The organism is Sphingopyxis sp. BSNA05 (assembly GCF_013265645.1).
Taxonomy (GTDB): Bacteria; Pseudomonadota; Alphaproteobacteria; order Sphingomonadales; family Sphingomonadaceae; genus Parasphingorhabdus.
Map to the genome: position 1 here is coordinate 1 of NZ_PYIA01000104.1, position 113742 is coordinate 113742.

Genomic DNA, 113742 nt, shown 5'->3' on the forward strand with positions numbered 1-113742 from the left:
GGGCAATCGGCGCGTCAGGATTGCGCACGATGATGCGGTCGAAATCAGGCGTGCCGGGAAAGGCCGTGATCCCGTCTGCCAAATCGCCTTCACAAATGGCCTCACCTGCGACAATTGTGCATTCTGGATCAATGCCGGGGCTAACCTGCTGGGCCTGCGCCATACCTGATCCAAACACCAGCGTTGTTCCTAGCGCCGCCGCAGCCGAGCTAAGCTTTAGTGCTTTGCGATAGTTTTCCGTCCGATTGATCCGGTGTGCACGATCCAGCATCCGTCTTTCTCCAACTTGTGGGCTCGCGAAAAACGATCCCTCAAAATAGAAGGCGCAGAAACGCTCTCGAAGAGCTCAAAAATTCTCAAAAATTTGGCCACGAGCAAGTAGGAGGAAACTGCCGAGCGGATGCCAGTTAGAACTGAGACCTTTCGGCACGGCGCATGTCGACTGTCGCAAGATATAATTCAAACAAAAGCAGACGGTCAGCTTCCGGCCCGTTACGAGCCTTTTGTTCTGTCCGATTTATTGGCAGGTTTCAGCTAACCGATATCTCGCGCTAAACGACAGCAATTGAGGAGAATGCCGCCTGCCAGCTTTTATTTCCATCTTATCAGGTCGAACGCCAGAACCTAGGTGATAAGCGGTCTGTCTGGTTTATTTGAACCGACCAGGAAAAGTAGCCGCTTCGATTGGTGTCTCAATGAAAGATTTATCGTTCATGTTGCACCTGCGAACAGAAAGGCGTTAGACTGGCTAAAGTCACTTCCGCAACCGGAGTCGCAATTGCGTATTGCTGTTATCGATGAAAACCCCGTTCGCGCGGCCATAATTGAAGACGGGCTTGCCGAAGTGGGTGAGCGCGATGTTTTGTGATTTCCGAGCGCTCGGGGATGCGCGCGCGATTGAAACGATAGACCCGGATGTCATCCTGATCGACCTCGGCAATCCATCCCGGGATATGCTCGAGGAATATTTTGCCGTCAGCCGTGCGGTTTCCCGCCCGATTGCCATGTTTGTCGAGCAATCGGATGAAGATACGATTGCCGCAGCCATTGATGCAGGGGTTTCTGCCTATATTGTCGATGGGCTTTCACAGCGCCGTATGAAGCCCATACTCGATTTGGCCGTAAGACGGTTTCAGGCCTTTTCTCGCTTGCAAGCGGAGCTGAAAGAAGCGCGCGATGCGCTGTCCGATCGGACAATTATCGACAATGCCAAGAAAATATTGATCGAGAAGCGGAAGATCAGTGAACCGGAAGCGCACAAGCTGCTCCGCGATCACGCCATGAACAGCAACAAACGCATGGCGGAGGTCGCCGAGGCCATCGTCACGGCCGAGACACTATTGGGAGGCGGGCTGTGAGCATCGACCAAATGAATATCGGGTTTCTGCCGCTGGTCGATGCGGCTTTGCCGATTTTGGCCCAGGAACATGGCTTTGCCGAAGAACAGGGACTGCATCTGAACTTCATTCGGGATGTCAGTTGGGCATCGGTACTGGACAGGCTGCTTTATGGCCATACAGACGCCGCACATTTGCTCGCACCGCTTGCTATTGCCACGACGCTCGGCCGGGGGCGACCGGCCAAGGCGCTGGCGGTTCCGTTCGTCCTGAGCCTGAACGGTAATGCGATTACAATGTCCCACGCGCTGGCCGACAAGGTAGCGCCAGCCGGCATGCTGGGTGACCCGGTCTCCGTCGGTGAAAAGCTGAAGAGCGAAGTTGCAAAACGTGCGGCCGCAGGATGTCGCATACGATTTGGTGTTGTTCACCGCTATTCCGGTCACAATTACAAGCTGCGCTATTGGCTGGCACAATGCGGTATCGCGCCGGACACCGATGTTGATATCGTAACCATCGCGCCACCGTTCGCCGCCGATGCTCTGGCCAATGACGAGGTAGACGGAATATGTGTCGGCGAGCCATGGAACAGCGTTGCTGTGGAGCGCGGCGTAGGTCGTATCGTTCTGGTCACGGCGCAAATCTGGAGGCGTGGCGTTGAAAAGGTGCTGGCCATGCCGGCCGAAAAGCTTGAGGATGACCGGGACAAGATTGAACGTCTGGTGCGGGCGCTGCATTTTGCCGCCAGACATTTTGTTGATCCGGCAAATTGGGATACCAATGCCGAGATACTTGCCCGCAAGAATTATCTTGATGGCTCGGCGAAGCTGATAAACCGGGCGATATCGGATCAGATCATGCTGACCGCGGGCGCGCAGCCGCTCGATGTGCCCGATTTCATGTTCCAGTACCGGGAGGCTGCGAATTTTCCGTGGAAAAGTCAGGCGGCATGGCTCTATTCTCAAATGCTGCGCTGGGATCATCTAACCTATAATGCGGAGGATCAGTTGCGCGCCGAGGAGGTTTTCCGGCCCAATGTCTATCGTGCGGCGTTGAAGGGACTGGACACCCCGATACCTGGTGCCAATGCCAAACTGGAAGGCAGCGTAACCGGTAGCATGCCGGTCGGTTCGACTCAGGGCCGGTTGACATTGGGCGCCAATCCGTTTTTGACGGTCGTGTTTTTGATCCGATGGAAGTCGGAAACTACTTGGATTCATTGCCAAAACTTTAGATTTTGCTGCAACGCAATATTTTGACTTGCCTTTTTAGACTTGCTGATGTTATTTGATTCGGGTCGGGAAGATCCCCGGCAGCATATTTACCGGTTTGTCCAATGGCGGGCAAACGCATGGTAGAACGAACTACAATCGAATAGGCAATGTCGCCGCCCAAGCCAGTCTGAAGGACTGTCGCTTGAGGCGGTTTTTTGTGTGTTTTTCGTTCTGCCCTTGCGTTGCCCGGCAATGAAAAAGGGATTGAGCAATGAATTCGAACCGCCGCAACTTTCTTCTCCTGGCTGTCTGTGCAGTGTCTTTGTCCGCTTGTGGAAGCGGAGGCGACAGTTCTTCCAACAGCAGCGAGACAGTGAAGCCAGCCCGCGTGGATGGCGCGATTGAAAAGCCGGTTTGAAACTCGGGTTTATCAAGCTGACCGATATGGCGCCGCTTGCCATTGCCAAGGAAAAGGGATTTTTCGCCGAAGAAGGTCTGAACGTCACCCTCGAACCGCAGGCAAACTGGAAGGTGCTGCTCGACGGTGTCATCGGTGGCCAGCTCGATGGCGCGCATATGCTCGCCGGGCAACCGCTCGCCGCGACGATCGGCTATGGCACCAAGGCAGAGCTCATTGCTCCGCTTTCACTCGACCTCAATGGCAATGCGATCACCCTGTCGAACAAGGTCTGGGCCCAGATCGAACCGGGTCTCGAGAAAGATGCAGACGGGAAGCCCGTCCATCCGATCAGCGCATCGGTTCTGAAACCCGTCATTGCGAGTTACAAATCGCAGGGCAAGCAATTCAAGATGGGTATGGTTTTCCGGTTTCCACGCATAATTATGAACTGCGCTACTGGCTGGCAGCGGGCGGTATCGAGCCCGGCTATTATACGCCCGGCGATGTTGGCGGTACGGTTGGTGCGCAGGCGGCTTTGTCCGTCACACCCCCGCCGCAGATGCCCGCCACGATGGAGGCTGGCACGATCGACGGCTATTGCGTGGGCGAGCCGTGGAACCAGGCAGCGGTACAAAAGAAAATCGGCGTTCCGGTGATTACCGATGACGAAATCTGGAAGAAGAACCCGGAGAAAGTCCTCGGTCTGCGCAAGGATTTTGCCGAGAAATATCCTGCAACAACCGCCGCTATACTGCGCGCGATCATCAAGGCACAGCAATGGCTGGACGTCGATGGTGGCAAGAATCGCGTGGAAGCGGTGAAAATTCTGGCACGACCCAATTATGTGGGGGCGGACGAGGCTGTGATCGGAGCCTCGATGACCGGCGAATTCACGTTTCAAGCGGGCGACACACGGCCGGCGCCAGACTTCAACATCTTCTTCAACGATTATGCCGGCTACCCCTTCTATTCCGATGCAATCTGGTATCTTACCCAGATGCGGCGCTGGGGACAGATTTCCGAAGACCAGACGGATCAATGGTATCTCGACACCGCGAAGGCGGTCTATCGGCCCGACCTTTATCTTACCGCTGCGAAAAAGCTGGCAGACGAAGGGATCATACCCGCCGACAGCATACCGGAATCCGACGGTTTCAAGGGTGAACAATCGGGTTTCATCGATGGCATTACCTATGATGGCCGGGCTCCCAATGCCTATCTCGCGAAATTCCCCATCGGTCTGAAAGCTGGTCAGAAAGTGACCAATTCCGGCGTCAACTAAGACTCTGATGAACAAAGGAACCAAAGACATGGCAACCGTTGCTGCGAACCCAACAGAAAGCGATACTGCTGTTGAAGATATGGCGAAGCCAAGGCCGCTCAATGATGCTGCCCGGGCGGAACCCGCTGCGCCGGTTGCCGCGAGCGCCGGCGTGTCGAACCGAAGCCTGGTCAATCCAAAACTTCTGGTCGCCTCGCTGAAAAACCTCGCTGCGCCGATCATTGGCATTCTGGCTTTTCTGGCTTTGTGGGCGGTTCTCGCACCGCAGGTCGATACCTCGCTCGGCAGTCTGCCGGGACCGGTAGAAGTATCGGCTCAGGGCGTGGCGCTTTTTGATGAATGGGCCGCTGTTCAGGAGCAGAAAGCAGAATTTTATGCTGCCCAGGACGCCAGCAACGCGGCGGCACTTGCCAATGGCGGCGAAACACGGAATTTTGAATATAGCGGGCCACCGACATTCCTGGACCAGATATGGACCTCGTTGACGACGGTTGCCCTGGGATTTTCCTGGCCACAATATTTGCCGTGCCGCTTGGTCTGATCTGCGGTCTTTCTAAAACATTCAATGCCGCGATCAATCCGATCGTGCAGATCATGAAACCGGTCAGCCCCCTGGCGTGGCTTCCCATCGTCACCATGGTGATTTCGGCAACCATGACGGATCCCGACCCGACCCTGCCGAAAAGTTTCGTTATTTCCGCAATCGTCGTGATGCTCTGCTCGCTGTGGTCGACGCTGATCAATACTGCAATCGGCGCCGCCTCGATCGACAAGGATTTGCTCAACGTCGGCAAAGTCCTGCGTCTCGGCTGGTTCGCCAAGCTGACCCGCCTCGTCTTGCCATCTGCCCTCCCCTATATTTTCACCGGTATGCGCCTGTCTCTGGGCGTGGGCTGGATGGTTCTGATCGCGGCGGAAATGCTCGCGCAAAACCCCGGACTTGGCAAATTTGTCTGGGATGAATTCCAGAACGGATCGAGCCAGTCACTCGCCCGCATCATGTTCGCTGTCATCGTGATCGGCCTCATCGGCTTCCTGCTCGACCGGATCATGATGCTGCTGCAAAATTTCGCCAGCCGCAATCGCACGGTTTGAGGAGGATATTATGACCAATAGTCTTCCCATCCTGTCCCTGAACAACGTCAGCAAGTCCTTTGTGGACGGGTCAGGAACCCGGACCGATGTGCTCGACAACATCAACCTTGATGTCGCCGAGGGAGAATTTATCGCCATTCTCGTTTTTCCGGTGCCGGCAAAACCACATTGATCAATTGCATCGCCGGTCTGACCGATGCCGATAGCGGCGCAGTGCTGGTCAAGGGAGAGCCATGCAAAGGCCCGGGCAAGGACCGAGGCCTCGTCTTCCAGAGCTATTCGCTTTTCCCATGGCTGAGCGTTGAAGCCAATGTCGCACTGGCGGTTGATGCAGTGCATCAGAACAAGTCCAGGGAAGAACGCGCGGCGTTGGTGCGTCAGAAGATCGAACTGGTCGGTCTCGACCACGCGATGGATCGCAAGCCGGCGCAGCTGTCGGGAGGCATGCGCCAGCGCGTCGCGGTTGCGCGCGCCCTTGCGATGGAGCCTGAGATCCTGCTGATGGACGAGCCTTTGTCGGCGCTCGATGCGTTAACGCGGGCCAAATTGCAGGACGAGATCGAGCGCATCCGCAAACATGAAAAGCGGACGATTGTTCTGGTAACCAACGATGTCGACGAAGCGCTGCTGCTTGCCGACCGTGTGGCGATCCTGACCCCGGCGCCATCTGCCACGATCGGCAAGATTTTCGACGTGAATATCGAGCGGCCCCGTGAACGCGAGGCGATGAATGAAAGCGCCGCCTATAAAACGTTGCGGAACGAGATTGTTGGCTATCTGGACATATTGAGCAGCGATCAGAAAGCCGTTGCATCGGAATCGACCAGCCTCCCGGATATCACGCCGCTCGACCTTTCAGGGGTACAGGAAGGCAAGGATGCGGATCTGCCGCAAGCGTATATTGATGCGGCACAGAGCCCGTTAACATCACGCTATCTCGAGTTTTTCAAGCTCAAGAAAATTTATCCGACGCCCAAAGGGCCGCTGACCGTTGTCGAAGATGTGAACATCCTGATGGACAAGGGCGAGTTTATTTCGCTGATCGGCCACTCCGGCTGCGGCAAGTCGACCGTGCTCACAATGGCTGCCGGGCTGAACGAGATTAGCGATGGCGGAATCATATTGGACGGACGGGAAATCGATGTTGCCGGACCCGACAAGGCAGTTGTATTTCAGGCACCCTCGCTGATGCCCTGGTTGACAGCCAGACAGAATGTCGCACTCGGCGTGGAACGGGTTTATCCGCACAGCACGCGTTCGGAACGCAAGGACATCATCGAATATTATCTGGATCGCGTTGGTCTTGGCGATGCCATGGACAAAACCGCGGCCGACATGTCGAACGGCATGCGGCAGAGGGTTGGCATAGCGCGCGCATTCGCCCTGTCTCCCAAATTGCTGTTGCTTGATGAGCCATTTGGCATGCTCGACAGCCTCACCCGCTGGGATCTCCAGGATGTCTTGATCGAGGTCTGGAACCGCACGAAAGTCACCGCCATCATGGTCACCCATGACGTGGACGAGGCGATATTGCTCGCCGACCGGGTGGTGATGATGACCAATGGCCCACGGGCCACCATCGGCAAGATTCTCGACGTCGATCTGCCACGGCCGCGCGACCGGAAGGCGCTGCTCGAGCATCCGAAATTTTACGCTTACCGGCAGGAAGTTCTGCAGTTCCTCGCCGAATATGAACATGGAAATCCGAACAAGAGCACGCAGCGAGAAGCGGCCTGAACCGAGAGGATGCCCGACACAAGAGACAATCTTAAACGGGGGAAAAATGAAGAAAAGACATATAGTTTCGATAGCATTATTATCAGGCGCCGCGGTGGCGACACCTTCCTTTGCCCTGGCCAAGACCGGCGATCCGGTGGTGGTTGCCGAAGGCTTGACTCTCGACCCGATTTTCGACGCCCGGCTTGCTTACGAACATGTTGATCAGCCGGTAACCAGCGCCGACTCCCTGACACTGCGGACGCGGGCGGGTCTGGAACTGGCCAGTGATATCGGGCTTTCATTTCTCGTCGAGAGTGAAGCGACCCTGGGCATAATAAATGACTATAATGACACAAATGCAGGCAATGGCGTCGAACCCTTTTCCGTCATCGCGACCCGGAAAATATCGAACTGAACCGCATTCAGCTGAAGTTCGCCAAGAAGGAAAAGGGCAGCCTTACCGTCGGGCGCCAGAGAATCAACATTGATGACCAGCGTTTCGTGGGCAGCGTCGGCTGGCGGCAGAATGAACAGACTTTTGACGCCGTCAGTGCATCGGTCACGGCGCTGAAACCTCTGATGCTGGAAGCCAATTATGCCATTTCCCAGCGCACGATATTTGGCGCGGACGCCGGAACGCGCGAAGCTTTTGACGGAGACCTGATATTTCTGGGCGCAGGGATAAAAGCCGGGCCGGTCAATCTGAAGGGCTTTGCCTATCTGCTCGATTTTGACGCCGGCCAGCCGGTTTCGCTGAATTCCTCCGCAACCTACGGCCTGCGTGCAACCGCCAAGCTTCCGGTTTCCGAAGGTTTTACACTAAATCTCGCGGGCAGCTATGCTGTGCAAAAAGACTATAAAGCCAATCCCGGCAATTATTCGGTCGACTATATCGCCGGTTCGGTCGGCACGTCCTTTTCCGGCTTTGGCCTGACGCTGGGTTACGAAAGCCTGGGTGCCGATCGCGCAGGAAACCGGTTCCAGACCCCGCTTGCCACATTGCACAAGTTCAACGGCTGGGCGGATGTCTTTCTCAGCACGCCACCGGCGGGCCTCGAAGATAAATATGTCAGCATCAGCAAGAAGGTCAATTTGCTCGGCGGCATCACCGCGAGCGCAGCCTATCATGATTTTCGGAGCGATGTCGGCAGCATCAAATACGGCACAGAATTTGATGCGGCGCTCAATTTCAAGGTGAGCATTTTCAGCGTCGGTCTCAAATACGCCGACTACGACGCCGCCAACTATGGCGTCGATACCGAGAAATTCTGGCTGCGGCTGGGATATAGTTTTTAACGACTGGAATTATTCAATGAACGCACCGGTTATAACAGACGTTAAGCAGGAAAAACTTCCCGGCATGGCCGCGAGCGGCTTGTTGTCATCGGCAATGGCATGGCCGGCTGCCGCGCCGTGGAGGAAATTCTTGCCCGCAACGCTGACCGCTATGCTATCACCATTTTCGGTGCCGAACCCCGGGTCAATTATGACCGGATCATGCTGTCTCCCGTTCTGGCCGGCGACAAGAGCTTCGAAGACATCATCATCAATGATCAAAGCTGGTATGATGACAATGGCATAGAATTGGTCAGCGGCGATGCGGTCATTGCTATCAAACGCGAGGCGAAGGAGGTGGTCAGTGCCTCTGGCCGGGTGACGCCTTATGATCGGCTGCTGATTGCCACAGGATCCGATCCGTTCATCATTCCGGTACCGGGACACAAGCTGCCGGGCGTATCACCTTTCGCGACCTCGATGATGTCGACAAGATGCTGACAGCGGCAGAGACCGGCGGCAATGCCGTCGTGATCGGCGGCGGTCTTCTGGGGTTGGAAGCGGCGCACGGTCTCTCCCTGCGCGGGATGAAGGTCACCGTCTTGCATTTGATGCCGACCCTGATGGAGCGGCAGCTGGATGAAGCGGCAGGCTTTCTGTTGCGAAGCGAGCTGGAACGGCGTGGGCAAACGATCATTACGCAGGCCGATACCGCCGAAATAATGGGTGATAGCCATGTCACCGGCGTAAAGCTCAAGGACGGAACCGAAATCAACGCGGACCTTGTCGTCATGGCCGTCGGGATCAAGCCATCGATCAATCTCGCCAAACTGGCGGAACTGGCAGTCGAGCGCGGCATAATCGTGGACGACGATATGGTAACCAGCGATCCGGCGATATTGGCGGTCGGGGAATGCGTGCAGCATCGCGGCGCCTGCTACGGGTTGGTCGCGCCGCTTTGGGAAATGTGCCGTGCCCTGGCCGATTTCATGACCAGCGAACCTTCCGGATATGCCGGTTCGGTTACCGCGACCAAGCTGAAAGTGTCCGGGATCAACCTGTTCTCTGCCGGCGATTTTTCTGGCGGCGACGACACCGAAGACATTGTCATGCGCGACGCGTCCCGCGGAGTGTACAAACGAGTGGTGGTGAAGGGAGACCGGTTGATCGGAGCCGTGCTGTACGGAGACACGGCAGACGGCAGCTGGTATTTCGATCTTCTGAAACGGCAGGAAGACATATCCGATATCCGCGAAGCGCTTATTTTCGGCCAGGCTTTTGCTTCGGGAGGGGCCACGCTGGACCCTGACAGCGCCGTTGCAGCATTGTCCCTCGACGCAGAAGTCTGCGGCTGCAACGGCGTAACCAAGGGACAGGTGGTCGCGTGCATCGATGGTGGAGCCAATGACCTCGATAGCGTCCGGGCCGGTTGCAAGGCCTCCGCCAGTTGCGGTTCCTGTACCGGCCTGGTCGAAAGTCTACTCAGCCTTTCGCTGGGTGACGATTATGGCGGCGCGCGAACGGTTACACCAATGTGCAAATGCACCAGTTTCACGCACGAAGATGTGCGGCGCAATATCCTCGACAAAGAGCTGAAATCCATACCGCAGGTGATGCAGGAACTCCACTGGACCACGCCAGATGGCTGCGCTTCCTGTCGTCCGGCGCTCAATTATTATCTGCTATGTGCCTGGCCCACGGAGCATGAGGAAGATCCGCAAAGCCGGTTCGTTAACGAACGGATGCATGCCAATATTCAGAAAGACGGCACTTACTCGGTCGTCCCCAGAATGTGGGGCGGGATTACCACCCCGAACGAGTTGCGCGCGATTGCCGATGCCGCCGACAAGTATGAAGCGCGGCTGGTGAAGGTCACCGGCGGCCAAAGGCTGGATATTTTCGGTATCAAGAAAGAAGACCTGCCGGCAATCTGGGCCGATCTCAATGCTGCCGGCATGGTTTCCGGCCATGCTTATGGCAAGGCGCTGCGCACGGTCAAAACCTGTGTCGGTAGCGAATGGTGCCGCTTCGGCACGCAGGACTCGTCCGGTCTCGGGATCAAGGCCGAACAGATGACCTGGGGCAGCTGGATGCCGCATAAATTCAAGATCGCCGTATCGGGCTGTCCGCGCAATTGTGCAGAGGCATCGATCAAGGATCTCGGAATCATCTGTGTCGACAGTGGCTATGAACTGAGCGTTGGCGGTAATGGCGGGATCCATCTGCGCGGCACCGACTTCCTCTGCAAGGTCGAAACCGAAGAGCAGGCGCTCGAATATATTGCCGCATTCATCCAGCTTTACCGCGAGGAAGCGCGCTATCTAGACCGCACGGCACCGTGGGTTGAAAGGGTCGGTATGGACTATATCAAGAGCCGCATTGTCGAAGACGAGACCGGCCGCAAGGAATTGCAGAAACGTTTTCTGTTCGCCCAGTCGGTGCATCAGAAAGACCCCTGGGCGGAACGCGTCGCCGGGGCTGAAGGTCACCTGCACAAGCATATCGCCGAAATCCGTCCCTTTGCCGTGCTGGAGCCTGCGTGATGGTAGATGCAAAATGGATCGATATCGGCCCGGTCGAACAACTGCCTGCCATGGGCGCGCGGACGCTGCCGGTACAAGGCGGCCAGGAGATAGCGATATTCCGCACCGCTACGGGCAGCATTCATGCTCTGGCGAACAAATGCCCGCACAAGGCCGGGCCGCTGAGTCAGGGGATCGTTCACGACACCAGCGTAACCTGTCCTCTGCATAACTGGCGCATTTCCTTGCTGACGGGCGAGGCATTGGGCGAGGACAAGGGGTGCGTGCCGGTGATCCCGGTTAAAATTGATGCGGGCCGGATTTATATCGAACGCGCTCCCGCACTCGCCGGGGCCGTGTGACTCCGGTTCGCACCACTTGCCCCTATTGCGGCGTCGGTTGCGGCATCAAAGCCGAAATCACCGGTGACCGCGATGTGATCATCGCGGGTGACGAGGAGCATCCAGCGAATCTCGGCCGGCTTTGTTCCAAGGGAACGCATTTGGCGGAAACGGTCAATCTTGAAGGACGGCTGCTCCGTCCGGAAATAGACGGTGAGCCGGCGGAGTGGGACAAGGCGCTCGATCTGGTGGCCAATCGCTTTGCCGAGACAATCCGCGAGCATGGCCCGGACAGCGTCGCGTTCTACGTCTCCGGCCAGTTGCTGACCGAGGATTATTATGTCGCAAACAAGCTGATGAAAGGCTTTATCGGCAGCGCCAATATCGACACCAACAGCCGTCTCTGCATGGCTAGTGCGGTTGCCGCCCATGTTCGGGCCTTTGGCGAAGATGTCGTGCCTTGCAGCTATGATGATCTGGAAAATGCCGATCTTATCCTGCTGGTCGGATCGAACACCGCCTGGTGCCATCCGGTGATCTGGCAGCGTATCGAAAAGGCCCGGAGCGAACGCGGAACGAAACTGGTGGTGATTGATCCGCGCCGCACCGAAACTGCTGAATGCGCTGATCTCCATTTGCCGATCGCCCTCGACGGCGATGTCGCCCTGTTCAACTTGTTGCTCGCCGAGTTGATGACAAGAGGATTGCTGGACGAAGATTATTTGCGCGATCATGTGGCAACACCGACGGGGTTCTGGAACGGGTTGACCGGCGATCTAGCTTCCGCGGGTATCGATGCCGAATTGCTCAATCAGCTTGCCGATCTGGTCGCCGCCCATCCGAAAATGATCACCCTGTTCAGCCAGGGCGCAAATCAATCCGTCGGCGGCACCGACAAGGGCAATGCCATTATCAATCTGCATCTTGCGACTGGCAGGATTGGCAAGCCCGGCATGGGGCCATTTTCGATCACCGGCCAGCCCAACGCCATGGGCGGGCGCGAGGTCGGCGGGCTTTCGTCGATGCTCGCCGCACATATGGGCTTCTCAGATCCAGAATGCGACGCCGCGCAGTCCTTCTGGAAAAGCCCCACCATTGCCCGCAAACCGGGGCGCAAAGCGGTCGACATGTTCCGCGATGTGCATGATGGAAAATCAAGGCGATCTGGGTGATGGCGACCAATCCGGCTGTCTCGATGCCGGATGCGGATTACGTCCGCGAGGCATTAAACCGTTGCGATTTTGTCGTAGTGTCCGATGTCATCGCCAAAACCGATACGACCGCTTATGCCGATGTGAAACTGCCAGCACTTGCCTGGGGCGAGAAAGACGGCACCGTTACCAACAGCGAGCGGGTCATCAGTCGTCAGCGGCCTCTGTTTGGGCCACCGGGAGAGGCGAAGGCCGATTGGTGGATAGTACAGGAGGTCGCTCGCCGCATGGGATTTGGCGACGCATTTTCCTTCGACGGCCCGGCTGCTGTCTTCCGTGAGTATGCCGAACAAACGGGATTTCGGAACGACGGCCAGCGCAAGCTGAACATAGCTGAATGGGCTGGCACCAGCGATAGCGAATATGACGACTGGATGCCGAAAGCCTGGGGTGGTGCATCACCTTTCGCGGAGGGGAAATTCACCTCTTCTGATGGCAAGGCAAGGCTGGTTGCTGTTGCTCCTTCTGCTCCGGCGCCGGTTGATCGTTCATTTCCGCTCCGTCTCAATACAGGCCGCTATCGGGATCAATGGCACACAATGACCCGAACGGGTCTCAGTCCGCGCTTGTCACAACATCGCCGTGAAGCGCTGGTCGAAATTCACCCGCATGATGCGAGGGAGCGCGCTATTGACGATGGTACCCTGGCGCAGATCATGACGCCGCACGGCAATAGCATCTTTCGCGTGCAGATTACGGACGCACAACGCAAAGGCGAAATGTTCGTCCCGATGCACTGGACCGATCAGATGAGCGGCGGTGGCCGTGCCAACCGATTGCCCGATCAAACGGTCGACCCAGTATCGGGCCAACCCGCGTATAAAAACAGCCCGTGCAATATCGAAGCGGTCGGAGCGGAATGGCGAGCCTTTCTGGTCAGCAGCAAGCGACCGGCATTGCCCGCCCTGCTGTATTGGACGAGTGCCAGGATCGCGGGTGGGTGGCTTACCGAAATGGCGGGCGCGGGCAATATTGACGTGGATGGACTGCTGCCCGTTGGCGACCGTCTCGAGGCCATCGACATGAAACGCGGGATGCGACGGATTGCCGTGCGCGATAGCGAAGGCAGGCTGGCGGCCGCGCTTTTCCTGACGCGCAACGGTCAACTTCCATCACGGGATTGGATTGCGGCACAATTGGTCAGCGATGCACCGGCGGATGCACCGTCCTTGCTCGCAGCACGCCCGAAAGTCGCCGGACCGGACAAGGGCGCGATCCTGTGCGTCTGTTTCAATGTCGGCGTTAAACAGATTATCGGCGCCATTGGCGAGCAATCGCTCACCAATCTGGAAGATGTTGGCCGCGCACTAAACGCAGGGACAAATTGCGGAAGTTGCCGACCCGCACTCGCCAAATTGCTGGCGGAAACACTGGAACCGAAATTGGAGGCCGCAGAATGAGTGATACTGTCATCCCGCCCGGAACTATATGGCTGGTCGGAGCAGGCCCCGGCGATCCGGACCTGCTGACCCGCAAGGCCGAGAAGCTGATCCGCGCCGCCAGCATCATCTTTTATGACGCCCTTGTTGGTAAAGGCGTGCTGGAACTTGCACCGCCCTCCGCGCGGCTTGTTCCGGTCGGCAAGCGATCCGGCCGCCATTCCAAAGACCAGCGCAGCATTAACGACATGCTGGTTGACGCTGCATTGGCGGGGGAACGCGTGGTCCGTCTAAAAGGTGGCGATGTGGGGATTTTTGGTCGCGCTGCAGAGGAAATGGACGCGCTGGCCACACATGGCATTGCCTGTCATATTTGTCCGGGCATAACGGCCGCATCCGCGGCGGCTGCAAGCGCCGGAATATCACTCACCTTGCGCGATCTCGCCCGCAAGCTGGTATTTGTGACCGCTCACGCGAGAGCCGGCGAGAAGCTCGATCTCGACTGGCAGGCGCTCGCAGACCCCAAAGCAACGCTCGCAATCTATATGGGCAAAGCGGCTGCGGCCACCATTTCACGCCAGCTTGTCGGCGCCGGCTTGCCCGCAGACACCCCTGTCCTTCTAATAGAAAACGCCAGCCTGCCCGAAGAGCGCCAATTCAGCACACGCCTTGATCTGTTGGCACTTTCAGCGAAATCTGTCCTGGGACCAGGTCCCGCCCTGATGCTGATCGGCGAAGCGGTAAGGCAGCGGCGAACAGCAAGCGATTTGAATTTCTCATATACGCGGCCAACACCGACCCGAGAGCCGTTCTGTCATTGACTGCTCTGCGGCGATCAAATTTGGTCATGGATCGTCCGCAATCGGGGCTGACGCAGAAGTTCGTGAAACGGGAGTTACAACGTCTGCTTTGTCGGTATTGCAGATGAAATGCGGACAATCCGCAGCCGGCCCAATTGCAGCCGGGCTGAAATACGCTTCAATTCAAGACGCTGTTGGCCTTGTTCCATCTGTCCGAAAATTGCGCAATTGCTGCTTCCCCATTCAAGGTGCAGGCGGCAATAATAACCCGTCATAATGGAAATACTTCATCACGCGATAGGTGTCCTCAAGTGGCAACTCTTGAATATAACGCTGATCAGGGGCACTCTTCGCGTGCCCTATCACTTCATGCTTGTAATTCTCCGGCAGACCATATTCGGCGCGCCCCAGCAATGTTTTGAAAGCACCGCGGAAGCCATAGAAGGTCACCTCTTGGCGAACGCCTCGGTTAGAAGGGATGCGAGCTGTTGAGGGATCACCGTGCGGTTAAACGCACGAATCAGGCTACCGTTTGACCAGGCCGCGCGCCGGGAGCCCATAATATATATTTTGGGCTCGGCGTTTGGCTGGGCCAGCCCTATCTTGCCGACGATCTCTATCTCTTCGATGGCAACACCGTATATATCATACCCTCGCAGAATATGGTCATTCTGAGAATGGGCGATGCCCCCACCAAGCCGATGGAATGGGATAACAGCTTGCTTCCCGATCTGCTGCTGAACGCCTTGAAAGAGTAACTTCGCTGACCGGCCCGTCAGGAATATCGACGGTCAATGACCCTGCTCTCCTGTAGAGTGAATTGCACTAGATTAAAGGCCGATGGCGCTTCGTCGCAACAGATTCTGGCTGCCCCTTCCCCGCCGCATTCAGACGGAAGCAACCGGCCGTTCCGTCACAGGGTGGTGCGGTCGTTGGCTTCTGCGCCAAAGATTAAGCTGGTTCACCAACGATAAACGAATATATGGTACCGGACATCATGGTGAAGCCTGCAGAAAATGCGCCGTCAAATGATGCCGAACAGCATTTGCGACTGGTCGAACGGAGATTGGCCCGGAGCGAGGCTGCGCGTGCCGAGGCAGAGCAGCTTCTGGAGACAAAAAGCCGTTCGTTGACTCTCGCGCAGGAACAGCTGCGCCAGAAAGAGGTCGAGCTTCTCGAACATGTTAACCGGCAGACATTATCGCATGTCAGCGCCCAAAATCTGGCCAATGTTGCAACTTTTTACGGCGACGAAGACCAGCAGTTCATCGGTTCGGACAATTTCGCCAGCGTGATCGGCTCCAAAAACCGGTCACCAGTTTCGTGCAGTTTGCCGCCATGGTGCACCCTCACGACCAGGCGGATGCGATGGCCATACTCATCGCTGCCTCCGAAGGCCGGCTGGTTGACGAGAATGTCGAGGGCGATTTCCGCTTTTGTGATGATTATGGCAAGGTTCGCTGGCTACGCTGGTCGGTCACCCAGAAAAGGTCACCCGACGGTGTCCGCTTCTTCGGCTTCGGCGCGGTTCGCGATATCACCAAGGACCGGCAGGCCGAGCGGCAGGAACAGATTTTGCGGAAGCTGAGCGAGCGCCGGGCGCGGCAATTGCAGAATCTGACCAATGACCTGAAGATCGCGCGTGAAGAAGAACAGCGCAAGAGCGAGCAACTCGCGCAACGTCTGGTCGACATGGAGCTGATGGGGTCAGCACTGGAAGAGGCGCGCGCGGCCGCCGTCGAGGCGAACAAGTCAAAATCCCGCTTTCTGGCGATGATGAGCCATGACATCCGCACCCCGATGAATGCCGTGCTGGCGACTCTGGAACTGCTCAGCATCACCGATCTGACGCCGGAACAGCTCCGGCATGTGGAACTGGCCCGGGACAGCGGCGACCAGCTGTTGTTCCTGCTGGCAGATATTATCGAATATGCCCGCGCCGACGGCTGGAAGCTCGACCTGCAGATGCGCGAGCTCAATCTGCCGGAACTGGTCGAAAAGTCAGCAGCGACATGGCAACCGCTCGCCCGGAAAAAGAAGCTGGAAATTTTCACCAGCCTGCCGCCAGATTGTCCGGAACATATCGTAACGGATCCCACGCGGGTCCGGAACATGATCGACAATTTCGTCAGCAACGCGATCAAATATACCAGCGACGGCCGGATCGAACTGATCGCTGACATCATCACGGAACAGGATGGGAAATTCCTGAAATTCTGTGTGTCGGACGATGGATGCGGCATCCCTGAGGATGTCCAGCAGGGGCTGTTTGAAGATCTGGACCGTGGCATCGCCAATGACAGCGCCATCGAAGGAACGGGTCTCGGCCTGTCAATCTGCAAGCGTATCGTTCAGGCGATGGACGGCAATATCGGCGTCGAAAGCGAAATCGGTTTCGGCAGTGTTTTCTGGTTCATGATCCCAATCACCATGAGCGACGGTTCCGAACTGGCCGCGGTAAAAACACAGGCGCTTGTTACCCACAAGTTCAGGATCGACGGCCGGGCGCCCAGACTGCTGGTAGCCGAGGATGTCGAGGCCAATCAGATCGTGATCACGGCGATGCTGGAGAATATGGGCTGCGAAACGGTGGTGGTAGATGACGGCTCGAAGGTCATGGACGCGCTGGCCGATGACGATTTTGACGGTATATTGATGGACGTCTGGATGCCGATGAACGGGATGGACGCGTCGCGTCTGGTCAGGGCAAGCCGGAAATATGCAAAAATCCCGATCTTCGGGGTCACCGCATTTGCTGCGGAAAGCGAACGCACCGCGATCCTCGCCTCGGGCATGGACGGGGTGATATCAAAACCGATCAACCTGTCCGGCCTGCATTATGTGATCGGGCAGATTTGTGGGCAGGATGTCCCGCAAGGCGGTGGCGAACCGGACCATCAGAAGCGCGTTCCCGAATTCGGCGCGGTCGAATTTCTCGACCAGAGCAAATTTGCCGAACAGTTATTGGCGATACCGGAAAGCCGCCGCGCGGCGCTGGTCGATGCCGTTGGCAGCGATATCGAAAATGGTGCGAAAGATTCAGCCAGGCCTGGACAGACAGAGATGAACGCGCTGTCAACGCGGCTCATCACGCGCTGCGAGGAATTTGCACCGGCTTCGGAGCCTATGCCCTGCTCGAGAAAATAGACTCTATCCGCCAGAACGGAAAGTTGGGAGCAGCTGAGGAATTACTGCCGGTTCAGGATATGCTGGACTATACAATCGCGGCCCTCCACCGGTCCCGGGAAAATGGGACCGGCGAAGGAGATGAATAAGCCGGCGGCTCAATAGGCTCCCCTTCCGGTGATCACCGCCGGGACCGTGCGGGTGATCAGGACCAGATCGCGCAGCAAAGACCGTTTCGAGAGATATTCCAGATCCATGTCGACCTGTTGTTCGAACGGGATATCCGCGCGCCCGGAGACTTGCCAGGTACAGGTCAGACCCGGCTTCCCGGTCAGCCGGCCCCGTTCCTTGTCCTTATAGGCCAGCACCTCGTCCGGAAGCGCCGGTCGTGGTCCGACCACCGACATCTGACCTGCCAGAATGTTCAGGATCTGCGGTAGTTCGTCCAGGGAGGTGCGGCGGATCAACTTGCCTATCCGGGTGATGCGCGGGTCGCTTTTCATCTTGAAACAGACGGAATCGCGCTCGTTCTGTTCCGCGAGCTGAGCCTTTCGCGCCTCGGCATCCTTGTACATCGAGCGGAATTTCCAAATCCGGAAAGGCTTGCCGTCGGTTCCGATCCGGGTCTGGCGGAAAAATGGAGACCCCCGGTCTTCGAGAGTGATCAGCAGGCAGATTGCCGCCGCAAGCGGCCCGAGCAGCAGCAAGGCGAGCAGCGCGATCGCCAGATCCAACGTGCGTTTTGACGCCGCAGCATAGCGGGCGGCGTGGCCCCTGACGACAAAAGCGTGGGCGATAGCATGACCGATAAAGCGCAGATTGCCCACGAGATAGCGACCGGCCAGCCGCCGTGGCTCCATGGCCAGCCGCCAGCACCATTCCAGACCCGATTGACGCAGCAGCGCCGGTGCACGGGGTATGCTGTGCGAATAATAGTCGAACAGGCCCCCTACCCCCATGATCACCGGCACCGTGATCCGGTCGCGATATCGGGCAATCCATTTCTCCTGCGCAGGAACGCCCATGCCGACCATCAAGATAGATGCACCAGAACGGTTGATCTGTTCGATAATCTGTTCGTCGGTACCACGATCAAAATAGCCTTGCTGCGTCCCGGCAAAACAAAGCCCCGGAAATCTGTTGCGCATATTCTTGGCAGCAGCAGCAGCGATCCCGGGCTTTCCCCCCAGCAGATAGATGCTCTGGCCGGCCTGCGCTGCCTTTTCGCAGATATGCGGGAAGAGATCGGTCCCGTTGAGATTGTCGACCGGCTTCGAGCCCGCCAGCTTGCCAGCGAGCCGGAGGCCGCTGCCATCGGGCAGCAAGATATCGGCGGACCGCAGATCGGTTGCATATTTTGGGTCCTGTCTAGCGATATTGATGCAATGGGCATTGACGAAATAAATTGCGTTGCGATCCCCTTGCGAAGCGGCGCGGACGATCTTCCCGGCTACCGCAGGCAGACTGCCATTGGCGAGAACCAGACCGAATAGCGAAAAGGCGGTCTCATCATAAGTCGAGATGGCCAGTTCGGTCATGCTGCTGCGACCTATGATAAGCGGCGAGACGCGCCGGCTGTTGCTGGCGGAAAAATGGCAGCGGATTGATATATGCTCATTGTGGGACTCCATTTGTTTGGCTGTCACCACCGCACTTCGCGTGCCAGAATCTGAATCTCCATATTTATCAGTTAGATATGAGGTTAATGCATCGTTAGCCGCAGCCCCGGATTGCTCAAAACGCGAAATTTTTCGCAAAATGCAAACATAGCCACCCACTCTGCAACAGTCTGCAAAGGGTTAAATTCCCGCTAGCCAGTGTTTCGCTTGGAAAACCGCTATTTTCCGAAACTGGCATGGCAATTGAACTGACTGTCCCGAACCAGTTTGGGAATCGCAACATGAACGCCGCAACGTCACATAGCCATCAACACAGCAAGCGCTCCATCGTGCAAGGCCTGATGGCTTATGGATCGGCCGAGTTGGTTAACCGCATTGTCCGGATCCTGGTTGTCGTCGTTATCGCACGCCAGCTGGTTCCGGAACTTGTCGGCGTTGCAGCGCTGACCCTCAGCCTTTTCGAACTGATCCGCGTCATCGCCAATATCGGAGTCGGGCAAAAGATCATCGCAGCACCGGCCGAGATGCTGGAGGCTGTCTGCAATGCGGCCAAGGCCATATTCTGGTTCTGGTGCTCATTGGTGGCGGTCATCCAGTTGGCTGTCGCCGCGGTTCTGTTCACCGTCTTTCACCAGAGTCTTGCCGCCCAGATGCTGGCCATTTTGTGCGGTGTCTATTTCTTCATGCCAGGCGGTCTCGTCCAGTGCTTTCGGCTGATGCGCGCCCGAAAAATGGCGACCGTGGCAAAAATCGGTGCAGTACAGACCATAGCCGACCATCTGATCACCGGCGCGCTGATCCTCGCATGGGCAAATCCCTGGGCCATCATATTGCCGAAACTGATCACCGCTCCCCTGTGGCTAATCATGATGCGGCGGGCGGAGCAATGGACCGCAAACCCGGCTCACGGCTATGCAAACCGGTCGGAAATGATAAATTTCGGCGCCGCTGTGCTGGCGACCGACATATTGCTCGCCTTGCGCAACAATCTGGACAAGCTGATCATCAGCGCGCTGCTCGGCGTTTCCGCCCTCGGCAGCTATTATTTCGCCTTCAACGCCGGCATTGGCATCATCGGCACGCTGGCCACGGCCTTTGGCACGGTGATCTATCCCTATTTGTGCAACCCGCATTCGCTGGCCGATTCCAGAGGCACGCTGCGCTTCATTCTCGGCGCCGGCTTGGTCATCTTCAGCGGCCTGTCACTCGTACAATATACCCTTGCCCCCATTTATGTGCCGCTGATTTTCGGGGAAAAATGGATTCAGGCCATTCCGCTAATCCAGATCCTGTCGCTCGCCGGCATTCCCCTGCTGCTCGGTGCTATTGCCTCCGCCTATCTAAGAGCATCCGGGCGAGCGGCTCTCGATGCTTGGCTCGGACTTATTGTCTGTGTCGCGGCTCTCTCTGCCATGTTTGTCGGCGCGCATATCGGGCTGGAGCAAGCCGCTGCAGGCTGGGTGATCGGGACCGCCTCGATCATCTCCACATATTCCTTCTTCATCATGACCAAGTTTTTTCAAAGCAAACAGGAAATTTCCCTATGAACCCTCCTCATTTTTCAGTGATCATGCCCGTTTACAACGCCGCTCCGTATCTTTTCGCGACGATCAAGTCGGTGCTGACCCAAACGGACGGGGACCTCGAACTCATCCTGGTCGACGACGGTTCGACGGACGAAAGCCTGGGGATCATGCTGTCGCTGGCCAGCGAAGACGCCCGGATCAAGCTGGTTTCGCAGTCCAATCAGGGCGTATCGGCGGCGCGCAACCTCGGCCTTTCGCAGGCTCGGGGCAAGCTCGTGGCCTTCATGGATGCCGACGATCTCTGGAAAGCCGAGAAACTGGAGATGCACGGCTTTTTCCATGCCAGACATCCGCACGTTGCGGCAAGCTATGCCCAGATCGCCTTCATCTACCATGACGCAAAGCCCGGCGACAAGGCGAAGACATATTCGACGGTCACGCCCGGTCCCCTAACGGTCGAACAGGTCATTGCGGAAAATCCGACCTGTACCATGTCCAACCTCGTGGTGGTGAAGGAGACGATCGACGCCGTCGGCGGTTTCCGGAGCGACATGTCTTATGCCGAGGATCAGGAATGGATCGCGCGGCTCGTCTCCTTTGATCATGATATTTGCGGAATGGATCATCATCTCGTGGATTATCGCATGAGCCCTAACGGCTTGTCGGTCGATCTGTCGGCCATGCATGCCGGCTGGCGTTCGCTGGCGAACCTATATGCAGACCACGGTACAGTGCCATCTGCCGAAGCCATCTACTGCCGCTATCTGTCCCGCCGTGCCTTGCGGGCCGGCGCGCCGGCCAAGGTTGCTCTCTCTTATGCGATGCAGGGGATCCGGTCCGACCGTCTGGCTTTTCTGAAAGATGCCCGGCGCGGCTGGCTGACCCTGATTTCAGCCGTCGCCGCCCTGCTGATCCCCCGCTCCGCCAGAATCCAGTTTTTCGCCTGATCATCAGTTTTTCAGAAGGACAATATAATGACCAAACCAGCGATCTCGATCGTCATGCCCGTTTACAATGTCGAGCATTATGTCTCCGAGGCCATTGAATCCGTGCTCGCCCAGACGTTCGGCAATTTCGAGCTTATCATAGTGGACGATGGCGGCTCCGACAGCAGCGTCGACATTTGCGCCTCCTACGCCGATCCCCGCATCCGGATAATCGCACAGCCCAACCGCGGCCTTGCAGGCGCCCGCAACAGCGGCATATCGGCAGCGCGCGGGGAATATGTCGCCCTGCTCGATGCCGACGACAGCTGGGACCCGGAAAAGCTCGCGCTGCACAAAATCCACCTCGACAATAACCCGCAGGTCGGCGTCAGCTACAGCGGTTCGCGATTCATGGATTCACAAGGAAGTCCGCTCCGTCAGGCGCAGCGACCGAAACTTGAGAATATCTCCGTTCAGGATATCCTGACCCGCAATCCCGTCGGTAACGGGTCGGCACCCGTGATCCGCAAAACTGCGCTGGACAGCATCGCATCCGACCATCCCGATGAGCCTGGCCGTGCGTGCTTTTTTGACGAAAGCTTTCGCCAGTCAGAGGATATCGAATTGTGGATACGCATGGCGTTGACCGGCGGAATCCGTTTCGAAGGGATTGTCGGCCTGCTTACCAACTATCGCGTCGTCTCCGGCGGATTGTCGGCCAATATCGCCGCACAATATGACAGCTGGAACCGGGTTATGATCAAAACCATGGCCTGTGCGCCGGAATTCATCGCCCAGTACGGCGATGAAGCACGAGCATATCAGCTTCGCTATCTTGCCCGGCGCGCCGTCCAAATGGGCGACGGCGCCTTTGCGCTCATATTACTGAAAGAGGCCTTCGCCATTTCGGTCAAACCACTCGTCAGAGAGCCGGTGAAATCGGTATTCACCTTTCTTGCCGCTGCCGCCGCGCGATATCTGCCGACGCCGTTTGTCAACCGGCTGGCCGACGGCTGGACCGGCGGGAGGGCGCTGAGATGAGCGCATTGCCAAAAGTCGTCCACCTGATTGACGACCTTTCGATCGGGGGTGTCACACGCAATCTCGCGCTGTTCCGGCACCCTGCCCTGCGCCGCCATTTCGATATTACATGCCAGGAAGTCCATCCCGACTGGAGCATCGCACCGAAAATGGATGCGGCGGTGATCATCGTTCATTTCTCGATGAGCTGGAAAACCCTGCCCTTTCTCTATTCGCTTGCAGCGCGCAACGCGCAGGCCAGTCTGGTGTTGGTCGAGCACAGCTATTCCCGGGAATGGGAAACGCAGCACGTAACCGACCAGACCCGTTTCCGCTCCATGCTGAAACTGGCGTATCGGATGTTCGACCGCGTGATATGCGTCTCGAACGCGCAAGCAATCTGGCTCGAAGAAGCGACCGGTCTCCGGGCGCCCCGGCGCCAGATCATATATCCCTGGAGCGACACGCAGGGACTGGCGCAGTTGTCGCGTCCCCATTTTCCCTGAAGGCACCGATCACCGTCGGCGCCTATGGCCGGTTTGTCGGGGACAAGGGCTTTGACCGCCTTATCGGGGCAATGAATGCGCTGGGCGATCAGCGGGAGGTCAGGCTGTTGCTCGGCGGTTTCGGGCCGGATGAACAGAAGCTCAAACGCCTGGCCGGATCCCGTCGCAACATATCATTTTACGGACAGATTGACCGGGTGGACGATTTTCTCGGCAGATGCGACCTTGTCGCGATCCCGTCAAAATACGAGGCCTATGGTCTGGTCGCCACGGAAGCCCGTTTGGCCGCCCGACCGCTCATCGTGTCAGGCGTCGGCGGACTACCGGAACAGGTGGGTGACGCTGGCCTGATTGTCGATTTTGAGGACGAAGCCTCGACGGTCAAATTGCTGAAAATATCCGTCATCTGCCACTTGTACAGATGTCGGTGGCAGGCCGGGGAGCCTGTCTGGATACCACGGAAAAGCGCATCGAGAGGTGGCTGCGGCTGCTGGTAGACATTTCCTCAAGCCGGACCCTGCCCCAGGCAGCATGAGCCGCCGCTCCATCAACGGTTCACCGGGCTGGACCAAGGGAGCTCCCGCGAAGGCGGGGGCTCTTTTTTGTCCATCGGAAAGGCGGGCACCGTTTGGATGGCGCGCGGGAGGTATCATGTCGATTTTATCATGCCCTGTGGGCAAGATGGCACTGCAGCAACCCGGATGCGCTAGCTGGCGGCTTGCCGCCGGCTCCTTTGCTGCAACGCCATGCCGATGAGCAGCAGCGCCGGCCAATAGAGATAGGCGAGAGATTCCAGATTCTCGCCAAAGCTGTACATCAGCAGCAGCATGGCCATGGCCAGCCCCGTCTGCCCCAGCCGGGAGGTCAGGGCCGATTGCAGCAACAGTGCAAGCGTGATCATCAGCGGGGTCGCCAGCGCAAGCAGACCCAGCAGTCCCTTGACGAACAACAGCCCATACCAGCTGTGATGGCTGCCGATCGGCATATATTCGACCAGATGCGGGCCGCGCTCGACTACCCCATGACCAAACCAGAATGCCTCGGCCTGCCAGCGTTCCACAGCGATCCGGCCCAGCGTCTCCCTGACCCGGGTTGAGTCGGCTCTGGCGCCGGAAAACTCGGACTTCGCAAGATTCAGTGCTTCAAGGATATCGACCGCAAACCAGCCGGAAAGCAGAACGATTGGCAATATCAGGAACCAGAGAAAAGAACGCGTCACCTGGCCGAACAGCAGCGGAATAGGCGCGATCATGATCAGGCCGACAAGCGCCAGCCGTGACTGGGATAACAGGATCATGGCAAGAGCTGCGGCAATTCCCCAATTTCTCCAGCGGCGGTCTTTCTCCTGGCAGGCGCAAATCAGATAGACCAGCCCCACCATCCCGGCCGCCGGCGACCAGGCGCGAAAAACTGCCATCGGGGCGCGCCCGACCCGGGCTCCAGAGTATAGAGGATGGTGGCAAAATATTCCGGACCGGAGCCGCCAATTATCTGAAGCGGGGAAACCCACAGGGTCGCAGGCAATCCGACAAAGGGCGCGACAAGAAACAGCGGCAGCAACAATATCGTATATTTGCCAGTTCGGCAGATTGCCCGATAGACAATCTCTCGCCGGATCGGCAGCACCGCACCGGCGAATATGAACAGTGCGATGAGCAACCATCCCTTGGCCCAGCCTATCGCCGATTTGATGGTGGCACCCGTCCCGAGGCTGAAATTGAGATGCCCGGCGATCAATATCACCAGCATGATTGTCATCGCGATGAGCCAGGCAGATATCGACCAGTGCGGCGCTGGCAGCCGCTTGGACTCCGGCAAGTTTGGACCGATATAATAGAAATACAGGGCCTGTAGGCCCAGCAGGCAACCGAGCACCGGCCCCGCGATATAGAGCCCGCCCACCAACCATAAGAGCCAAGTGGACAATATGGTGTGATGGACTAAATATTCGGAGCTATTCTGCGGATGATCGGCTGTCTGAACCATAGCAATGCCAGTCCTATGAGGATGATGATGGTCGCGCCCGTTGCGCCCGCCAAAGCGAGCAGAACCGAGGGGCTCGAGGGGGATTGCGGTAACGAGGGCTGCTCGAGCGTCTGAACCAGAGGATAGGAAGCAAACGGATCCTGCTTGTTGGTATCAACGCGGGCCAGCGCCGAGGAGAATACAGCCTCGGCCACTCGGTGGTCCCGCACAAGATCCGCAAGCTGCGAAGCCTGTTTGACGAGTTCGCTGCTCTTCATCGACTGGTTGGAAATATCTCGTCGGATTTCGGCCAGACCGGCCCGCGCACCGGCGCTCTGGGAATTGGCAACGATCATGCCCTGCATCATATTGGTTCTGCCGTCCGCCACCGCGATATCGACATTTTTCAGGATGGCATCGGAACCCAGCCCGGTCAGCGCGCGTCCGCGTTCAAGCAGCGCATTTTGCAGCTGGTCCCGTTCGGATCTGGCCTGAACCATATCGCCGTGATTATCGCCCAAAGTAGCTTCCTTTTCCCGGGTTTCGACTTCCAGCTTGGCATAGCGGTCTGCCAGTTGCTGGAACACCGGATCGGACCGCAGCCGCAGCGCGGTATTGGCCCCGCTGACGCTCTTGCCAAGAATGGAAGAAAACCGGCCTGATTCCGCTGCTTTCTGTCGTAACATTATGCGGGCCTCCCGCTCCTGCTGGCGCAGCGCGTCCATATTGGCGATGCGGGTGTTGAATTGATCCAGTGAGACCAATCCCGTTTTTGCCTGGAAATCGAGCAATGCCTGTTGCGTCGTTCTGACTTTCTTTTCCAGCACGATCAAATTCTTGTTATCCGAGTTTTCGCGCATTTCCGCTTCGTTCTTGCGCAGCTCATCCAGCTGGTTGAGGAATGTGTCCTTCAGGGCTATGGCGCGTTTGTTCGCCTGTTCGCCGCTCGCACCAACCACTTCCACCTGGATCAGATTTGTCTGGTCGATCAGCTTCACATTGGGCGCGGGGAAGCGGTGCATTCTATCACCGGATTTCTCTGCGCTCTGGCGCAGGGTTCTGTCTGTCATCAGCAAGCGCTTGTAATTTTCTGTAGGGCTCAAAGTCGCGCTGGAAAAAGCGGAGGCAACCGATGACTGGGCCTGTCCGATGCTTTCGACGTTGAGCGAGCCGCCGGCACCGGAGCCCGGCAGGATAAGGGTGAATTTGCTGCGATACTGGTCGGGTGCCAGTGCCAGAAAAAGGCCTGTCAGCGCCCAGATCACGATGATCCAGACCGCCGCCGTTTTCAGATAGCGCTTGTGCCGCATACGCATTGGCCTGCGGTTTTTACCGCATGCCAGAGTCTCATATGCAGACCCGGCTGTTCGATGATTTCCTGTTTCATGATCAGTCCAGATTCTTCAGCAGAAAATAGGGCGAAGCGGTTTCGCCAACCAGACTGATCACATCGCGCATATTCATCGCGAAACTGTCGTAGCAGGCCAGGCTGTCTCCCGGCATGAGATAGGGGTCCCTGCCATCGCGATCATTCTGGCGGACCAGTTTTTCAACCGAACGCTGGATGACCACCGACTGCCCGCTGATCGGGTTGCGGGACATCAGCACCACTTTTCGCGCTGCGTTCATCGCCGATCCGCCGACACAATTGGCTGCCACCATGGCTTGCGAGAGTCGGGTGCCGTAAGGCAGGTTGGTTGCATCACGATTGATCGCGGACGAGGCGTTGTTGCTGGCCGGACGCGAAAGGTTCGACATATAGACCCGAATGCCCGGTGCCGTGATCTGTGACGGCTTGACCAGATCATCCTGGAAGCAGGCGCGGGACCCGACGATGATCCGATCATTCGCCGTCAGTGCGATATCATCGATTGCGCTCCCGTAAATCGCGCCGTTCAGATCAATTCTGGCCCAGCGAGCGCCGCGGACCAGATAAACGGCTGACAAATCGGCGTCGGGCCGGACACCGCCGGCCGCGCGCAATGTTGTCGTCAGAGACCGGCTCGCGTTGCGGTCTCCGGAATCACCGTTGCTGAGATTGACACCCCGGGTTTCCGGATTGCGATCGCCTACCCGGATCATACCCGGCTCGAACACCGCGCCGCTAACGGCGATGCTGACGCCCCCGAGCTCCAGCAGTTGCAATCTGACACTGTTCCTCAGGCCGCGAATAAGGCCCGCATCCGCCAGTTCCTTGGCAATCACCCTCTCGGCCTCAACAATCGACTTTCCGGCGAGGCCTACCGTCAGCCTCCCGTCCAGTGTGATCGTGCCATTCGCCGCCAATACATAGGTCCGTGAGATACTGTCTTCATCCCCGGCGACTTTCAGGCGGACCCGGTCGCCGGATGCCAGAAGATCAGGCGTGCCGGCAAACACATGCGAAGCGACCTGCCTGGCGGGCAAGTCTGCTATCGGCGTCATAGCCGCCTGGCACGAACGGTAGCCGCCTGCTGCGGCCTCGACTTGCTGCGGCGCATATTGGCTACCAATGGCATTTGCCGGCCGTTCCATGGTCGCGCAGCCGCCCAGAAGCGAGGCCGTAATCAGTGTTGCGATGGTCTTGTGGGTCATATTTTCACCTGAAAATTGGATTCAGGCTAGTCTTTGCAACGGCCGTGCCAGTCTCTGATTTGCACGGCTCGCGACGGTTAACGTTCCGATAATGCAAAATATTTGGGCCGGCGTTTGCATTTTGCAAAGCTTTTGTCGCATATTGCAAATGTCGCTTGTTGCAAAATGCAGGTATCCGCCACGGCCTCGCGGAATTCAGCCATTCGCGTTTTGGCATGGAAGATGCTTAGAACCGGGGAACAACCGGCACGAAAAGGAATGGGGCAAGATGAAGGGTATAATATTTACGGAACTGGTGCGGTTCATGGAGAAAGTCCAGTCACCGGAATTCGCCGACCAGGTGATATCGGGAGCCGCGCTTCCCAATGACGGTGCATTTACGTCGATCGGCAATTATCCATCGGAATATGCCCTTGCAATGGTTGGCCAGGCATCCGAACAATCCGGCATCGAAGCCACTGAACTTTGCCGTCTGTTCGGCAAATATCTCTATGACCGGTTCAATATATTATATCCGCATATCATGGAAAGCTACAATTCGGCAGAATCCCTGTTAACGCACGTCGGCAGCCATATTCATACTGAAGTCTGTGTGCTCTATCCCGATGCGCGCCCTCCCCAGGTCACTGCAGATGTCCAGGACGGCCAAACGGTCATTCACTATCATTCTCACCGTCCCATGGCTGCCATCGCCCATGGTCTGGTTCAGGGCTGCATGGACCATTATGGTGACCAGCGTTCACTGGAGTGGGAATGTGCCGTTGACGGAAAGTCGGCCATCTTCACGATAAAGGGATAAGCCTGTGTCCAGTCACAAGATATTGATCATCGAAGACATTGCCTCATTGTCCATTGCCTATGCGGGGCATCTGGAGACGGCAGGCTTCCGCTGTGTCATCGTCGACAATCTCGCCGATGCCAATATCGAACTGGAGCGCGAGAATTCCGGATTCTCGGCGATATTGCTGGATTTACAATTGCCGGATGGCAACGGGCTGGACTGGCTTGAAAATAATGCCTCCATTCTCTCCGAAATTTCGGTCATCGTCGCCACGGCAGACGGCTCGATCAACCGGGCCATCGACGCGATGCGTCTGGGTGCTTATGATTTCATGGTCAAGCCGCTTTCACCGACCCGTCTGGTAACAGCGATGAAGGGGGCTGTGGAGGTTACGAAATCGGTCCAGGCCGACGTGATACAGGATCCGCAGACCGGCTCCGGCCCCAGCGATTTTGCCGGCTTTATCGGCTCCAGCCCGCCGATGCAGGAAGTCTATCGCCAGATAAGGAATGTCGCCAATTCCAAGGCCACGGTCTTCATCACCGGCGAAAGCGGGACCGGCAAGGAAGTGTGTGCGGATGCCATCCACAAGTCGGGTCCCAGAGGCAAGAAACCGTTTGTCGCGATCAATTGCGGAGCGATTCCCGAGGACCTGCTGGAATCAGAGCTTTTCGGCCATTTGAAAGGCTCTTTTACGGGCGCGATCACGGACCGGGTCGGCGCGGTGCAGGCGGCCCATGGCGGCACCCTGTTTCTCGACGAAATCTGCGAGATGCAGCTGAAGCTGCAGGTCAAGCTGTTGCGTTTCCTGCAAACGGGGACTGTCCAGAGGGTGGGCGCAACCAAGGCCGAGGATGTCGATGTCCGCATCATCTGCGCGACCAACCGCAATCCGGCACAAGAAGTCGAACAGGGGCGCTTCCGGGAAGATCTTTTCTATCGGCTCGCCGTCGTACCCATCGACCTGCCACCTCTCAGGGAACGGGGCGGAGACATCACCTTGCTCGCCAACTCTTTCCTGATGAAATTCGCAGAAGAGGAAGGCAAGAAATTCCTCCCGCTGAACGCCAGTCTGGCGGAAAGTTTCGAGCGCCACAACTGGCCGGGCAATGTCCGCGAACTGCAGAATCTGATGCGGCGGGCGGCGGTGATGTTTGCCGGTCCCGATCTGGATTCGAGCATATTGCCAGAGTTTGTCGACCCGGCCACGCCGGTAACCGCCCGCCCAGTTCCAGCCTCCGAACCGGTTGGCGAGCGAGCGCAACCTATCGCTTTGGAGCAGCGGGACGGTCTGAGCAGTTTTGACGACATGACCCTGGAGCAGATCGAGCAATTTTTTGTGGAGCGAGCGGTTCGCCGGTGCAACGGCAGCCTGACCAAAGCCGCGAGACAACTGGGCGTCAGCCCGTCGACGCTGTACCGGAAACGCGAAAAATGGAACGTCGCATCGCCGGACAGCTAGCCCGGGCGCACGCCACCCCACCATTGCCCGGAATTTCCCGCTGCTGATGTCCTAGTTCGATACCAGATAATAGCTTACGGGCCGGCTCTCGCTGGTCCGGATATTGATCTGATATCTTTCGGTAAAGAGCGGCAACCACTCGCAATTTGCTGGCCTGGAGGACGTGTGACGGCTGCAGATCCGCTTTCCCTGGCCATCGCTGATCTCGATGGTCAACGGCTTCGGAGAACCAGGCACCAGCGCCACCGAGGCCTTTTTTCCCGCCAGAAAAATCTGCTCGATACTGACCCGCGACGTCGCCGAGACCATCCCCTTTTATAGGATGGTCCGAGCGCCCGGCCACGATAGACCGGTGGCGCGACGGACGGATCGATCAGGCTGGCGCGCTGGTTCCAGCTTCTCGAGAGATTTTCCTGCTGATCGCCGGCAGGTCTGGCTCCGAGATTCTCCAGCATCTGCGCGGCGATGCGCAGCGCAGCGGCATCGGCAGCGTCCGCCGCCACCTGCCCCGCCGCAATAGCATCGGCCGCCCGCATCACCGCGCTGGCGTCGACCGGAGCAATGGCGATATCGGCACGTTCGTGAGATGTCCGCGCAGCCGAGCCGGGAGCCGTGCTGGTGCAGGCGGACAGAAGCGACACCGACGCCGCCAGTGCAATCGTCGGACAATATCGGTTCCTCATATCAACCACTCCCTTCCGGTCTGATTTCGAACAGCGCTCCGGGCTCGGCGTCCCGGCATGTGATGACCAGTCCGTTGCGCTCGGCCAGCGCCTGTGAAAGAGCCAGACCGAGGCCATGCCCCTTCGCCCCGCTGGCATCCACGCGAACGAAGCGCTGGAAAATCTTCTCCCGCATATTTTCGGGGATGCCGGGACCATTGTCCCGCACCACGATTACAGGTCCTGGCCGTAGCGCGAGCTCGACCACACCACCCTTCGGCGTATATTTTAGCGCATTGTCGAGCAGATTGGACAATATGCGCTGGATATGGGCGGGATTGGCCATCATCTGGACTCCCGGCGCAATGTCGGTCCCGAAGCTTATTCCGAGATCCTCCGCGCTTTCGGCGAACAATTCGGCCATTTCGGTTGCGATTTCCGAGACATCGCAGGGTGACAATCCGCTGCGATCACCCTTCTGGGCGCGGCTCGAAGCTATGTCGAGCAGCGAGTCCAGCATCTGGATGATATCGCGAATATCCTGCCGCGCCCGGCCGAGCGTCTCGCTGTGCAGCGGGTCCTTGCTTTGGCCGATGGCCGTTATCAGACGGTTATCCAGATGCATCAGCGGCGTGCGCAGCTCATGCGCAGTATGGTCCGAAATGTCTCGATGCGCAGAAACCAGCGAAGCCAGCCGCCCTATCATGGCGTTGCTGTGGCGCGATAGCTGGTCAAGCTCGTCACCTCGCTGGTCGACCGGAATGGTGGCCGCGAGATTGCCGGTGCCAATTTCCCGAAAGGCATCGTTCATGCTGCCGAGCCGGCCTTTCAGGCGGCGGGTGGAATAATAGCCGATCATGCTGAATATCAGGACCAGCAGAATCCCGGCACCAAGGAAAGCGATCCGGATCCGCGCGAGCAAGGCCGACCGGGCCTGAGTGTCGCGTCCGACAAGCAGCTTCAGGTCCGGGTTCAGCTGGGTGGCCCGGGCAAATATCTGCGTTCCGTCTGCCAGACGGAAAAGCCTGCTTCGGAATTTTCCGAAGACAGTTCGGGCCAGGAATCGACATTGCCGATGATCGCCCGGCCGCTCGGCGATGCGAGCAGATAGTAGCGCTTGTCATCGGGCGACTGCAATTCCAGCCGGTCCGATATCCGCCGGCGCAATTCGGTCGCGCCGCCGCTGATATAAATATCGGCCAGACCGGCGATATCCGTATCGACGCTGCGCGCCATCTGCTCCCGGAATTCGGTTCGTACGATCCATTCGGTCATCGCGAACAAGGCGGTAGAAGACGCTATCGAGACAAGAATGACGATCAGACTCAATCGGCCGAACAAGGAAGAAAAATGCTCATGATCAGACGGCGTGGAGCCGGTAGCCTGCCCCCAGATCGTCTCCAGTACCGGCTTGTCAAAACCTTCTTCCAGCTTGCGCCGCAACCGTCCGACATTGACGTCGATGACATTGGTCTGCGGATCGAATTTCAGGTTCCAGACGTTCAGCAACAGCATCTCGCGGGTAACGATCTCCCCGGCATTTTGCATGAAATACCGGAACAGGTCGAACTCCTTTGGGCTGAGCGGAACATGCCGCCCCTGCCGGTGCGCGGTGCGCGCCTTGATATGGCATTCCATGTCGCCGAATATGATCACGGCGCTGTGCGATTGCCCGCTCGCGCGCCGGTGCAGGGCGCGAACCCGAGCAATCAGCTCTTCCTGTTCGAACGGCTTGGCGAGATAGTCGTCGACCCCGGCGTCCAGCCCTTCGATCCGGTTTTCCGTCCGGCCCAGAGCAGACAGCATCAGCACCGGCACATCGACTCCCGCCTCGCGCAATTTGCCGATAATTTCTATGCCGCTCATATCCGGCAGCATCCGGTCGAGGATCACGAGATCGAATTGTGAACCGGCGGCAAGGCGCAGGCCCTCGTTTCCGTCGGCTGCCCATACAGTTTTGGCACCGGTCCGCGCCATCGCGGCGGAAACCATGTCTGCGGTCTGCGCGTCATCCTCGATATGCAGAATGTTAAGACCGGGCATGGCTTTGGCTCATTCTCAGATAGGGTTGAATCATGGCTAGACCCATAGCATCACCATCTCAAGATAATGCAGTGACAAATGCTGTTAGAAAAGCGCCATCAACAGTTTGCAAACATGCAATTTCTTTCATAGAATTGATCCGGGCGCAAACCGGTTTCGACTTTGCCAGCAATGGCCGGGCGATAATCAGCATTGTTGGAAGAGGTTGCACATCATGGCATTCAGATATTGGAAACTGGCTCTATTGCTCTCCGCCGGGCTTTTGCCCGGGATTGCGCATGCGGAGAATGACCAGACGCTCAACGAAAGAATGATCGCGCTGGTAGATCGCGACGTCTCCCGCCAACCGAAAGTCGCGATCGAAGAAATCCGGGCGATGATCGCGCAAGCGGAAGCCGACAAGGAAGTCGGCACGCTGGCCCGTGCGGCTGCATTGGGTGCTTTGGGCGGTGCGCATTTCTATATTCAGGATTTCGATCAAAGTCTCGCCAGTTTCCGGGCGGCGGAAGAGCTGCTGGCAGCAGACAATCTCAATACCCACAAGCAGATGATCTCGATATTGAACAATATCAGCGTCGTCCTAAGCATGACCGGAAAGGCAGAAGAAGCGCTCGCGATCCAGCAGAAAGTTCTGGATATCCGCCGGGAAACGGACGGGACAGACAGCTCCAGCTACGCGGCGGCCCTGTTCAATATCGGCAGCACCAAATTCCGGCTGGGCGACTATGAATCGGCGGTGACCGAAATCCGGGAGGCGGTTGACATCGCGCGGGCCATCGAGAAGCCCACCGACGCCGACAATACGCTGGCCGTGACCTACTGGATGTCTCTTGCCGCGGTGGTCAATGCCACCGGCAACACCGAACTGTCGCTCAAGGAAAACCGTCTGGCCACCCAATATGCCGAAAGTCGGCTGGGCGACCGCCATTCGGTCTATGCCGGCGCTTTGAACAATCTGGGCTCGGCCCTGAGCAGCGCGGGCCGTTGTGGCGAGGCGATACCTTTGCTCCGCCGTGCGCTCGAACTGCGCACCGAGATTCTCGGTCGCGACAAGCGGGATACGGCGATCACGCTGACCAATCTTGCCGACTGCCTGGCGAAAGCGGAACCCAGCCTGGACCAGGTTGCCATGTTCGACGAAGCCGCACGGATTTTCGAAAGCAGTCCCGGCAACAGCCAGAGCCGCTATACCGGCAACAGCCTTGCCAAGGCAGGCTTGCTCAGCACCCGACTGGGACAATTGAAGGAGGGCCAGGCTTATCTTGAAAGGGCGCTGTCACTAACCGAGAGCGCGCTCCCCGACACTCATCCTGCGGTTGCCGAATTGCGTCTGGAACTGCTGAACAATTATCTGCTGAACCGGAACTACGAATCTGCCAATACCATCATGTCCGCGATCGAAAAACAGGACGATGCGGTTGCCAGATTTCCGGCGGTCGAGAAATTCAAGTTTGCGGTGATGCGAACCGAACTGGCGAATGCGTTGGGGCGTCCGGAGAATAAATCATCGGAGGCAATTGCGGCATATCGGGAAGTCCGGGGGAAAATACTGGATCGCGCGGTCTCGATCGAAGAATATTTCGCGGACGACACGGGCCTGACCGACCAGTTTGCCAGATTTGCCGGAATCATGGCCGGCGAGGGGAATATGGCCGAAAGTTTTGACGCCATGCAACTCGCCCAGTTTGCCGATCTGAGCAGCGTGTCGGGCAATCTGACGGCCAGATCCATCGCCGAAAAGCCGGCTTTGGTGACGAAGTCCGAAGGCTGCAGGACCTGGTGCAGAACGGCAAGAAAATCGATGCCGGTTTCACCAAGGCTACGACAGAAGGCGACAAGCCACGGCAGGCCGCCCTGCTTGCCGAACGGGAAGACAATAGCAAAGCCATTGCCGATTTGTCCGCAAGGATCGAAACCGCCCTCCCCGACTATTGGGCATTGGCGAAGCCCGAACCGGTCGCCCTCGGGAAACTGCAGTCCGCGCTGGGATCCGCCCCGTTGGTGATGGTGACGCCCGCGCTGGATGGCGTCTATGTCACAGCTGTGACCCGGGACGATTATCTGTGGCAGAAGACACCGGCCACTCCCGGACAAATCAACCAGTGGGTACTGGATATCCGCAACAGCATTTCGCAGGATGGCGGTTCAACGACACCCTTCGCGATGGATAGCGCGCATGCCCTCTATCGCTATTATTTTCCACCCGAAGTCGAAACTCTATTGCAGGACAAGCAGGAAATCCATCTGGTCAGCGCCGGTGTTCTGGCGGCCCTTCCTGCCTCATTGCTGATCATGGAGCCGGTCCGCGGACAAACGGCCGACGCGGATATAGCATGGCTGATAAAGCGCTTCGCGGTCAGCAATCCGATGAGCGTGAGTGACCTTGTCCAGCCTCCGGTTTCACGAAAACGGGACATCCGCTTTGCCGGCTTTGGCGCGCCTTCGCTTTCCGGAACCAGAGACGGTCCCGTCGTCTTCGCCAGCCTGTTGCGAAGCGGGAATGTCGATGTCGCCGAAGTGCGCGACCTTCCCAGCCTGCCCTCAGCCACGCTGGAGTTGACAAATATCGGCGAAGCGCTCGGCCGGGATCTGTCCAGCGTGATCACCGGCGATGCGGCAACCGAAGCGCGGATCAAATCCATGGACCTGCGGCCCTATTCCGTTCTGGCTTTTGCGACACACGGGCTGGTCAACGGTGAATTGCGGGGACTGGGTGAACCTGCCCTTGTGTTCACGCCACCGCAGACCGACGACGGTGCTGATGACGGCCTGCTGACCGCTTCGGAAATCGGGCAATTGCGCCTGGATGCCGACTGGGTGATCCTGTCCGCCTGCAACTCGGCTTCCGGTGCAGGCGTCGGAACGCCCACCTATTCGGGCCTGGCCAAATCCTTTGCCTATGCCGGCGCCCGATCGCTGCTTCTCTCGCACTGGCGGGTTCGCGATGATGCCGCTGCCCGGCTGACCGTGGACACCGTAAAAATGCTGCTGGCGGTATGGATCGCGCCCAGGCCCTGCGGCGGGCGCAACTTGATCTGATGGCTGACCCCGGCGTCCCGGGGGCCTCCCATCCGGCGGTCTGGGCCCCGTTCATCCTGATCGGCGACTAAGGACAAAGCGAAAGGGCGCCCTCCGGGGTGGAGGACGCCCTTCCCAATCAGCGAGGTCCCTGCGTTCGGGTCGCATTAACGCAGATCTTCGACTGAAACCCACCCCTTCGTGCCGTAATTGTCGGTCACTTCGACAAATAGGCCGGCCTTGTTGCCGGTTGGAAGCAATTCGGTATCCGCACGCAGGGCCCGGACCTCCGGAGCAGTGGCTGATGCACTGGCCAGCATCTTGGTCTCCACGGCAACCGTGTAACTGGCGGTCGCTGGTGCAGTGGTAGCCGCAGCCTGCTGCACCGTCGCCAGCGCACCGGCCTGCGAAGCCAGTCCGTTAAAGGCCTCGATGAAAGCGCTGGTGACCATCTTGCCGTCTTTCGAACTGCCATATTGCCCGAACTGCCCCTGGCTGGCCGCTACCCAATCGCTTCTGCCGAGTATCTTGATGGTCGATTTCCGGCTTTGTCCACTGCCGGCGATCAGCGTCTGGCCATTGGCCGGATTCATCAGCCGCAGGCCGGCGGTGATCGTCTTCTTTTGCCGCCGAGGCCGCCGAACATTCCCACCAGCGCGCCGCCCATCGGAACCTTGCTCAGCACCGTGGTGGCTGCACCGGACCGGACCAGCCCTTCGGTCAGCGCCGTCTTCGCGACGTTCATCGTCTGGTCCACCTCTTCCTGGGAACCGGCGATGGCGGACAAAAGATAGTCGGTCGGCTGGCCGTCGGCTCCCGTATGGAGTGTAAAACATCCCGATTCCTGAACGATCGCGCCCAGCATGCCACGCGGGCTCGACAGGCCGAATTTGTTCCAGCCTTGGGTGTCGCCGTCGGTGATTGCGATGGTTCCATGGGATGCGTCGCATTTAACCACTTCGACGCTATTGTCTTTCGCGGCGGCTGGCGCCGTGGAAGCGACAATCGATATAATCGCGGTGGCCGTCATCATCGCTGAAACTGGTTTGAACTTTGTCATAATTTCCATTCCCCTTGCTCTAGTTGCCAACAGAAACTGGCGGGAATCCGGTCCGTTTGCCAGTTACAGATAGTGTTAGAGACGTGACAGACGCTGTTAGATTCAGTTGCTGCAGGAAGAACCGGGTCAGGCCTTCTCTCCGGAGGAGGTGAGAGGGTGGGCCGGACCCGGTGTCGCCGGCAACTAGTGGAAGGAAAATTCGGACCAAGCCGTTCCCTGATAGCGGCGATGCCATCGCCGGGGTTAAGCGCACTGCCCGGCCGTCCTTGGCTGCGCGGACCGATCCCGATGCGGGAGGCGTTACCAAGATCAGCAGGGATCCGGCTGTTGGCGCCGGTCCAGGTGGACCAATCACTGCCCGCCATATTGCTGGCCGTGGCGGCTGATCCGGATTTGCCGAACGCAGCAGCCCCCTCGACGATCAGGCCCGAAGCGGAACTTCCGAACGTGTAATTGACCCCGACGTGACTGGCTGTCTCGCCGGCGAGAAAGCCATCGATCGTCGCACTGCATCCACTGGCGCAAACCGGTCCGTCGCCAGTGACCGGGACATTGAAACTGGCAAAGCTATGATAAGTAAAGCCCGTGCTGGTATCGGTGTAAATGACCAGACCATCGGTTGCAGCGCCGGCAACGCCACCCGTCGTGGCTATGCCATATGATGACCCGCCGATGCCCACATCAAATTCCAGTCCGACCTTCGGTGTGGCACCGAACGCGATGGCGAGTTGCCCGTCAAATGTGCCCGGTGATTGCGACCCGTCCCGCAAGGTCGGAGAGGTAGAACCTACCAGATCATAGATGATCGTTCCGCCTGTTGGCAGATCGGTTGCAGGGCTGCCATAGACGAAATGCACGCCGCCATTTTCCGGATAGTCGTAATCGCGAGCACCGTTGATCGTCGACAATGTGGCGGTTCCATCTGCCCATCGTGACCAGTTTATCACGCCGTCGGCTGCCGTACCAAAATCGACGATAGCGGCGGTACCGCGCTTGCCCGATGTATTGGCCAGCCCCCGATATTCGCTCAGTCTGCCATCGCTGAAACCGACGGTCTGCATGCGATTGCCAAGCCCGTTGATGATCTGCTCATTCCGGGTAACTTCCACCGGCTCGCCTTCCTGATCGGCCCGTGCAAAACCCGCCACGCCGTGAATGGCACCATAGTCAGCCGTACCAATTTCGTAGGAGAAACCGACATAGCGGCCATCCTTGCCGCTGAGAAAGCCGCTGGCCGATCCGGTGCAGCCTTCACAACGTCCGAGTTCGGACAGGACCGTGCCCTCACCACTGAAATTATAGACACCGTTACCGGCATTGATCACACTGATCGACAGATCGTCCAGTCCACCCGCGGAAAGAAAGTTGAACCGGTCATTGCCCATGCCGATGATCGTGTCCCAGCCCATTTTCAGCGTCGCGAAATCTATCGCAATTTCACCCTCAAATGTTCCCGGCTCACCCATTCCGTCAAACCGTGTCGGCCTGGTACCCCCGCCAACGGCATATTCCGCTCTTCCAGTCGGCAGCGTACCGGTTACATTCTCGCCAAAGATATAGTGGATGGATTCGTTTCCTTCCAATATCCGCTTGCCGCCCTTGATGTTGCTGAATTCACCGTCGGCCCAGCGCGTCCAGCCCAGCACATCCCCGAGCGCACCATTTTCCACATTTTTCGCGGTGCCGATGCTGCGGAAAGCATCACCGACACCTGCCTTGACCCTGACTTCCGACAGGGCTGACTTGTTGGACGGGTCGCCATCCGTATATCCGGTAATCCGGAAAGCCCGTCCTTCATCCGCCGGCTGCTCACCACGCGTCAGGAAATTGGTCGACACGTCGATTGCCGAGGCGAAATTTCCGGCCACCGGCTGAGCGAAACCGTCGTCAATCTTCTCACCGCGGAATGTCTTGGTGATCGGATTGGGCGTGCCGCCGCTATTCCCGCCCTTGGCGAAGGCGGCGCTGCCATCGATCCATTTGGTGACATTCAGGGCATCATCACGGATCGTATAGGCGAAGCCGGCATGGCTCGCCCCGTCTCCGGCGAGGAAACCATTGTAGATGAACCGGCAGTCGCCAACAGAACAGGCGATGCCAAGACCGTCTTCCAGATCGATTGTCCCATTGAACCGGCCATCGCTCAGCACCGAGATACTTGGTGCAAGCACGCCGCCTGCCGACGATATTTCATACAGCGAGCCTGCGATGGAAACGCGGGCTTCAAGGCCTGCCAGAATCTGCGCGGTCCCGAAATTGACGGAAAATTTTCCATTGAACACACCCGGAGCGACGCTGTCATCGCGCAGCGTCGGACTGGTGTAACCGATCAGATCATAGTTCAGCAGGCCGCCACTGGGCGCATTGACCAAGGGAAGACCGAATATGAAATGGTCCCCGCTGTTCGGGCCTCGGAGAGCGCCGAGGATTTTCGTACCACCGGCCAGACGAGACCAGCCTATGATGCCCTGATCGCCACCTTTTTCTACCTCGTCACGCTCGTTGAACCTAATCTCGAACCCGCTACTCAACCGGTAGCCGACAAATTCGCCCGCGTCGAACATCAGTGTGACCGGGCTGGCCTGACCCGTTTCGGTGATTTTGGCAAAGGCAAGATTGATATTCGCCTGACTGTCATCCGGTCGCACTCCATCGGAAGCGGCGAGCACTGGAGGAGGGGTCGGTGTAGGCGTCGGGGTCGGAGTGCCGCCGCCCGTATTCCCGCCAAACTGGGGTGGAACCGAGTAGCCGGCTAGCCGGAACAGGCGCGCGAGTTCGTCCGGATCGATACCCGGAGGAAAGGCATTGGCGAACAGCAGATCGATCAGCGCCTGGACCGTCGGATCGCCCGGCGGGATCGTGCCCCCGGATGAAACCAGCGCCAGCAAATCCGCCAGCGAACCGAAGCTCGGTCCACTGCCGGAAATGCCGCCGACCGTATAGCCGGCAGCGCCCAGCGCACGCAGAAATTCCTCCAGCTGGAACTGGGAAATCGAAGAAGGCACTCCATAGGTCTGTAAGTTAAAGAGAAAGGCCTGGATCTGGGTGGGCGTCAGACCGCTATAAGTTCCCAGATTACCATTCGCGCTGGCCGCCAGAATATCGAGCATGATTTGTACAGCGAGCGCCGGATCAATGGCTCCGGTCTGGGCCTGAACAAGCGCCTGCAACTGCGGGATCGTGGTCGCGGACTGCAAGGTACCGGGCGTAAAATTCTGGGTTTGCGACACGCCGGCATAACCGAGCGATGACGGACTGGTCTGGCTGGCATTTGCAAGATATTGCGCGGCTGTCCTCTGGGCTTGCTGCACCTGCTGGAATGCCGTCTGGCCGCCGCTGCGATTGGGTTGAACACCGGCGCTCACGGTCGCGGAAGGCCCCGATCCTGCGCTGGCACGAAAAGCACTGCCGGCACTGAAACTGCGGCTGCGTCCGTTGCTGCTGACCTGCATCGAGCCGGAGAGCGCAAAGCCGGAGAAGCTGCCGTCGGCAGCGATTTGGCCACTGGCACTGCTGCCGGAGCGCAAGGAAATCTGGCTGCCATTGCCCGCCAGAATCGGCACGGGATTCCCGCCCTTGGGAACAGAAGCGGTAAAGCTGCCACTGGTCATGCTGAGCTGGCCGTTGGAACCGATAGAATAGCTGGCAGGCCCGACAATGCTGACCATCGTCCCGTCATCAAGCTTCAGTTGCACCGTTCCCGAAGCAATCTGCTGCTCACCCCCGCCATTTTGCGCCGACGGACCACCGGCACCGGCGGACGCAAAACCAGTTCAGCGCCCCATACCGGAGAACAGGGTATGAGCAAGGCCGCGAGCGTTGTTACCAATGCGCTGGCACCGGCCAGCTTCACATCGGTCAGCAAGTTGGTATTTCTCTGATTGTCACGGGTCATGATGTTTCTCCCAGAAAATTCTTTTGAAGTTAGAAGCTCAGCCGAACGCCGACGGAGGCGGTCCAGCGGTCATAGTCGTACAGGCCGATATTGCTGTCGTTGCGCGTGTAGGTGACGCGAGGACGGACGCTCAGACTGTCGGTAAATTTGTAGCGGACACCCAGCGATGCATCATATTGCATATCCTGGCGGCCCTTCAGAAAGAGCGGATCGCTGGCGTCATAATCCCGATGCTCGACACTTGCTCCGATAATAATCGCAGCCTTTTCGCCGAGATCAAACTCTCCGCCGAGCTGTGCGTTGACGAAGCCATAGCTGAGCTGGTCCGCTCCGGCGCGACGGGTTTCTTCCTTGCCGCCGCCAATACCGCCGTAGAGACTGTCATCGGCATAGGTGATGCTGCCGGAAAAACGCTCGGCGTCCTGCAGCGGATTGCCGTCGTAGTTGAGCCGGAAATATTGCCCGCTGACCGACAGAGCACGATCGTTCGACAGGCGCTTGGTATAGCGCAGGTCGCCGCCGACGCTGGTGCGGTAACCGCGATGGCCGAGCCAGAATCTCTGCCCCTGCCCGGACAGGGACACCACATCACCATTGGCAAGGCTGTGGGCAATACCGACCGTGCCGACGGCCGACGCCTGGTCGACAAACCGCGTGTCGACATTGTCACGCCAGTTGCCGAGTATCGAACCGAACAGCCGCGTCTGCCGGCTCAACGGAGTGGAACCGGACAGCCCCCCAGAATCTGGTAAAATCCGGCATCCTGTTCGCGCGCAGCGCCGTTCAGCGTCGCGGGACCGAGAAAGGCGAACAGCGGCAAAGTAATTGAAATCGCGTCGGTCGCGGTGTTGATATTGCTGTCATAGCCGCCTTCCACATCGAGATAGCCGGTAATTTCCGAAGGGCCGCCGGCGATCTGCTGATCCAGTGTCCGGACCAGGCCATCGATGCGGTTGCGGACCGGGTCGGGAATGGAAGGATCGCCGCGGACGGTTGCGAATTCCGCGCGCGCGGTATCGATATCGCCGGCCACAGCATAAGCACGGGCAAGCTCGGCTTGAGCACGTGCATGGTCCGGCTGCTGCGCCAATATCCGCTGAAAAGCGATAATCGCTTCCCCTGGGCGCCCGCTTTCCAGCGCCGCCAGACCGAGCGCAAGATCATAATCCGGCTCTCCGGCGCGATCGCCTTCCTGAACTTTCAGTGCAGAATAGGCCGCTTCGGCCTGCCCTGCGCCCAGCTGCTGCATGGCATTGTGAACAAGCGGATCGCTTTGCGCCGCAGCCGGCGCAGAAGCGAGCGCGATCAAGCAGCTGTGCAAGGCGATGGTGGATATCGCGACGGTTTTGGAAAAGCGCATTCAGGCCCCCTGTCAATTCATTGGATATGAACATCGGATAGGACAGCGGCGCGCCATAGGCTTGTTACAAGCGCAGGTAGAAAGATGACAAAGACGGTTATCCAGATGAGGACGGGATGCGGTTTGGTCGTCCCGCTCCTGGCAATAGACGGGTTACCTCCGGCGCCTTGCGTCGGTCTGATCAACCCAATGGCCTCGGACCCTGCCCGGAGTGCGGCGGCGGGGTCCCGATCAGGCCATCGTCATTCGGGCCGGGAGATCTTTTGCCAAATTATAACGGAGGGAAGATTTTCAACGTCACGCTCCATATCGCTATGCAGCGCAATCCATGCGGGGTTCGCTCTGTGCCAGCTTCAAATCATCCCGTTTATAGACATCGGGAAAATAGCGGATACTGCCGTCGTCCGCTCCTTCCGCGGTAAAATAGGCAATGTAGATCGGGATCGCCTTGGCAAGCGACAATCGGGTCGTTTCCCGGCTCGCCAATATTTCGTCAATCTGCTCTGGCGTCACGACTCCCTCGAGCAGGGTCTTGTCCAGATCGATAGCACCCCCCACCCGGATACAGCCGTGGCTGAAGGTACGCACCGGTTCCGAAAACAGATTCTTGTTCGGAGTGTCGTGCAGATAGACGCTGTAGGGATTGGGCATCACCAGCTTCATCTGCCCGAGCGCATTGCCCGGTCCGGGGCGCTGGCGATAGCGGCCATTCTGGACGACATAGCCTTTGCGCCGCGCTGCAGCCGGATTGTTGAGCACCAGAGACCCGATACCCTCAGCAACAATTGATGTCGGAATTTCCCACCAGGGATTGAGGATCACGCCGCTGACCGTGGCTTCAAAACCGGCGTCGGGGATTTGGTCTTACCCACAATGACCGGCCAGCTTTTGAGCTTCCGGTTATTTTCCCAAAGGGTGACTTCGAAACTGGCGGCATTTACCAGCAGATATTTCTCGCCCATAACCAACCGCATCCAGCGCCAGCGTTCCATATTCACCGCCAATGTCGCACGCTTTTCCGCGTCAATTTCGGTCACATAGGCCGCGCGCAGCGCCTCGTAATGCGGGCTGCGCGGACGAAGGGCGTCGAAATAGCTGGTCAGATCGTCGCGAAGCAGCGCTTTCATCAGCAGTTGCTGCGTGTCGATGAGACGGTCATCGCTACGGATGCGCCACCTCACCCGGGCCGAAGCGGGAGCACATCCTTCAAGATAGGCCCGCATCAGCTCATTGGCCGCGATCGTAGCAAGCCGCGACCGCCGATAGGGATCAGTGGCCGAATTTGGCTGACTGAAATCGCTAATGGTACAGTTTTCCAGCCCGTCAGAAGCACGCGCATCAACCAGCTGCTGCAGTTGGGCGATTTGCGGTTCGGTCCAGATCAGGTGATCACTCCCGCCCTCCGTTTGCTGGCCGACGGTCTGCGCCATGGCCGTGGCAGAAAGCAGAAATCCGCCCAGAATTGCTTTAAATATTCTCATGATGTTCCCTCTCCAGCCTATTGGCGAGTGTAACAATAAGTATTGATACTTAATCCTGGGTACAGGAAAAATATGCTATGCACAGAGGATGAACAGACGACATTTTATTACCGCCAGCCTGGTTGGCATTACCGGCGCCGCATATGGGCTGAGTACCCGGTCGCAGGCCGCCAGCAAGATTGAGACGCCACTACCGGCCGCTCGAGAAATCTCTCCCCGTGCCGGCCCTCTGACGCTGATCGAACGCGCCAAGGCGGCGATGGTCGCGCATCAATCATCATTATTGCACACCGACAGGATCGGAATTGCCGACTATTCTCTGCACTCCGCCAAGGAACGTTTCCACATTGTCGACATGGCAAGCGGCAATATCCAGTCCTTTCTGGTGGCCCATGGCAAGGGTTCCGACCCGAGGCATACGGGCTGGCTGCAGGAATTTTCCAATATTCCGGGATCCGAAGCCTCTTCCGGCGGCAGCTATATGACCAGTGAAAGCTATGTTGGCAAACATGGCACATCCCGTCGGCTGAAGGGTCTCGACCCGACCAACAATATGGCCGAACCGCGCGCTATCGTGATCCACGGTGCCTGGTATGCGGAACCGGAAATGGTAGAGTCCCACGGCAAGCTGGGCCGCAGTCAGGGGTGCTTTGCCTTTTCCGAAAGCGATCTCCCGGTCATATTGGAGCGTCTGGGACCCGGCCGGCTGCTTTATGCCGACAAGGTCTAACGACCACCTAGCAAGCCCCACCGTCTAGCCCGGCAGCAGAAAATTCTCTGACGCTAGCGGTACAGGCCCGGCAAAATTACAGCCGACCCATTCGCGTTTATCGTCTGCACGTCGTTCTCGCGCGATCAGCGGCTCGCGGTTTTTATTTCTCTTCAGGCCATTTGATCGAAGGTCCGAGGTCGGCCATAACCTTGCGGGCATCAAAAGCGCGCGCTGCGTTGGCGGGCATCGGCCCCCGGCGCATCAAGATGTCCGCTTCGGCTTCGAACCGCTCTACTGTCCGCACATCCGTGTCAAAGGACCAGAATGGATCGCGGCCATAGGGATGCCAGGTCGACCAGACGCCGCTGCGATAATAGCGCCAGTGCGGACGCCAGTTCAGATAGAGAGACCCGTAATAGGGCTCGTAGCGGGGGAAATGCTCGACATAGGTGTGCCGGTCGGTTTCGGTTGTATGGTCGGTTATCCGGAACCAGTCATAGCCACTCTGGACCGTGAGCTCCGCGGCCCGGTACAGGAGATAGCCCTCCACCGTATCGCGCGAAGTCAGCGTATTGCCGGCAAATCTGACACGATAATGGTTGTCGTCGATACGATCTTCTGAATAACCGCCGGAGACCCGCTGTCCCGCGATTTGAGGCTGATAAGGGTCGCGGTCGCACAGGCGAGCAGCAACAGGGTCAAGAGCAACGCGCCTGTATTCGCCACAGCTTTGATGATATTCGGGTGATCCCTCATGGTCGGTCCTCCTGATGGCGCCGCAAATGCGGCCGAATCCATGCGATTTTCGGAGACTATGGCCGGATTGTCTTTACGTAATTGTTCGTAAGACCGGTCCGTAACAATACCTATCGCCGCCAACAAGAGCGCCTCCTAGACAGTCTTCAGTCAATAAGCTGACGGGAGAATGAAATGCTGGTGCGCAAGGATAGCAGGGTGATCGCCGTGGACGGGTCGCGGATGACAATGTTCAAGAATATCGGGGAAGCCTTCGAACCGGTGCTGGAACTGATCGAGGAACATAAAAATCCTTCGTTGCGCACTTCGGAACTTGGTACCGACAGACCGGGGCGCAGTTTTCAGAGCAAGTCTCCCAACCGCGGAGCCCATGAACAGACCGATCTGCAACAGCAGGAAGAAGACCGGTTCGTGACCGATATAACGCAAAGAATCGAACAGATCATGTCGGGATCGAAAGAAGGCGTCATACTGGTCGCCGCGCCGCGCGCCCTGGGCGTCATCCGGAAACATCTGGGGCCGGAAACCAGCGCGCGATTGCTCGCAGAAATCCCGAAGGACTTTGGACCGGATGCAGCCGAACCGCTCGCTAAAATGCTCGCCAAGCATGAAGTTTGAGGGCAGCGGCTCCCCAGTCCGCGCCTTGTTTTCTCCGGCAGGGCGGGCCGGTTCTTCTGGCGTCGATTTTTCGCACCCGGAACTCCAGCCATGACCCATGCTGACGAATATCGCTCCCGGCTCATGAGCGCCGGCGATGCTGTACGGGGATTGCAGCCCGGTGCACATATGGCGATGGGCATGGCGACCGCAGAACCGCCGGCCCTGCTGGGCGCGCTTGCCGATCTCGCGGAACAGGGAGATATCGACGATATCAAATTGTGGTATTTTCATTCGATGGACCACGCCGCCGAGACGGTGCTGCGACCGGATCTGCTCGGCCGCATTCGTCCGCGCTGCATGTTTCTGAGCGCGATCGAACGCAAATTGCTGGGCGCGCAGAAACCCGGCACCAACAGCCCCGTCGAATTTGTTCCGGTCGCTTTCAGCGATTCCCCGCGGCTTTTCGAAAAAGAAGTCTCGCTAGACCTGTTTGTGACCACCGTATCGCCGATGGACAAACATGGCTGGTTTACCTTCGGAACGAGCAACGATTATTCCACCGCCGCTGCGCGTAACGCGAAAAAGCTGGTGGTCGAGGTCAATCCCTACATGCCGCGCGTGTTCGGCGCCTCGCTGCTTCATGTTTCCGAAGTCGATGCGATCGTCGAAAACACAATGCCGATAGTCGAGGTTCAAGCGCCCGAAACATCTCTGGAGGAAGCACAGGTCGCCGCGATCATCGCCGACATGATCGACGACCGGGCCTGTCTGCAAATGGGCATTGGCGCGCTGCCGGGCGCGGTTTGTGCCTTGCTGCGAGACCGGCGGGATATGGGTATCCATACAGAGTTGATGACCCCCGCCCTCGCCGGCCTGATCCAGTGCGGCGCGGTTACCAATCAGGCCAAGACCACCTATCGAGGCCGCAGCGTGTTCACCTTCGCCATGGGCGACAGGCCATTTTATGACTTTCTCGACGACAATCCTGCCATGCACAGCGCGCCGGTCAATATCGTCAACGATCCCCGCCATATCGCAAAAACAGAAATGTCGTTTCGGTCAACGCTACGCTGCAGATCGATCTTGGCGGCGCGTGCAATTCGGAACATCTGATGGGACGACAATATAGCGGTTCCGGCGGGCAGCTCGACTTTGTCCGCGGGGCGACCGCGTCGAAAGGCGGCAAGTCGATCATTGCCTGCCAGTCGACTGCCCGGAACGGCACAGTTTCCCGCATCGTGCCCCGGCTGGATGGGCCGGTGACCACCCCGCGCAACGACACCCATATCGTGGTAACCGAATATGGTTCGGTAGACCTGAAGGGCAAATCGCTGAACCAGCGGGCCGAAGCGCTGATCGGCCTAGCCCATCCGAAATTCAGGGACGAGTTGGCCAACGGTCTCTAAGATCCGGACGGATATGCAGGCCATCATCCATTTCTCCAGTTGCGTGTCAGTCAGCACGGGAAAAGATACGTACACTCCCTGATATGGCCGCCATCCTTCGGCAATTACCATAGCTGCTTTCCAACCCGGGGCAATGCGAGCCATTGAAGCATATCATCCTACCCACTTTGCCACATTCCGCCGAAACACCCTCGCTTGAGAGTGGCGGACTTTCGGTCGTCTCGATCAGCAAGAAATTTGGCAGAAAACAGGTGCTGACCGACGTTTCGATCGAGGTCAGGCCTTCCGAGGTGGTCGGTTTGCTCGGTCGGGACGGGGCTGGCAAGACCGTGACTTTCTATTCGATCCTCGGGCTGTTGCGGGTAAATTCCGGTCATATATTTCTCCATGGTGAAGATATAACCCGGCTGTCACTCGATCGGCGTGCGCTTCGTGGCCTGGGTTATTTGCCACAGGAAGCCTCGATTTTCCGCGGGCTGACAGTCGAACAGAATATCATGACCGTGCTCGAACTGTTCGTGCAGGATCCGGAGGCAAGAGCGCGGAAGCTGAATGAACTGCTGGATGAATTCCATATAGCCTATGTCCGTCATGTCCCCGCACGAGCGCTTTCGGGTGGCGAGAGACGCCGCTGCGAGATCGCCCGGGCGATGGCGGCCAGTCCGGCAATCATGCTGTTTGACGAGCCCTTCGCGGGCATTGATCCAATGTCTGTCCGGGACATCAAGGCAATGATTGCCAATCTGGAAAGCCATGATGTCGGCATATTGATCACCGACCAGAATGTGCGCGAGATGGTCGACATTCTGGACCGCGTCTATGTTTTGCATGAAGGACGGATCGTCTTTGACGGGACCCCGGAAGCCATGCTGGAGAACCGCCTCGTGCGCAGATTATATCTCGGCGAGGAATTTCATGCCGCCGCTAGGTAACACTACGGATGGCTTGGCCAATATGTTTCCTGCATTCGCAACAAGACCGGTTTCAGGAGAGCAAGGGCTCCTCCAAGCCACTACCGGCAAGATGTTCAACGAAGGAGAGACAAGATGAAATCCGTGCTTCTTTATATCAACGACGATTCCGGGCTCGACGCCCGCTATCAGGCGGCACTGGATCTCACGCGCGCGCTGGAGGGACATCTTCATTGTCTGCGCCCTGATCCTTACCGGCCGCAAATGGCATTTGACGGCGTTACCGGGATGTCGGTCATGTACGATATCAGCAAATATACCAGCGAAGCGGATTTGCTGCTGAAAACGGAAATGGAGAAACGTCTGACAGGCGAAGACGTGCCTTGGGATTATCAGGAAGCCAATGCGGAACCGGCCCGCGGCCTTGCACGCAATTCCGCATTGACCGACCTGATCGTGCTCAGTTCGTGCAGCGGAATAAAGGACAATACACTGCCCCTCGGCTTGCTGGGTGACGTGATTTTCAACACCAGTGTTCCGGTCGTCGTCCAGCCGGACAGCGTCAAGAAATTCGACGCAGCCGGCCCGGCGATCGTCGCCTGGAACGGCAGCTTCGAAGCGGGCAATGCGCTGCGGGCCGCCGTGCCGCTGCTCAAGCTGGCCAGCGATGTGCACATCGTTGTGGTCGAGGAAGAAAAGCATCACGACCTGCCCCCGCTGGAGGCGTCGGAATATCTCTCCAGACATGGTATCAAGTCGCAAATCCACGAACTTGCCGCCGACAAATCCTCGGTTCATGCCATATTGCTGTCCACCATCGATACGCTGAACGCCAGCTATATGGTGATGGGGGCTTATGGTCATAGCCGGGCCCGCGAATTCCTGTTCGGCGGCGTTACCCGCAACCTGTTCTGGGATTGCCCGGTTCCGCTGGTCGTGACGCATTGATCCGGGAAGCTTAGTTTCCGGAAGGATGTCATTATGAGCGGTGTCACGATCAGATTTCACGGTGCCGCGGGGACTGTCACCGGTTCCTGTTTCGAAGTCAGAGGTGCGGGCAAGACCCTGTTGGTCGATTGCGGCATGTTTCAGGGCACCCGTTCGCTCGAGGCGCTGAACCATGAACCGCTCCCTTTTGATCCGGCAGAAATCGATGCGGTGCTGCTGACGCATGCCCATCTCGATCATAGTGGCAGGCTTGCCTATCTCTATGCCAGCGGCTGCAAGGCGAGAACATATTGCACCGCGCCCAGCGCCGACATCATCAAGCCGTTGTTACAGGACGCGGCCAAGTTGCAGGCCGCCGACGCCGAGCGCCGCAACCGCCGGGCCGACAGGGCGGGTCTACCGCCATTTGTGCCCCTTTATGATGGCAAGGACATCGCGAAACTGCACAGGAATGTCCGTGCGGTTTCCTACTGCGAAGAAAACAACCTCGGCAACGGTGTCTCCTTTCGGTTCTGGGATGCCCGCCATATCGTCGGATCGGCGTCGATAGAAATCAACATTGCAGGCCAGCGCCTGCTATTCTCCGGCGATATCGGCCCGGGGCGATCGATCAATTGCACCGCCTCGGAAATCGGCGGCTATAATCATGTCATCTGTGAATCGACTTATGGTGATCGGGATCGCGAGCTCATATTGGTCAGCGAACGGCGTGAAACTCTCGCACGTCATGTCGAGGAAGCAATTGCAGCGGGTGGTAATGTTCTGATCCCGGCATTCGCGCTGGAACGGACACAGGCGATACTGGAGGATTTCGATGCCCTTTTTGAATCCGGGCGGCTTTCCCCGATAAATGTATTTCTGGATTCTCCCCTGGCCCAGAAAGTCACGATGGCGGTAATGCGCTACCGCGACAGCGGCACCGGCATGCTGGACAGGACCAACATACGCTTCATCGAGAATGTGGCGGAATCGAAAAAGCTGAACCGGATGACGGGTGTGGTCATCATCGCCGGATCAGGCATGTGTACGGGCGGCCGGATCAGACATCATTTGATCCGCAACCTGCCGCGAAGACAGTCCCGGCTGTTGCTGTCTGGCTTTCAGGTTGCAGGAACACTGGGGGCGGTGTTGCGGGATGGCGCCAAGCGCGTCCGGATTTCCGGCAATGATGTCATCGTGAAGGCGCAGGTCGCGACGCTTGAAGGCTATTCCAACCATGCCGACCGCAGCGGCCTGGTCGAATGGATAAAAGATCGCACACCGGTCACAGGATCGCTTTTCCTGGTTCACGGAGAACAGAGCGCCCTCGCCGGTTTCGCCGACGCCTGAGCGCCATCCCGGATCTGCCGGCCACGATCGTTCCGAAGCTCGGCGAGACTTGGCAATTGCAGCCCGGCGAGGCTGCGGTCCGGCTGACTTCCGGCCGGCCCGACGCGGCAGATTTGACCGCTTCGCGCGACTGGATTTCCAAGCTTGCCGCTCTGCGTGAAGAGGTTGAAGAAAAGCTGTCGAAACAGCCGACCAATCAGGGCCGTGAAAAGATGCTGGCGGCACTCAAGCGGGCGCTGGAAAGCGTCTGACAGCCCCAACGCCCTGCCAGCTGTCCCGTCTGGGTAGAGGCGACACATAATGTCATTCTCTGTCCGCTAGTATAGTGCGGCGATTTTGAAATCGGCTTCGAGTTTGCGAAGAAGATCCGGATCCGCGATCCATTTGCCCAGAACGGCGCCCGGCTCGGCGGTTTCGGAAAATCCGGAACGTTCCGCTAATTGTCGCCACACTTGCCGTGCATTTTCCTTTTCGCCCAGCATAGCGGACGACAATATATAGCTGATTTCCAGTCCGAGAGCGGCGCCGGGTATCGAATCGAGATATTTCGTCGACAATTCCTGTGCAGCCTTGGCATCGCCCCGCCGCAGTTTTTGCATCGCCACCGTCGCTGCGATGGCCAGCTCCGCGTTGGAATCCATCTGCAAGGCCTTGATGGCATAGGCTTCTCCTTCGGGCATATCACAGGCGAGCATATACATGCCCAGATAGCCCATGATCCGGGAATTCAGAGGATTGAGGCCGACAGCCCGTTCTCCCCACAATTGCCCCCTGCGGCAATCGCCCTCGTAAAATGCGCTCTGCGCCACTGCAAATGTGGCTGAGGCACTGTTATTGTCGATTTTCGCGGCCCGCGTTGCGAATTCCTCGCGCGACCCTTCGATCGCATCGGGAAGATCGAATTTCTCCGATACGTTTTTGGCCGTCGCCACCACGCTCATCAAATAGGAATCGTTAGGAAATTTTTGGCCGAGGCGTTCATGCATTTCAACACCCGTGTCAGCAGCGTTTCGTCGCGATAGCGCATATATTGATGAAATTGCAGCACGCACGGATAGCCTGGCGAAAAATCGACGCGATATTTGGACAGTTGGTGCTGGGCGATCTTGCCATAGGGACCGGCAATATTGATCACCGCCTGGTCAAGACCGGTTTCCCGTTCCTCACTGCTGGCGGTCTCGATTCTGCTCGACCAGATCACTTCTCTGGTGACGCTGTCCACAAGCCGCAGCTGAACGCGCTGGGCCGAGTCGTTCAGGCTGGAGGATTCGAGCAGATATTGGGACGCGTGTTCCGGATCGGCATTCTCGTCAAAACCCGCACCTGATCGAATTTTTCCAGTGCTCCGATCAGATGACTGTGGACAATTTCCAATGTGGCGCGAGAGGAAGAATTGACGATCCCTTCCGTCGCCTTCACTATGATGGCAGGATAGGCAATCGCGACTTCCGGCTCTTCCTCGCTCTTCTGGAAATAGAATAATGCCCCGCCGGCCAGCAGCAGTAAGGCCGCAAGGATCGCAACGATATATAAGCGGCTGATCCCCAAGCGCTCGGAGAAAGATCCAGTAGCAGTTTCCTGTTCCGTATCTGGCGTGGCAGAAGGCTGGTCGCGCTCTCTGCGTCCGATCGGCGGCTTTGCTACCGGTCGGTTCTCGGGTCCCGCGGAGTCTGGGCCATTGTCCGAGGCCTCGTTGGATCCCAGGATGATCTCGTAATGGTGATAGGGGATATGGAGCCGGTTGGCACTTTTCTCGCGCAGATAAAAATGGTCGAGCATCCGCCGCAACCGGCTGATCTGGACCCGCGGATAGCTGTCAATCTGGGTATCGAAACTGTCGTCGCGGCCCAGCGCATCGACGGCGACGGCATAAGCTGTCAGCGGTTTCCCGTCTTCCTGCAACTTGTGATCGACAAGAAATCGGAGCAGCTTGCTCATAGTAGGGGAGCGGGCAAATTCGGAACTGCACAGCAGCCGATCGCGCTCCAAACAAAGTTGAAGCTTCTCCGCTTCGGTCAAAATTCGCAAGGTTCCTCCATTTGATACGGTAACTTACTCCTGTTACCTATTCAGCTGCAAGCGGTGTGGTGTGGGCCTATATACCCGTATCTCATAGGATAGTTGCGAGTAGTTCGCAATTAAATGACCGAAATCATTTAAGTTTTCGTTCTTCCGGCGTGCTCAGGTCGACAAAGCAGCCGAAAATCCCCAGCACTGCCCCGTCACCGCCAATCTGGCATGTGCCCCGTGCGAGCACCGGAAGGTCATTGCCATTCTCGGTCAATATGCGCGCGCGAAATTCGAAATCAACACCTTCGTCCAGCGCCCGCGAGACGGCTTCCTGCACCATCGGACGATCATCCGGATGATAATAATGGATGGCATTCTCGAGCAACGGATGGCCCAGCGAATGGCGACGCTCGTGCATGTCGAAAACATAATCCGACCATTTCACAGTATTTGATCTTGCATCCAGATGCCAGGATCCAAAGCGACCGACATCCTCGGATATTTCCAGTGTCAGCTGGCATCGTTCAAGGTCTAGCCGGGCGGCCTGCAAGTCCACGCGGAGACTTCGCAGTCGAACGGCCATATAGGCAATCACCAGAACAAGGAATAATGCCAGAAAATAAGAAAAATACTCCAATAACACCCCCAGCATTACGTCCCTCCTGTCGACGGGAACTATTCCCCTGAACGATTGCCAAATATTCCGAATTTGGCGTGCTGGGGGTAGTAACAAATCGATCACGAAATTTCGATATCTTTCTGCAAAGAGATAATTGACAAATTCGGTTGGCCAAAATTGATGATAATGGTTGATGACAAATCAACGGCGAACCATCGCTTCCGAACGTCAGCAATTATCGTCTTTCGAGCCGCGCGCCTTGCAGCCAACATCAGATATTCGCGAGTGGACCGGTCGCAGCTATTTCTTGAAGATTCCCGAGCGGTCAAAGACCGTCAGGATTTCAGTGACCAGCGTGGGATTGTCAATCCATTGATCGAGCACTTCGCGCGGCGAACTATTCTCGGTCAGTCCATAGCCCGTGGCCATCGTTTTCCAGATGCGGCGCGCCTCGTCCTTTTCACCCAGCATCGCCGAAGCCAGCATATAGGTCAGTTCGAGCGCCGGATCCTTTCTCGGCGAGGAAGCCATATATTCCGAAGTCAGTTCGCGGGCGGCCCGCGCGTCACCTCTTTTCAGCATTTGCAGGGCAACGGCCGCGGCAATCGAGAGATCGGCATTGGGATCCAGTTCCAGGGCCCGGGCAGCATATTGTTCACCTTCCGGATAATCACAGCCGATCATATAGAGCCCCAGATATCCGATTATCCGCGAGTTCAGCGGGTCCAGCGCGACGGCTTTTTTGCCCCAGGCGACACCAGTCGCGCAATCACCGGCAAAAAAGCCGACTGCGCCACGGCGAAATTCGCGCCTGCGCTATTCTGGTTAAGCGCTTCGGCTTTTCTGGCAAGCAGCATTCCCGCACCCCTGGCGGCGCTGCCCTCGGTAAACCGTTCCGACATGTTGCGAGCAAAGGCGGACACGCTCAAGAGATGGGCGTCATTGGGGAACCGCTCCACCGATTCTTGCAGACATTTTTGCAGCGGTCTCCGCTTCATCTGTTCGCGGTAACGAATGAAAAGATCGAACTGGAGCAGACAGGGATATCCGGCGGAATAGTCATTCTCCAGTCTGGAAATCTCTGTCTGGGCAATTTCGCCATAGGGGCCCGCCAACGCGATGATAGCCTTGTCCAGTTCCAGCCGGAAGCTTCATCATTCCCCGTATTCAATTCCCTCGACCATAATATCTCGCCACTTTGCCCGTCCAGCAGACGCAATTCTATTCTGTCTGCCGTCGCCTCCAGGAAGCGCAGCCGCAGTATATAGTCGGAATTTTCCGGCTGGCCGGACTGGGCATCGAATATCCGGATGCCGCCAAATCCGTTCAGCCCACGAACCAGTTGGTTGCCGACGGATTCGGATAGTTGCGATGCGCGCACGCCCGAAGCGCCGTCGGGCAGATCGAGAGCAATTCTCGGATAGGCGATCTCGTCCTCGTTCTGGGCTGGCCAGAGAAAATATATTCCTGCGCCGATTGCGACCAGCAAAAAGCAGACGGCGAGTGCGACAGATACCCCCTTGTACCAGGGTCGCTGGCTGTCGTTCCGCCTTGGAGCTGGCGGGCGCAGTTCCGCTTCGGAGTGCCATGACGGCCCGCTGTTTCCGGTAACTGGATCTGTGCCCCGACCGATCAGATCTTCTTGATCGCCGGCGGGCGTAACATTGGGCTCCAGGATGATTTCATATTTATTGGGAGCGATAGAAAGGCGGTTTTCCCCTCCCTTGCGCAAATAGAAATTGTCGAGCATCCGGCGCAGGCGTCCCATCTGGACGCGCGGATAGCTGTCTGTCTGCGTATCGAAATCCGCGTCGCGGCCGAGCGCATCGGTTGCGATTGTATAGCTTTTCAGCGGGACGCTGTTGCCTGACAATTTATAGTCGACCAGAAACCGCAACAATTTGCACATGCTCGGCGAGCGAGCAAAATCGGGATCGCTCAACAGTCGGTCGCGTTCCAGACATAATTGCAATGCGGAGGCATCGTCCATAGGTTGATTAATGTCCTTCCCTGGATCATTCTAAGGGCGACGACATTCTATGGATGCAGAACTGCCCCCACAAAATGGGTGTAACCTATTGTAACATAGCTTGGGACTGAAAATTATTCAAACCATCAAATCTGGATAGAATCTGGATTCGAACGGGGAACAGAAATTTGACGCAATGACATGAAATATCGTTTCCTACATTTTGCACTTGATACCGAGCGGTTCGAACTGCTCCGTAAGGGCAAGATGGTTGTCATACAACCTCAGGCGTTCGCCATATTGACGATGCTTGTCGAGAAGCGCGACAAGTTGATGCTCAAGGAGGAACTGGTCCGGCAATTGTGGAGCGGCCGAACCATCTCTGACAGCGCCTTGTCCAGCCAGATCAAGATGTTGCGTCGCATTCTAGGCGATGATGGCCAGGAGCAACATATCATCCAGACTGTCTACGGCCGCGGGTTCCGTTTCGCCGCTCGCGTCGAAATCCTTTCGTCCCCGGCAAGTGCAGATGGCGTGCGGGTTCGTCCGGAAGTATCGGACGCACTGGTCGATCAGGCGGGAAAGCCGCCGGTTATTGCTGTGCTACCGCTTTGCAAGATCGGTAACATGGGCGCCATGGCGGATTGCCCGAAGCCCTGCCCGCAGATATCACCACGGCGCTGTCCCAGTTGCGCTGGCTGTTCGTCATTGCCCGCGCATCCAGTTTCCGTTTCGATGCCAATCTTCCCGACCTTGCGAAAATGCGCGAGGAACTTGGTGTCGACTATGTGCTGACCGGCTGGGTAGAACTGGTTGCCGACCAGATGCTGGTCGGAGTGGAACTGACCGAAACCCGTCAACATCGGGTCGTCTGGGCCGAGCGCTACGATGCACCGCTTGCCAATATCCACGATCTGCGGGCGCAGATGGTGCGCGATATCATTGCCGCAATCGATCTGTCGATCAGCGACACCGAAGCCTCCCATGCGAAGCTGAGGGCGCCCGACCAACTCACCGGCTGGGAAGCCTATCATCTTGGGATGTCCACCATAAACGGCGCAAAGATGGACCTGAAGCTAGCGCTCGATCATTTCGAATTTGCCCGGTCGAAAGCCCCGACATTCGCGCGCGCACATGCCGGCACGGCTTATATCCACGGACTCGGCCTATACCATCTCGCACGGGGCGGGAACGAGGATGTGGCTATCCATCGCATGCTTTCACTGGGAGAACAGGCGTTACGCTGTGATCCGCTCGATCCCTTTGCCCATCTCGTCAGCGGCCGCGCAGAACGAATGACCGGCAATATCGACAGCGCGCTGGACCATTATGCAAAGGCGATCGCATTCTGCCCCAACTATGCCGAAGCCTATAATTCGCAGGCCGTTATTCTATTGCTGCGGGGTAATTTTGCCGCCGCCTATGAAGCGGCCAGACTGGCGACGAAACTAAGCCCCAATTGTCCGATGCGCTTCGAGGCGGAGACCACCCAGACCTACGCCGCATTCAATCTCGGACAGGAGGAAGAGGCCCTGACACTGTCGCGCAGGCTGGCCCGGTTATCGCACCATAGTCCGCTGGCTCTGCTTGCGGCCATGACGGTGTTCCATCATCTGGGGAGCGAGGAAGAGGCGAAGCTTGTCCGATCCCGCATGCTGTCAAGCGGCATGGAGCCGAGAACCAACATGGTTCGCACATTTCCGGAAAGCGCCGCGGAAATTTCCGACCAGATCACGCAGGCCGTCGCGCATTATTTCAACTAGGCGCCTGTTCGGCCAGGTTCAGGGCAAATATCGCCCTCCCCCGTTGCCGATACAAAATGCGGCTATGTCTTGGCAGCCGCCCGCTCTTCGTCAAACGCGCGCAGGACAATGGTGCCGATCGACAATTCTTCGTTGTCCGCATTCCGGATGCTTACCCGGTAGAAAAATTTCGATGTGGCCTTGAACTGTGTCAGCGCTTCGGTTGCCGAATGCAGCGTATCGATCAGGATCTCTTTGCCAAGATCGTCATGGCCGATCACCTGGAAGGGAAGACGATCAACCGCAGAATCGCCCGAACCGGAGCTGTCCTTGTTAAGCGCCGCCAGCTCGCCGGTATCAATGCGCGCCGCCCGGTAGAAGGTGGACAGCCAGACCATCAGGTCATCAAGAGGCAGTCGCCGGGAAAAGACAATCCCGACACGCGCCCCTGATTGCCAGCGAACGGTGCCACTGATGTCCAGCAATTCGGGAACCGACAGACGAATATTCTTGCCGATCTCGAACACATGTTCGGTTCTGACGCAAATGCCGGCCGGTGAAATATCGCAAATATCACCGTGGATCAGGCGCGATCCCTGGTAGATATTGATCGGATGCTTCATCTCGATACGCGGCAGGCGCGCAACACGGCCCTGCTTTGAATCATTCGGCTTGGTCAGCACTTTGGCAATATCGATCGGTGTTGAAAACTCGATGCCGGCCAGCGCTTTTTTGCGCCACCGCACGGTGCCCGTCAGTTCCTGTTCCTCGGTCAGAAGGGCGGATACCGTGTCGCCCAGTTCGAAATTGGGATGGACTTCGACCATCATGCCGGTGGCCGAAAGATTTTTGATGAAACCCCAGCCTTCGCCTGCCTCAGCCTTGATCTTGGCAAGCCGCAGCATGGCAATATGCCGGTCCTGTTTTCTGCGGTCCTCGTCAACCACGATATTATCCGTTGGGGGAGCGGAGGAGGTACCAGATTCGATCATATTTGTCATTTACTTGACCTTCATTCGGTATCGTAGGGAAAACCGTTCATATTTGCCGGTCGTCGGCAGCAAGGCACCACTCGGCCGGAGTTTGATATGCGTAACGTTTGCATCAAATCCGTCGGTATCGGCGACGGGCATATAGTCGAACGTTTTGCCCCCGTCGTTTGAAAACTCAACGGAATCGTCCGCGCTGGAAAGGCCGTCAAAGCTGAATTGGAGGCCACTGTCATTGTCCTTAAACATTGCAGGGCCGGTTCCACTGTGATCGAGATCACCAACAAACAGGGTAAGATGTTCGGGAACCTTATCGGTAACCGCAAAGGATGCGGCAGGAGAACCGTTTGTGCTCGGTCCGCTGACCGAAACCAGAAAGTCCACAACGGCTCCTGGAACAGTAGCGAATGCCCCGCCATTTCCGGCAGCACTTCCGACGATATTGCTGGAGAGTGCGATGGCGACATTCTCGCCCGGGTCAGCTTCCGCGAACGCCGGAAGCGGGATTGCGACAAGTGCAAGCGCCAGCGCGCACGACAAGGCATCCGGCCTTGCGGCAGCGCGAGTGGCCCTGCGGTCGCTTCGAACCGCTACAGCCTGGTATTTCGCACTGGATGTCTGCATCATCTTTTCCCGTTATAACCTATATACTGCAACTCGACGTCTAAATTAAGGATATCGTTTCCGATATTTTTGCTCCCTGATATCCATTCTCTTCATCCGACGACTCAATGCAATTCGACCAGATGGAGTTCGCAAGATTGAGCGGGGCTGCTGATATCATCGGCCCCCAATAGAATTTCACAACTGTGATAGGTCGTGCTGTGCGATACGGCGATCTCTGAATTTCTCGCTTCAGTCCCGCCTTGCGCACCGGAAGTCATTGTGAATGGTTTGACTATCCGGGCAGTGGCAACAGCGGTAGCGTTAGCATTTTGCGGTTCGGCTGCCGGGTCGGTGGCAAATGCTTCGGAAGCCAGCGCCGGTAATATGATGACTATCATGACCGCAAGGATCGACAGTGGCACAAGGCTGGAATAGCGGAACAACCGAGAATATTCGGTCTTCACTCTCCACATTATCGAACCACCTAACTGCATGACGCATCCCAACTACTGGTTTGCAAGAGGGAAACCGCCAGGCGCTTGTCCGATGATGGAGCGGATAGAATGTCTACCCGCTCCATCAGGAACAATCGGTACGATATTGACCAGAATATCGTACCAATGCCGGGGCAACTGTGGCGCTTAATTGGGTTACCACAGGCAAAAGCCGTATTGCCCCACTTGCCTATCCTTTGTGACGGAGCTGGCCGTGAAAAGGCAGTTAGACACGGCTAATGTTACAGCATGTTACGGTTGCAAATTTTCAAGTGGTTGTAATAATTGGATTTTCTAAAATGCCCCGCGACGGAGCGACGGAAAGATTAACTCTTTCTACATGTTAGTTAACAAAATCCTTGCCAATATTCGCGGCGTGACACGGCGATCGGGGGCCAGGGAGAGCGGGTTTCAGGAATTTGCGACCCTGTGACTCGCGATATGGCCGAATATACAACATCGACGGCATCTGTAAAAGGCTCATAGCCTTTTGATAACGATCCGCAACTGTACACCGGGCTAACAATGGACATCCGGCCGCGGTTATCAGCCATATGCCAGCCGGCAAAAAATCTAAAACAATGCGCAATGCACCGGATCGATTCACCTTTCGGATCACTGATACATCCGGGAGGCGATCAGTTTCCCGCGATTTGGCTCAGAATCGACTCGGCAAAGCCGTGCAATGTGTCGTCGCGCGCGCCCATGATGACGATTCGGTCGCCCGATTCGGCGAGATTCACGATTCTCTTTCCGCAATCCGGACGGGCCGGGATATATTCTGCCCTGCCCCCGGCAGCATTTATTGCATCGACAAGCGACTGGCTGCCCAGTGATCGGTCGACGGTACCGCCGAAATAGACTGGATCACACAATATGACGCGGTCATCGCCGTCGAGATATTCGGCAAATACCGTCGCCAGTTCTGCGCCCATTTTTGTATCGGGCCGAAACCGTGTGGCTGGAAAAAGGCAATGACCCGGCCGGGGAAGGCCTTCAACGTCCTGAGCGTGGCAGCGATCTTGTCGGGATTGTGACCGAAATCGTCGATCACGGTGATGTCGCCGGTGCTTCCCACGATATCGAATCGACGAGCCAGCCCCCGAAAGGTCCCGATCGCCGATATCGCGGTTGCGACCGGCACACCGATGGCGGTGCTTGCCGCAATCGCCGCCAGCGCGTTGGCAATATTGTGCCTGCCGGGCACCTGCAAGGATACCGGATGCTCGCCCCCGTCGCTGCGCATCACAAAATTGCTGCCGAGCGATTGTTCCTCGACTTGCACGGCCTGATAGTCCGCACCGTCGAGAAATCCGAAGCTGCTGCCATTCATCGGCCTCCGCGTGCCGACCAGTGCGCGCGATTCAGCGTCATCATGGTTCCAGATCGCATGGCGCGCTTTTGCGACAAAATCACCAAATAAAATTCGCAGCTCTTCCAGGCTCTTGTGATCCAGGCTGACATTGTTGAGTACCGCGATTTCCGGATCGAACAGGGCGATGGAACCGTCGCTCTCGTCCACTTCACTCACCATCAGAGCACCGGCCCCGACGCGGGAGCTGGCAAATGGGGCGTCGGCATGGACGAAATTTTTCATTACCGCCCCGTTCATGATCGTCGGATCGCGACCGGCTTCGGTCAATATCCAGCCAATCATCCCGGTCACGGTCGATTTTCCGCTGGTACCGCCAACGGCAATGCTGCTCGGGACTGCGTTGAAATGTGCGGCCAGCAGTTCCGCCCGGGTCATGCGCTTGCAACCCAGAGCGGTGGCCCGCGCGACGTCGGGCACGGTCTCTTCAATGGCAGCGGACGCGATCAGGATCTGGCAACCGTCACCGAGGCCGCTGCCATCCTGCTTGAACAGCTTGATCCCCCTGTCCTGCAGCCACTGGAACTTGTCCGCCAATCGGCCCTGGTCCAATGCCCGGTCTGATCCGGCAACCTGTGCACCAGCAGCTTTGACGATCATGGCCAAAGGCAGCATGCCGGAGCCGCCGATACCGCAAAATAATAGGATTTGTCTTCGATCATTTTTTCGCGCTATTGCTTCTCCAACTATTTGGCAATGGCGCAAGGAACAAATTCGATCTCCCCATCTGTCCGCATTGGCATTTGTGCGCCGTCGACCCCTTTCACGCGGGACGCCGCCCGTCGCGTCATGGCGCTTGCGGCCCGCACCCATCCGCAGGCCGAGCTGGTCTTCGCCGAGCAATGTTTTTCAGAGCAAGGCCATTTCGCCGGAAGCGATACCCAGCGCACCGACAGTTTCGTCTCGCTGGCCAATGATCCTGACATCGACGCCATATGGTTTGCCCGCGGGGGCTATGGTGCTGCCCGCATAGCGGAAGCTGCCGTCCAGCGGTTGAACGATGTCGCCCACCGCAAAATCTATCTGGGTTATAGCGACGCCGGAAACCTGCTCGGCGCGCTCTATCGCGCCGGCATCGGCCAAGTCGCGCACGGCCCGATGCCCTCCGACATCGGCAGAACCGGCGGTGAGGAAGCCGTGGTCCGATCACTGGACTGGATCGTCCACAGACTGGCGCACACCCTGGAACCCGGTCTCGTCAGCGGCCAGAAATACGCCGCTTTCAATCTGATGACGCTCGCGATGATGACAGGGACCAAGCTGATCCCGGATCTGCACGGCCATATTCTGATCATCGAGGAAATTTCTGAATATCTCTACGCCTTCGACCGCGCCATGTTTCATCTGTGCAGCAATCTCGCCGGTCAGGGGCTGGCCGGCATTCGATTGGGTGGCGTCGATGATATTCCCGAAACGACCGGCCATTTGGCGAAAGTGCGGAAGCTGTTGTCCAACGATGGGCCGGAGAGAATGCAATCGCCTATCTGGGACGGGCAGAAATCGGCCATCATGCGCAAAACCGGATTGTGCCGTTCGGATTGTTGCCTATCTGAAATTTCGATCGCAGAAGCAGCGGTTTTCCTGGATTAGCCGACCTGCGTTCAGGACGCCTTTTCGAGATTGTCGTCATTATCCCGGCCATGATCAAATTCCGGCACCAGTGACTTAAGGGTTCTGATCGCATCTCGGGGATCACGACAATCGAGCAGGTCCCCGATCAGCTCGTTCAACATATCTTCCGCGAGGAAGGTTTCGTGAGCCTTCATGATCCGGGGATGCAGCGTTTTCTGGGGATCATTGCCGATGATCAATTCTTCATAGAGTTTCTCGCCCGCGCGCAGTCCACTTCGACGATTTCGATATCGCCATCGGGATTGGCGTCATTGCGGACCGTCAGTCCGGACAGCCGGACGAGTGTTTCGGCCAGATCCTGGATTTTCACCGACTTGCCCATGTCCAGTACGAAGACTTCGCCGCCCTTGGCCATGCCGGCTGCCTGGATAACAAGTTGGGCCGCTTCGGGAATGGTCATGAAATAGCGGGTGACCTTCCGGTCCGTCAGGGTGATCGGGCCGCCCTGCTCGATCTGCTTGCGGAACAGCGGCACTACGGAGCCACTGGATCCCAACACATTGCCGAAACGGACCATGGAAAATCTCGTCTCGCTCGATGCGTCGGCGAAATTCTGGATGATCTGCTCGGCGGCGCGCTTGGTCGCCCCCATGACATTGGTCGGACGGACGGCCTTGTCGGTGCTGATCAGGATGAAATCCTTGACCTTTGCCGCCCGGGCAGCAGCGGCCAGCGCCCGTGTGCCCAATATGTTATTGCGTATGCCCTCTATCGGATTGGCCTCGACAAGCGGAACATGTTTGTAGGCGGCTGCGTGAAACACCGTGTCGGGTTTCCACATGGCGAATATTTCCTGGAGTCTCTTCGCATCGACGACCGACCCCAGGACCGGAACCAGTTCGAGGTTCGTCACGCCCTGGCTGGCGACCAGCTTCTTCAGCTCCTTTTCGATTTCGTAAAGCGCATATTCGGAAATATCCAGCATCACCAGACGATGGGCGCCCGAATTCGCGATCTGCCGGCACAGTTCCCCGCCGATTGAGCCCCCTGCTCCCGTCACCAATATTGTCTTGCCGACAATGGTCCGGCCGAACAACAGTTCGTTCGGCTGCACCGGCTCCCGGCCCAGCAAATCTTCAATTTCCAGTTCGCGGATATCACTGAACGCAATTTTTCCGGAGATAATTTCCTGCATGTTCGGCAAGGTCTGTACGTGCACAGTAAATTCGCGCACCTGATCGACAATCGCGCGCCGCTTTCGCCGATTGATCCGAGGCAGCGCGAGCAGAATATCGGTGATCTTCTGCTTACGAATCAAATCCGGCAGATGGCCGCTCCAGAAGACCTTGTCCCCGTCCAGCCGCTGTCCGTTGAGCCGGTGATCATCGTCGATATAGCCGCACAGCCGCATGGCGGGTTCCGACCGCATCGATGCCGCCAGTTGCTGGCCAGCGCTGCCCGCACCATAGATAAGGACATTCCTTACCTCACCGGCGAAACGGTTGCGGCCGAGAATATCAACCATCAAATAGCGCCCGGCGACCCTGGAAAAACCGACGAGAATGAAAAACACCACCGGCTGGATAAGACCAATTGTCCGGGGAACGCCATCCATCCCTGCGAAAGCGAATGCAAATGCGGTCACCACGGAATAGCTCGCGAATGCGCGCACCAGCGTTTTCATCATTCCGGTACCGGCATAACGGAAAATGGCGTTATAGACGCCGCTCAGGATGAAGATCGGGATCATCAACAACAGGCAGACGAGCACGATCTTCTGAACGGCGATATCCCACAGGACCCAGACCCCGATACGAAGCGAATAGGCAATCCAGATCGACTGCACACAGAGCATGATGTCCAGTAGAAGAACGATTGCCCTTTTTTCCAGCGTGATAGCTGGGCAATTCTTTCTAGCAACGATGTGATGACGGCTGTAACATTCTCAATCATTTGGCTCTCAAAGCTGGCTTTTGATTCTCAAAGCTGCGACGCCGAAACAGACATTTACCGAAGGGAAGCGGTTTAGCCAACTACTTTAAAACAAGTTAATAATTTGTATTGTCCTTGAACCGGCGACGTCCAACCCGAAACGCGCGATAGGCGAAGAACGGATGTTGTCAAAGGATGTATCGGCTATATCGACTGCAAAAGCAGGTGGATAGGGTGCAGTTGAACCAAACCGGGCAGCCACGCCCGACTGACCAGAAACCGCGGAATCCCGTCGATCATGAAATCCGTTGGCCGGAGGATTTGCGTGAACCAGGCTGCTATCCTGAAAGGAAATCAGACGTTTGCCTTACGGAACATTTACAATCCGCCCGAACTTGCGCAAACAGGCTCGGTATATTCGAGTATCGGGGCCAAACAGTGAGCGCTAATTTCAGACCATGAAGCTGAAGAGAAAATTCGTCGAAAAGCCCTGGGGACAGGAGGCTCTGCCTGAGATATTCCGTGGCGCGAACGGCAAAAAGGTCGGGGAAATCTGGTTCGAAGCCCCGAAAGGCATCAGCCCGCTGCTGATGGTCAAATATCTGTTCACCAGCGAAAAGCTGTCTATCCAGGTCCATCCCAATGATCGGCAGGCGCGCCGGGTCGGCTTTCCCCACGGCAAGGACGAATCCTGGTATATTCTGGATGCAGAACCCGATGCGCTTCTGGGGCTCGGCCTGAAAAAAGCGGTCAGCGCTACCAAGCTGAAGACGGCGGCCATTTTGGGCGAGATCGAACAGCTTCTGGACTGGAAACCCGTCAAGAAAGGCGATTTTTCCATGTGCCTGCGGGGACGATCCATGCGATTGGCCCCGGCATCTCGCTCATCGAAGTCCAGCGCAACGTGGACATAACCTATCGCCTGTATGACTATGGTCGCCCGCGTGAGCTCCATCTGGACGAAGCGATCGCGGTGGCCAAGCTGGCGCCCTATGACATGAAATATGCGAGCGAGATTGCACTGGACGAAACAACCAGTCTTTCCGGCAGTTTTTCCGGCAGCCTGCCCATCTGCTTGTTCCAGATCATCGGTACCGACGACGAGATCGTGCCAAAGACCGCGAGCAAGGAATGGCAGGTTATCCCCCTGGAGGGTTCGGTCACCGTCCGCGGCAAGTTGATCCGGGCGGGAGAATGCGGAATCTGTCAGCATTATGCGGACATTGATCTCGCCAAAACGGAAGGTCGCTCATTGCCTGCGCGGTGAGTTGATATATTGACCATGCAGCAACATCCGCTGATCACGCCTGTCATTCTCTCCGGCGGCTCCGGAACGCGACTTTGGCCGCTTTCCACCCTGGAAAAACCGAAGCAGTTTCTTAATCTGTTCGGCCCGCTCAGCATGTTCCAGCTGACGCTGCAGCGCTGCGCGGACAAGAGCCGTTACCGTAATCCGATCATCGTCGGCTCCGCCAGGCATCTCGAAACGATAGACGACCAGATGCAGGAAGTCGGCGCGACAGCCGGGGAGATCATTCTAGAACCCTGCCCCCGCAATACGGCTCCAGCCATTACCCTTGCCGCTCTGGCTGCCGAAAATCCCACGGATTTGCTGCTGGTGATGCCGAGCGACCATATGATCGAAAATCTTGCAGCCTTCCAGAAATCGGTGCTGGCCTCAATACCGGTCGCACAATCCCGCTGGCTGGTGACATTCGGGATCGAAGCCAGGGGACCGGCGACGGGATATGGATATATACAGCAGGGCGACAGGATCGTCGGCAGTTCCAGAAGCCTTTCAGCCAAAAATTTGTCGAAAAGCCGAACCGTGAACGTGCGGAGAAAATGCTCGCGGAAGGCGGCTATCACTGGAATGCCGGCATATTCCTGTTCCGGGCCGACACCTATCTCGCCGCGATGGAACAATATTCTCCGGAGATCCTCCTCGCCTGCCGGGCTGCCATGGGAAACCGGCACATGGAGAAGAAAATCTGCCATCCCGATCCGGACGCTTTTGCGGCGGCGCCATCCGACTCGATCGACTATGCGATCATGGAAAGATCGGACAAGGTCGCGGTGACGCCCGTCAATCCGGGCTGGTCTGACGTGGGGAGCTGGGACGCCCTGTTTGAAATCGCGAACAAGGACGCTCAGTCGAACGCGATTATCGGCCAGGCCGTCACGATCGATTCCAGCAACAATCTGATCCACAGTGAGGATATGGAAGTTGCGGTTCACGGCGTTGAGAATATGATCATTGTCACCCACGGCAACAAGGTCATGATCCTGCCGCGTGGAACATCGCAACATGTCAAAAAATCGCGCAGAAGCTGGAAGGTGAAGACTAGCGGGGCGGATTATCGCCGTTCAGACTTACGGCGCGCTAATTTTTGCGTTTTTTCGGCTTGGCGGTCAACCAGTTGGGCCAGAACCTGGCAATAACCAGAAACAAGGTCGGCAGCAGCAGGGTGTTCCAGATATCGCTGATAGCTTCAGCAAAATAGATCGCCTCGCGGTTCTGCGGTGCCTGCACTACGCTATAGTCATAAAATTCGTTGGCAAATGCAGCAAAGACAACAAACAACCACGGCACTGTGCTGGCGAGGGACCGGCGGGACACAAGCGCGACAAACAGCTGCACTCCGATCCCCGCATAAATATGCAGCGAATCGCGTGGCAGTCCGGTTGACAGTTCCAGCCAGTTTTTGATTTCATACCAATCCATCACCCTGCGATTGGGCTAGCCGAACGCAAGGGTCAACGCTTTTTGCACGCGATATCATTATGAAAATTTTAGCCAAAATGATTAGGCAGCCGGAATGACAAAAAACAGCGCGAACAAACCTAAAGTCCTGACCGTTTTTGGCACGAGGCCGGAAGCGATCAAACTGTTCCCGGTGATTCAGGCGCTGTCGGAACGCGGCCGCTTGGAAACGGTGACCTGTGTGACCGCCCAGCACCGGGAAATGCTCGACCAGGTCATGGCTATCGCCGATATCCGCCCGGATTTCGATCTGGACCTGATGAAGGCCAACCAGAGCCTCGACGATCTTACCGGCAGGCTTTTGTCGGGGATCGGCCAGATACTGGACGAGACAAAGCCGCAGCGGGTCGTGGTCCAGGGCGATACGGCCACCGCAATGTGCGGCGCGCTGGCCGCTTATTATCGCCAGATTCCTGTCAGCCATGTCGAAGCCGGCCTGCGCAGCTTCAATATCTATCATCCCTGGCCGGAAGAGGTGAACCGCAAGATCATCGGCACCATTGCCGATCAGCATTTTGCCCCGACGCAGACGTCGGCGGACGCGCTCAAGAAGGAAAATATTCCGGCGGAGCAGATATATATCACCGGTAATACGGTGATCGATGCTCTTTTGACCACCGTAGAAAAATTCAATGATCCAAGCCGTTTGGATGCCAAGCTTGCCGGACTATATGAAAGGTTTGCTGATCGCAGGATCATCGGCGTCACCAGCCATCGGCGCGAAAATCTGGGTGACGGATTGACCAATATTGCCAGTGCGCTCCGGACAATCGCCGAGCGTGATGACGTGGCCCTGATTTTCCCCGTTCATCTCAATCCGAAGGTCCGGGCTATCATGCAGGACGCCCTGGGCGGCCTCGACAATGTCGCGATGATTGAGCCGCTGGATTATCCCAATTTCGTCAGCCTGCTCAACCATTGCCACTTCATGATGACCGATAGCGGCGGCGTGCAGGAAGAAGCACCGGCGCTGGGCAAGCCGGTACTGGTGATGCGCGACACCACGGAGCGGCCCGAAGGGTCGAGGCCGGCACTGCCAAGCTGGTTGGAACAGACAAGGATGTGATTGTGACGGAAGCACGCAGGCTTCTGGACGACGAAACCCATTATCTGGCTATGGCGCGCGCCCACAACCCCTTTGGCGACGGCACCGCCAGCCGGCAAATTGCCGACATTATCGAGAGCAGCCTCACCGCCTGAATATTTCCGGCTGGGTCGTCATATTACCTAAATATTTACAATGATTGGCTAGTGAACCTGCAGGAAAACGCGCCGGATCGGCGCACTGCGGAGTGGCTTCTCACATGTTATCGGAAGAAAAACCAAGCGTCTGCGTCATGGGTCTCGGCTATATCGGCCTGCCGACTGCGGCCGTCATTGCCCGTTCCGGATGCCCGGTGCTCGGTATCGACGTCAACCAGCAGGTCGTGGAAACGATCAATTCGGGTCGCATCCATATCGAGGAAGTGGATCTGGACGGGCTGGTGCAAGGGGTTGTGTCACGCGGAATGCTGCGCGCTTCGCTGATGGTGGAACAATCCGACGTTTTCGTGATCGCGGTGCCGACGCCCTTTGGCGCCGATCATATTCCAGACACCAGCTATGTCATGGAAGCGGCGACCAATATCGCGGCGGCCCTGAAAGCCGGCGACACGGTCATTCTCGAATCCACCTGCCCTGTCGGTACCACCGAAAAATGCGGGACCTGATCGCGAAATTGCGCCCGGACCTGAAGATCCCGGGACTGGCCAGTGATATTCCCGATATTGCCATCGCTTATTGCCCGGAACGGGTGCTGCCGGGGAAAATTCTCGAAGAACTGATCCAGAATGACCGGAGCATCGGGGGCATCACGCCGCGGTGCGCACGCAAAGCGCTTGGCTTTTACCGCCGCTTCGTTCGCGGCGAACTGGTAACCACCTCGCGCGCGCCGCCGAAATGACAAAATTGGTCGAGAACAGCTATCGCGACGTCAATATCGCCTTTGCCAACGAGCTGTCGATCATCGCCGACCATATGGACCTCGATGTCTGGGAAGTCATCCGCCTCGCCAACCGGCATCCCCGCGTCAATATCCTGCAGCCCGGCCCCGGCGTCGGCGGCCATTGTATCGCCGTCGATCCCTGGTTCATCATCCACAGCGCACCCGAACAATCGCCACTGATCCGCATCGCCCGCGATGTGAATGACGGCAAGACCGGTCATGTGCTGGAACAGGCCTCGCTGTTGATCGACGAATTGCCGGGCGTCTCGATCGCCTGCTTCGGTCTGGCGTTCAAGGCCAATATCGATGATTTCCGCGAGAGCCCTGCCCTGAAAATCGCCGCCAAACTGGCGCGACGCTATGGTGGACGAGTGAAAATCGTCGAACCTTATGCCAGCGAGCTGCCGGTGGCATTCGACGGCACGGGCGCCGAGTTGATCGATATCGACCAGGCGCTGGAAACGTGCCCGATCATGATCACCCTGACCGATCACGACATGTTCAAGTCGATCCCGCTCGACGAACGCGCGGGCAAGGTCGTCTATGATACGCGCGGAATCTGGCCGGACCAGCCGGACAATCGGGATGCGGTCAGCGGGTTGCGACTGGCTGGTTAAAAGTGGCTCCAGCTCAAGGTTTATGCGCCAGCACTACGTAATTTTTCGGATGACCGCGATCAGTAATCTTACACGCGATATCAAGCCTGTAGAATAATGATGCCAGCAAAATGGCTGACGCTTTTACTGTGGCAATCACGGGCCAGAATATTATCGGCCACCAGGGTCGCTGAAAATATCTCTGCGGTGCAATCGGTAAGCGTAAAGCCATCGTCTGAAACTGATAGGCCAGAGTCCCGAAATACCCCTCCAGCCATTCCAGACGGTCTATTTCAAAGCCGGCTTTTGCAAATAAATGACGATGGGCAAATTGGGTATAGCGGTAAAAATCATATGGTTTTCATGCTCTTCATAATAGAATGGGCAAGTGCAAATAATCGATCCGCCCGGTTTCAGAACGCGAAACAGTTCCGAGAGCACCGCAGAAGGCTCCGGAATATGCTCTAATACCTGATTGAACATGATCCGGTCAAAGCGCGCGTCAGCGGTAGGAATTTGCGCCAGGTCACAAACATAGGTCGATTTCGCATAAGGCTTGTCCACCATTTCGAAATCGGCGCTCTCATAAATACAATGCGAAAAATATTTGGCGTAAGGCTGCTCCCCTGCCCCTGCATCCAGCACGATCATGCCGTTTTTGCGGTTTGACCGAACGCTCGATTATAACGGCTCAGATACTCACGGGAAGAATTTGGCAGTAGCCATTTTTAATGAACAATTTCATACCGCACCTATCTTGGCTCGATCGCCAGCCTTCCACGCTAGCAGCCCGGCGATCGGCGCGCTGACTATTAATCCGATAATTCTATTGGCTGCTGAAGCCAGAAATGCGGCAGCAGCGGTGAGGCCGACGAGAGGACCCAGCAGAGCAGAAACGCCTTCCCGGATACCGAGGCCTGCCGGAACGATCGAGAAGGATGAGCCGACAAAACCTGAAACTGTGAGAACCGAAGCCTGGCCGAATTCCGCAGGAACGTTGAGTGCGAGAAGACAAAGATAGAGCCGAAAGGCGTCGACCAGTACTAAGCCCGCTTTACAGGCAAAAAGCTGTGCCGTGATGATATGATCATCAAGCAAATGCATGCTCAGCGCAAAACAGCCGATAATGCCCATGCATCCCAATGCAATGAATGACAGACCAAAACCGTAGCCCCGCCGAATAGCAGCCATGCACCCGAATAACCGAATGATATTGCCGCCCAGATGAACGCGACGAAAGCTATTACAGATGTGCTTTTGGCAACGCTTGCTCCCTCCGCTTTGAGGGCAGCAACCCTGACCAGCACGCCTCCCGGCAGCGGAAGCATATTTGCCACGCCACCGATGACACTGGTCTCCGCAGCCGATTTCAGGCCAACCTTGTAGCCGAGCAAACGGCCAGAAAGAACGAATTCCAATGCGTTAAAGTAGATCGTCACTGGCACGGCAAACAGCGCCAGAATGACGATCGGCAGTAGGCGCGCATCGCGAAAAAGATCGGGCTGGGACCGGAAAGAAAAATATATGCCGGCAACAAGCGCGAACACGGCGACGAGCAGAACCACTTGTCGAAAGCGGTTATTGTGCATGGGAACATATCCAGCTACGCGATCGACAAAGGTCATAATTGACTGCAGTTTATGGCGCAAAATCGGTTCCCTGCCCTGATCTGCCGGACCAGTTCGGCCCTGCGTTTGAATATGGCTTTCCATCTAGCCGGAATATGGTTACCAAAATCTTACCGACAGGGAAGTAAAGCAGCCTTCGAAACGCCCTTTTGAACCGGAGATATCCCAAAATTTCTGATCAGCCGAAATATCTGATACTCCATGCGTTTAGCCGCCGAAACTCCGGTGACGGGCTACTGGTGGATTTGACACTGGAGCTTATGACCGACGCAGGAATAAGTGCTGAACAGGTCGAGATACTCGCGCTCGATCCCGAAAGCTTTGATCAACATCCGCCTGTACACCGGGCACCGGGAGAACCATTTGCGCAGTTTACGCCCAGACTGGCGGGAGCGGTTCTCGAGTTACTCGCAAATCAGTTCTCTCTCGGCGTGGTGCAAAAACTGGTTCTCAGGCGAAAGGCCTAGTCGCGGTCGGCGGTGGTTATCTGGTTGCGGATTCCCTTGTCCGGCAGTCGGGTGTACTGCTCAATCATCTGGTTCAGCTGCAGACTGCGGCCCGCGCACCTGTTCCATCCATCTACCTTCCTCAAAGCGTAGGCCCGCTGCACGGTCCGGTAGGAAGAGCGGTTAAAAGCAACCTCAACAAAGTCAGTCTGTTTTGTGCGCGTGACGACCTGACCATGGCCGAAATCGGTGGAGACAATATCATTCGATGTGCCGATCTGGCGGTGCTCAAACTGGCCCGCGCGGATGATATGACCAATGATCGCCAACTGCACGCCGGCGCCCCGATCCTGGTAGGCCGCGACCTGCCAAATCCTGGCGACTATGTTGAGCGACTGGAAACCTTGGGTAAAACGCTCGCGAATCCGCTCTGGGCGGTTCAGGCAGATGTCGTCGGCGACCGCAGCGACCGCGCGTTCTATCAGAGACATGGAATCGCCGATGACGGAACGCTTGCGGATATGCTTGCTACCGGAAAAGGCGGAGCTGTGGTTTCAGTGCGGCTCCATGGTGCCATTGCAAGCCTGATCGCCGGGAGGCCTGCTGTGCACCTTGCGTATGAACGCAAAGGATGGGGTGCCTACGAGGATCTCGGCCTCGGTGAATTTGTTCACGATGCAAGAACATTCGATCCGGCCGTGGTTGCCGACCAGATTAACCGCATTAGGCAGGAACCTTCGGTTTTTGGAACTGTATCGGCAAAGCCGCCCCGAAACTGCAGGCTCAATATGATAATCTGGTGGACGAATTACACCGCCGTTTGATCTAGATTTCTATTCACGCCGAGATATTCTCGAATCAATTTATCCCAGCGATAACGTGACATAATCGCCTTGATCGCGTTTGATCTGGCCTGCAATATATCGCGATCATAACCGAGTATATTTCGAATAGCCTGCTCAAAGGCGGCAATATCGCTCGGATCTTCCAAAAAGCAGATTTGTTCCTTGAGTAGATCCCATTCTGGCAACATCTCGATATTGGTATCGCGGCTAGCAATCACCATTTTCCCGAGGCACAAGGCTTCGAGCAAAGAAACCGGAAGACCTTCGACGTCCGACCCCGCCGCGACCGAAGTGAAAACGAAAATCTTTGTATGCTCGAAAAACTCTTTCTTATCCGCGCCTTGCAAGAATCCCGTAAATTCGATATCTGCCGATCTGCCGATGGCTATCAGCGCATCACGATCCTCTCCATCTCCGGCAATGGCCGTCGTTACATCAAGGCCATTCTTTTTACGCGGCCCGCGGCCTCGATCAGAAAGGGCAGTCCCTTCTTGCGCGAAAGACGGGAGATTGTTCCCAAGTCATAGCGAAACGAAACGTCCTTGTCGTAGGATGACTCGTCTTCACGAGCAAAAGTCGAAGCGACGCCCATAGGGAGTGTGACGACTTTCTGTTCCATTTCAGCCCGCTCGGAGGCTTTGAACAGATCCAGTGCAAATCTCCGTTGCCTCTCATTCACGCAGAACAGCCTGTCAGACGCACGGATGATCCTACGTGCCAGCGCCCGCCCAAGAGGACCTAGTTTCGAAAATATTTCAAGATCTGAGGAATGATTTTGCATCACGTAGGATGTGCCGCAAATCAGCTTGAGCAGATAGGCGATCAGGCCCTGGGGCATCACCCAATGCGCGTAAATCAGATCCAGCTTGTCTTTCCTGACCATTTGGAAGGCGGTAATGAACTCTGCGATTAGAAACGGTAAGATTAGAAACGCAGTAATAGGACGATTTTTGATATTAGGCAGGATCGCAGGATAGGCCAATTGTTGCCATTTTTCTGGCCACGCGTACGAAAACCGCCGCACCTCGACATCGCCTATTTGCTCGCTCCGCAATGCACCGGCATCATGCGGAGCCAGAATCACCACGCGATCATTTGGTCGCTCTTCTTTCCAGGCATGAGCCTGATCAAGCACAAAGCCAGGCTGCATATCCCCGGTAAAGCGCGGCAGGGTCGAAGTGAGAAAGAGCACTTTCTTCGATACCTGGGAGACAGATTTGTCATGTTCGGCGGTCAGCATCTAGAATCCTCCCGCAATCGGTCCAGCGGGAAATTGTTCCGGCAAATGCGGTACATGATCGAGCGCCCATAATTTCACGCATGAACCGGCCTTGTGGCGGACATTATATATACCGGCTTGCAAATTTATTGTGGTGCCGTCAGCGATGGAGCGGTCGTTGATGACAAGATCGCTCCCATCGAGCGAATATGGTCCGCTACGAAAGATTTGGACGATCTGCTCCCCGTCCTTGGCGCAAACCCTGCGACCAAGAATGAAGATCGTGTCGCTATGCTGAAGAAAATTTGTCCTGAGCGCTGTCACATCAGCCTCGGGTAACAGGGAAGCTGATCCTTCACTTTTGTACACTGCATCAAGCGCATCCCCGGTCGCAATGACAAATCCGATCCGGCCTGCTTCGATATCGCGCGCAATTTCCCCGTTACGCTCCTCCCAGTAGCGACGCAAACCGACGCCGGAAATAAGCGACGGGAATTGTCTGGGATATTGCGGGATATAGTTGGAATAAGACAAATAGGGCGTCGACTCGGGAAACAGCCGTTCGACTTCTTCGATGGTTGCGCGCTGCCGGTCCAGGGTTCCGTAGGGTTCCTGGGTCAGCAGAAAAAATGGTCCGAACATGGCGAAAATCACGACCGGAATACGGCCGTAGCGCGTAACCAGCATTGACAACGCCGGTGCAATGGCGACGCATACGGGTGGTAGAATGAAGGTAAAGAAATAGGGGAATGTATTGCGGTAAAAGAGCAGGCAAAGCAGCGGACCGCACAAGCCAAACAGCAGGATTTTGGTCTGCTTTGGCAAGCCCCTTGCCACAAATGGCAGCATCATCAGGCCAATGGTCACCAGCGGCGCGAATATGGCTTCTGCAAATACATAACGTATCTGCTCGAATTCGAAAAATGAAGAAAATTCCCTACACTCCGCCCCAGATTGCTCGCTTGGGGTTCGCTCGCCGGGAGTCCCGCTCCATGCAGACCTATTAGCAATATGAAAACAGCAAGCGAAACTGCTGGCACGGTACAGAATAGGATGAACAACTTCATCCGCCGGACATCTGGACCATGCCAATGCAGCCATGCGATTGCTGCAAAGCACGGCAGATAGAAAATACTCTTTATAGTCAGCGCTCCCGCCAAACCGACCAGAATGCCAACCAGAGCGGCTCTCATCCATGTCAGTTGGCCGAAGGCGAAAACACATAGAGCGGCCATCAGGGCTGCGGCAACCACGGGATCGGTCCGAAAAGTAAAAGCATTGGTAAACACGAAGCCGGCAGTCAGGTAGACGAGGCCGCAAATCAGCGCGATCTCTAAACCTGCCAACCGTCGCGCAAATGCAATAACACTCGCGGCCGTAAACACCGCGCAGGCCAGCATGACGATGCGTATCGCCTGAATTTGAGTAACGACATCTTGCGAAACCAATGTCGCCCAGCCGAACAACCGCGTGGGCAAGGTCTGTATGCTGCTGCCGAGCCGTCCGTCCGCCAGTTCATAGATTTGTCCAAAATGCAGAAACTCGTCCCAATTGATCGCCTTTTCAAAGATCAACCAGAACTGACAGGCTATTACGAGAAGGAGAGTAGCAAAAATGAAGCGCGTGCGATCAACCCGGGCTCCCGTTGCCGGGTCCCCTATTGTCGCGAAAAGATGCCCGCCAGGATGAAAATCCGCCCCCATGCCAATTTGCTTTTCAGCCATTCGTCCCGTCGCGCAATTCTTCAGCCTGTTGTTTGGTGAGAGTTTCATTCGTTGCCCCGGAACGGAGCGTATCTTCCAGCTTGTGCAAACGCTCCAGCGTCTGTTCGAGCAACTGCCGGTTCCGCCCGACCAGATCGGCAACAGCGCCGAACATGATCGCCACCACCCCGAGCGTCATCAGCGATCCGCCGATCACAATCGATTGCAAATGCCCCTGCCCTTCGCCGTTCATGAAAACCAAAGGAAACGGATGATCGGCATCACGCCAAGCAGAAACAGTGCACCACCCGCCAGTACAAAGACCTTCAGCGGATTGTACATCGCATAAGCGCGGATCATGGTGGCGCCGGTGTTGGTGATGAATTGCGGGACCGATTTGAACAGCCGCGAAGGCCGGATCGCCCCGTTGGTCCGGATCGGAACCGACACGATAGCCATTCGTTTCCGTCCCGCCTGGATCAGCATTTCCGTGGTATAGGAAAAGCTGGACGTGATATTGATCTTCTGCGCCGCTGCCCGGCTGATCGCCCGGAAGCCGCTGACCGCATCGGTTATATGGGTGTTGGACAGTCTCTTGACCGTCGCGCTGCCGAACATCTGCAACAGCCGTTTGAACGGTCCGAAATGCGCATTGTCGCGTACGCCGCGGTCACCGACGACGATATCGGCTTCACCGGCCAGAACCGGCGCGACCAGCTTGCAGATGTCACGGCCTTCATATTGATTGTCGGCATCGGTATTGACGATGATATCCGCGCCTTCCGCCAACGCCTTGTTGATCCCGGACTGGAAAGCCGCCGCCAGACCGCGGTTGGTCCGGTGGCGGACGATATGATGAACGCCGAACCGGCGCGCGACATCGCTGGTATTATCCTTGCTGCCATCGTCGATGATCAGGATCTCGATAGTGTCGATCCCGTCGATCTGGCGCGGCAGGGCAACCAGCGTCTCGGGCAGGCTTTCCGCTTCGTTATAGCAGGGAATCTGGATAATCAGCTTCATATGATGCCCGTTCCTCTAGTCACCGCCCGCCTTGGCGGGTCGTCAAATTCGGTTAAAAATGTCCTAAAAGCCTATGGTTAACAAAGCGTATAGATGTTCGGATTAACTGGCTTTGCGTCCGGCTGGCGAAATGATACGGATGTGTCATGAGCCAAATCACATATCGCCCTCGCCGTTCCTGCCTCTACATGCCCGCATCCAACAAGCGGGCGCTGGAAAAGGCGAAAAGCCTGCCCGCAGACACGATTATCTTCGATCTGGAGGATGCCGTGGCGCCGGAGGCCAAGGAAGAAGCGCGCGAGCAGGCCGGCGCCGCGCTGCAATCCGGTGACTATGGCAAGCGGGAACTGGTCGTGCGGATCAATGCCATGGACACGCCGTGGTTTGCACAGGACCTGAAGCAGGCCTGCCGGAGCGGGGCCGACGCAGTGCTGGTGCCGAAGATATTGAGCGCGGACGATATCATCCGGATCAGTGGTTTGATGGACGATTGTGACGCCGCACCGAGCATCAGATTATGGGCCATGATCGAGATGCCGCTGGCCATACTCAATCTCGCGGAGATTGCGGCTCTCGGTTCGCAGCACAGGCTGACCACGTTCGTCATGGGCTTCAATGACCTGGCAAAGGAGATGCACGCCGAACAAGATCGCTCCGTATTCGGCCCCGTCATGACCCAGGCAGTTATTGCCGCCCGCGCTTATGGTCTCAACATCATCGACAGCGTTTACAATGATTTCAATGATCCCGATGGCCTGGAAGCAGAATGTCTGGAAGCCAGGAAACTGGGCTTTGACGGCAAATCCCTGATCCATCCGGCGCAGATTGAAACCGCCAACCGGTTTTTGCCCCCATGCGGATGCGATTGCCGAGGCCGAGGCGATAATCGCGGCGTTCAAGGACCCGGTCAACGCCGGCAAGGGCGTGATCGTTGTCGGCGGCAAGATGACCGAGCTGCTGCATCTCAAGCAGGCCAAGCAGCTGGTAGCCACCGCCGAAGCGATTGCCGCTTTGGCGAAATAGCCGGTTCGCCCTCGACAAGTCGGCAAAAAAGTTTAAGTGGTCAATTGAAATGGATCGTGACGGGGCGTTGAAGCCCTGCCCCTTGGAGAGCAGATATGGAAGCATTGGAAGCAGCAGCAGGCGAAGTCAGCAAAGACGAGATCATGAAGCTTTTTCAGGCGCAGCGCGATGCGTTTCATGCCGAATTGCCGGTCAGCTATGAAGCCCGCATGGACCGGATCAACCGCACCGCCAAGATGATCATTGAAAATCAGGATGCGCTTTGTCAGGCGGTCTCCAATGACTTCGGCCATCGCAGCAGCGTCCAGACCGTGATGACCGACCTGATGTCAGTTGTCGGCCATGCCAAGGACCACAAGAAGAACCTGAAAAATGGATGCGGCCAGAGAAGCGCAAGATGGATTTCCCGCTCGGTCTGCTGGGTGCCAGCGGTCAGGTGGAATATCAGCCCAAGGGCGTTGTCGGTGTTATCGCGCCATGGAACTTCCCGATCAACCTTGCTTTTGATCCGGCTATCGGTGCCTTTGGTGCCGGCAACCGGGTAATCATCAAATTTTCCGAATTCTGTCCCGAGACCGGTGAACTGGTCAAGAAACTGGTCGCCGAATATTTCGCGCCCGAGGAAATGACCGTGATTACCGGCGGCCCGGAAACCGGCAAGGCCTTTTCCGAAATTCCGTGGGATCATCTGATCTTCACCGGCGGTGGCGGGATCGCCAAACATGTGATGGCGGCCGCTGCGCAAAATCTTACCCCGGTGACGCTGGAACTCGGTGGCAAGTCGCCGACGATCATCGGACCCGACGCCGATATCCAGAAATCAACCCAGCGTATCGCCATGGGCAAGATGATGAACGCGGGCCAGATCTGTCTGGCGCCCGACTATCTGCTGGTGCCGCAGGACAAGGAAGATGCGGTTGTCGAGGGCATTGCGTCGAATGTCGCGGAACAATATCCGACGCTGATCGCCAATGACGACTATACATCGGTGATCAACGGCCGGCACAAGGAGCGCCTGCAGGGCCTGATCGACGATGCGCTCGAGAAGGGTGCGAAGCAGACCATCGTCAATCCCGGTGACGAGGATTTCTCCAACACCAACAGCAACAAGATGCCGCTGACCGTGCTGCAGAATGTCAATGACGACATGCGGGTGATGCAGGAAGAAATTTTCGGCCCGGTTCTGCCGGTGAAGACCTATCGCAATCTCGACGAGGTGATCGACTATGTGAACGATCACGACCGGCCGCTCGGCCTCTATTACTTCGGCGAGACGGAAAGCGACAAGCGCAAGGTGCTCGACCGCACGATTTCCGGCGGTGTCACGGTCAATGACGTGATCTTCCATATCGCCCAGCACGACCTGCCCTTCGGCGGCGTGGGCCCTTCCGGCATGGGCGCCTATACCGGCCCCGACGGCTTCAAGGAATTCAGCCACGCCAAGGCTGTCTATCGCCAGCCGAAGATCAACATTGCCAAAATTGCCGGTTTCCTCCCGCCTTATGGTGCGGGTACGGAAAAGACCATGAAACAGCAGATGAAACTCTAGCGCCGCGCACAGATGGCAGATTTTCCGCTAGCGGGGCTCAAGGTCCTGGATTTTTCGCGCGTCGTGGCCGGCCCTTATGCCACGCGGATGCTCTCGGACCTGGGCGCGGAGGTGCTGAAGGTCGAACCGCCGGAAGGTGATGTGACCCGCAAGCTCGCCAAACGCGACAGCGGGGTGAGCGGCAATTATCTGCAGCTCAATATCGGCAAGAAGAACATCTGCGTCGATCTGAAAGCCGAAGGCGCGCGCGAGCTCATTCACAAGCTGGCGGCACAGGCCGATATTGTCGTCGAGAATTTCCGGCCGGGCGTGATGGACAAGTTCGGCATCGGCTGGGAGGCCCTGTCAAAGGCCAATCCCCGGCTGGTGATGCTCTCGATATCCGGTTACGGGCAACATGGCCCGGAGCGCGGACGGGCGGCCTATGCGCCGGTTCTGCACGCGGAAAGCGGCCTGATTGCCCGGCAGGCGGAGATGAGCGGCGGCAAACCGACGGATATCCAGTTCGCCATGGCGGACAGCTACAGTTCGCTGCACGGCATTATCGCGATATTGTCGGCCCTGCGCACGCTCGACCAGAGTGGCGAAGGCCAGCATATTGATCTCGCGATGGTCAATGTCCTGCATTCCGCCGACGACTATGCCCATTTCGCGCTCGACGATATCTGGCCGAAAGCGCCGGAGACGCTGGTCTGGGAAGCCCCGGAAGAACGGCAGATCCTGATCACCGGCGATATGAAATGGCTGTGGATCATGTTTTCCACAAAAACGGCTTGCAGGATCCGACCCCGGAAGGGGCCGACATATCGACAAAGGTACGGCTGCGCCACGAGGCGATGGAAAAGCATATCCTCTCGCACGAGAGTTTCGATGCGCTGACAGCCACGCTGGACCGGCTTAATCTCGCATGGGGGGAAGTCTTTCCCTTCGGCCCCGCCGTCTATGACCAGCCCAGCGTCAAGGCGCTCGGTACGATCGTCGATGTGACCGACGATGAAGGCAATGCCCGCCGCACCGTGCAGTCACCCTATCGCTTCTCGAAATCGAAAAGCGGCATTGACAGCAGCGCCAGAACCGCAAAACGCGGCGAACATAATGTCGCCGCGCTTCGAGATTGGTTGAATATGGGGGAAGACGAAATCAGCGCGCTTGCCGATAGCAAGGCGCTGATCTCGGACTAGCCTAAGCGTCCGCGTTGCGCGCCTGACGGCGTTTGAACGACTTCGCACCATTGTTCCAGTGCTTCGGTCCGTCGCTCTTGGCGGCCGAACCCGGTCCGCCACGACCCGAACCGCCGCCACCGGGGCGGCCCTTGCGGGAACTGTGCTTGGCTTTCGGCGGTCCGCTGCGCGTCGGCTTCGCGCCATATTTCTTGGGCTTCTGGCCATAGATACGCGGTGCGACTTCTTCGCGTGGCGGTTCGTCATAGCCTTCCGGCAAAGCGATCACTTCCGGTTTCACTCCGGTCAGCTTGACCACATCGCGCAGGAACTGGCGCTCGTCGGGAGCCACCAGCGAGTAGGAAATACCGCTCGCCCCTGCCCGCGCTGTCCGGCCAATCCGGTGGACATATTGTTCGGACACGTTCGGCATGTCGAAGTTGATGACATGGGTAATGCCGTCGACATCGATGCCGCGCGCCGCGATATCCGTGGCGACAAGAATGTTGATCTTGCCTTTCTTGAAGTCACCCAAAGCGCGTTCGCGCTGCGGCTGGCTCTTGTTGCCGTGGATGGCGGCGGAGTGGATGCCCACAGCCATCAGATTTTTCACAACCTTGTCGGCACCATGTTTCGTCTGGGTGAACACCAGCATATGATCCGGATTTTCCTTGTTGATGAAATCCTTCAGCAGACGCTGCTTGTCGTCCTGGTTGATATAGGTAACCTTCTGGTCGACCCGCTCGGCCGTCGTCGACTGCGGCGCAACCGAAACCTGGACCGGATTGGTCAGGAACTGGTCGGCCAGCTGCGAGATGGTCTTCGGCATGGTTGCCGAGAAAAACAGGCTCTGGCGCTGCTTTGGCAGCATCGGAACGATTTTCTTCAGCGGCACGATGAAGCCGAGATCCAGCATCTGGTCAGCCTCGTCGAGCACCAGAATTTCTACCTTCGACAGCGTCAGATAGCGCTGGTCGATCAGATCAAGCAGACGACCGGGCGTTGCCACGAGTACGTCGACACCGCGTTCCAGGATGCGCTTCTGCCGGTTGATCGGCACGCCGCCAAAAGCGGAGGTTACATAGAGGCCGAGACCCTTGGAATAGCCGGTCATGCTGTCGGCGATCTGCCGCGCGAGTTCTCGCGTCGGTGCCAGGACCAGCATACGGCATTCAAAGCGGCCGGCGCGCCGCTTGTCGTTCAGAAGGTGATGGATAGACGGCAGCGAGAACGCAGCGGTCTTGCCGGTTCCGGTTTGCGCGATACCGAGAATGTCCTTGCCTTCAAGCGCTGGGGGGATCGCCTGCTGCTGGATCGGGGATGGAGTGGTGTAGCCGCCTTCGGCCACGCGTTTTTGAATAGGTTCCGCCAGTGCGAAATCAGAAAATTTAGTCAATTTTTTATACCTTGTAATAGCAGCAAGTTTCCAGCGCACAGCATGGAAGCTATACGCGTGTTCGCCGTCTGTTAAGACGACCCGCGTGATCAGGCTGCCGGAAAGAAAGAAGCAATGAAGGCGATAGGTTCGAGATGATCTTGTCACCTCTCACGCAGAACTTCCGCCAGACGGTCGATCGATATTGCCGCCCTTGCTGCAATGCAACATAGGGGTTTCCGTAACGAAGTCAAGCGTTGTGATGGTGCGATGGCATTACGGTCTCCGAGTAGGGCTAGCAGGAAAATCACCCTTCGATAGGGATAGAGCATCCAACAGCTGCCAGCCCAGAGGCTGCTATCAGGCAACCGGGCTTCCCATTCGATTCCTTTTTCATTCCCTCGTGAACCCGTGCGTGTTGCCATTCATTCCGGAGCCGAAATTGAATCTGTCGATACTCCAATGTAGTTTGTCGAACTGCGATAACGCGCCGATGGGAAAATTCTATGCTCGCTGCAAATTTGATGGGAAAGCCATGACCAGCTATATCCTGACTGTAATAGCGGCGCTGCTACCCCTCGCCGGTTCGCATGCCGGTGAAAACAGCGCACAGAACACATCGGAATCGCAAACCGCGCCGATATCCAAGCCTTATCTTGGCCAGAAACCGCCCGGATCGATCCCGGAAGCTTTCGCGCCGGGACTCGTAACCACCGAAAATTGGGAATATGGCGGCGTGTTCTCTCCCGATATGAAAGAATATTATTTGCTCAAGAGCGACGAAAACCAGCAAGCCGCGTTCGTCGTGTTCCGGTATCGCGATGGACATTGGCTGGAATCCCGCATCTCTGACAGAGTCGGCCAGCCGGTCATATCGCCTGATGGCCAGATCATGCATCTCGGCAAACGCTATAAGCAACGCACGGCCAGCGGTTGGTCCGAGATCATGGACCTGGGCGGCAAGTTCGACGAATTTCGGATCATGCGCCTGACTGCATCTGCCAATGGGACCTATTATTTTGACGAGGTGGGTTCGGATGGTGACGGGAAAATCCGATATTCGCGGCTGGTCAAAGGAGAGCGAGAAGAACCTAAACTGGCCAGCCCGGCAATCAACACAGGGACATGGCTCGCCCACCCCTTCATTGCCCCTGATGAATCCTATATACTCTGGGACGGCAGGCGCGAGGAAGGCTTCGGCAGCTCCGACATTTATATCAGCTTTCGCCAAGACGATGGTAGCTGGGGCAGCGCCATCAATCTTGGCGAGAAAATCAACACCGACGCCTGGGAAGCCGCCGCCAGCGTGACTCCCGATGGCAAATATCTGTTTTCCACCGCTCCGTATCCGATGGCAATGTCGACATATTCTGGGTGGATGCACAGGTGATAGAGGATCTCAAGCCAAAGCATTAGGCCGCATGGTCAGAGGCACCAGTGCAGAATCGCGCTGATCGACCAGTTGGCGAGTTGTGCCCCGCCCTTACAAAGTCCCGAAACCCGCACCCACCAAAAACTATCAATTCCGGCAGATATATTTATGGCCTAGCCGATGACCGACACAAAGCCCCACAACCGCGACAAGAATTACCTCATCAAAAGCGACAGCCCGTTTCTGCAAGCGCTCGGCGTGTCCAACGACGCCGGCGAGATCAAGCCCAATAAATATGCGAAATACCGGCAAATCTGCCGCTTTGTCGAGATTTTCATCGAACGGATCGAGCGGACGCAGGCGGTCAAACAGAAGCGGGTCAAGGTTCTGGACATAGGATCGGGCAAGGGTTATCTCACTTTTGCGATGTATGACCAGCTCGCCAAAGCCGGGCTCAATCCCAAGATTGACGGCGTCGATACGCGCTCCGATATGATCAATCTCTGCAATGAAGCGGCGCAGAAATCCGGTTTTGAAAATCTGGCGTTTCACAACGTGAAGGCCGAAGATTTCGTTCAGGGCTATTATGACGCAATCGTCGCCCTGCACGCCTGCGACACGGCGACGGATGACGCCCTCTTCTATGGCATCCGATCGAAATCCAAACTGATCGTCTGCGCGCCCTGCTGTCAGCACGAGGTTCTGGTCGACCTGCAGAAGAGCGAAACGGCAAACCGGAAATTCATCTCGCATGGCCTGTTTCTGCAAAAGCAGGCCGACCTGATAACCGACAACAGCCGCGTGATGCTGCTCCGGTCACAGGGTTACCAGGTCGACGTCATCGATTTCGTCTCCACCGAGCACACGCAAAAGAACACGCTGATCACAGCCATCAAGAAGAACAAGCCGTCGCCCAAATATCTCGAGCAATATGAAGCCTATAAGAAGGCCTATGGTTTTGGCGGGATCAAACTGGAGATGCTGATGCACGAGGCGGGATTGATCCGTTCGGAGTGAATTTGCGCCGTTGGTTTTAATTCGTTTTGGCGAACGATCGCCGCGATCCATTTCGCCGGTCGAGTTCGCGCCCGAATGCGGATGTCGACTTTGAAGGGTATTGACGACGACAACCGGGAGAAAAGCAGACTGGCGGTTTTGGGGCCTCACCACATCGAATGCGATCGCTGCTTTGTTTAATGCTAAGTTGATCTCTTAAAAGGGTCGTCAGTCTGGCCCCGGACTGCACGTTCGCCGATCGAATAGTCCTCAACGTCGTTTAGGTAATCGCCAAATACTCTAAAAGCTGGTTGATCTATTCCACGCATCTCCAACTCATTACGCTCTATTTGGTGACGATGAAGCTCAAAACTGTTTTCGTCCGTTAGCATGTCATAGAGCGAGACCTCTTGGTTGCGATGTAGGGTTTTCACTAACATCCACTTCCAAACTGGATCGACTCGCATTCCGAAATGTATCGCAGTGATATCAAAATGTAGCGGGTTCACTCCAGATTTATCGTTGATGTCCCGCCATTCAGCTTCGTAAGACCATTGCGGAGCTTTGGCGTAGAAATAGGTGTCGAATATGCGTGCTTCGGCGACTGGGTCACCCGCACACTTCCAAAGATACAAATCATGAGCGCTGAGTGCACGGGGCGCATTGTAATCAATCGCTTTCAGATGTTGTAGATCAAAGTTCGTTTCGTACTCAATACAGATCCCTTTATGCTGAGCAGCGTAATGACTCCAAAGCAGCGGCTCGGCCCATTTCGCAGAAAGCGAAAGCACGCCTTTGGTTCCCAATTGCTTACGCAACAACCGCATGATTTCCTTACCGAGCAAATATGAGAGTATTTTGTCGCCGCGTTCGACATCATCCCAGTCATCAGGTTCGGTAGCGAAGTAAGCTATCCGGTCGATTTCCGTCCGAACACCGTTATCCGAAGCTCCTTGATCGGCCATCATTTTCTCTAGAAGTGCTCTAAGCTCAGCCGCAGTTAGATCAATTTTCAATGAGGGATTGCAGTCAAGCGGATCGTTGAATTGCATTGGCGGCGAATGGAAAACCTGCGCTCGAATTATTGAGCGGAGAGAGTGCTCGCTAACGGGACAATACTTGTATAGCTTTTGCGGCGGCTTCATCCAAACTGCTTTAAGGACCCTAGTTGGATATGTCATCATATAGAACCACCCACTATCGCGCATACATGAGCAATTCGACCAACTTAAGTTCATCTCCAACTCGCCATCAAGTTTGAACGACAGTTAAAACGCAACGGTCAGACCACACGGAACGACCGCAATTGGGCCGCTTGCTGACTGACTGCGTCGACATTTCCAACGTCCCCTTTTGCGCGGCAATTCAAATTCAATCTGTATCCATCGTTCCCACTTGATGCGGAAGCCAGACTAGTTAGAGTGGGCATCACACTGGTCTCGCACGACGCAAGCCACTCGCCCCTTCAAGACGGATGATAATATGCGCAACCTGCTTCTCTCCACCATCGCCCTCGCCGCCTTCACAATCAGCCCTGCCGTCGCGCAGGAAACAGCGGCTCCGGAAAAACCGGCGCTGGAGATCAGTGCTGGTGGACGACCGGTTGGCGAGGCCTGGTCGCGCAGTCCGGTCCATGCCCAGCATGGCATGGCGGCGACGGCCCATCCGCTGGCCAGCCAGATCGCCATCGATATTCTCAAAAAGGCGGGTCTGCGGTCGATGCAGCGATTGCCGCCAATGCGGCGCTCGGCCTGATGGAGCCGACCGGCAACGGCATCGGCGGCGACCTGTTCGCCATCATCTGGGATCCGAAGACGCAGAAATTATATGGCCTGAACGGCTCCGGAAAAAGCCCGATGGGGACCAGCTACAAGCAGTTCATCAAGCAGCTCAAGGGCAGCAAGACCATCCCGCCCTTCGGCCCGATGCCGATCACCGTTCCCGGAACGGTCGACGCCTGGTTCGAGATGCACGAAAAATTCGGCAAGCTGAGCATGGCCGATATCCTTGCGCCAACCATATCCTATGCAAACGAGGGCCATCCGGTCGCGCCGGTGATCGGCCATTATCTCGAACGAAATCTGGAGCGGTTCGAGCAGAGCCTCGATATGATCGGGGATTTCGACAATGCGCGGGTCACCTATTTCAAAATGGTGCGCCGAAAGCGGGCGAGATTTTTAAAACCCGGATCTTGGGAATACACTTAGCAAGATCGCCACCGGCGGTCGTGATGCTTTCTACAAGGGTGACATTGCCAAGACCATCGACAGCTATTTCAAGCGGGTCGGCGGCAATCTGCGCTACGAAGATTTCGCTGCGCACAGCAGCCTGTGGGTAGAGCCGGGCTGTGTCGACTATCGCAAGGGCTATGAACTGTGTGAACTGCCGCCAAATTCACAGGGCTTTGCGGCGCTGCAAATGGCGAATATCCTGAAGAATGTCGACCTCGCCCAATGGCCGCGTGGCAGCGCCGAAGTGCTCCACTATATTACCGAAGCCAAACGCCTGGCGTTCGAAGATGTCGCGCGCTTTTACGCCGATCCGGAGGCCTCCCCTGCCCCGCTGGAATGGTTGCTTTCGGATGATTATGGCAAGGAGCGCTTTGCGTTGATCGATCCGGCAAAAGCCACACCCGGCTTCGGGCCGGGCGAACCCAAGCTGGAAGGCGAAGGCGACACGACCTATCTCACCGTTGCCGATAAGGATGGCATGATGGTTTCGCTGATCCAGTCCAATTATCGCGGCATGGGCAGCGGGCTTGTCGCCGACGGCCTCGGCTTCATGTTTCAGGATCGCGGCGAGCTCTATTCGCTCGATGCCGATCATCCCAATGCCTATGCGCCCGGCAAGCGGCCGTTCCAGACGATCATTCCGGCCTTCATGAAGAAGGACGGCAAGCCGTATATGTCCTTCGGTCTGATGGGCGGCGGCATGCAGCCGCAGGGCCATGTCCAGGTGATGATCAACCTGGTCGATTATGACATGAACCTGCAGGAAGCCGGCGACGCCGCGCGCCTCAACCATGACGGCGGTCGCCAGCCGACGAACGATCTGGCGGGAACCGGTGCCGATCTTCTGGGTATACTCCATGTCGAGCCAGGCATTTCGGCAGAAACGATCAAACGGCTCCAAGCCATGGGTCATGTCGTCAAAATCGTCGACGACGGCATCGTGTTCGGCGGCTATCAGGCGATCACCCGCGACGCGGAGACCGGCGTCTACACCGGCGCGACCGAGATGCGGAAAGACGGCCAGGCGATTGGCTACTGATCCGGCGGCGAAACAATCGTCAAACGGAAATGAAACGGGAATGACTATGCAAAAAACCGCCTTCTGATCATACTGCCCTTATTGGCGCTGACCCAGCCCGCTGCCGCGCAGATGGAGAATTTCAAGACCGGACCGGTTTTCGAAACGTTCGGGCCGACGGCACCGGTCGAGCAAAGCGAGCCCCTGGCGCAAGATGCAAAATTCGCCATTGCCTTTGACGTCTCGGCCGCAGCCGAGCCGGGCAAGATCAACCGCACGATCGAAAGCGCGGCCCGCTTCATCAATATGCACGTCGCCTCCGGCGTGCCGCAAGAGAATATCCGGCTCGCCATCGTCGTCCACGGCGGTGCATCGATCGACCTGACCAGCCAGGCGTTTTTCGCAGCCCGCAAGGACGGCGCGGAGAATGCCAGCGCCGCCGCGATTGCCGCATTGCAGGATCATGGCGTGATATTCTATCTCTGCGGTCAGAGCGCGGCGGCCCATGGCATCACCAATGCCGACCTGCTGCCGGGCGTAAAAATGTCCCTTTCCGCGATGACCGCCCACGCCCTGCTGCAACAGCAGGGCTTCACCGTCAATCCCTTCTGATCGGACAAGCCAGCCGAAATGTTGAAGGTCGCGAGTTACAATATCCACAAGGGCATCGGTACCGATCGCCGGCGCAATCCGGGCCGTATCATCGATGTGCTGAACGAGATCGACGCCGATATCATCGCGCTGCAGGAGGCGGATCGCCGCTTTGGCGCGCGGGCCGCCGCAATTCCGCAAAACTGCTGGAGATGCACAGCGACTATAGCGCGATCCCGCTCGACGTGCAGACCGATTCCATGGGCTGGCACGGAAATGCGATTCTGGTGCGCAATTCCGCAACGGTAATCGCGCATGATATCATGCATATCCCCTGCCTCGAGCCGCGCGGCGCGATCATGGCGCATTTCGAGCTGGCCGGGCGTGAACTGGCGGTATTCGGCATGCATCTCGACCTCTCGGGTCTGTGGCGCAGGCGGCAGGCTGCTGCCATCATCAAACTGGCGCAGGAAAAGCAGAAGGACGTGCCGGTGGTGCTGATGGGCGACCTGAACGAATGGAGCGCAGCCGGCGGCTGCCTGAAGGATTTCGGCAAGGCATTTGACATGGTCGATTGCGGGCGCAGCTTCCATTCGCGCAGCCCGATCGCCACCCTGGACCGGATCATGCATTCCGGAAGTATCCGGCATATCGAAGCCGGGGTCCACGACAGCCCGTCGGCGCGCAAGGCGTCCGACCATCTGCCGGTATGGGCGACCATCGCGGTGGACTGAGGGCCTCTGCCCGTCGCCTGACCGCACTACGTAACTCTACCTATATTGCCGGCACCAGCAGACTGGTAGCGCCCTTTCCATAGAACGGGGAAGGACGTTATGGACAATTTACTGGTGAAGACCGGCGGCTGGTTGCTGCTCGTATTTTTGGCATTTGTGGCGATGGTACTCGCCGCAGATGGAGGATTTGCCGTGCATATGGCGATCATCATGATCGCCTGCCTGATCGCGCTCTGGGTGACGATTAGCAAGGCGGACTATGCCGCCATCGGGCGCGGGATATTGAGGGCCCCCGCCGATCCGGGAAAATATGACGACGATCCCGTCCGCTGGGGCGTCATCGCGACTCTGTTCTGGGGCATGGCCGGTTTCGCGGTCGGTCTGTACATCGCGCTGCAACTGGCCTTTCCCGTGCTCAATCTGGGGCTGGAATATACCACCTTCGGACGTTTGCGTCCGCTCCACACTTCTGCCGTTATTTTCGCTTTCGGAGGCAATGCGCTGATTGCGACGAGTTTTTACGTCGTCCAGCGCACCTGCAGGGCGAGGCTGGCCTTCCCCCGCCTCGCCCGTTTCGTTTTCTGGGGCTACCAGCTGTTCATCGTGCTGGCCGCCACCGGCTATCTGATGGGTGTTACCCAGTCACGGGAATATGCCGAGCCGGAATGGTATGTCGATCTCTGGCTGACCATCGTCTGGGTCAGCTACGCGGTTGTCTATATCGGCACCATCGTCAAACGGTCCGAGCCGCATATTTACGTCGCCAACTGGTTTTTCCTCAGCTTCATCCTGACCGTTGCCATGCTGCACGTGGTCAATGGCCTGACCATGCCGGTCAGCCTGCTCGGCGCGAAAAGTTACAGCGCTTTCTCCGGTGTCCAGGATGCGCTGACCCAGTGGTGGTACGGCCATAATGCGGTCGGATTTTTCCTGACCGCGGGCTTCCTCGGCATGATGTATTATTTCGTGCCGAAACAGGCGGAGCGACCGGTCTACAGCTATCGCCTGTCGATCATCCACTTCTGGTCGCTGATCTTCCTCTATATCTGGGCCGGTCCGCACCATCTCCATTATACCGCTCTGCCCGACTGGGCGCAGACGCTGGGCATGGTCTTCTCGATCGTCCTGTGGATGCCGAGCTGGGGCGGCATGATCAACGGCCTGATGACGCTGAACGGCGCCTGGGACAAGATCCGCACCGATCCGATCATCCGGATGATGGTCCTCGCCCTTGCCTTTTACGGAATGAGCACCTTCGAGGGCCCGATGATGTCGATCAAGGCCGTTAACAGCCTGTCGCACTACACCGACTGGACGATTGGCCATGTGCACAGCGGTGCGCTCGGCTGGAACGGGATGATCACCTTTGCCGCGCTTTATTACATGGTGCCGCGCCTCTGGGGCCACCCGCGCCTCTACAGCCTGCGCATGGTGAACTGGCATTTCTGGCTCGCGACCATCGGCATCGTTCTCTACGCCGCCTCGATGTGGGTTGCCGGCATCATGCAGGGCCTGATGTGGCGCGAATATGGTGACGACGGCTATCTCGTCTACGCCTTCAGCGAAGTCGTTTCGGCGATGTTCCCGATGTATATGATCCGCGCAACCGGCGGCCTGCTCTATCTCGCTGGCGCGGTGGTGATGGTCTACAATGTCTGGATGACGCTTGCTGGCCGGGTCCGGGATGAAAAGCCGATGACCGAAACGCCCTATGACGAAGCCGCCGACAAGCCGCTGGTCGCGGCTCCGGCAGAGTGAGGGAGACAGGAACATGACCACGCTCACGCAAAACATAAAAAATCGAACGCAACATCACGCTGCTGGCGGTACTGGCTCTGGTAACGGTAATGATCGGCGGCATCGTCGAGATCGCGCCGCTGTTCTGGATCGACAATACTGTCGAGGAAGTCGAAGGCATGCGACCCTATACGCCGCTCGAGCAGGCCGGTCGCAATATCTATGTCCGCGAGGGTTGCTATACCTGCCACAGCCAGATGATCCGGCCGTTCCGGGACGAAGTCGAACGCTATGGCCATTATTCGCTGGCAGCGGAATCGATGTACGATCACCCTTTCCAGTGGGGTTCCAAACGCACCGGGCCGGATCTGGCGCGGGTGGGCGGACGCTATTCGGACGAATGGCATGTCCAGCATCTGAAAGATCCGCGCGCCGTCGTGCCGGAATCAATCATGCCGCCTTATGCCTTTCTCGCTGAGAAGGAACTGGCTCCCGGTGACATGAGCGCCCATCTGCGCGCCCTGACCCGGGTCGGTGTTCCCTATAGCGAGGAGGCCATCGAAAAGGCCAACGAGGATCTGGCCACCCAGGCCGACCCGATGGCCAGCTCGACCGATCTCGAAAAACGCTATCCCAAGGTGCAGGTCCGCGACTTTGACGGCAATCCTGACAAGCTGACCGAAATGGACGCGCTCGTCGCCTATTTGCAGATGATCGGCACATTGGTCGATTTCGAGGCGGGAGAAGCACAGGAGCAGCCCCGATGAACTATGAAGCGCTGCGCCATTTCGCCGACAGCTGGGGCCTGCTGTTCATGACACTGGTTTTCCTGACTTTGGTCGGCTGGACCTTCCGCCCCGGTGCCGGACGCAACCATAATGAAGCCGCCCATATGATTTTGACGAGGACAAGAATGATGTCTGAGAAGAAACGCGTTGACGAACCGACTGGCACCGAAACGGTCGGTCATGAATGGGACGGTATCGAAGAACTCGACACGCCGATGCCACGCTGGTGGCTATGGACCCTGTACGCCACGATCATCTGGGCGATCGGCTATGTCATCCTCTACCCCGCCATACCGATGCTCAATTCGGCCAGCGAAGGCCTGCTCGGCTGGACCAGTCGCGGCGAATATGCGCAGGCGGTCTCTGCACGCGAAACGGAACTGGAGCCGATCCGGCAGGCGCTGGTATCGACCGATATCCGCAAGTTGCACGGCAGTCCTGAACTGATGCAACAGGCCGTCGAAGGCGGTCGATCCGCATTCAAGGTCCACTGCGTGCAATGCCACGGTTCCGGCGCTGCGGGATCAAAGGGCTATCCCAATCTCAACGATGACGACTGGCTGTGGGGCGGCGATCTCGAAGCTATCGAATATACGCTGATCCACGGCATCCGTAACCCGGACCACGACCAGACGCGCTTCTCGCAAATGCCGGCCTTCGGACGTGACGGCATATTGCAGCCGGGCGAAATCCAGGATCTGGTTTCCCATGTCCGCGTCCTCGCGGGCCGGGAGAAGCAGAGCGCTGCAGCCACCCGCGGAGCGGTGCTGTTCGAAGCCAATTGCGCGATCTGCCACGGACCCGATGGTACCGGCGACCGGACCCAGGGCGCGCCCAATCTGACCGATGCCATCAGCCTTTATGGCCTCGACCGGGCCTCGCTGACCGACACGATCACCAACAGCCGTTACGGCGTGATGCCGCGCTGGGGACAGCGACTGGACAGCGCGACCATCCGGATGCTGGCGGCCTATGTCCACTCGCTTGGCGGCGGTGAAAAACTGCCGGCGCTGGAAAAACGGCTGCAACGCCGGTTGAAAGCGATGGCGATGAGCAGTCCTGACGAAATTTTCGATCCGGAGCTGAAACTCTATGAATCGCGCAAGAGCGTCTTTCCCAAGGCGGTAAACGGCAAATTCCGGCAGCTGAAATGGGTGATCATGGCGATCACCCTCGCCATCTATTATGTCACGCCGTGGATCCGCTGGGACCGCGGGCCCTATGCTCCCGATCAGGCGGTGCTGGTCGATCTGGCCAACCGGCGCTTCTACATGTTCGGCATCGAGATCTGGCCGCATGAATTTTACTATGTCGCCGGCATGCTGGTCATGGCGGGTATCGGGCTGTTTCTGGTCACCTCGGCTGTCGGCCGTGCCTGGTGCGGCTATTCCTGCCCGCAAACCGTCTGGACCGATCTGTTCCAGCATGTCGAACGCGCCATCGACGGCGACCGCAACGCCCAGTTCAAGCTGCAGGACGCGCCCTGGGGGCCGAAGAAAATCGGCAAGCGCCTCGCAAAATGGTCGGTGTGGCTGTTCATCGCCTTCTGGACCGGCGGCGCGTGGATCATGTATTTTGCCGATGCGCCGACGCTGGTCGTGGATTTCTGGACCGGTCAGGCCCCGTTTGTCGCTTATGCAACGGTCGGCGTGCTCACGCTCACCACTTTCATCTTCGGTGGCTTCATGCGTGAGCAGGTGTGCATCTACATGTGCCCCTGGCCGCGCATCCAGACCGCGATGATGGACGAAAAATCGCTGACCGTCACCTATAAGGACTGGCGCGGCGAACCGCGCGGCAGCGTGAAAAAGGCCGAGGCCCAGCCCGGCAGCTTTGGCGACTGCATCGACTGCAACCAGTGCGTCGCGGTCTGCCCGACCGGTATCGACATTCGCGAGGGGCCGCAAATCGGCTGCATCACCTGCGCCTTGTGCATCGACGCCTGTGATTCCGTGATGGAGAAGGTCAACCGCCCGCGCGGCCTGATCGACTATGCCACGCTGGAAGATGCCGAACTGGAAAAGGCCGGAAAGCCGCATAATCCGGTGCTCAAGACCTTGTTCCGGCCGCGCACCATCCTCTATTTCTCGATCTGGGGTGCGATCGGGCTGGCGATGCTGTTCGCGGTCGGCAACCGGACGCGCATCGATATCAGCGCCAACCATGACCGCAATCCGGTCTATGTCCAGCTGGCAGACGGCCATGTCCGCAACAGCTATACGATCAATCTCCGCAACATGGAGAACCGCCCGCGCGACATGATCATCGGCATGACCGAGCTCAAGGGCGCGGTGATGTGGTCCAACGCCGGATCGCGGGAAGGCGCCGGCCAGACGCTGGTCACCAAGGTTCCGGCCGACAGCGTCGCCAGACTGCGGCTCTATGTCGCCGCTCCGGGTGACGGACCGGTGCGGGAGGATTTCGCGCTGAAGGTAACCGCTGCGGACGACCCGGAAGCGAACGATATTGACGAAGTGTTTTTCGAAAGACCGGAGACAGGCGAATGAGCAAGCAAGGCCATGTGGTGAAGAAGTTCACCGGCTATCATGCCGCAGCGATAATCGTTGCCTTTTTCGCGGTGGTCGTGGGTGTAAACCTGTTCATGGCGCGTTTCGCCCTGTCGACGTTCAGCGGCACGGTTGTCGACAACAGCTATGTCGCCAGCCAGAAATATAACGACTGGCTGGAACAGGCGCGCAATCAGGAGGAGCATGGCTGGACCGTGTCTCCTGCCCTGCGCGAGGCCGACAAGGCGAGCATTACGATCACGACAGCTAACGGCATGCCCTGCAGGGAGCGGCGATGGAGGCTATCGCGGAACATCCTGTTGGTCGGGCCGATCCGTTCGAGATCAGCTTCACCCAGACCGCCACTGGCGAATATCGCAGCGTCCAGCCGCTGCCCGAGGGCCGCTGGAAGCTGAAGATCATCATCTCTCTTGATGACCAGAATATGCGCGTGGTTCGGGATATCTGGTGAACGCGATCACGCCCCTCGGCGATGCACAATCGCAATCGGTTGTCTCGCGCTTTGCCGTACCGGCGATCCGCTGCGCCGGCTGCATCGCCAAGATCGAGAACGGCCTGAGCGGCGTACCGGGCATCCTGTCGTCTCGCGTCAATTTCTCGACCAAGCAGGTGGCCATTTCGCATCTGCCCGAGCTGGATGACGACCAGCTGAAAAACAAATCGAGGCGCTCGGGTTCGAAGCCAGATTCTCGCGGACAATCCCCTCTCCGAGGAGACGGGCAGCACCGACAAATTGATCCGCGCGCTCGCCGTCGCCGGTTTCGGTATGATGAATATCATGCTGCTGTCGGTCAGCGTCTGGTCCGGCGCAACCGGCGTGACCCGCGATCTGTTCCACTGGCTCTCCGCTCTGATCGCAATTCCGGTGATCGCTTATTCTGGACGCCCGTTTTTGCCTCCGCAACCATGGCGCTGCGCTACGGCCGGACCAATATGGATGTACCGATTTCAATCGGCATATTGCTGGCCACGGGTCTGAGCCTATACGAGACCGCCACCGGCGGGGCCCATGCCTATTTCGACGGCGCGGTGATGCTGCTGTTTTTCCTGCTCGCCGGGCGGGTGCTGGACGGCATGATGCGCGACCGCGCGCGGGAAGGCATTGGCGCATTGCTGAAACAGGCCGCCCCGGGCGCCATGGTGCTGACGGACGATGGCACAACCAACTGGGTCGCCACCAGGGACCTGCGTCCGGATATGCGGATGATGGTGGCCGCGGGCGGCAATCTCGCGGCCGACGGTGTGATCGAAAAGGGATCGAGCAGCTTCGACTGTTCGCTGATGACCGGCGAGAGCGAACCGCAGCCGAAAGGCGAAGGCGACATCGTGCTCGCCGGAACGCTGAACCTTTCGTCGCCCGTTGTCGTGCGGGTCACGGCAACCGGAGAAGACACGAGCGTTGCGGATATCGCCCGGCTGATGGACGAAGCCGGCCAGCACCGTTCCTTCTATGTGCGTGTCGCCGACCGGGCGGCGCGCTATTATGCGCCCGCTGTCCATAGCCTGGCGCTGCTCGCCTTTGCCTACTGGATGATTGTCGGAGCGGGCTGGCACCAGTCGCTGCTGGTCGCGGTCGCCGTGCTGATCATCACTTGCCCATGCGCGCTGGGCCTCGCGGTGCCGGCGGCGCAGGTCGTGGCTTCGGGGGCGTTGCTACGCAAGGGCGTGATGGTCAAGGACGGCAGCGCGCTGGAACGGCTGGCAGAGGTCGATTACGCGCTGTTTGACAAGACCGGGACGCTGACCCTCGGCCATCCGGTACCGGTCAATCTCGACGATCTGAACCTCACCCAGAAACAGATCGCGCTTGCCCTGGCGCAGGCCAGCCATCATCCGATCAGCAAGGCCATCCGCGCGGCCTTGCTGGCGCAGGATATTACGCCGGCCATGCTGGATCGCGTGGAAGAACTGCCGGGCGAAGGCATGAGCGCTTGCTGGCATGGCATGCCCGTCATGCTCGGAAAACCGGAACAGTCGGAAGATCATCTGGCCAGCCAGCTGAGCGTCGGCAGCGATAAAATCGTGCTCCAGCTGAAGGACGAAATCCGGCCGGAGGCCCCGGAAGCGCTGGCAAGATTACAGGCGATGGGACTGCCCGCGTCGATCATATCCGGCGACAATATCCGTTCCGTATCGCTCGTTGCATCCACTCTGGACATTCCGGCACAGGCCGGAGCGTCCCCCCAGGACAAGGTCGAGGCCATTACCGGGCTGGCCGCCAGCGGCCACAAGGCGCTGATGGTGGGTGATGGCCTGAACGACGGCCCTGCCCTCGCCGCAGCCCATGTCTCGATCGCGCCCGGCTCGGCCAGCGATGTCGGCCAACAGGCCGCCGACGCCGTCTTTACCAGCGAATCGCTGATGCCGGTGGCGCTGTCGGTCAAGGTCGCGCGCCGCACGATGCAGATCGTCCATCAGAATTTTGCCCTGGCCATCGGTTATAATATAATCGCCGTGCCGCTGGCCCTGACCGGCATGGTCACGCCGCTGATCGCCGCCATCGCGATGTCGCTGTCGTCATTGATCGTCGTCGGCAACGCGCTGCGCCTGAACGGGGCGGCGAAATGAGCGGTCTCGCCATCCTGATCCCGGTTGCCCTGCTGATGGGACTGTGCGGTCTGGCTTTCTTCTTCTGGGCGATGCGCAACGATCAGTTCGAGGATCTCGACGGCGCGGCCCAGCGCGTATTGATCGACGAGGACGAGGAACCGTCATGATCGATCGTGTCAGAAGGTCCAGGCTCAGTCGGCTGCTGATTGCCGTCATCGCGCTGCCGATGGCCGCCATGCCCCTCGCGGCCAATCCGGACGTGATGACAATCCAGCTATGTTCGGCCGACGGCGCGGTACGCGATATTTCCATCCCGGTCGAGAGGGACGACAGCCGGAAAGATTGCGCCAAGCCATGCCATGCCTGCCTTTCGCGCAAGAAAGCTCCGAAAAGCTGAGCTCAGCTTTCCTTGTCTATATTGGGATCCTCGGCGCGTTCAGCGGCAAAACCGATCCGCAAAGCCTCGGCCAGACTGCGCACCCGCAATTTTTCCATCATATTGGCGCGGTAGATTTCGACCGTTCGCGGTGAGATACCCAGATCATAGGCGATGGTCTTGTTGGGGAGGCCGGCCAGCAGGCCATCGAGCACATCCTGTTCCCTTCCGGTGAGACAGGCCAGCCGGACTTTCGCTTCGGAAGCGGCCATTTCCTTCAGATTGCTGTCTTCCAGTCGCACGAATGCCTCTTCCATGGCCGCGATCAGGGCTTCCTTTTCATAGGGTTTCTCGAGGAAATTGACCGCTCCGGCGCGCATCGCCTGAACCGCGATTTCGATATCGCCATGGCCGGTCAGGATCACCACCGGCATGTCGATCCCGTCCTTGATCATCTGCTGCTGCACCTGCAGACCGTCCATTTCCGGCATCCGCACGTCAAGCAACACACAGCCCCGCTCGGCGCCCTTGGCGATCTTCAGAAAGGCAACGCCGGACTCGACCGGCTCGACCTTGAACCCCGCGTGCCGCAACATGAACGCCGCCGATCGCCGGACGGAATCATCATCATCGACAATATAGACCAGCCGCTCACTGCTCATCATTCTGCTCCTGCTCCGCTTTTTCCAATGTGATCCGGAAAATCGTGCCGCCTTCGGGATTGGGCTCGACACCGATTGTTCCGCCATGCGCCTCGATGATCGTCCGGCATATCGAGAGGCCCAGTCCCATGCCCGTGCCCTTGGTGCTGGCGAAGGGATCGAAAATCCGCTCCCCCAGTTCCTGGTCGATACCGGAGCCGCTATCCGACACGGCAATTTCCAGCCTCTCGTCATCGATCGATTTGACGCCGATGTGCAGCTTCTTCTCGGCGCTGTCGGCCATGGCCTCGATGCCGTTGCGCATCAGATTGACCATCACCTGCTGGATCTGCACACGATCGACAAAGACATTATGGGCGTCGGGCGCGATGTCGATCGAGAATTTGACGCCCCGCTCCTGTGCACCGATCATGCCGAGCACGGTGGCGTCCTGCACCACCTGGGAGATCGACAGGACCCGCCGGTTGATCTCGCCCCGCGAAACAAATTCACGCAGTCGCCGGACAATCGTCCCGGCCCGCAGGCTCTCGGACACGCTTTCCTGCAACGCCTCCTGGAAAAATTCCCGGTTCTCGGCCAAGTCACCATCCATCATGTCGCGCGCTGCCGACAGATAGTTGGCTATCGCCGTCAGCGGCTGGTTGATTTCATGCGCCAGCGCTGACGCCAAAGTCCCGACCGCGCTAAGGCGCGAGGCATGAGCCAGATCCTGCTGCAGCGACTGCAGTTCCGCCTCGGTCTGTTTCTTTTCGGTCAGGTCGATGATGAAACCGGTAAAATAGCGTTCGTCGCCAATCTTCGCCTCGCCCACTTCCAGTTGCAGCGGGAAAGTCGTGCCGTCTTTCCGGCAACCGACCACCGTCCGGCCGATGCCAATGATCCGCTTCTCGTCGGTCCGGATATAGCGCTCGATATAGCCGTCATGCGCCGCCCGATAGGGCTCCGGCATCAGAATCTTGACATTGCGCCCGATGATTTCTTCCTGCTCATAGCCGAACATTTTTTCCGCCGTGGAGCTAAACGAACTGATCAGCCCGTCCTCATCGATCACCACCATCGCGTCGGGGATGGTGGTCAGGATCGACCGCAGGATCGAATTGGCCTGGTCCAGCTTGCTCTCGGTGTTCCGCAGCGCGGTTACGTCCTGGAAAGAGACCATGACCGCGTCGATATCGCCCTTCGGACTGGCTAGCGCCGCGATATTGCATTCCGCAAATATCAGCCGGCCGTCCGGAAGCTGCAGATGCACATCAAACGGGTCAATCGCGCTGGATTCAAAGGCACGATCCATCCTGCTCTCGAACAGCGGGCGATGGTCCGGTGCCACGCAGGTGGCCGGCGCTCCGTCCGGCAGATCGGCAAGACTGCTCACGCCGAATATCTTCAGCCCGACCGCGCTGCAATTGATGGGCTGCATATTCCGATCGACGATCATGACGCAATTCGGAAGGGCGGACAGAAGGGAATCCGGATGCAATGCCCGGCCCGTGCCCTGAACGATCGTTTCGCGCACCTGTATTGTCTATCCCTCGACTGCTCATTCGCTGCTTGCGAACCAAGGGACCCTACACAAAATACAGGATTTGCCATAAGAAAATTTGCTCTGGCCGGGGCTGGACTTCTATCCATTCAGTGCGAAACGACCAGAGGAATATCGCAATCCTTGAGCAGATTGCGCGTTACCCCACCGAACAGGAATTCTCTCGCGCGGCTATGGCCATAGGCACCCATGACAATATATTCCGCCTTCACCTTTTTTGCTTCGGTCACCAGCGTGACATCAACCCGCTCGCTGCCGGGTGGTGGCGCGTGAATTTCGGACTTGATGCCATGATAGGCAAGATATTCCGACGCTGCGAGCTGCGGCAGATCATGGTCCTTGTCTTCCTCAACTGTCAGAATATGGACATCGCTCGCCATTTTCAGCAGTGGCACCGCGGCACGCAGCGCGTTACCAGCCTCGAAACTGCCGTTCCAGGCGACCAGAGCCGGGCCGCAGGCGTCAAACTTCTTCACATTGTCGGGCTGGACCACGACAGGTGCCGTCGCGTTGAACAACACGTCGCCCAATATGCCGAGCGGCAGCGCATTTTCCTTATCCCCACCGGCTGAGCTCAGGACGATGATATCGACCAGCGCGGAATTTTTCGACAGACCGCGCGAAGGATCGATATTCTCTTCCCGATAATCCCAGGAGACATCTTCGCCAGCCAGTCTTTTTTCAATCTCGGCGCGGAGCTTCTTGTCCAGTTCCCGGGTCATTTCGCTCACATCATACATCACCGACATGCCGGTGACGCCGTCGAAGGCGACCTGCGAACTATAAGGGTTGGCGCGCAGACAGTGGAGATGGCCACCAAGCGAGCGGGTCAGATCGAGCGCCGCCTGAAGCCGGGCCTCGAGGCCCACGTCATCGGCAATATATAGCAGAACGGATTTCATAAACTGTCTCCTGTTTCCCAGTCATTCGTTTTGGTGGAATGTCTTGGTGAGGAGCGTAGCGGTAGCCGGTCGGAGCCTGTATACGGGTTTATACGGATGGAAGCCCTCGGCTCAGTCCCCGGCCGCACCATGGGCGGCGATTTTCTTCAGCCAGCGGGAACGGTGCCGGTCGCTGCGGTCCACATTGCCGATCAGCGAAGTGGTAACCGGGGAGATGCCGGTCAGCTTCAGGATGTTGCGTTCGAAACTGCGAACGCTGTGCGCAGCAAAATAGGCGCGGTAGAACAATGCCGGCATGCCCATGCTGACGATCAGCCGCGCCGAGCGACCGCGCAGCAGTTTCCGGGGCAATTGCTTGCTGCCTTCCTCGCCATAGTCGAGCGCGAAATTGGGGCGGAAAGCCTGTTCGATAAATGCCTTGAGCAAGGCGGGCATGTCCCCCATCCAAAGCGGATAGTAAAAGACGATATGCTCTGCCCATTTGATCGCGTCCTGACCCGGCCGGACCGCGTCGGGCACATCCTCTTCGAGCCATTGCTTGCGGCTTTCGAGAATTGGAATATTCTGGCCGGCCAGCCGGATCACTCGCACATCATGACCGGCTTCGCTGGCGGCATCGGCATAAGCGGACACAATAGCATGGCCAAAACGGCCGGGGCTAGGGTCCGGGTGGCCGTCGATGACCGCGATGCGGGTCATGGCACCGCCACTTCGGTTGCCAAGTCGACAGGGGTTTGCCACTGGAATGCGGCGATCAGTTCCATTATCGCCTCCTGCGCTGCGGTATCAATCTCCTGGGGATAGGAAGCTGTCAACCGCGCGTCCCAATAGCCATAGTCCAGCGCAGTTACGCTGAAATGCCAAGGCACGGTGTCCTTGTCGCCGTCGAAAATTCCCTGATAGGCCGTGATGTCGGGACGTCCGGAAACGAAATAGTCGCCTTCGGAAACCACAGCAGCGCTTGAATATTGCGACAGCAGATCCGGCTTGACGATCTGATAATGGTCCTGCGCGTTCAGCTCTTCAAGATGGATGATCGCGATCCTGATTTCGATTTCATGGCTTTCGAAGTCGCGCAAATAACCGATCTCGAAATTATTGCCTGAAAAATCGGTTGTCATTTCACACTGGCGGCGAAATCCGGCGATAGCAGCCGGAAATATAAAGCCGCTTTCTTTGTGGATGATCGAGCCCGGTTCCTTATAGGGTGCGAACGGGTCAAACAGCGGCGCAGATCCGATCACACATTCCGCTGCCGCAGGACTGCTCGTAAGGATCAGCGCCAGCGCCGCCGCCGGAATTAATCCGGCCATCTTCAATTTTGTCAGCATTTCATTTCCCCTACCTTCGGATTGCCTGTCTATTCGTGACAGCTGACGACGCGGAACGGCAGTTCGCTGCCATCGGTTTCCGTAATCGTCAGATATTCGCCGACTTTCAGCGGATGGTCCTTGAGCCGGAAAATGCTCTCATCATCCTCGTCGCCAAGCTTGTAGGAAAAGACCCATCCTTTGGGTGAAGCAATCACGACACCGCTCTGATCAGCCTCACCGGGCCAGAACCGGCGCACGACGGGGCGTTTTTCAGCCTTCTTTAGCGCTTCCGGTTCGATAAAACCCTCGTCGTCCAGGGGGACGCGAAAGACATATGCATGGGCTGACGAGCCATCGGGATGGTCAGCGGTTCTTGCCAGTTCAAGGCGGATTGTTTTCCAGGTCATGCAGTCTGTCTGAACCGGTTATACTGTCCGCGCGATACGCAATATTGCGTAGTTCGAGGGGTGATTTACGCCGGCAGCGCGTGGACGTGAACATCGTGGGCAGAATGGACGGACAACAGTTCGATCGCCTTTATCTCATCCTTCTCGTCCCGCGTTCGCACCCAGAGCAACAGGCCACCCTTTTCCAGCTGGCCGGCGATATAGTCGGCATGGTGCTTCTGGATGAAGCGCGCCAGTGCAATACCAATAGCGGTTCCCGATCCGCCAAGCGCGAGCGCTGCCAGTGCCGCAGCCAGAGCGCCGCCCGAAGCCACGAGCACGATCCCGGCAAAGGCGCCGACATAGAGCAGGCTGCCGATCACCGCCCCCTCGGCATCGCCGATGGTTTCGACCGGTATATAGGCTTTTGACATCACCTCCGGGTCATCTTCGATGTCAGCGACCGATCGCAAGCGGTGGCCAAGCTTTTCCTCGACCGCTGAAACCGGCGCGAGCACGCTAATCTCCGCGCGATCAAAACCGTGGGTCAGCAGATCATCGATCGCTGCCTGCAAATGCTCTTCGCTGTCGAATATGCCGACCGCTTCCCTGATTTGGGATGCGCCCGATCCACCCATAGACATGTTGCTCAGGCCACGTCGGTCAGACGCAGATAGGGCCGCAATTCGTCCCAACCCTGGGGGAAGAGCTTTTCGGCCTCGTCATTGGCGATTGATGGCGGGATGATGACCTTGTCGCCGCGACGCCAGTCTGCCGGCGTGGCAATGCGTTTCGCATCCGATAGTTGCAGCGCGTCAATCACGCGCAATATCTCGTCAAAATTGCGACCGACGCTCATCGGATAGGTCATCGTCAGGCGGATTTTCTTGTCCGGATCGATGATGAACACCGAACGCACCGCTGCGGTATCGCTTTCTTCGGGATGGATCATGTCATAGAGTCTCGCGATCCTGTGATCCGGATCGGCGACGATCGGAAATTCGAGATTGGTATGCTGTGTCGCGTTGACATCGGCGATCCATTTCAGATGTTCGGCCGCCGTGTCCGTCGACAGACCGAGCGGCTTCGTGTTGCGCGCTGCGAACTTGTCCGCCAGCTGGGCCGTCCGGCCCATCTCGGTCGTACATACCGGGGTGAAATCGGCCGGATGGCTGAAGAAGAAAACCCAGCTGTCCCCTGCCCATTCATGGAAATTGATCGTGCCTGCCGTGCTGTCCGTCGTGAAGTCGGGAGCGGTGTCGCCAATATGTAATGCCATCTGTCGTTCCTTCGCAATCATTCTAGAAATTGCGTCTTCATAAGACCTCTCTTCTGGTGAAAAACTCCGTAAAGCTACGTAAATCAGGCAATTTCCGGCTTTTCAGCCCGTTCGCACGCTGCAGATTGGTCGGCGATTGCGCTCTTTCCTACACCTAACCAAATAGGTTATATTTGCCACTTTGCAACCGAAAGGAGAGTTTCTCATGACTGACAGTCCCGACATTGACCGGCTGATCGACAAGGTCATCATGCTGGAAGGCGATTTTTCCGATCATCCCGCCGACCGCGGCGGTCCCACGCGATGGGGCGTTACCGAGACGGTGGCGCGAGCGCATGGCTATGCTGGTGACATGCGACATTTCCCGCGCTCGCAGGCGACGGTGATCTACAAGCGCAAATACTGGCTTCGGCCGGGATTTGACCGGATCGCCCGACGCGCGCCGCTGATCGCGGCCGAACTGTTCGATACCGGGATCAACATGGGTAGCGGTACCGCAACCGGGTTTTTGCAGCGCGCGCTGAACGCGCTGAACCGCAACGAGGGTGATTTTCAAGATATATCGGTCGATCACGTGATCGGCGCGCAAACGGTAGCCGCGCTCGACGCCTTTCTCCGCAAGCGCGGAAGCCAGGGTGAAATTGTGCTGCTCAAGGCGCTCGAGGCCCTGCAGGGCGCCCGCTATATCCAGCTCGCCGAAAAGCGGCCGGCCAACGAGGCCTTTCTGTACGGCTGGCTAGCCAACAGGATCGGCTGAATTCCGCCAAATATATCTTGCCCATAACAGTGTCAATTTTGTCAAGATCAACCGCTTTCTTCAGATTATTTCTTAACTGCATTGCCGCCGGACAGACCGTTCGTGGCCCGACTTTTGACAAAGCTTGACGCTTCATCCCACGAAAGGAAAACCTGAAAATGTCCATTCTCTCTACTCTCATCGGCCCTGTTTCGAATATCATCGACAAGATCATTCCCGACAAGGCGGCTCGCGATCGCGCCAAGCTGGAACTGCTGAAACTGGAAGGTAGCCAGGAACTGGAAGAGGTCCGCGTGCAAATATCCGCCATTTTGGCAGAGGCGCAATCTTCCGATCCATGGACCAGTCGGGCCCGCCCCAGCTTTCTTTATGTCATGTATCTGCTGCTGCTCTGGTCCATCCCTATGGGGCTGATCGCCGCATTTCGTCCGGAGGCGGCGCGGGACATTGCCGCCGGGATGAACGCCTATCTCTCCGGTATTCCCGAGCCGCTCTACGCGCTCTTCGGTACGGGTTATCTGGCTATACCGTCGCCAGACAGTGGGGAAAGATTCGCGGCGCGGAACGCTGAGGACGGGAAAATATCCTGCGGAAACAACCGATTTGCTCTAATTAGCGTACCGAAACGGGATAAATGACGCCCGATATACCGGATTAATGCAATATTTACGAAATAGGCTTGCCATGCCCGTATCTTTCCAGATAAAGGGGCAAGTCTAGTTCATCCAAAGGGGATATTTTAAATGACTACCGAAACAAACTTCCGCAAAATGCTCGCTGTAGCCGGCGGCCTGGCTCTCGCTGTTCCTGCTCTTTCTGCATGTGCAGAACAGGCTGACGACGCGGTTGCTGTAGCTGAAGATGCTGCTGAAGAAGCAACATGTGCAGCTGAAGAAGCTACCTGTGCAGCTGAAGAAGCTACCGATGCGGTTGCTGATGCGACTGAAGAAGCTGCTGGCGATGCCGAAGCTGCTGCTGAAGAAGTTACCGAGTAAGCTTAGCTTATTCAGCATTGGAAAATGCTTTAGAAAGGCTGTTTGAGCTCACCGGCCAGATAGCTAAAGAGGGCGTCTCGCTAGTACCCCGAGTGGTACCGGCAGACGCCCCTTTCGTTCAATATCAGCATTACCCCAAGGGGGACTGCGTCGCGCCCGGCAACAAGTCGCGCTGGTTCTACCATGCGCACAAGCCGGAAGAACGCGAAGAAGGCGAACATGGCCATTTTCACATGTTCCTGCCGCTCGACATGTTTGATGATGTCGACGCCTATTATCAACCGCCGGCAAAGCTGCCCAATGGCAAGAAAACACAGGGCGTTGTCCACTTCGGGGCGCTGAGCTTCGGTCTCGACGGCATGCCGCTAAGCTGGTTCACGACCAACTATTGGGTCACTTACGAATATCTGATGCCGGCCGAGGCCATTGCGTCCCGATTGCGCCACTTCGACATGACGGGCGCGCCGGGCGACCCGCTGGTCAACAACTGGCTGACCGCTGCCGTCCAGCATTTCCACGATCCGATCATCGAAATGCTAAGCGAGCGTGATCGCTTTCTGAAAGAGAAGAAACAGGAACTGGGCTCCGCCGTTTACGCTGACAAGACGGTCGAAATACTCTCCCGCCTGCCCTTCGATCTGTAAACTTGGAGACGCGACCTAGTGGTCATGCCCCGGGTTGGTCCGCTTCAGCTTGCGCATCAGGCCCGACCAGACCAGATTGTCGCCCAATCCCCGCTGGAAAGCGGGAGAGGCCTGCTGGAACACGCGATGCCCCATGTCTTCGCTGTCCTCGTGCAAATGCTCCGCTCCGCCGACCGATTGCGCCAATATTTGCGTCTTGCAGGCATTTTCGAGGATATACATGCGGAGAAAGGCAATCGCGCAATTCTCGCCAACGGTCAGGGTACCGTGGTTGCGCAAGATCAACAGGTTCTTCTCGCCGAGATCATTGATCAGCCGGTCCCGCTCGTCGAGATCGAGCGCGATGCCTTCATAGTCATGATAGGCCAGATCATCATGAACCTGCATCGCAAATTGCGTGTAGCGGCGCAGACCGGCCTTCTGAACAGACACGGCGATGCCATAAGGCGTGTGGACATGAATCACGCATCCCGCATCTTCGCGGGCACTGTGAACCGCGCTGTGGATTGTGAAACCGGCGGGATTGATGAAATAAGGCGTGTCCTGCTTGATATTGCCTTCCAGGTCGATCTTGACCAGAGCCGATGCAGTCATTTCGTCAAACAAGACGCCATAAGGGTTGATCAGGAACCGCTCTTCGCCATTCTCATCGGGCAGGCGCGCGGAAATATGCGTGAATACCAGATCCGTCCACGCATGCATTGCACATAGCCGGTAAGTCGCAGCCAGATCGCAACGGAGCTGCCATTCGGTTTCAGACACCTTGCCTTTCAGACTGGGTATATCGTGCGGATCCGGAATCGAAAATCCGGGCCCTACGCCCATTGCGCTTTCTTGTTTCGGGATCGCGGTCGCCATGGTCGGTTCCTTTATCAGCCAATTCCTCTTCGGAACAAATTGGCATGCATTGCGGGAATTGGCAACCAAACTGTGGTTCGGGGACCGGATAGTTATGGTCTCGCGATCGCCTGCGTCCCTACAGCAAAGCAGACGGCGGCAAGCCGGACCGCCCTGCCCGACCGCTCTTTCTCAGCCGGCACCGCCCGCCATATCGTACTGCCGGTCCGCTGCTTCGCACATTTCCGCGCGTGCCGCCTTTTTCCGGCGATCAGGTCGATGCTGGCCTGTTCGAGCCAGTCATCACAGACACCCATAGCCGGCGAAATCTCGCTGAAACCCAGATCGAAGAATATCTCGCTATTGGTCTGCTTCAACTCTTTCCGGATTTTCCCTGCCGCCAGACGAGCCTTCTCTTCGACCGTACATGTGAGCAGCACTGCAAATTGTGTTCCGCCCAAACGGCCGATATAGTCCGACCGCCGCAGCCGCTTGACCAGTGGCTGGATGATCGACCTGAGCAATGCGTTACCGGATGGTCGCCCGAAACGCTTGCTGACCATTTTGTACAGGTCCACATCAAAGACGACGAGCGTGCTCTTTATTCCCTGCCGTTCGTAGAGCGACATCGCGTTCTGCACTTCAACGGCAAAGCCGCTACGTGACAGCGCGCCGGTCAGACGATCCTTTTTGGACTGCTGGCGAAATTCGAGTTCGTGAATGACCAGTTCGGCCAGCTGCTTCATCCGGTCGATCTTTTCCTCGCTATATTGTCGGGGAATGAGATCAGCAGCACAAAGGGTTCCTATCTTGAACCGTCCGGGGTGATAAGCGGCACGCCCAAATAGCTGCGGAAAAAGGGTCTGTCGATAACGACAGGATTCTCCCGGAACCTTTCGTCCCGGAGCGTATCCTCGACGATCAACGGTTCTTGCTGGGCAATGGCAAAATCACAAAAGGAAATATCGCGCGGTATCTCGGTTGGTGACAGGCCGGACTTGGATTTGAACCATAGCCGGTCTCCGTCCATGAACGATATGCCAGCAAAGGGAACATCGAGCGCCAGTTTCATCGCCATCGTGATATGATCAAAGCTGGCTTCTGCAGGGGTGTCCAGGACGTCATAGCGCTCCAAGGCAAATTGACGCGCAGCCTCGGCCTCGAACTGCAAGCGCTTTTCATTCCGCGCGTTTTCATCCGATTTTGGCACCATAGGTTGAGAGACGGTTAATTCCGCAAAAAATAAGGGCTGTTCTGCAGAAATTAGGCGGTGGGAATTCCACTGGTTAAAAAGCAGTCGTCAAGACTCCATCCGAAGGGCTGATCCCGACCCAATATTTCAAAGGCCTCAGCCGGAATCCAGCCGCCGGTTCCGCACCGGGGGCGCCACCCTTCACGATCATTATTGCAATATTAGGCTGCGGTCGATTCATCGCAAGAACGGCGATACAGTCAGGGACGCAAGTAAATGTAAAATAACGGGGTCGGCCAGGCTGACGACGTTGACAATTTGACTGTGCGGTGGATAAGCTGCAAGGATACACCACCTCCCCCGGTGAATTCGCTGAGTTGCGCAACTGTAAATGTGTAACGGCGAGCAAGGAAAGAGACGAGTACGCATATTCTTTCTTATGATAGTCAAGACTGGAGGCCTCTAAAATTGCAGCGCAATAGCAATGGATAGTGTTGAAGCCGAATTGGCCGAGCTTCGCTTGACGATGAAACAGGCGAACGAGCGAATTGAAAATCTGGACAAAAGGATTTCTGAATCCCGCGACCTGTCCGGCAAGGCAAAATGTGCCGAACGCGAGGATCTGGACAGCGGCGACCTGATCGACCGGGCCGAGAAGTTTCTGCAATGGGGCCGCTTGAAGTCGGGGACGCTGGACACCGGAAACGGGCTATTCACCGATTCCTGCTGGAACATGTGTCTCGATATATATCTCTGCGGCCTCAAGGACCAGCAGGTAACGGTGTCGGCGATCGCGCACAGTTCCGGCATCCCGATGACGACGGCAATGCGTTATATCAATGTCATGGTAGAGCAGGGCTTGCTTCAGAAATCCTCCAATCCGGCCGATCATCGCATGGTCTTTGTTGCTGTCTCGCAGGAATGTCAGGCGAAGATCGAGAAGCTACTGTTCAGCGCGCCCATCTGAGAAGGGATTATACTATCTCGATGAAGTCCCGGGCCGACCCCAGTACCGCGTTATGATAGCTGCTCTTGAACGCGGGCCAACTGCGACAGCTAAAGACATGATTGCTGTTCATCCCGCCAGGCGCCTTTAACCTTTATTTAACGTTCCTTGTCCATTTCGGACCTTACCAGGTGACGGTTCGACGATTGCGGGATCTTCGAACCATCCTTCTCCGGATATCCGGAGGATTATGCGTATTGTTATCTGGGTAGTTCAATGACCGATTCAAAAATAGAGAATTTGCTTGCTGCAAAGCTGATCGGCGACAGTCCGAAAATGCAACAGTTGCGTGCAATCGTCAGCTTTGCCGGCCGCTGCAACAGCTCGATCATGATTAGCGGGCCCTCCGGTAGCGGCAAGGAAGTCGTTGCGGAGGCCATCCACGCCATTTCAAATCGCAAAAATGCCCCCAGTATCGCCGTTAATTGCGGCGCACTGCCCGAGCAACTTATTGAATCAGAATTGTTCGGCCATGAAAAGGGCAGCTTCACCGGTGCAGTAAGCCGTCATGTCGGCCTTTTTGAACAGGCCAGTGGCGGAACCATCTTCCTTGACGAGATCGGCGACATGCCGCTCGATATGCAGGTTAAATTGCTGCGCGTGCTGGAAACCCGTATCGTAAACCGGGTGGGTGGCAACCGCGACATAGCGGTCGACATCAGGGTGATCACGGCAACCCACAAAAATCTTGCGGACTGCATCAAGAGCAAAGCCTTCCGCGAAGATCTCTATTATCGCCTCTGCGTTGTTCCGATCGAGGTGCCGGCGCTCAACGAACGCTCAGAAGACATTCCCGCGCTGATCGCGCATTTCCTGAAAACCAGGAAGATGGCCGCCCCCTCCCCATTTTTACCGCCGAAGCATTTGCGGCGATGGAGCAATATGACTGGCCGGGCAATGTCCGTGAACTGCGCAATGTCGTCGAACGGGCCTGCGTATTCTTTTCGGGAGAGCAAGTTGCCGCCCATGACGTGGCCAAGCTGATACAGTCCGATATCAAACCGGCTATGCCCGCCGTTGATGACAAGCCGCCCGTTCACTACAGCAGTCGTGAGGAAAAGCAGTTCTCCGCCTATCACGGAGCAGCGCCCGCTCCGAATTTTGAACCCCGGGGAAAAATTGTTCGGGACCTGAATGTCTATCTTCAGCATGAGGAACGCCGGATCATCATGGCAGCCCTGGACGGATCACACGGCGTGGTTTCGCGCGCCGCACGCTCAATCAATATCAAACGCACCACGCTTATCGACAAGATGCGCAAGCACAATATCCACCAGCATCCGGAAAGTACGGTTGACTGTACGATCACGGTTTAGGCGGGAAAATTTTCTATCAGTTGAACGAAACTATCTCGGTCCAGGCTTTCTCGATTTCCAGGATCATTTCCCGCGCTGACTCGATACGCTCGACATAGGCTTCCATACCATCCAGCTGGATGCGTTTGGCCGCTTCGTTGTACATCACGCGCAAGGTCTGCGACAGATCGCCGGCCAGTTCGAAATTCAGTTCCCTGTCCAGTCCGACGAGAATATCACGGGCGCTCGCCTTATACTGGAATATGTGCAAGTCCTCTCCGCGCCGGGCGCTTTCGATAATCAGCCCCAGCGTTTCACCAAGCTCTTCCAGAAGGCCCGCAACCCTACCATGGGGACCAGTCTTCGTTGCTTGGCTTGCCTTCACGAAATTTCTTCGGCGCGTGGTTCGGTGATTGCGGCATGGAAACGTCATATTCGCTTGCTTTCCAGATCAGTTTTCATCGCTGTTAAAAATTGAAAAGTGCTGGTCCACAATTGAAGTCATTGTGCGCGAAGTCTCGAAAGTCCGCTCGCAGTCCGCTATAAAACCGCACAGTCAACTTCCGAACCCGACGAAAGATCATCTGCAATTTTTCCGAACATCATGAACGTCCTCAAGATATTTTACGGCAGCTGTGGTGGTGAATTAAGGATCTTACTCATCTGAATTTTCCGCCGGGCGCTCGCCACCGGGGGCCCATTGGGTCCCGCTAGACATCAGAAACAGGGTATAAGTCCTCGATGGTCATCGACTGGAGCCGCTCGAGATCGTGCCGGGCAGCAATTGAGATCGGGAGACCGACATAATCATCGGTAAAGGGTGGACCTGAACCACCGCGACGCAGATCCGGAGAGATAAGGACAGACCAAATTTTCTGCCCGCTTCAGAAAAGCGCTACGCGGTGGTCGGGTCTGGGAAGCCGGAAGGTGGTGAAACGGACCATCGTGGTAGACGGCGAGAAACCGCAACACCGTAAAACTCGTCTTCTGCTTCGCCAGCATCGGGGGATAATGGCTTGGCAGAAGACGAGCGTTGGTGGCGCGACTGAATCATATCATCAGACGCCAGCAGATCGGCAAGTTTCCGAAATCCAGTGACCAGACCAGATTTCGATTGCTTGGCGATCATTGCTATTCCTTTTCATTGTCGGCTGAACAACCGAACCGAAGTCCGGAGTTCAGCCTTTACGTAGCAAGGGTCGTGCCAGTTTCAGGAATGGGGAAATTCGCCGGACGCTGCCGAGAGGATTGTCGGAAATCTATCACATCTGTCGGAAAACCGACATTTCCTGTGCTGGCCGTCGGAAATCCGACATGATGCATTGGCGGCAAGAAAGCCGGGCTTTTCGGCGAGGGTTACGAGTGACGTTCATTCCGCCGTCATTGAGGCTTGGAGCTTCTCCAGCGCGCGCTTCTTGATCTGGCAGATGCGCACAGCAGAAACATCAAGAATCTCTCCGATCTCGTCGAGCTGCAATTCCTCGACAAAATAGCAGTTGAGAACCAGTTGCTCGCGCTCGTTCAGCTGTTTCAGCTTCGAAGACAACAGTTCGGCCATTTGCAACTTTTCCAGCTTCTCGTGCTGGTCATCCTCTTCGTCGGTAAACCAACTGCTTGAATCGCAATAGATTTCGTCCAGGGAGCCTACGTGAACGGCGATCGACCGGTCGGTGTTCTTGCGAAATTCAGCGGGATCCATGTTCATGGCCAGCGCCAGTTCAGCATCGCTCGGCTCATGGCCCAGCTCCTGCAGCAACTTCGCGCGGCAATGCCGGACTTTCTTGTGCCAGTCGACCGATGTCCGACGCAGATTGCAGGTGGACCGAAGGTCGTCAATCATGGCACCGCGGACCCGGACATAGAGATAGGTGCTGAAGCTATGCCCTTGATCTACATATTTTTTGCTGCCTCAACCATCGCAACGAGTCCGACCTGAATCAGGTCCTCGATCTCCATCTGGTCGGGTGCAAATGATTTTACCTGCCACGCGATCTTCGTGACAAGGGACTGATTTTCCTCAATCAGTTTCCTCTCGTCTATCTGCATCGCCCCATAAGCTTGCAATGCGCGGCTTTCTGTTTTCAACATATCATGTTCCCGACTGGTCATTAGATTTGAGTTGCATCTGTGGCAGCCATGCTCTGACTGGATGGCGGACCGCCGATCATGGCGAGTATTTCGAACGGCTTGTCTTCCGGCAGTTCCGCTTCGGACAATATCGACAGGTCCGGGAACCGCTGCTTCAGCAATGCGCTGAGCGGCTTGCGCACCATCGGCGAGCAAATCAGCGCAATATTGCGGATTTCCGGCGGCAAGGAGCGTAGGGCGTTGTCCACCGCGTTGATGATTTTCCGGGCCAGTCGCGGGTCGATCGGATAGCTGCCGCCCTCCCCGGCCTTCAGCGCCTTGACAAGCGTGCTGTCGAGCGAAGCGTCCATGGTCATGACGGGCAGTGGCAGACCGGCCGGTACCAGGCTCTGGACGATCAGATCGCCGATATGCTGACGGACGGCTTCGGCTATGTCACTGGCCTCACTGTGCAGCCCGCACGTCTGCGCCATGGCAATAGAAATTCTGCCGAAGTCCTTGACCGGTATATTTTCAGCCAAAAGGTCACGGCAAATTGCGGTAATATCGCTGAGGGACAACCGATCGGGCGTAAGACTGTCGACCAGTTGCGGCGAGGATTGCCCGAGGAAATCGAGCAATTGTTGCGCATCATTGGTACCGAACAGCTTTGCGGCGTTGCGGCGCACCACATCATTCAGATGGGTGGCGATCACAGTGGGCGCATCGGCCACGATATAACCTTTGGCAACCGCCAAAGTCCGCTGCCTCGCAGGCACCCAGGAAGCATTCATTCCGAATGTCGGGTCCTTGCAGGGCCGGCCTGCGATCAGCGAATCCACGTCGCCATCATCGATCGCGAGAATTTCATCCGGCCAGGCCACAGCTTCGCCCAGCACCATGCCGCCGATCACAATCCGGTAGCTATTGGGTTCCAGAGACAGGTCGACCTTTATCGGAATATGGGGGACCACAAAGCCCAGTTTCCGGCAGATTTGGTGCCGTACTTCAGCGACCCGGGCGATCAGCGGCGCACCCTTCCGGTCTTCGACCAGAGGAAAAAGCCCGTACCCGATCTTGACCGCCAGAGCCGGCGTACGGGACGCATCGTTCCGGTCAACCGGCTCGGCTTGCAATGATTCTGCCAGCTTCGATGTCGCGTCTGCGGCTCTTGCAGCGCGCCACCGGTGAAAAGCAAACCCCCCGGCAAAAGCCATGGCGGCAAACACGGCTGCGTGCGGTATTGCGGGGGCCGCCATGAGAAGCAGGAGAAAAAGCGACACCAACGGCAGAAAAGCGGGCTTTGCCTTGGTCAGGAAATTGGTCACCGCGGGAATGCTGGAAATGGGTCCCATTCTAGGAATCCTTCCGTGCCGGCCAGCCGGAAACCAAAGAGACCAGATGCTCGCGCGCGGAACATTTCTGCGGATGACCCTGGCGACTGGTGCGGACAATCTGGCAGGTAAGGCTTCCGGTCGACCCATGGCGCGGGCGCCGCGTCTGTAACCGGCGCGCCTTTCTACCGGCCCCTATCGCTCTTGATGGGGCATTCCGCCGCGACTGCGCCCGAGAGAGAAAGAAATCCGTCGGTCGGCCCTGTGCAGAAGCCAGGGTACTCGACGACAAAGCGCACCGCCCCTGTATTTGTGTGTTCGATAAATGTGACATAGGTTGCTTAAAATCTCCTGCTGGAGAGACAAGCAATGTTCGTGCCAACTATTGGGCACTCTGGAATTTAGGCAATCACTCTGCCGGTGCGCTATGGCGCAGCGGTGGCGGCCGTCGGGAACCGAATGCAGAACGGGAACTCCAACCGACTGTTGCCTAGGTTCCGAAAGCGGGATTTCCAGATTGCAGCCTTCGCGACAAGGCCGAACACACTGCAAACTTTCTCAGAAAAGATCCGTATCGAGCAACTGGGCCGCAAGCCTGTCTGTATCGACCTGATAAATACCGAACGCGATTTGCAATTTTATCCTGGCGATCTTTTCCGCGGTCGCCGCCTGCCGCGCGTTCAACCGGCCCTGTGCAGGCGACGGTCTCGCTGTTGCGCTCATTGTCTCGTCCAGACCACCGATGCAGGCTTCGTCTCCGGACGCATCCATTTTCAAACCCGAACGTTCCAGTCGTTTGATCATGACCGAATAGCTTTCATTAGGTTTCATATCATTCCATCGTTGCTGCGCCAAAGAAATGGCGAATTGCGTCCGGCTGCACCGGGGCCGGCGGCGCGCTCAACTTCTTACAAAGACATTTACGGTGCGTTAGGACAAAATTAAGCTGTCGCGACCGGTTTTTTGCCGCCGCTCACCCTCCCAGATCCAAGAAAACGCGCCTTTTGTCGATATAGTCGCCGCGCGGCTCACACACTGGTTATTTATTGCAAAGGTCGTCGCCCGGTAATTTGCATGTGGCGGGCCATAGCTCGGCTCCCTTATGGCCCCGGTGAGCTAGCGGCTGCCCCTGCTGTCCGTAACCAATGGGGCAGACTCACCCTGCGGAACAGCGGTCAATATTGCCTTATTGATGGGCAACTTCGACTGTAGACAAACATTATGGTTAACAAAAAGAAACACTATAGTCTGCCCAATTTGGTTCTAAAAGAACAGTATACCGCCAAATCGGGAGGGATATAGATTGATCTGCAGCGATCAAATGCTGATAGATAACATCAGGAAAGCATGAATACTTTCCGCCCAGATTGACAAGCCCCCGCAGGCCTCAACTCTGGTGAACGTAGTGCACCTGGTATGCGCTCTCATTTTGGGTAGGACGTCTGATCGTCCTACCCAATTGACTTTTTGGGGTTGCAGTTGGCGGTCCAAATCGCCCTCCACTACCTCGCCCCTTTCAGTAGAATTTTGGGCAAAAATATAATAATACTTCTAAATGGATCGATACGATAAATTACTTGCGTCATTTTGAAACAATATAATATTTTACCGCAACCACGCCCACTATCCTATAGTTTATATTGAATTTTCCGGCATCTGCATTTAATGATCCACTTAAATTTGCCAGCCAACCAAATCCTGAACCAACGACCGAGACTGGAAATATCATGT

General features: G+C 57.3%; 117 protein-coding genes and 15 pseudogenes. 69 read left to right on the plus strand and 63 right to left on the minus strand.

Annotation, left to right across the window (positions count from 1 at the left end; translation table 11 throughout):
• Window positions 1–271, minus strand: a 271-nt coding sequence (locus C8024_RS12300; RefSeq protein WP_173205619.1) for a hypothetical protein, incomplete at its 3' end; no start/stop codon positions are given.
• A gap of 507 nt (window positions 272–778) precedes the next feature.
• Here C8024_RS12300 and C8024_RS12305 point away from each other — a divergent pair.
• From C8024_RS12305 to cobA, 13 genes and pseudogenes are all read left to right on the plus strand, one after another.
• A pseudogene (locus tag C8024_RS12305) lies at window positions 779–1358 on the plus strand (ANTAR domain-containing response regulator).
• Window positions 1355–2596, plus strand: a complete 1242-nt coding sequence (locus C8024_RS12310) for a CmpA/NrtA family ABC transporter substrate-binding protein (RefSeq protein ID WP_367947313.1) — start codon at window positions 1355–1357, stop codon at window positions 2594–2596. Before C8024_RS12305 ends, C8024_RS12310 begins: the two are co-directional and overlap by 4 nt.
• A 399-nt stretch (window positions 2597–2995) precedes the next feature.
• Window positions 2996–4233: pseudogene (locus C8024_RS12315) on the plus strand (CmpA/NrtA family ABC transporter substrate-binding protein).
• Window positions 4234–4261: 28 nt separating this feature from the next.
• Window positions 4262–4774, plus strand: coding sequence for a hypothetical protein (locus C8024_RS21730; protein WP_254305858.1), 513 nt, complete (start codon window positions 4262–4264; stop codon window positions 4772–4774).
• Window positions 4705–5328 carry an ABC transporter permease gene (locus C8024_RS21735; RefSeq protein WP_254305859.1) on the plus strand — a complete coding sequence of 208 codons (624 nt, stop codon included), beginning with the start codon at window positions 4705–4707 and terminating at the stop codon, window positions 5326–5328. The genes C8024_RS21730 and C8024_RS21735 overlap by 70 nt, the downstream gene beginning before the upstream one ends.
• 10 nt (window positions 5329–5338) lie before the next feature.
• Entirely contained in the window at window positions 5339–5500 is a 162-nt protein-coding gene (locus tag C8024_RS21740; RefSeq protein ID WP_254305860.1) for a hypothetical protein, read from the plus strand.
• Complete coding sequence (locus C8024_RS12325; protein WP_254305861.1) at window positions 5497–7065, plus strand: ABC transporter ATP-binding protein; 1569 nt, start codon at window positions 5497–5499, stop codon at window positions 7063–7065. The genes C8024_RS21740 and C8024_RS12325 overlap by 4 nt, the downstream gene beginning before the upstream one ends.
• A gap of 94 nt (window positions 7066–7159) precedes the next feature.
• A complete protein-coding gene (locus tag C8024_RS21745) occupies window positions 7160–7462 on the plus strand; it encodes a hypothetical protein (protein ID WP_254305862.1) in 303 nt (100 codons plus the stop codon).
• 68 nt (window positions 7463–7530) lie between these two features.
• Window positions 7531–8343, plus strand: coding sequence for a hypothetical protein (locus tag C8024_RS12330; RefSeq protein ID WP_367947323.1), 813 nt, complete (start codon window positions 7531–7533; stop codon window positions 8341–8343).
• Between the two features lie 99 nt (window positions 8344–8442).
• Window positions 8443–10865: pseudogene (nirB, locus tag C8024_RS12335) on the plus strand (nitrite reductase large subunit NirB).
• Entirely contained in the window at window positions 10865–11206 is a 342-nt protein-coding gene (gene nirD, locus C8024_RS12340) for a nitrite reductase small subunit NirD (protein WP_173205622.1), read from the plus strand. Before nirB ends, nirD begins: the two are co-directional and overlap by 1 nt.
• Window positions 11203–13796: pseudogene (locus C8024_RS12345) on the plus strand (molybdopterin-dependent oxidoreductase). The gene nirD and the pseudogene C8024_RS12345 overlap by 4 nt, the downstream one beginning before the upstream one ends.
• Complete coding sequence (gene cobA, locus C8024_RS12350) at window positions 13793–14596, plus strand: uroporphyrinogen-III C-methyltransferase (RefSeq protein ID WP_173205625.1); 804 nt, start codon at window positions 13793–13795, stop codon at window positions 14594–14596. The pseudogene C8024_RS12345 and the gene cobA overlap by 4 nt, the downstream one beginning before the upstream one ends.
• Window positions 14597–14818: 222 nt before the next feature.
• Here the strand turns inward: cobA and C8024_RS12355 are convergent, their stop codons facing one another.
• Window positions 14819–15025 carry a hypothetical protein gene (locus C8024_RS12355; RefSeq protein WP_173205629.1) on the minus strand — a complete coding sequence of 69 codons (207 nt, stop codon included), beginning with the start codon at window positions 15023–15025 and terminating at the stop codon, window positions 14819–14821.
• Window positions 15026–15599: 574 nt separating this feature from the next.
• Window positions 15600–15758, minus strand: coding sequence for a hypothetical protein (locus C8024_RS12360; protein WP_173205632.1), 159 nt, complete (start codon window positions 15756–15758; stop codon window positions 15600–15602).
• Window positions 15759–15943: 185 nt separating this feature from the next.
• On the opposite strand from C8024_RS12360, the gene C8024_RS12365 reads away from it, so the two are divergent.
• Window positions 15944–17722: an ATP-binding protein gene (locus C8024_RS12365; protein WP_173205634.1), complete on the plus strand. Its 1779-nt coding sequence runs from the start codon at window positions 15944–15946 to the stop codon at window positions 17720–17722.
• A gap of 137 nt (window positions 17723–17859) precedes the next feature.
• Here the strand turns inward: C8024_RS12365 and C8024_RS12370 are convergent, their stop codons facing one another.
• Window positions 17860–19239 carry a WecB/TagA/CpsF family glycosyltransferase gene (locus C8024_RS12370; protein ID WP_173205637.1) on the minus strand — a complete coding sequence of 460 codons (1380 nt, stop codon included), beginning with the start codon at window positions 19237–19239 and terminating at the stop codon, window positions 17860–17862.
• Window positions 19240–19601: 362 nt separating this feature from the next.
• Between C8024_RS12370 and C8024_RS12375 the strand changes: the two genes are divergently transcribed.
• The 5 genes from C8024_RS12375 to C8024_RS12390 are packed head-to-tail and all read left to right on the plus strand — an operon-like array spanning window position 19602 to window position 23795.
• Window positions 19602–20867 (plus strand): oligosaccharide flippase family protein, encoded by a 1266-nt coding sequence (locus tag C8024_RS12375; RefSeq protein WP_173205640.1) that lies wholly within the window; start codon window positions 19602–19604, stop codon window positions 20865–20867.
• Complete coding sequence (locus C8024_RS12380; RefSeq protein ID WP_173205643.1) at window positions 20864–21793, plus strand: glycosyltransferase family A protein; 930 nt, start codon at window positions 20864–20866, stop codon at window positions 21791–21793. The genes C8024_RS12375 and C8024_RS12380 overlap by 4 nt, the downstream gene beginning before the upstream one ends.
• A 27-nt stretch (window positions 21794–21820) precedes the next feature.
• A complete protein-coding gene (locus tag C8024_RS12385; protein WP_173205645.1) occupies window positions 21821–22813 on the plus strand; it encodes a glycosyltransferase family 2 protein in 993 nt (330 codons plus the stop codon).
• Window positions 22810–23298 carry a glycosyltransferase gene (locus tag C8024_RS21750; RefSeq protein WP_254305863.1) on the plus strand — a complete coding sequence of 163 codons (489 nt, stop codon included), beginning with the start codon at window positions 22810–22812 and terminating at the stop codon, window positions 23296–23298. Before C8024_RS12385 ends, C8024_RS21750 begins: the two co-directional genes overlap by 4 nt.
• Window positions 23299–23306: 8 nt before the next feature.
• On the plus strand, window positions 23307–23795 hold the full coding sequence (locus tag C8024_RS12390; RefSeq protein WP_367947324.1) for a glycosyltransferase: 489 nt from the start codon (window positions 23307–23309) through the stop codon (window positions 23793–23795).
• A gap of 209 nt (window positions 23796–24004) precedes the next feature.
• Here the strand turns inward: C8024_RS12390 and C8024_RS21755 are convergent, their stop codons facing one another.
• From C8024_RS21755 to C8024_RS12405, 4 genes are all read right to left on the minus strand, one after another.
• Window positions 24005–24715, minus strand: a complete 711-nt coding sequence (locus C8024_RS21755) for a DUF131 domain-containing protein (RefSeq protein ID WP_254305864.1) — start codon at window positions 24713–24715, stop codon at window positions 24005–24007.
• Window positions 24658–25224, minus strand: coding sequence for a hypothetical protein (locus C8024_RS21760; protein ID WP_254305865.1), 567 nt, complete (start codon window positions 25222–25224; stop codon window positions 24658–24660). The genes C8024_RS21755 and C8024_RS21760 overlap by 58 nt, the downstream gene beginning before the upstream one ends.
• A 14-nt stretch (window positions 25225–25238) precedes the next feature.
• Window positions 25239–26579, minus strand: a complete 1341-nt coding sequence (locus C8024_RS12400) for a hypothetical protein (protein ID WP_173205649.1) — start codon at window positions 26577–26579, stop codon at window positions 25239–25241.
• 73 nt (window positions 26580–26652) lie between these two features.
• A complete protein-coding gene (locus C8024_RS12405) occupies window positions 26653–27837 on the minus strand; it encodes a polysaccharide biosynthesis/export family protein (protein WP_173205651.1) in 1185 nt (394 codons plus the stop codon).
• 268 nt (window positions 27838–28105) lie between these two features.
• On the opposite strand from C8024_RS12405, the gene C8024_RS12410 reads away from it, so the two are divergent.
• Both C8024_RS12410 and C8024_RS12415 read left to right on the plus strand, forming a co-directional pair.
• The gene (locus tag C8024_RS12410; protein WP_173205653.1) at window positions 28106–28636 is read left to right on the plus strand and encodes a heme NO-binding domain-containing protein; all 531 of its coding nucleotides are present in this window, start codon (window positions 28106–28108) and stop codon (window positions 28634–28636) included.
• A 4-nt stretch (window positions 28637–28640) separates the two neighbouring features.
• Window positions 28641–30080 carry a sigma-54-dependent transcriptional regulator gene (locus C8024_RS12415; protein ID WP_367947314.1) on the plus strand — a complete coding sequence of 480 codons (1440 nt, stop codon included), beginning with the start codon at window positions 28641–28643 and terminating at the stop codon, window positions 30078–30080.
• Between the two features lie 212 nt (window positions 30081–30292).
• Here C8024_RS12415 and C8024_RS12420 read toward each other — a convergent pair whose 3' ends face one another.
• The 3 genes and pseudogenes from C8024_RS12420 to C8024_RS12430 form a co-directional block, all read right to left on the minus strand.
• Entirely contained in the window at window positions 30293–30763 is a 471-nt protein-coding gene (locus C8024_RS12420; protein WP_173205655.1) for a hypothetical protein, read from the minus strand.
• Window position 30764: 1 nt separating this feature from the next.
• Window positions 30765–31664: a HAMP domain-containing sensor histidine kinase gene (locus C8024_RS12425; protein ID WP_254305866.1), complete on the minus strand. Its 900-nt coding sequence runs from the start codon at window positions 31662–31664 to the stop codon at window positions 30765–30767.
• Window positions 31665–32128: 464 nt separating this feature from the next.
• Window positions 32129–32785 (minus strand): annotated as a pseudogene (locus C8024_RS12430) (response regulator transcription factor); the annotation flags it as partial.
• Window positions 32786–32999: 214 nt separating this feature from the next.
• On the opposite strand from C8024_RS12430, the gene C8024_RS12435 reads away from it, so the two are divergent.
• Both C8024_RS12435 and C8024_RS12440 read left to right on the plus strand, forming a co-directional pair.
• Window positions 33000–34790: a tetratricopeptide repeat protein gene (locus tag C8024_RS12435; RefSeq protein WP_173205658.1), complete on the plus strand. Its 1791-nt coding sequence runs from the start codon at window positions 33000–33002 to the stop codon at window positions 34788–34790.
• Between the two features lie 158 nt (window positions 34791–34948).
• Window positions 34949–35895 (plus strand): annotated as a pseudogene (locus C8024_RS12440) (CHAT domain-containing protein).
• 75 nt (window positions 35896–35970) lie between these two features.
• On the opposite strand, the gene C8024_RS21765 reads toward C8024_RS12440, so the two are convergent.
• The 8 genes from C8024_RS21765 to C8024_RS12480 all read right to left on the minus strand — a co-directional run bounded on the left by C8024_RS21765 (window position 35971) and on the right by C8024_RS12480 (window position 43599).
• Window positions 35971–36396: a hypothetical protein gene (locus C8024_RS21765; RefSeq protein WP_254305867.1), complete on the minus strand. Its 426-nt coding sequence runs from the start codon at window positions 36394–36396 to the stop codon at window positions 35971–35973.
• Window positions 36396–36863 (minus strand): hypothetical protein, encoded by a 468-nt coding sequence (locus C8024_RS21770; RefSeq protein ID WP_254305868.1) that lies wholly within the window; start codon window positions 36861–36863, stop codon window positions 36396–36398. The genes C8024_RS21765 and C8024_RS21770 overlap by 1 nt, the downstream gene beginning before the upstream one ends.
• Window positions 36860–40558, minus strand: a complete 3699-nt coding sequence (locus tag C8024_RS12455) for a hypothetical protein (RefSeq protein ID WP_173205666.1) — start codon at window positions 40556–40558, stop codon at window positions 36860–36862. The genes C8024_RS21770 and C8024_RS12455 overlap by 4 nt, the downstream gene beginning before the upstream one ends.
• The gene (locus C8024_RS12460; protein WP_173205669.1) at window positions 40549–40758 is read right to left on the minus strand and encodes a hypothetical protein; all 210 of its coding nucleotides are present in this window, start codon (window positions 40756–40758) and stop codon (window positions 40549–40551) included. The genes C8024_RS12455 and C8024_RS12460 overlap by 10 nt, the downstream gene beginning before the upstream one ends.
• Window positions 40759–40787: 29 nt before the next feature.
• Complete coding sequence (locus C8024_RS12465; RefSeq protein WP_173205672.1) at window positions 40788–41474, minus strand: surface lipoprotein assembly modifier; 687 nt, start codon at window positions 41472–41474, stop codon at window positions 40788–40790.
• Window positions 41471–42118 carry a tetratricopeptide repeat protein gene (locus tag C8024_RS12470; protein WP_173205675.1) on the minus strand — a complete coding sequence of 216 codons (648 nt, stop codon included), beginning with the start codon at window positions 42116–42118 and terminating at the stop codon, window positions 41471–41473. Before C8024_RS12470 ends, C8024_RS12465 begins: the two co-directional genes overlap by 4 nt.
• Window positions 42119–42430: 312 nt before the next feature.
• Window positions 42431–42940: a L,D-transpeptidase family protein gene (locus C8024_RS12475; RefSeq protein ID WP_173205677.1), complete on the minus strand. Its 510-nt coding sequence runs from the start codon at window positions 42938–42940 to the stop codon at window positions 42431–42433.
• The gene (locus tag C8024_RS12480) at window positions 42937–43599 is read right to left on the minus strand and encodes a hypothetical protein (RefSeq protein WP_173205680.1); all 663 of its coding nucleotides are present in this window, start codon (window positions 43597–43599) and stop codon (window positions 42937–42939) included. Before C8024_RS12480 ends, C8024_RS12475 begins: the two co-directional genes overlap by 4 nt.
• 88 nt (window positions 43600–43687) lie before the next feature.
• Between C8024_RS12480 and C8024_RS12485 the strand changes: the two genes are divergently transcribed.
• Complete coding sequence (locus C8024_RS12485) at window positions 43688–44329, plus strand: murein L,D-transpeptidase catalytic domain family protein (RefSeq protein WP_173205683.1); 642 nt, start codon at window positions 43688–43690, stop codon at window positions 44327–44329.
• A 142-nt stretch (window positions 44330–44471) separates the two neighbouring features.
• Here the strand turns inward: C8024_RS12485 and C8024_RS12490 are convergent, their stop codons facing one another.
• Together C8024_RS12490 and C8024_RS20305 are read right to left on the minus strand one after the other, a co-directional pair.
• A complete protein-coding gene (locus C8024_RS12490; protein WP_217272178.1) occupies window positions 44472–44861 on the minus strand; it encodes a hypothetical protein in 390 nt (129 codons plus the stop codon).
• Between the two features lie 14 nt (window positions 44862–44875).
• Complete coding sequence (locus C8024_RS20305; protein WP_217272179.1) at window positions 44876–45193, minus strand: hypothetical protein; 318 nt, start codon at window positions 45191–45193, stop codon at window positions 44876–44878.
• A gap of 48 nt (window positions 45194–45241) precedes the next feature.
• Here C8024_RS20305 and C8024_RS12495 point away from each other — a divergent pair, with 48 nt between their 5' ends.
• The 7 genes from C8024_RS12495 (at window position 45242) to C8024_RS12520 (ending at window position 50512) form a co-directional block, all read left to right on the plus strand.
• Window positions 45242–45685 carry a host attachment protein gene (locus C8024_RS12495; protein ID WP_100094413.1) on the plus strand — a complete coding sequence of 148 codons (444 nt, stop codon included), beginning with the start codon at window positions 45242–45244 and terminating at the stop codon, window positions 45683–45685.
• A 90-nt stretch (window positions 45686–45775) separates the two neighbouring features.
• Window positions 45776–46780: an acetyl-CoA hydrolase/transferase family protein gene (locus tag C8024_RS22590; RefSeq protein WP_367947315.1), complete on the plus strand. Its 1005-nt coding sequence runs from the start codon at window positions 45776–45778 to the stop codon at window positions 46778–46780.
• Complete coding sequence (locus C8024_RS22595) at window positions 46738–47073, plus strand: acetyl-CoA hydrolase/transferase C-terminal domain-containing protein (RefSeq protein WP_367947325.1); 336 nt, start codon at window positions 46738–46740, stop codon at window positions 47071–47073. Before C8024_RS22590 ends, C8024_RS22595 begins: the two co-directional genes overlap by 43 nt.
• A 143-nt stretch (window positions 47074–47216) precedes the next feature.
• Window positions 47217–48005: an LPS export ABC transporter ATP-binding protein gene (lptB, locus tag C8024_RS12505; RefSeq protein WP_217272180.1), complete on the plus strand. Its 789-nt coding sequence runs from the start codon at window positions 47217–47219 to the stop codon at window positions 48003–48005.
• 114 nt (window positions 48006–48119) lie between these two features.
• The gene (locus C8024_RS12510; protein ID WP_100094411.1) at window positions 48120–48932 is read left to right on the plus strand and encodes a universal stress protein; all 813 of its coding nucleotides are present in this window, start codon (window positions 48120–48122) and stop codon (window positions 48930–48932) included.
• 33 nt (window positions 48933–48965) lie between these two features.
• Window positions 48966–50261, plus strand: a complete 1296-nt coding sequence (locus C8024_RS12515) for an MBL fold metallo-hydrolase (RefSeq protein WP_173205686.1) — start codon at window positions 48966–48968, stop codon at window positions 50259–50261.
• Between the two features lie 56 nt (window positions 50262–50317).
• Window positions 50318–50512, plus strand: coding sequence for a hypothetical protein (locus C8024_RS12520; protein WP_173205688.1), 195 nt, complete (start codon window positions 50318–50320; stop codon window positions 50510–50512).
• A gap of 66 nt (window positions 50513–50578) precedes the next feature.
• On the opposite strand, the gene C8024_RS12525 is transcribed toward C8024_RS12520, so the two are convergent.
• The 7 genes from C8024_RS12525 to C8024_RS12555 all read right to left on the minus strand — a co-directional run bounded on the left by C8024_RS12525 (window position 50579) and on the right by C8024_RS12555 (window position 54880).
• Window positions 50579–51202 carry a hypothetical protein gene (locus tag C8024_RS12525; RefSeq protein WP_173205690.1) on the minus strand — a complete coding sequence of 208 codons (624 nt, stop codon included), beginning with the start codon at window positions 51200–51202 and terminating at the stop codon, window positions 50579–50581.
• Entirely contained in the window at window positions 51202–51483 is a 282-nt protein-coding gene (locus C8024_RS12530) for a hypothetical protein (RefSeq protein ID WP_173205693.1), read from the minus strand. The genes C8024_RS12525 and C8024_RS12530 overlap by 1 nt, the downstream gene beginning before the upstream one ends.
• 32 nt (window positions 51484–51515) lie before the next feature.
• Entirely contained in the window at window positions 51516–52199 is a 684-nt protein-coding gene (locus tag C8024_RS12535) for a hypothetical protein (protein WP_173205695.1), read from the minus strand.
• A 214-nt stretch (window positions 52200–52413) separates the two neighbouring features.
• Entirely contained in the window at window positions 52414–52923 is a 510-nt protein-coding gene (locus tag C8024_RS12540) for a PAS domain-containing protein (protein ID WP_100094408.1), read from the minus strand.
• A 267-nt stretch (window positions 52924–53190) separates the two neighbouring features.
• A complete protein-coding gene (locus C8024_RS12545; protein WP_173205697.1) occupies window positions 53191–53574 on the minus strand; it encodes a hypothetical protein in 384 nt (127 codons plus the stop codon).
• Between the two features lie 32 nt (window positions 53575–53606).
• Entirely contained in the window at window positions 53607–53888 is a 282-nt protein-coding gene (locus C8024_RS12550) for a hypothetical protein (protein ID WP_173205699.1), read from the minus strand.
• Window positions 53885–54880 carry a hypothetical protein gene (locus tag C8024_RS12555; protein ID WP_173205702.1) on the minus strand — a complete coding sequence of 332 codons (996 nt, stop codon included), beginning with the start codon at window positions 54878–54880 and terminating at the stop codon, window positions 53885–53887. Before C8024_RS12555 ends, C8024_RS12550 begins: the two co-directional genes overlap by 4 nt.
• Before the next feature lie 180 nt (window positions 54881–55060).
• Here C8024_RS12555 and C8024_RS21775 point away from each other — a divergent pair, with 180 nt between their 5' ends.
• Together C8024_RS21775 and C8024_RS23470 are read left to right on the plus strand one after the other, a co-directional pair.
• The gene (locus C8024_RS21775) at window positions 55061–55654 is read left to right on the plus strand and encodes a transcriptional regulator (protein WP_254305869.1); all 594 of its coding nucleotides are present in this window, start codon (window positions 55061–55063) and stop codon (window positions 55652–55654) included.
• A 500-nt stretch (window positions 55655–56154) separates the two neighbouring features.
• A complete protein-coding gene (locus C8024_RS23470) occupies window positions 56155–56622 on the plus strand; it encodes a tetratricopeptide repeat protein (RefSeq protein ID WP_367947326.1) in 468 nt (155 codons plus the stop codon).
• Between the two features lie 62 nt (window positions 56623–56684).
• Here C8024_RS23470 and C8024_RS12565 read toward each other — a convergent pair whose 3' ends face one another.
• The 4 genes and pseudogenes from C8024_RS12565 to C8024_RS12580 all read right to left on the minus strand — a co-directional run bounded on the left by C8024_RS12565 (window position 56685) and on the right by C8024_RS12580 (window position 60677).
• The gene (locus C8024_RS12565; protein WP_173205705.1) at window positions 56685–57593 is read right to left on the minus strand and encodes a PilZ domain-containing protein; all 909 of its coding nucleotides are present in this window, start codon (window positions 57591–57593) and stop codon (window positions 56685–56687) included.
• A 9-nt stretch (window positions 57594–57602) separates the two neighbouring features.
• Window positions 57603–58214, minus strand: a complete 612-nt coding sequence (locus tag C8024_RS12570) for a hypothetical protein (RefSeq protein WP_173205707.1) — start codon at window positions 58212–58214, stop codon at window positions 57603–57605.
• A gap of 104 nt (window positions 58215–58318) precedes the next feature.
• Window positions 58319–58660, minus strand: coding sequence for a hypothetical protein (locus C8024_RS12575; protein ID WP_173205709.1), 342 nt, complete (start codon window positions 58658–58660; stop codon window positions 58319–58321).
• A 668-nt stretch (window positions 58661–59328) separates the two neighbouring features.
• Window positions 59329–60677 (minus strand): annotated as a pseudogene (locus C8024_RS12580) (Mur ligase family protein).
• 174 nt (window positions 60678–60851) lie between these two features.
• Here C8024_RS12580 and C8024_RS12585 point away from each other — a divergent pair.
• Window positions 60852–61652, plus strand: coding sequence for an LD-carboxypeptidase (locus C8024_RS12585; RefSeq protein WP_367947316.1), 801 nt, complete (start codon window positions 60852–60854; stop codon window positions 61650–61652).
• 11 nt (window positions 61653–61663) lie between these two features.
• On the opposite strand, the gene C8024_RS12590 is transcribed toward C8024_RS12585, so the two are convergent.
• Both C8024_RS12590 and C8024_RS12595 read right to left on the minus strand, forming a co-directional pair.
• Complete coding sequence (locus C8024_RS12590) at window positions 61664–61873, minus strand: hypothetical protein (protein ID WP_173205711.1); 210 nt, start codon at window positions 61871–61873, stop codon at window positions 61664–61666.
• Window positions 61870–63489, minus strand: coding sequence for a nucleoside-diphosphate sugar epimerase/dehydratase (locus tag C8024_RS12595; RefSeq protein ID WP_173205713.1), 1620 nt, complete (start codon window positions 63487–63489; stop codon window positions 61870–61872). Before C8024_RS12595 ends, C8024_RS12590 begins: the two co-directional genes overlap by 4 nt.
• A gap of 535 nt (window positions 63490–64024) precedes the next feature.
• Between C8024_RS12595 and C8024_RS21780 the strand changes: the two genes are divergently transcribed.
• The 4 genes and pseudogenes from C8024_RS21780 to C8024_RS23480 all read left to right on the plus strand — a co-directional run bounded on the left by C8024_RS21780 (window position 64025) and on the right by C8024_RS23480 (window position 66008).
• Window positions 64025–64480, plus strand: a complete 456-nt coding sequence (locus tag C8024_RS21780) for a class I mannose-6-phosphate isomerase (protein WP_254305870.1) — start codon at window positions 64025–64027, stop codon at window positions 64478–64480.
• Complete coding sequence (locus C8024_RS21785; protein ID WP_254305871.1) at window positions 64471–64833, plus strand: hypothetical protein; 363 nt, start codon at window positions 64471–64473, stop codon at window positions 64831–64833. Before C8024_RS21780 ends, C8024_RS21785 begins: the two co-directional genes overlap by 10 nt.
• Window positions 64834–64848: 15 nt before the next feature.
• Window positions 64849–65277: pseudogene (locus C8024_RS23475) on the plus strand (sugar phosphate nucleotidyltransferase); the annotation flags it as partial.
• A 134-nt stretch (window positions 65278–65411) separates the two neighbouring features.
• Complete coding sequence (locus C8024_RS23480; RefSeq protein ID WP_367947317.1) at window positions 65412–66008, plus strand: sugar phosphate nucleotidyltransferase; 597 nt, start codon at window positions 65412–65414, stop codon at window positions 66006–66008.
• On the opposite strand, the gene C8024_RS12610 is transcribed toward C8024_RS23480, so the two are convergent.
• Window positions 65950–66291 (minus strand): hypothetical protein, encoded by a 342-nt coding sequence (locus tag C8024_RS12610; protein ID WP_173205715.1) that lies wholly within the window; start codon window positions 66289–66291, stop codon window positions 65950–65952. The two genes, C8024_RS23480 and C8024_RS12610, sit on opposite strands and share 59 nt — an antisense overlap.
• A gap of 94 nt (window positions 66292–66385) precedes the next feature.
• Between C8024_RS12610 and wecB the strand changes: the two are divergent.
• Together wecB and wecC are read left to right on the plus strand one after the other, a co-directional pair.
• A pseudogene (gene wecB, locus C8024_RS12615) lies at window positions 66386–67530 on the plus strand (non-hydrolyzing UDP-N-acetylglucosamine 2-epimerase).
• Between the two features lie 104 nt (window positions 67531–67634).
• Window positions 67635–68931, plus strand: a pseudogene (wecC, locus tag C8024_RS12620) (UDP-N-acetyl-D-mannosamine dehydrogenase).
• Between the two features lie 267 nt (window positions 68932–69198).
• Here wecC and C8024_RS20310 read toward each other — a convergent pair.
• The 3 genes from C8024_RS20310 to C8024_RS12635 all read right to left on the minus strand — a co-directional run bounded on the left by C8024_RS20310 (window position 69199) and on the right by C8024_RS12635 (window position 70622).
• A complete protein-coding gene (locus tag C8024_RS20310; protein ID WP_367947318.1) occupies window positions 69199–69561 on the minus strand; it encodes a class I SAM-dependent methyltransferase in 363 nt (120 codons plus the stop codon).
• Window positions 69562–69651: 90 nt separating this feature from the next.
• The gene (locus C8024_RS12630; RefSeq protein WP_173205729.1) at window positions 69652–70044 is read right to left on the minus strand and encodes a lysylphosphatidylglycerol synthase domain-containing protein; all 393 of its coding nucleotides are present in this window, start codon (window positions 70042–70044) and stop codon (window positions 69652–69654) included.
• Entirely contained in the window at window positions 70017–70622 is a 606-nt protein-coding gene (locus C8024_RS12635; protein WP_217272182.1) for a hypothetical protein, read from the minus strand. The genes C8024_RS12630 and C8024_RS12635 overlap by 28 nt, the downstream gene beginning before the upstream one ends.
• A gap of 161 nt (window positions 70623–70783) precedes the next feature.
• On the opposite strand from C8024_RS12635, the gene C8024_RS12640 reads away from it, so the two are divergent.
• Together C8024_RS12640 and C8024_RS12645 are read left to right on the plus strand one after the other, a co-directional pair.
• Window positions 70784–71005 carry a hypothetical protein gene (locus tag C8024_RS12640; protein ID WP_173205735.1) on the plus strand — a complete coding sequence of 74 codons (222 nt, stop codon included), beginning with the start codon at window positions 70784–70786 and terminating at the stop codon, window positions 71003–71005.
• A gap of 20 nt (window positions 71006–71025) precedes the next feature.
• Window positions 71026–71808, plus strand: a complete 783-nt coding sequence (locus tag C8024_RS12645; RefSeq protein ID WP_217272185.1) for a polysaccharide pyruvyl transferase family protein — start codon at window positions 71026–71028, stop codon at window positions 71806–71808.
• On the opposite strand, the gene C8024_RS12650 is transcribed toward C8024_RS12645, so the two are convergent.
• The 6 genes from C8024_RS12650 to C8024_RS12670 are packed head-to-tail and all read right to left on the minus strand — an operon-like array spanning window position 71793 to window position 75774.
• On the minus strand, window positions 71793–72251 hold the full coding sequence (locus C8024_RS12650) for a glycosyltransferase (protein WP_173205841.1): 459 nt from the start codon (window positions 72249–72251) through the stop codon (window positions 71793–71795). The two genes, C8024_RS12645 and C8024_RS12650, sit on opposite strands and share 16 nt — an antisense overlap.
• Before the next feature lie 8 nt (window positions 72252–72259).
• On the minus strand, window positions 72260–73069 hold the full coding sequence (locus tag C8024_RS12655) for a glycosyltransferase (protein WP_173205737.1): 810 nt from the start codon (window positions 73067–73069) through the stop codon (window positions 72260–72262).
• Entirely contained in the window at window positions 73070–73900 is an 831-nt protein-coding gene (locus C8024_RS12660) for a hypothetical protein (RefSeq protein ID WP_217272183.1), read from the minus strand. It lies immediately after the preceding gene.
• 11 nt (window positions 73901–73911) lie between these two features.
• Window positions 73912–74772, minus strand: coding sequence for a hypothetical protein (locus tag C8024_RS12665; protein ID WP_173205740.1), 861 nt, complete (start codon window positions 74770–74772; stop codon window positions 73912–73914).
• Window positions 74765–75004, minus strand: a complete 240-nt coding sequence (locus C8024_RS21790) for a hypothetical protein (protein WP_254305872.1) — start codon at window positions 75002–75004, stop codon at window positions 74765–74767. The genes C8024_RS12665 and C8024_RS21790 overlap by 8 nt, the downstream gene beginning before the upstream one ends.
• On the minus strand, window positions 75001–75774 hold the full coding sequence (locus tag C8024_RS12670; RefSeq protein ID WP_254305873.1) for a glycosyltransferase family 2 protein: 774 nt from the start codon (window positions 75772–75774) through the stop codon (window positions 75001–75003). Before C8024_RS12670 ends, C8024_RS21790 begins: the two co-directional genes overlap by 4 nt.
• A 146-nt stretch (window positions 75775–75920) precedes the next feature.
• Between C8024_RS12670 and C8024_RS12675 the strand changes: the two genes are divergently transcribed.
• The 5 genes from C8024_RS12675 to C8024_RS12690 are packed head-to-tail and all read left to right on the plus strand — an operon-like array spanning window position 75921 to window position 79527.
• Window positions 75921–76868: a CoA ester lyase gene (locus C8024_RS12675; RefSeq protein WP_367947319.1), complete on the plus strand. Its 948-nt coding sequence runs from the start codon at window positions 75921–75923 to the stop codon at window positions 76866–76868.
• 24 nt (window positions 76869–76892) lie between these two features.
• Window positions 76893–77342 carry a hypothetical protein gene (locus C8024_RS23485; RefSeq protein ID WP_367947320.1) on the plus strand — a complete coding sequence of 150 codons (450 nt, stop codon included), beginning with the start codon at window positions 76893–76895 and terminating at the stop codon, window positions 77340–77342.
• Window positions 77234–78346, plus strand: a complete 1113-nt coding sequence (locus tag C8024_RS12680; protein ID WP_367947327.1) for an aldehyde dehydrogenase family protein — start codon at window positions 77234–77236, stop codon at window positions 78344–78346. Before C8024_RS23485 ends, C8024_RS12680 begins: the two co-directional genes overlap by 109 nt.
• A gap of 12 nt (window positions 78347–78358) precedes the next feature.
• On the plus strand, window positions 78359–79225 hold the full coding sequence (locus tag C8024_RS12685; protein WP_173205742.1) for a CaiB/BaiF CoA-transferase family protein: 867 nt from the start codon (window positions 78359–78361) through the stop codon (window positions 79223–79225).
• Window positions 79183–79527, plus strand: a complete 345-nt coding sequence (locus tag C8024_RS12690; protein WP_173205744.1) for a hypothetical protein — start codon at window positions 79183–79185, stop codon at window positions 79525–79527. Before C8024_RS12685 ends, C8024_RS12690 begins: the two co-directional genes overlap by 43 nt.
• 1 nt (window position 79528) lies before the next feature.
• Here C8024_RS12690 and C8024_RS12695 read toward each other — a convergent pair whose 3' ends face one another.
• Window positions 79529–80902, minus strand: a complete 1374-nt coding sequence (locus C8024_RS12695; RefSeq protein ID WP_100094388.1) for a DEAD/DEAH box helicase — start codon at window positions 80900–80902, stop codon at window positions 79529–79531.
• A 514-nt stretch (window positions 80903–81416) separates the two neighbouring features.
• Here C8024_RS12695 and C8024_RS12700 point away from each other — a divergent pair.
• Both C8024_RS12700 and C8024_RS12705 read left to right on the plus strand, forming a co-directional pair.
• The gene (locus C8024_RS12700) at window positions 81417–82271 is read left to right on the plus strand and encodes a PD40 domain-containing protein (protein WP_173205746.1); all 855 of its coding nucleotides are present in this window, start codon (window positions 81417–81419) and stop codon (window positions 82269–82271) included.
• A 162-nt stretch (window positions 82272–82433) separates the two neighbouring features.
• On the plus strand, window positions 82434–83270 hold the full coding sequence (locus C8024_RS12705; RefSeq protein ID WP_173205748.1) for an SAM-dependent methyltransferase: 837 nt from the start codon (window positions 82434–82436) through the stop codon (window positions 83268–83270).
• Between the two features lie 182 nt (window positions 83271–83452).
• Here the strand turns inward: C8024_RS12705 and C8024_RS12710 are convergent, their stop codons facing one another.
• Window positions 83453–84394 carry a DUF2971 domain-containing protein gene (locus C8024_RS12710; RefSeq protein ID WP_217272184.1) on the minus strand — a complete coding sequence of 314 codons (942 nt, stop codon included), beginning with the start codon at window positions 84392–84394 and terminating at the stop codon, window positions 83453–83455.
• A gap of 337 nt (window positions 84395–84731) precedes the next feature.
• On the opposite strand from C8024_RS12710, the gene C8024_RS21795 reads away from it, so the two are divergent.
• From C8024_RS21795 to C8024_RS12770, 13 genes and pseudogenes are all read left to right on the plus strand, one after another.
• Complete coding sequence (locus C8024_RS21795) at window positions 84732–85004, plus strand: hypothetical protein (protein ID WP_254305874.1); 273 nt, start codon at window positions 84732–84734, stop codon at window positions 85002–85004.
• Window positions 85004–85456 carry a gamma-glutamyltransferase gene (locus C8024_RS21800; RefSeq protein ID WP_254305875.1) on the plus strand — a complete coding sequence of 151 codons (453 nt, stop codon included), beginning with the start codon at window positions 85004–85006 and terminating at the stop codon, window positions 85454–85456. The genes C8024_RS21795 and C8024_RS21800 overlap by 1 nt, the downstream gene beginning before the upstream one ends.
• Window positions 85457–85460: 4 nt before the next feature.
• Window positions 85461–86519, plus strand: coding sequence for a gamma-glutamyltransferase family protein (locus C8024_RS21805; RefSeq protein ID WP_367947328.1), 1059 nt, complete (start codon window positions 85461–85463; stop codon window positions 86517–86519).
• Between the two features lie 81 nt (window positions 86520–86600).
• Entirely contained in the window at window positions 86601–87110 is a 510-nt protein-coding gene (locus C8024_RS12720; protein ID WP_254305876.1) for a DsrE family protein, read from the plus strand.
• A gap of 18 nt (window positions 87111–87128) precedes the next feature.
• Window positions 87129–87823: pseudogene (locus tag C8024_RS12725) on the plus strand (endonuclease/exonuclease/phosphatase family protein).
• Between the two features lie 99 nt (window positions 87824–87922).
• Window positions 87923–89581, plus strand: a complete 1659-nt coding sequence (gene ccoN, locus C8024_RS12730) for a cytochrome-c oxidase, cbb3-type subunit I (RefSeq protein ID WP_173205753.1) — start codon at window positions 87923–87925, stop codon at window positions 89579–89581.
• Window positions 89582–89670: 89 nt separating this feature from the next.
• Window positions 89671–90327: a cytochrome-c oxidase, cbb3-type subunit II gene (ccoO, locus tag C8024_RS12735; RefSeq protein ID WP_254305877.1), complete on the plus strand. Its 657-nt coding sequence runs from the start codon at window positions 89671–89673 to the stop codon at window positions 90325–90327.
• A gap of 149 nt (window positions 90328–90476) precedes the next feature.
• Window positions 90477–91346: pseudogene (gene ccoP / locus C8024_RS12745) on the plus strand (cytochrome-c oxidase, cbb3-type subunit III); the annotation flags it as partial.
• A gap of 51 nt (window positions 91347–91397) precedes the next feature.
• Window positions 91398–92855 (plus strand): cytochrome c oxidase accessory protein CcoG, encoded by a 1458-nt coding sequence (ccoG, locus tag C8024_RS12750; protein WP_173205849.1) that lies wholly within the window; start codon window positions 91398–91400, stop codon window positions 92853–92855.
• Window positions 92852–93327 (plus strand): annotated as a pseudogene (locus C8024_RS12755) (FixH family protein). The gene ccoG and the pseudogene C8024_RS12755 overlap by 4 nt, the downstream one beginning before the upstream one ends.
• Window positions 93324–95444: a heavy metal translocating P-type ATPase gene (locus tag C8024_RS12760; RefSeq protein WP_367947321.1), complete on the plus strand. Its 2121-nt coding sequence runs from the start codon at window positions 93324–93326 to the stop codon at window positions 95442–95444. Before C8024_RS12755 ends, C8024_RS12760 begins: the two are co-directional and overlap by 4 nt.
• Entirely contained in the window at window positions 95441–95593 is a 153-nt protein-coding gene (gene ccoS, locus C8024_RS12765; RefSeq protein ID WP_173205759.1) for a cbb3-type cytochrome oxidase assembly protein CcoS, read from the plus strand. The genes C8024_RS12760 and ccoS overlap by 4 nt, the downstream gene beginning before the upstream one ends.
• Window positions 95590–95823, plus strand: a complete 234-nt coding sequence (locus C8024_RS12770) for a hypothetical protein (RefSeq protein ID WP_173205762.1) — start codon at window positions 95590–95592, stop codon at window positions 95821–95823. Before ccoS ends, C8024_RS12770 begins: the two co-directional genes overlap by 4 nt.
• A gap of 2 nt (window positions 95824–95825) precedes the next feature.
• Here C8024_RS12770 and C8024_RS12775 read toward each other — a convergent pair whose 3' ends face one another.
• The 8 genes from C8024_RS12775 to C8024_RS12810 form a co-directional block, all read right to left on the minus strand.
• A complete protein-coding gene (locus C8024_RS12775; RefSeq protein ID WP_173205765.1) occupies window positions 95826–96464 on the minus strand; it encodes a response regulator transcription factor in 639 nt (212 codons plus the stop codon).
• Window positions 96454–97977 (minus strand): PAS domain S-box protein, encoded by a 1524-nt coding sequence (locus C8024_RS12780; protein WP_367947322.1) that lies wholly within the window; start codon window positions 97975–97977, stop codon window positions 96454–96456. Before C8024_RS12780 ends, C8024_RS12775 begins: the two co-directional genes overlap by 11 nt.
• Before the next feature lie 116 nt (window positions 97978–98093).
• Window positions 98094–98906: a universal stress protein gene (locus C8024_RS12785; protein WP_100094372.1), complete on the minus strand. Its 813-nt coding sequence runs from the start codon at window positions 98904–98906 to the stop codon at window positions 98094–98096.
• Between the two features lie 111 nt (window positions 98907–99017).
• Window positions 99018–99605, minus strand: a complete 588-nt coding sequence (locus C8024_RS12790) for an NAD(P)H-dependent oxidoreductase (RefSeq protein ID WP_173205771.1) — start codon at window positions 99603–99605, stop codon at window positions 99018–99020.
• Window positions 99602–100237 carry a hypothetical protein gene (locus C8024_RS12795; protein ID WP_173205774.1) on the minus strand — a complete coding sequence of 212 codons (636 nt, stop codon included), beginning with the start codon at window positions 100235–100237 and terminating at the stop codon, window positions 99602–99604. The genes C8024_RS12790 and C8024_RS12795 overlap by 4 nt, the downstream gene beginning before the upstream one ends.
• Before the next feature lie 29 nt (window positions 100238–100266).
• Window positions 100267–100626 (minus strand): hypothetical protein, encoded by a 360-nt coding sequence (locus C8024_RS12800; RefSeq protein WP_173205776.1) that lies wholly within the window; start codon window positions 100624–100626, stop codon window positions 100267–100269.
• A 65-nt stretch (window positions 100627–100691) separates the two neighbouring features.
• Window positions 100692–101249: a hypothetical protein gene (locus C8024_RS12805; protein WP_173205778.1), complete on the minus strand. Its 558-nt coding sequence runs from the start codon at window positions 101247–101249 to the stop codon at window positions 100692–100694.
• Between the two features lie 5 nt (window positions 101250–101254).
• Window positions 101255–101884, minus strand: coding sequence for a peroxiredoxin (locus C8024_RS12810; protein WP_100095623.1), 630 nt, complete (start codon window positions 101882–101884; stop codon window positions 101255–101257).
• Window positions 101885–102089: 205 nt separating this feature from the next.
• On the opposite strand from C8024_RS12810, the gene C8024_RS12815 reads away from it, so the two are divergent.
• From C8024_RS12815 to C8024_RS12830, 4 genes and pseudogenes are all read left to right on the plus strand, one after another.
• Complete coding sequence (locus tag C8024_RS12815) at window positions 102090–102641, plus strand: glycoside hydrolase family 108 protein (RefSeq protein ID WP_173205780.1); 552 nt, start codon at window positions 102090–102092, stop codon at window positions 102639–102641.
• Between the two features lie 158 nt (window positions 102642–102799).
• Window positions 102800–103212: pseudogene (locus C8024_RS12820) on the plus strand (holin family protein).
• Window positions 103213–103384: 172 nt separating this feature from the next.
• Complete coding sequence (locus tag C8024_RS12825; RefSeq protein ID WP_206169896.1) at window positions 103385–103636, plus strand: hypothetical protein; 252 nt, start codon at window positions 103385–103387, stop codon at window positions 103634–103636.
• A 92-nt stretch (window positions 103637–103728) separates the two neighbouring features.
• On the plus strand, window positions 103729–104280 hold the full coding sequence (locus tag C8024_RS12830) for a hypothetical protein (RefSeq protein ID WP_100094365.1): 552 nt from the start codon (window positions 103729–103731) through the stop codon (window positions 104278–104280).
• 15 nt (window positions 104281–104295) lie between these two features.
• On the opposite strand, the gene C8024_RS12835 is transcribed toward C8024_RS12830, so the two are convergent.
• The 3 genes from C8024_RS12835 to C8024_RS12845 all read right to left on the minus strand — a co-directional run bounded on the left by C8024_RS12835 (window position 104296) and on the right by C8024_RS12845 (window position 106330).
• The gene (locus C8024_RS12835) at window positions 104296–105138 is read right to left on the minus strand and encodes a class II aldolase/adducin family protein (protein WP_173205782.1); all 843 of its coding nucleotides are present in this window, start codon (window positions 105136–105138) and stop codon (window positions 104296–104298) included.
• Between the two features lie 92 nt (window positions 105139–105230).
• Entirely contained in the window at window positions 105231–105863 is a 633-nt protein-coding gene (locus C8024_RS12840) for a GGDEF domain-containing protein (RefSeq protein WP_173205784.1), read from the minus strand.
• Between the two features lie 59 nt (window positions 105864–105922).
• On the minus strand, window positions 105923–106330 hold the full coding sequence (locus tag C8024_RS12845) for a GAF domain-containing protein (protein ID WP_173205786.1): 408 nt from the start codon (window positions 106328–106330) through the stop codon (window positions 105923–105925).
• Between the two features lie 463 nt (window positions 106331–106793).
• On the opposite strand from C8024_RS12845, the gene C8024_RS12850 reads away from it, so the two are divergent.
• The 3 genes from C8024_RS12850 (at window position 106794) to C8024_RS12860 (ending at window position 108631) form a co-directional block, all read left to right on the plus strand.
• On the plus strand, window positions 106794–107276 hold the full coding sequence (locus C8024_RS12850; RefSeq protein ID WP_173205788.1) for a helix-turn-helix domain-containing protein: 483 nt from the start codon (window positions 106794–106796) through the stop codon (window positions 107274–107276).
• 255 nt (window positions 107277–107531) lie between these two features.
• The gene (locus C8024_RS12855; RefSeq protein WP_173205792.1) at window positions 107532–108299 is read left to right on the plus strand and encodes a sigma 54-interacting transcriptional regulator; all 768 of its coding nucleotides are present in this window, start codon (window positions 107532–107534) and stop codon (window positions 108297–108299) included.
• Entirely contained in the window at window positions 108287–108631 is a 345-nt protein-coding gene (locus C8024_RS12860) for a helix-turn-helix domain-containing protein (RefSeq protein ID WP_173205795.1), read from the plus strand. The genes C8024_RS12855 and C8024_RS12860 overlap by 13 nt, the downstream gene beginning before the upstream one ends.
• A 16-nt stretch (window positions 108632–108647) precedes the next feature.
• On the opposite strand, the gene C8024_RS12865 is transcribed toward C8024_RS12860, so the two are convergent.
• From C8024_RS12865 to C8024_RS12890, 6 genes and pseudogenes are all read right to left on the minus strand, one after another.
• A complete protein-coding gene (locus tag C8024_RS12865) occupies window positions 108648–108995 on the minus strand; it encodes a flagellar protein FliS (RefSeq protein ID WP_173205798.1) in 348 nt (115 codons plus the stop codon).
• A 510-nt stretch (window positions 108996–109505) separates the two neighbouring features.
• Window positions 109506–109739 (minus strand): hypothetical protein, encoded by a 234-nt coding sequence (locus C8024_RS12870; protein ID WP_173205801.1) that lies wholly within the window; start codon window positions 109737–109739, stop codon window positions 109506–109508.
• 240 nt (window positions 109740–109979) lie between these two features.
• Window positions 109980–110489: pseudogene (locus C8024_RS12875) on the minus strand (sigma-70 family RNA polymerase sigma factor); the annotation flags it as partial.
• An 11-nt stretch (window positions 110490–110500) separates the two neighbouring features.
• Window positions 110501–110698: a sigma factor gene (locus tag C8024_RS12880; RefSeq protein WP_173205804.1), complete on the minus strand. Its 198-nt coding sequence runs from the start codon at window positions 110696–110698 to the stop codon at window positions 110501–110503.
• A gap of 20 nt (window positions 110699–110718) precedes the next feature.
• A complete protein-coding gene (locus C8024_RS12885) occupies window positions 110719–112032 on the minus strand; it encodes an FHIPEP family type III secretion protein (RefSeq protein WP_173205807.1) in 1314 nt (437 codons plus the stop codon).
• A 537-nt stretch (window positions 112033–112569) separates the two neighbouring features.
• The gene (locus tag C8024_RS12890; RefSeq protein ID WP_173205811.1) at window positions 112570–112842 is read right to left on the minus strand and encodes a flagellar biosynthesis anti-sigma factor FlgM; all 273 of its coding nucleotides are present in this window, start codon (window positions 112840–112842) and stop codon (window positions 112570–112572) included.
• Window positions 112843–113742 lie beyond the last annotated feature (900 nt).

Bases quoted from the DNA above. Each gene is read 5' to 3' on its own strand.
- C8024_RS21730 (WP_254305858.1), top strand. From the start codon at position 4,262: ATGGCAACCGTTGCTGCGAACCCAACAGAAAGCGATACTGCTGTTGAA.
- C8024_RS21735 (WP_254305859.1), top strand. From the start codon at position 4,705: ATGGACCTCGTTGACGACGGTTGCCCTGGGATTTTCCTGGCCACAATA.
- C8024_RS21740 (WP_254305860.1), top strand. From the start codon at position 5,339: ATGACCAATAGTCTTCCCATCCTGTCCCTGAACAACGTCAGCAAGTCC.
- nirD (WP_173205622.1), top strand. From the start codon at position 10,865: ATGGTAGATGCAAAATGGATCGATATCGGCCCGGTCGAACAACTGCCT.
- cobA (WP_173205625.1), top strand. From the start codon at position 13,793: ATGAGTGATACTGTCATCCCGCCCGGAACTATATGGCTGGTCGGAGCA.
- C8024_RS12360 (WP_173205632.1), bottom strand. From the start codon at position 15,758: ATGTTCGAGAAGCTCGACCTCTTTCTGGCGCAGCTGTTCCTGCGCGAG.
- C8024_RS12365 (WP_173205634.1), top strand. From the start codon at position 15,944: ATGGCCATACTCATCGCTGCCTCCGAAGGCCGGCTGGTTGACGAGAAT.
- C8024_RS12370 (WP_173205637.1), bottom strand. From the start codon at position 19,239: ATGACCGAACTGGCCATCTCGACTTATGATGAGACCGCCTTTTCGCTA.
- C8024_RS12375 (WP_173205640.1), top strand. From the start codon at position 19,602: ATGAACGCCGCAACGTCACATAGCCATCAACACAGCAAGCGCTCCATC.
- C8024_RS12380 (WP_173205643.1), top strand. From the start codon at position 20,864: ATGAACCCTCCTCATTTTTCAGTGATCATGCCCGTTTACAACGCCGCT.
- C8024_RS12385 (WP_173205645.1), top strand. From the start codon at position 21,821: ATGACCAAACCAGCGATCTCGATCGTCATGCCCGTTTACAATGTCGAG.
- C8024_RS21750 (WP_254305863.1), top strand. From the start codon at position 22,810: ATGAGCGCATTGCCAAAAGTCGTCCACCTGATTGACGACCTTTCGATC.
- C8024_RS21755 (WP_254305864.1), bottom strand. From the start codon at position 24,715: ATGGCAGTTTTTCGCGCCTGGTCGCCGGCGGCCGGGATGGTGGGGCTG.
- C8024_RS12400 (WP_173205649.1), bottom strand. From the start codon at position 26,579: ATGCGTATGCGGCACAAGCGCTATCTGAAAACGGCGGCGGTCTGGATC.
- C8024_RS12405 (WP_173205651.1), bottom strand. From the start codon at position 27,837: ATGACCCACAAGACCATCGCAACACTGATTACGGCCTCGCTTCTGGGC.
- C8024_RS12410 (WP_173205653.1), top strand. From the start codon at position 28,106: ATGAAGGGTATAATATTTACGGAACTGGTGCGGTTCATGGAGAAAGTC.
- C8024_RS12420 (WP_173205655.1), bottom strand. From the start codon at position 30,763: ATGAGGAACCGATATTGTCCGACGATTGCACTGGCGGCGTCGGTGTCG.
- C8024_RS12435 (WP_173205658.1), top strand. From the start codon at position 33,000: ATGGCATTCAGATATTGGAAACTGGCTCTATTGCTCTCCGCCGGGCTT.
- C8024_RS21765 (WP_254305867.1), bottom strand. From the start codon at position 36,396: ATGAATCCGGCCAATGGCCAGACGCTGATCGCCGGCAGTGGACAAAGC.
- C8024_RS21770 (WP_254305868.1), bottom strand. From the start codon at position 36,863: ATGACAAAGTTCAAACCAGTTTCAGCGATGATGACGGCCACCGCGATT.
- C8024_RS12460 (WP_173205669.1), bottom strand. From the start codon at position 40,758: ATGACCCGTGACAATCAGAGAAATACCAACTTGCTGACCGATGTGAAG.
- C8024_RS12470 (WP_173205675.1), bottom strand. From the start codon at position 42,118: ATGCGCTTTTCCAAAACCGTCGCGATATCCACCATCGCCTTGCACAGC.
- C8024_RS12480 (WP_173205680.1), bottom strand. From the start codon at position 43,599: ATGAGAATATTTAAAGCAATTCTGGGCGGATTTCTGCTTTCTGCCACG.
- C8024_RS12485 (WP_173205683.1), top strand. From the start codon at position 43,688: ATGAACAGACGACATTTTATTACCGCCAGCCTGGTTGGCATTACCGGC.
- C8024_RS12495 (WP_100094413.1), top strand. From the start codon at position 45,242: ATGCTGGTGCGCAAGGATAGCAGGGTGATCGCCGTGGACGGGTCGCGG.
- C8024_RS22590 (WP_367947315.1), top strand. From the start codon at position 45,776: ATGACCCATGCTGACGAATATCGCTCCCGGCTCATGAGCGCCGGCGAT.
- C8024_RS12510 (WP_100094411.1), top strand. From the start codon at position 48,120: ATGAAATCCGTGCTTCTTTATATCAACGACGATTCCGGGCTCGACGCC.
- C8024_RS12515 (WP_173205686.1), top strand. From the start codon at position 48,966: ATGAGCGGTGTCACGATCAGATTTCACGGTGCCGCGGGGACTGTCACC.
- C8024_RS12525 (WP_173205690.1), bottom strand. From the start codon at position 51,202: ATGAGCGTGGTGGCGACGGCCAAAAACGTATCGGAGAAATTCGATCTT.
- C8024_RS12535 (WP_173205695.1), bottom strand. From the start codon at position 52,199: ATGAGCAAGCTGCTCCGATTTCTTGTCGATCACAAGTTGCAGGAAGAC.
- C8024_RS12540 (WP_100094408.1), bottom strand. From the start codon at position 52,923: ATGCTGGGGGTGTTATTGGAGTATTTTTCTTATTTTCTGGCATTATTC.
- C8024_RS12545 (WP_173205697.1), bottom strand. From the start codon at position 53,574: ATGATCGGCTGTGATTATCCGGAAGGTGAACAATATGCTGCCCGGGCC.
- C8024_RS12550 (WP_173205699.1), bottom strand. From the start codon at position 53,888: ATGAAGCGGAGACCGCTGCAAAAATGTCTGCAAGAATCGGTGGAGCGG.
- C8024_RS12555 (WP_173205702.1), bottom strand. From the start codon at position 54,880: ATGGACGATGCCTCCGCATTGCAATTATGTCTGGAACGCGACCGACTG.
- C8024_RS21775 (WP_254305869.1), top strand. From the start codon at position 55,061: ATGAAATATCGTTTCCTACATTTTGCACTTGATACCGAGCGGTTCGAA.
- C8024_RS23470 (WP_367947326.1), top strand. From the start codon at position 56,155: ATGACCGGCAATATCGACAGCGCGCTGGACCATTATGCAAAGGCGATC.
- C8024_RS12565 (WP_173205705.1), bottom strand. From the start codon at position 57,593: ATGATCGAATCTGGTACCTCCTCCGCTCCCCCAACGGATAATATCGTG.
- C8024_RS12570 (WP_173205707.1), bottom strand. From the start codon at position 58,214: ATGCAGACATCCAGTGCGAAATACCAGGCTGTAGCGGTTCGAAGCGAC.
- C8024_RS12585 (WP_367947316.1), top strand. From the start codon at position 60,852: ATGGCGCTTGCGGCCCGCACCCATCCGCAGGCCGAGCTGGTCTTCGCC.
- C8024_RS12595 (WP_173205713.1), bottom strand. From the start codon at position 63,489: ATGCTCTGTGTGCAGTCGATCTGGATTGCCTATTCGCTTCGTATCGGG.
- C8024_RS21780 (WP_254305870.1), top strand. From the start codon at position 64,025: ATGAAGCTGAAGAGAAAATTCGTCGAAAAGCCCTGGGGACAGGAGGCT.
- C8024_RS23480 (WP_367947317.1), top strand. From the start codon at position 65,412: ATGCTCGCGGAAGGCGGCTATCACTGGAATGCCGGCATATTCCTGTTC.
- C8024_RS12610 (WP_173205715.1), bottom strand. From the start codon at position 66,291: ATGGATTGGTATGAAATCAAAAACTGGCTGGAACTGTCAACCGGACTG.
- C8024_RS20310 (WP_367947318.1), bottom strand. From the start codon at position 69,561: ATGATCGTGCTGGATGCAGGGGCAGGGGAGCAGCCTTACGCCAAATAT.
- C8024_RS12630 (WP_173205729.1), bottom strand. From the start codon at position 70,044: ATGGGCATTATCGGCTGTTTTGCGCTGAGCATGCATTTGCTTGATGAT.
- C8024_RS12635 (WP_217272182.1), bottom strand. From the start codon at position 70,622: ATGGAAAGCCATATTCAAACGCAGGGCCGAACTGGTCCGGCAGATCAG.
- C8024_RS12655 (WP_173205737.1), bottom strand. From the start codon at position 73,069: ATGCTGACCGCCGAACATGACAAATCTGTCTCCCAGGTATCGAAGAAA.
- C8024_RS12660 (WP_217272183.1), bottom strand. From the start codon at position 73,900: ATGATGCTGCCATTTGTGGCAAGGGGCTTGCCAAAGCAGACCAAAATC.
- C8024_RS12665 (WP_173205740.1), bottom strand. From the start codon at position 74,772: ATGGCTGAAAAGCAAATTGGCATGGGGGCGGATTTTCATCCTGGCGGG.
- C8024_RS21790 (WP_254305872.1), bottom strand. From the start codon at position 75,004: ATGAACGGCGAAGGGCAGGGGCATTTGCAATCGATTGTGATCGGCGGA.
- C8024_RS12670 (WP_254305873.1), bottom strand. From the start codon at position 75,774: ATGAAGCTGATTATCCAGATTCCCTGCTATAACGAAGCGGAAAGCCTG.
- C8024_RS12675 (WP_367947319.1), top strand. From the start codon at position 75,921: ATGAGCCAAATCACATATCGCCCTCGCCGTTCCTGCCTCTACATGCCC.
- C8024_RS23485 (WP_367947320.1), top strand. From the start codon at position 76,893: ATGGAAGCATTGGAAGCAGCAGCAGGCGAAGTCAGCAAAGACGAGATC.
- C8024_RS12685 (WP_173205742.1), top strand. From the start codon at position 78,359: ATGGCAGATTTTCCGCTAGCGGGGCTCAAGGTCCTGGATTTTTCGCGC.
- C8024_RS12690 (WP_173205744.1), top strand. From the start codon at position 79,183: ATGGAAAAGCATATCCTCTCGCACGAGAGTTTCGATGCGCTGACAGCC.
- C8024_RS12700 (WP_173205746.1), top strand. From the start codon at position 81,417: ATGACCAGCTATATCCTGACTGTAATAGCGGCGCTGCTACCCCTCGCC.
- C8024_RS12705 (WP_173205748.1), top strand. From the start codon at position 82,434: ATGACCGACACAAAGCCCCACAACCGCGACAAGAATTACCTCATCAAA.
- C8024_RS12710 (WP_217272184.1), bottom strand. From the start codon at position 84,394: ATGAAGCCGCCGCAAAAGCTATACAAGTATTGTCCCGTTAGCGAGCAC.
- C8024_RS21795 (WP_254305874.1), top strand. From the start codon at position 84,732: ATGCGCAACCTGCTTCTCTCCACCATCGCCCTCGCCGCCTTCACAATC.
- C8024_RS21800 (WP_254305875.1), top strand. From the start codon at position 85,004: ATGGAGCCGACCGGCAACGGCATCGGCGGCGACCTGTTCGCCATCATC.
- ccoN (WP_173205753.1), top strand. From the start codon at position 87,923: ATGGACAATTTACTGGTGAAGACCGGCGGCTGGTTGCTGCTCGTATTT.
- ccoO (WP_254305877.1), top strand. From the start codon at position 89,671: ATGATCGGCGGCATCGTCGAGATCGCGCCGCTGTTCTGGATCGACAAT.
- ccoG (WP_173205849.1), top strand. From the start codon at position 91,398: ATGAGCAGTCCTGACGAAATTTTCGATCCGGAGCTGAAACTCTATGAA.
- ccoS (WP_173205759.1), top strand. From the start codon at position 95,441: ATGAGCGGTCTCGCCATCCTGATCCCGGTTGCCCTGCTGATGGGACTG.
- C8024_RS12770 (WP_173205762.1), top strand. From the start codon at position 95,590: ATGATCGATCGTGTCAGAAGGTCCAGGCTCAGTCGGCTGCTGATTGCC.
- C8024_RS12775 (WP_173205765.1), bottom strand. From the start codon at position 96,464: ATGAGCAGTGAGCGGCTGGTCTATATTGTCGATGATGATGATTCCGTC.
- C8024_RS12785 (WP_100094372.1), bottom strand. From the start codon at position 98,906: ATGAAATCCGTTCTGCTATATATTGCCGATGACGTGGGCCTCGAGGCC.
- C8024_RS12790 (WP_173205771.1), bottom strand. From the start codon at position 99,605: ATGACCCGCATCGCGGTCATCGACGGCCACCCGGACCCTAGCCCCGGC.
- C8024_RS12795 (WP_173205774.1), bottom strand. From the start codon at position 100,237: ATGCTGACAAAATTGAAGATGGCCGGATTAATTCCGGCGGCGGCGCTG.
- C8024_RS12800 (WP_173205776.1), bottom strand. From the start codon at position 100,626: ATGACCTGGAAAACAATCCGCCTTGAACTGGCAAGAACCGCTGACCAT.
- C8024_RS12805 (WP_173205778.1), bottom strand. From the start codon at position 101,249: ATGTCTATGGGTGGATCGGGCGCATCCCAAATCAGGGAAGCGGTCGGC.
- C8024_RS12810 (WP_100095623.1), bottom strand. From the start codon at position 101,884: ATGGCATTACATATTGGCGACACCGCTCCCGACTTCACGACGGACAGC.
- C8024_RS12815 (WP_173205780.1), top strand. From the start codon at position 102,090: ATGACTGACAGTCCCGACATTGACCGGCTGATCGACAAGGTCATCATG.
- C8024_RS12825 (WP_206169896.1), top strand. From the start codon at position 103,385: ATGACTACCGAAACAAACTTCCGCAAAATGCTCGCTGTAGCCGGCGGC.
- C8024_RS12835 (WP_173205782.1), bottom strand. From the start codon at position 105,138: ATGGCGACCGCGATCCCGAAACAAGAAAGCGCAATGGGCGTAGGGCCC.
- C8024_RS12840 (WP_173205784.1), bottom strand. From the start codon at position 105,863: ATGAAGCAGCTGGCCGAACTGGTCATTCACGAACTCGAATTTCGCCAG.
- C8024_RS12845 (WP_173205786.1), bottom strand. From the start codon at position 106,330: ATGGTGCCAAAATCGGATGAAAACGCGCGGAATGAAAAGCGCTTGCAG.
- C8024_RS12850 (WP_173205788.1), top strand. From the start codon at position 106,794: ATGGATAGTGTTGAAGCCGAATTGGCCGAGCTTCGCTTGACGATGAAA.
- C8024_RS12855 (WP_173205792.1), top strand. From the start codon at position 107,532: ATGACCGATTCAAAAATAGAGAATTTGCTTGCTGCAAAGCTGATCGGC.
- C8024_RS12870 (WP_173205801.1), bottom strand. From the start codon at position 109,739: ATGATCGCCAAGCAATCGAAATCTGGTCTGGTCACTGGATTTCGGAAA.
- C8024_RS12880 (WP_173205804.1), bottom strand. From the start codon at position 110,698: ATGTTGAAAACAGAAAGCCGCGCATTGCAAGCTTATGGGGCGATGCAG.
- C8024_RS12885 (WP_173205807.1), bottom strand. From the start codon at position 112,032: ATGGGACCCATTTCCAGCATTCCCGCGGTGACCAATTTCCTGACCAAG.
- C8024_RS12890 (WP_173205811.1), bottom strand. From the start codon at position 112,842: ATGAAACCTAATGAAAGCTATTCGGTCATGATCAAACGACTGGAACGT.